This window comes from Actinoallomurus sp. NPDC052308, assembly GCF_040679195.1.
GTDB lineage: Bacteria > Actinomycetota > Actinomycetes > Streptosporangiales > Streptosporangiaceae > Actinoallomurus > Actinoallomurus liliacearum.
The window spans coordinates 55,391-164,808 of record NZ_JBFAUM010000001.1 but is presented as its reverse complement, the minus strand read 5'-3'; the positions used below and the strand labels follow the sequence as shown (position 1 = coordinate 164,808).

Below are 109,418 nucleotides of genomic sequence, written 5' to 3'. Positions count from 1 at the left end.
GCTGGATCGCCTCGTTCAGCGCCCGGTCGACGGTGCCGTACTTCTGGGCGAGCTTGAGGGCGGTACGGAGCTGGCCGGCGATCTGACCCTCGCCGACGACCATGGAGTCCATGCCGCAGGCCACCGAGAAGACGTGCTGGACCGCGCGTTCCTCGTAGTGGACGTACAGGTGCCGGGACAGCTCGTCCAGCGACACGTCCGAGTGCTGCGAGAGCAGCTCGGAGATGGCGGAGACGCCCGCGTGGAACTTGTCGACGTCGGCGTACACCTCGATGCGGTTGCACGTGGAGACGACGACGGCCCCGCTGACGTTCGGCGAGCCGTGGACGTCGTGCAGGAGTTTGACCAGCCGCTCCCCGGTCACCGCGGTGCGTTCCAGCAACGCGACCGGGGCGCTGCGGTGGCTCAGCCCGACCACGAGAATGCTCACTGGTGCTCCCGTCCCTCACCTGACGGCCCCGGGCAGCGGAGCGGCCGTGTCGTCGTCACGTCCCCTCGGCTCATGAGCCGTCCACCGCTTCGAGATACTCCTGTTCCATCCCGGCGGGGCCGCCGGCCTTGCGCTGTTCGTGGAACGCGAGGATCTGAAGCTCGATCGACAAGTCGACCTTACGCACATCGACCCCTTCTGGCACAGCCAGGACAACGGGGGCGAAGTTCAGGATGCTCGTAACGCCGCTCGACACGACGCGGTCGCAGACCGGCTGGGCGGCCGACGCGGGCACGGCCAAGACCGCGATGGAGATCGCGCAGTCCGCGATGATCTGCTCGAGTTTGTCGATGTGCTCGACGGTCAGGCCGTTGATGCGCTCGCCGACGATCACGGGGTCGGCGTCGAGCAGCGCGGCCATCCGGAACCCGCGGGAGGCGAACCCGCCGTAGCCCGCGAGGGCACGGCCGAGGTTTCCGAGGCCGACGATGGCGACCGACCAGTCCTGGGTGAGGCCGAGCTCGCGGGAGATCTGGTAGACGAGGTACTGCACCTCGTAGCCGACGCCCCGGGTGCCGTACGACCCGAGGTGGGACAGGTCCTTGCGGAGCTTGGCCGAGTTGACGCCCGCCGCGGCGGCCAGTTCCTCAGACGAGACGGTGACGATGTCGCGCTCGGCGAGCGTGTGCAAGGCGCGGAGGTAGACCGGCAGCCTGGCGACGGTCGCCTCTGGGATGCCCCGGTTTCGCGCACCGAGGGTGGATCGACGGGTCACAAGCCTGCTCTTCGAGACTCGACGCGCGGCCGGTCCTGAGTCGCCCGCCGGCCCGGTCGCCTGGACTTTCCTCAGATTAAGCCTTTGTGAACGCATGCACAAAGTCGGGAGACCACTGCTGTAGGTTCGCCCGACCGCCTCGAGGGATCGTCTCGTGGCCCTCGACCCGCAGCTCAGCAAGGCCTCCGGCCGGTTCGGCCGCCCCTCCCGAGGCGTCCCGGAACACCGCGCGATGTGACGGAGAAGACATTGACAGCCTGGTCAGGCGCCGAGTGCGGCGCGCAGGCGTGGCTCGTCGACCCGCCAGAAGTCGTGCTGGACGCCGTCGACGAAGGTCACCGGGATCTGCTCCCAGTAGAGCCGCGTGTCCTCCTCGGAGGCGGTGATGTCCCGCTCCTCCCAGCCGACGCCGAGCTCGTCGCACACCCGCGAGACGATCTCGCGGGCGTCGTCGCACAGGTGACAGCCCGGCTTGCCGAGCAGCAGGACGCGAGGCGTGTCAGCCATGGGGCCAGCGTACGCCGGGGTTCGACGGGTTCGACGGGGGCTGCGGCGGCCCGGAGTGTCCGTTCGGCCGCGGTGGGGCCGGACGCGGACCGGTCATGTCGTGGGGCGGACGGCCCGGGTCCTGCACGGGCCGCTGGACCGGGCGCGGGCCGGTCATGTCGTGGGGGCGCTGGGCCGCGCGAGGCTGCCGGGAAGGGTCGTACGGGGCGCGCTGCGGCTCCTGTGGACGCTGACCATCGTACGGGGCGCGCTGCGGCTCCTGCGGGCGCTGGGCGTCGTACGGGGGACGCTGCGGGTCCGGGTGCGGCCGCTGGGCGTCGTACGCGCCGCGCTGCGGCTCCTGCGGACGTGGCGGGCGCTGGGGGTCGGGCGGCGGCGCGACCTTCGCGGCCGTGGTGGTCAGTTCGATGACGTTCGTGCTCGCGACGTGGTTGCGCACCTCGCCCGCGAACCGCTGCGCGTGCGGCTGGCGGGTGTGGTTCTCCACCGCCGCGGCGTCGCGGAAGAGCTGGTAGAAGATCCGCTGCAACGGCGCGTTGTCGACGGCGTGGCAGGCGTAGACGAGCGTGCCCGGCTCGCGTTCGATCACCGCGCGGGTGACCTCGGCGGCCAGCCGGTCGAACGCGTCCTGGTGGCCGTCGTGGAGCGTGTACATCGTGATCCGGCCGTACTGCCCGAGCGGGAACGGGAGCCCTCCGGGCACGGCGGCCGGCGGCGCGGGTGACGGCTGCGCGGGGTACTGCCCGCCGCCCGGACGGCCCTGGGAGCTCTGCGGCGGCGGACCGGACGGCCGGCCAAGGGGAGGCTGCCCTGCGTAGTTGGACATCTCGTCGTACGGCTCCGCTTCTTCGTCTTCGTCTTCAGCGTCATGGGCCTGCTCCGGCAGCACCCGGGAGACGCCGAACCAGGTCAGGGCGACGGCCCCGCCGAGCGCCAGCGGCGCCAGCGGACCCGGCAGGAAGCCGCGGGTCGCGGTGACCAGGAGGACGCCCGCGAACGCGACCATCGCGACGGTGAGCATGATCTCGGTCGCCCGGCGGTCGCGCTTGTTGCCGCGCATCGCGGTGACCGCCACGCAGGAGACGAGCGACACGACCGCGAAGACGTGCCCCCCGTTCACGACCAGGTTGGGCAGCGAGGAGTAGTGGCCCGCGATCTTCGGCAGGCTCTTGCCGAACGTACCGATGATCGGGTCGAGCAGGATGATGACCACGGCCACCACGGCGTACGAGCCGGCGATCAGCCGGGCCGCGAACCTCGCCTGGACCGTGCGCGCGACCATCTCGACGACCCCGAGCGCGAGGCTGAACGGCGCCAGCAGGGCGCCGAACAGCGTGACGCATCGCAGCAGGGCCGGCGAGAAGCCCGCCGCGTAGCCCATGGTCATCGCGGCGAGTGCGATGCCGAGCGCGACCAGGGTGCCCGTCCAGGCGAACAGGTGGATCCGCCGCTCGGGCAGGGCGCGCATGCCGAGGAGCCCCGCGCACCCGAGGGCGGCGAGGGTCGCCAGAAGCGCCACCGCGACGTTCACCATCGCCCCAATGGTGCCCGATCTCCGGAGCGGACAGGTAACGGATCCCCCGGTCCGTACCGGAAATCGCTATGTACCAGCCGCGCGGATATAAGGCGGGATTCATCATCCGTCACCATTGCACCAGTTACTCACTGGTATCTAGCATGTTTCGACACACCCGGTGGCCGATCAGCACCGAGGAGTCCCGCATGCGCAGCCTCGCCCTCGACCCCCCGCCCGTGTCGCCCCGGGGACCGGTCGACCTCGACACGGCCGGCGACCAGGATGAGCTGCGCGACCTGGTACTTCGCGCCCGCGCCGGCGAGTCCGAGGCGTTCGCCGCGCTGTACGACCGCTACGTCGACCTCGTCTACCGCTACGTCTACTACCGGGTCGGCGCCCACCCGCTCGCCGAGGACCTGACCAGCGAGACCTTCCTGCGGGCGCTGCGCCGGATGAGCGTGTTCACCTGGCAGGGCAAGGACTTCGGCGCCTGGCTCGTCACCATCGCCCGCAACCTCATCCTGGACCACTTCAAGTCCAGCCGGTACCGCATGGAGATCTGCACGGCCGAGCCCGGCGAAGGGGACCGCTGGGAGGAAGGGCCCGAGCGCGCCGTCCTGGACGCCTGGACTTACCGGGCGCTGTTCGCCGCCGTACGGGGCCTGGGCTCGGAGCAGCGGGAGTGCGTCGTCCTGCGGTTCCTGCACGGCCTGTCGGTCGCGGAGACCGCCACGGTCATGGGCAAGAACAGCGGCGCGGTCAAGGCGCTCCAGCACCGCGCCGTACGCTCCCTCGCGCGGGTCGTCCCCCGCGACGTCCGTTGACGCCGCTGCGGAGAAGACACTGACGGTCCCTCTCGGTTACCACTGATCGAAACTGGTTACGCTCGTCTCATGCGGTTGTGGCCTTGGAACGATGGTGCCGATGACGCGGAGCTGGCCGGTGAGGCCGCGGCGGCCGCCGCGGCGGTGGACACGCCCGCTCCGGTCCCCGATCCCAGCGCGGCGGCGTTCTTCGACGTCGACAACACGTTGATCCGCGGCGCGTCCATCTACCACTTCGCGCGCGGGCTCGCCGCCCGCAAGCTGTTCACCGTCCGCGACCTGGCGCTGTTCGCGCTGGGCCAGGCGGCCTTCCGGATGCGCGGCGCGGAGAACGCCGAGCACATCAGCACCGCGCGCGAGGCGGCCCTGGCGTTCGTCGCCGGGCGCAGCGTCAGCGAGCTCGTCAGTCTCTGCGAGGAGATCTACGACGACAAGATGGCCGACCGGATCTGGCACGGCACCCGCGCGCTCGCGCTCAAGCACCTGGACGCCGGCCAGCAGGTGTGGCTCGTCACCGCCACACCGGTCGAGCTGGCCCGGATCATCTCGCACCGGCTCGGTCTGACCGGCGCCCTCGGCACCGTCGCCGAGACCGAGAACGGCGTCTACACCGGACGCCTCGTCGGCCACCTCCTGCACGGCCCGGCCAAGGCCGGCGCCGTCCGGGCGCTCGCCAAGCGCGAGGGCCTGGACCTGTCGCGCTGCGCGGCGTACAGCGACTCCTTCAACGACCTGCCGATGCTGACCGCGGTCGGCCATCCGAACGCCGTCAACCCCGACGCCGACCTGCGCGAGCACGCCCGCGAACACGGCTGGCCGGTGCACGACTTCCGCACCGGCCGCAAGGTCACCATGGTCGCGCTGCCGGCCGCGGCCGGGGCGGGCGCGCTCGCCGGCGGCGTCGCCGCCGGCGTAGCCCTCCGCCGCCACTACCGCGACCACTGAGCCCGTACGACCGGGGCCGAACGGGCCGGCCGGCGGGCGCTGAGCGGCCGGCCGTCCTGCTGGGTCAGCGGCGGACCATCCGCATCATGGGCTCGGGGTACCGGGCGCCGGACACCGGCAACTCCAGCTCGGCCAGCTCCGCGTCGGTGAGCCGGATCTCGGTGGCCGCGAGGTTCTCCTCCAGCCGCGTGCGGCGCTTCGTGCCGGGGATCGGCACGACGTCCTGACCCTGGTGCAGCAGCCAGGCCAGGGCCAGCTGCCCCGCCGTCACGCCCTTGCCCGCCGCCATCGCGTGGACCGCCTCGGCGGCCTTGACGTTGGCGTCGTAGTTGGCGCCCTGGAAGCGCGGGTCGGTGCGGCGGTAGTCGTCCTCCGAGTAGTCCTCGGCCCGGCGGACCTCGCCGGTGAGGAAGCCGCGGCCGAGCGGGGAGTACGGCACGAGGCCGATGCCCAGCTCGCGGACGACCGGTAGGATCTCGTCGTCCAGGGCCCGTTCCCACAGCGAGTACTCCGACTGCAGCGCCGAGACGGGGAACGTCGCGTGCGCGCGGCGGATCGTCTGCGCGCCGGCCTCGGACAGGCCGAAGAAGCGGACCTTGCCCTGCTGGACCAGCTCGCCGACGGCGCCGGCGACGTCCTCGATCGGTACGTCGGGGTCCACCCGGTGCTGGTAGAGCAGGTCGACGTGGTCGGTGCCGAGCCGCTGCAGTTGCTGCTCCAGCACCTGCTTGATGTGCTCGGGGCGGCTGTTCAGCCCCCGGCGCTCGCCGTTCTCGGCTATGTCGAAGCCGAACTTCGTGGCGATGACCGCCTCGTCGCGGCGGCCGCGCAGCGCCCGGCCGAGGAGCTCCTCGTTGGTCCAGGGTCCGTAGATCTCGGCGGTATCGAAGAAGTCACAGCCGAGCTCCAGCGCCCGGTGGATGGTGGCGACGGACTCGGTCTCGTCGCTCTGACCGTACGCCCAGGTCATGCCCATGCAGCCCAGGCCGAGCGCCGACACTTCGAGTCCCTGCGTGCCCAGTCTTCTCTTCTCCATGGCGACCAGACTGCCCCTTAGAGCGCGCTCTAAGTCAACTGCGGTCAGAAGAAGATCGAGGCTCGGCGGCGGAGTTGGTCGTAGAGCATGTTCTGGATCGTCTCGCGGACCTGGTCGGTCAGGTTGAGGACCGTCATGTGGTCGTCGGCCTGATCCGGGTCGTACTCGTCCGTCATGATCGGCTCGCCGAACGCGATGATCCACTTGGACGGCAGCGGGACCAGGCCCAGCAGCCCGAACATCGGCCACGTCGGCGTGACCGGGAAGTACGGCAGGCCGAAGAGCCGGGCGATCGGCCGCAGGTCGGCGATCTTCGGGTAGATCTCCTCCGCGCCGACGATCGCGGCCGGGACGATCGGCACCTGGGCGCGCAGCGCGGTGGCGACGAACCCGCCGCGGCCGAACCGCTGCAGTTTGTACCGCTGGCTGTAGGGCTTGCCGACGCCCTTGAACCCCTCGGGGAACACGCCGACCACCTCGCGCTTGGCCAGCAGGCGGGCCGCGTCGGCCTGGCAGGCGAGCGTGTGCCCGCTCTTGCGGGCCACATGGGCCAGCACGGGAATCTGGTACACGAGGTCGGCGCCGAGCAGCCGGAGGTTGCGCTTGGCCGGGTGGTGGTCGTGCAGCCCGACCTGGAGCATGACGCCGTCCAGCGGGAGCGTGCCGGAGTGGTTGCCGACGACCAGCGCGGGCCCGGTGTCCGGGACGTTCTCCAGCCCGAACATCTCCACGCGGAACCACCGCTCGTACAGCTGACGGGCGAGCGGCATCAGCAGCGTGTCGTTCAGCTCCGGGTCGAAGCCGAACTCGTCGACGTGATACCCGCCGTCCAGCCGGTGGCGCACGAAGCGCAGCGCCGACGCGATCTTCTGCTCGAGCGCCCCGGGTGGCTGGGTGCGGTGTTCGGGCGTGCCGCCGTGAAGTGGGATCACCTCGGCCTCGTGCCCCATCACCGCTCTCGCTTCCTCGGACATCAGACTGCGGTCACCTCCTGCTGAAGCCCCCTACCCCGCCGGTGACCAGGTCAAAGATTTCCGTACGCAGGCTTCGTCCGAGCCCCTGCGAATCGATGAAGTCGGCGAAGGCCTCTTCGGAGCTGTACTTCGGGCGCCAGGAAAGTTCGGTCGTCAGGCGCGTCGTGTCGATGACCCGGCCGTAGGTCAGCCAGCGCAGCAGCTCGGGCGAGAAGCCCTTCAGCCCGCCGAACCGGCGGCCGACGTCGCCGAGCGTCTGCACGGCGGGCGACGGGAGCCGGACGATCGGCCGACCGGCCCGGCGCAGGGCCTGGGACAGCAGCACGACGCCGTCGCCGGCCGCGTTGAAGCAGCCGGGATGGTCCTCCACGGCCATCCGGCGCAGGATCTCGATCCCGTCGTCCTCGTGGATGAACTGCAGCCGCGGGTCGAACCCGAGCACCGTCGCCACCACCGGCATGTGGAAGTAGCGGCTGAGCGGGTTGTCGACGTTCGGCCCGAGGAAGTTCGCGAAGCGCAGCACGGAGACGAGCAGGTCGGAGCGGCGCCGGGCCAGCCCCCGGACGTACCCCTCGACCTCGACCGCGTCCTTGGCGTAGCCGTGCGCCGGCGGCGCCACCGGCTCGTCGAGCTCGGTGAACACGGCCGGGTCACGAGGCGACGAGCCGTACACCGCCGCCGACGACCGCACCACCAGCTTGCGCATGGCGGCGGACCGCTGGCAGGCGGCCAGCAGCTGCATCGTGCCGATGACGTTGACTTCCTTGGTCGTCATCCGCGCGGCCGCGGTCATCGTCACGAGGTTCAGGTGCACGACGGTGTCGACGCACGCCGAATCTATGATCTTCGCGATGCTCGGCGTACGAATGTCGACACGGACGAACTCGGTGCGCCCGAGGGACGCCTCGGGCGGCACGGTGTCGACGCCGATGACCCGCTCGATGCTCGGCTCGGCCTGCAGCGCCTCGGCCACCCGCGCTCCCAGCCACCGGGAAACGCCCGTGACCAGGACCACCCGGCTCGTGCCGGGGCCGGACGCCGTACTCGCGGAGGGACGCGTCGCTGGCACCGGTGTCCCCCCATCCGTGGACGGCTGCGTTACTTCTTGTTACGACGCTGGATGCGCGTCTTCTTCAGCAGCTTACGGTGCTTCTTCTTGGCCATGCGCTTACGACGCTTCTTGATGACAGAGCCCACGGAACCCTCACTCGATGATCAGCAGGAGACGGGCGGTCAGCACCCTTGGCGGGCACATGGCCCGGTGCCCAAGGGTACCGCCGCCTCGACGCCGATCGGTCGCGGGCCGCCGCCACTCGCCGCGAAGGCCGCCGCCTTCCGGCGAGGAACGCGAGCGTCAGCCCGCTTCGATGTACGCGTCCCGCAGATAGTCGTGGACAGCCTGCTCTGGTACGCGGAACGAACGTCCCACGCGAATCGCCGGTAGTTCTCCCGAGTGAACGAGGCGGTATACGGTCATCTTGGACACCCGCATCACCGCAGCCACCTCGGCCACAGTCAGGAACCTGACCTCGCTCAGAGGTCGCTCGCCTGAGCTCATCGGACGCCCTCTTCCACACGCCGCGCGTCAGACCTTTGGGTGACTTTGATCACGGCCGTGTACTTTCCTCCAGCGTAAATCGTGATTCCCGAGTCGCAAGAGGGGAGTTCAATCAATCAGGCTCGAATGTGTCAAAAGATACACAGTGAGCGGGGTGTAGTGATCCGGGAGCACGTTGTCGTCCAGGGGAACCACGGTACGAATCTTCCCCTCCGCCTCCCCCGCGAACAGGGCCGGATCATTGCAGTCCGCGAACCCGACCGTGTCGACGCCCGCCTGGCCCGCCGCGCCCGCCCATCCGTGGTCGGCGATGACCAGATCCGGCCAGGGCCCGCCGCCGTCGGAAAGCTCGCGCAGAATCGCGCGCATGGGGTCCGCGTCGTGCGTATGGTGCAGGTCCGCGCGGGTGGCCAGCGTCGCGACGCCCTCCACATAGCGGATCTCCCGCCGCTCCACGCCGCGCGCCGTCCGCACGTCGTACGCCCAGCCGGACGCGGGCGTCGGCACTCGGCAGCCGCGCGCCCGCAGCGCCCGGCCCACCGCGAGGTACACCGGCAGCAGCCCGTCCGGATGCCCGGTGGCCAGCACCACCGTCTCCCGGCGCTCCGCCGCCTGCGCGAGCCGGCCCGCCAGGGCCTCCAGGGCGTCGATCGTCCGGTCCGGGTCGATCGTGTCGTCGCCGTACAGGTGCGCCGGATCCGGGTCGATCCCGCACCTGTCCACCATCAGCGCGAAGATCTGCTCGAACCCCCAGTCCCGCTCCAGCTCGAGCCCGAACAGGTAGTCCGGTTTGCGCGCCGCCATCCGCCGGTAGTGCAGGAGGTTGCCCTGGCGCGGCGTGGCGACCACCCCGGCGATCAGCGTACGGACCAGGTGCTCGCGCAACTCGTCGCGGGTCGGGACCGGCTGATCGGCAAGGCTCACGGCATCGGGTCCAGGCCGTGCTCCGGGAACACCGCCTGCCGCGTCGCCTGCACCGCCCGGTCCACCGGATCCGCCGGGTCGTACCCGCTCGCCCACGGCCGCACCTCCGTGTTCGCTCCGTCGGTCATGCGTTCGGGCGCCCGCTGCCCCGTGCGGCGTCGCACGAACTCCCGCCAGGACTCCGGGGTCGGCGTGTCGGGCGGGATCGGCCGGCCCGCCGCCTCGGCGAGGAGGTGGGTCCAGGCACGCGGGACGACGTGGACGAGCTCGTACCCGCCGCCGCCGGTCAGGACCCAGCGGCCACCGGCCGTCTCGTGGGCCAGCCGGTGCAGTGCCTGGTACGCGGCGCGCTGCCCGTCGACGCTCAGCGTCAGGTGGGCGAGGGGGTCCAGCTCGTGGCTGTCGCAGCCCTGCTGGGTGACCAGGATCTCCGGCTGGAACTCGCGCAGGAGTGGCGGGACCACCGCGTCGAAGGCGCGCAGCCAGTGTCGGTCGCCGCTGCCGGGCGGCAGGGCGACGTTGACCGACGTGCCCCGCGCCCCCGTCTCCTTCGGCAGCCCGGTGCCGGGGAAGAGCGTCCGCGGCGTCTCGTGCAGGCTGATCGTCATGACGCGCGGATCGTCGTAGAACGCCGCCTGGACACCGTCGCCGTGGTGCACGTCGACGTCCACGTACGCGACCCGCTCCGCGCCCTGGGCGAGCAGCCAGGCGATCGCGATCGCCGGGTCGTTGTAGACGCAGAACCCGGACGCCGCGCCGTGCATGGCGTGGTGCAGTCCGCCGGCGATGTTGGCCGCGTGCTCGGCCTCGCCGGTCCAGACGGCCCGTGCCGCAGCCACCGAGGCACCGGCCACCAGCGCGGACGCGTCGTGCATGCCGGAGAAGACCGGATTGTCGGCCAGGCCCAGGCCTCGCGCGACGTCGAGCCGCTCCCGGCGCACCGCCTCGATGTAGGCCGGATCGTGCACCAGGGTCAGCAGCGTGTCGTCGGCCGGCTCGAACCCCTCGACCGACACGTGCGGCGCGTCGAACACGCCCAGCTCGCGGGCGAGCGCCATCGTCAGCTCGACGCGGACGGGATTCATCGGGTGCTCGTCGCCGAAGTCGTACGTCACCAGCCGGTCGTCCCAGAAGACCCGAAACGAGGCACTCACCGCTGTTACCTCCCGACCGCGCCCGCGAAGCGTCCACCGGTCACGGTACCGGTAGGCTGCGCGCCCATGGCGCTCGAGATGCGCGGCGCGTGCGAACGCTGCGCCGCCCCCCTGGACCAGAACGGCCTCGCCTACATCTGCAGCTACGAGTGCTCCTACTGCGGGCCGTGCACCCGGATGCTGTCCCATGTCTGCCCCAGCTGCAGCGGTGAACTCGTCCGCCGTCCCACCCGCGTCTGACCCTTTCCTCGTGATCCTGCCTCCGGGCGGGAACCGGCCTTCTCCGGGCGGGCAACAACGGTCGTCCTGACCGAAAGCCGAGAGGCCGGAGTATGAGCGAGACGAGCCGGACCGCCACGGAGGCCGACGACGCCTCCGTGATCGAGCGGTCCCGGCGAGAGCCCGATGCGTTCGCCGAGGTGTTCCGTCGGCACGCACCCGACATCAAGCGGTACGTCACCCGCCGCCTGGGCGCGGACGCCGCCGAGGACGTCGTCGCGGAGACCTTCCTGGCGGCGTTCCGGCAGCGGGACCGGTACGACCTGACCCGGTCGAGCGCGCGTCCCTGGCTGTACGGCATCGCGACCAACCGGATCGGACGCCACCAGCGCACCGAGGTGCGGCAGTTGCGCGCCCTCGAGCGGACCGGGGTCGACCCGGTGACCGATCCGTTCACCCGCTCCGACGAGCGGGTGAGCGCCGGGACCGTACGGCGGCGCCTGGCCGCCGCCCTGAGGAGGCTGCCCGCCGGTCACCGCGACGCGTTGTTGCTGGTCACCTGGGGCGAGCTCGGCTACCAGGAGGCCGCCCAGGCGCTCGGGGTGCCGATCGGAACGGTGCGCTCCCGCGTCAACCGGGCCCGGAAGAAGCTACGCGCGGAACTCGGCGGCGTCGATCCCACTTCTGCCAGCGAGGAAATCGAACATGGATGAGATGACCCGGCTCAACCTACTGCGCGCGGAGGTGCCCCGGCCCGCCCTGGCGGACCTGCGCGCCGAGGAGGACCGGCTGCTGTCCGAGATCGTGGCCCCCGGGTCGGCCCGGCTGCCGCGGCCGGCCCGGCAGGGAAGGGCGTGGCCCCTGCGGATCGGCCTGGGCGCCGTCGCGACCGGGCTGGCTGCAGCGGCGGTCGCCGGGATCGTGTTCACCGGCGGCGGTTCGAGCGATCCGAAGGCGTCGTACACGCCGATGGCCGTGCCGGTGGCGGTCGTGCAGACCCTCGACCGCGCGGCCGACGCCGCGACCAGGCAGCGTGAGCTGCACCCCAGGCCCGGCCAGTTCCTGGTCTTCGAGTCGCAGGCGGACGAGACCGCGGACGTGAACAACGAGAAGGGCGACTTCCGCTACCTGGCCTGCTCCCGCCGGAAGATCTGGCTGCCCGTCGAGGGCCGGGCCACCGGCGGCGTCCTGACGGAGACCGTCCTGCCGCCCAAGCGGTACGGGAAGTGGCCGATCCCGCCCGAGGCCGAGAAGGAGGTCGGCACGTCGGGGCCGGCGCGAGCGGCGGACGTCGACCAGAGGGCCGAGTACCTGCGCAACGACTACGCGTACCTCAGCCGGCTGCCGGCCGACCCCCAGGGCATGCGCGCCCACCTGTACGACCATCTGAGGCCGGGGACCCCGGAAGGCGACCGGGAGGCATGGTCGCGGGTCGGCGGCATGCTGACGGAGGCGTACCTGCCGGCCGCACAGCGCGCGGCGCTGTTCCGCGCCGCCGCGACCATCCCGGGCGCGCAGGCCGTGGGGCGGGCCGAGGACGCCGCGGGTCGTCAGGGCATCGCGGTCGCCCGGACCGACGAGGACGCGGGCGAGCGGTCGGAGTACATCTTCGACCCGAAGACGTACCTGTTCCTCGGCCGGCGAGCGGTGGTGACGGACGCGGAGAAGGGCCAGGCGCCCGTCGGCACCGTCACGGAGTCGACCGCTCAGCTGAAGGTGACCGTCGCGGACAGCGCGCCGAAGGTCACGGGCGGCTGACGAGGACGGGCTCGGGTTCGGCGCCGATCGTGCGGGCACGGCCGGCGCCGAGGCCGGGCACTACGAGGATCACCGAGACGACCAGCAGGATGACCGACGGAACGCTCCAGCCGTGCGTGGCGTCGTGCACCGCCCCGACGGCGAGCGGGCCCAGCGCGGCGATCACGTAGCCGACGCCCTGCGCCATCCCCGACAACTGCGCGGCCACGTGCGCGTCGGCGGCGCGCAGGCCGATGAACGACAGGGCGGTGGCGAAGCCGACGCCCTGCCCGAGCCCGAGCACGATGATCCACAGCCAAACCGAGCCGATCGGCGCCCAGGCGGTGCCGGCGAAGCCGATCAGGCAGAGCACGCCGACCAGGACGACGAGGGGCCGCTGGTCGCGCAGCCGGCGCTCGATCACCGGGACGGCCAGCGCGCCGACGGCCTGCAGGAGGCTGGTGACGCCGAGGGCGTAGCCGGCCGCCGTCTCGCTCAGCCCCCGGTCCTGGCAGAGGGTCGGCAGCCAGCCGGAGACGACGTACGCCAGCAGCGACTGGACGCCCATGAACGCGGTGACCTGCCAGGCCAGCCCGGACCGCCAGACCTGCGGCGAGCCTTCGGCGGCCGGCACCGCGGCGGCGGCCCGGCGGGCGCGCGGCAGCCAGGCGAGCGCGGCCAGGGCCGCCGGGATGGCCAGCAGCGCGAGGGGCAGCCGCCAGGAGGACCCGGTGGCGTGCTCGATCGGCACCGCGACGCTCGAGGAGACCGCCGCGCCGACGGTCACCGCGATCGTGTAGACGGCCGTGACCGCCATGATCGCCTGGGGATGGTCCCGCTTGATGATCGACGGGACGGCGATGTTGCCGACGCTGATCGCGATCCCGGCCAGGAGCGCCCCGCCGAACAGGGCGGCCTGGGATGGCAGCACGCGCACCAGCAGCGCGACGACGAGCACGAGCATGCTGGCGACCAGCAGGCGTTCCCCGCGCGGCGACCGCCGCAGCAGGGGCAGCACCAGGCCGAACGAGCCGAAGAAGACCAGCGGGAGCGTCGTCAGCGCGCCGGCCGCCGCGCCGGAGAGGTGCAGGTCATCCTGGATCTGGCGGAGCAGCGGACCGACCGCGACGATCGCGGGACGCAGGTTGAGCGCGACGAGGACGATCAGCGCGATGCCGGCGTAGCGCCTCACAGGACGTCCTCCAGGGCGCGAAGGGTGGGTTCGACGACGCGGGCCGCCGCGCGACCGGCCGCCTCGGGGTCGCCGTCGGCGATCGCCGCCAGCACGGCGTGGTGCGGTTCGGGGCCGCCCTCGGGCAGGTCGCGGTCCTCGCGGAGGGCGCTCAGCGACTCGCGCAGCCGGTGCCGGAAGAACCGGAACGCCTCGGTCAGCAGCGCGTTCCGGGCGGTCTCGGCGACGGCCAGGTGGAAGCGGGAGTCCGCCTCACCGAAGGCCTCGGGGGCCTCGGCGGCGTCGCGGTCGTGCAGGAGGGCCTCGAGCCGCCGCAGGTCCTCGGGCGTACGGCGCACGGCGGCGAGCTTGGCCGCCTGGACGTCATAGGCGAGCTGCACCTCGAACACGTCCCGCAGCGACGCCCGCTCGACCCGCCGCAGCAGTGGCCGGGGGTCGGCGGCGCTGCGCACGTAGGTGCCGTCGCCGCGCCGGACCTCGAGCACGCCGACGTGGCTCAGGGCGCGGATGGCCTCCCGTACGGCGGGCCGGCTGACCCGGAGCCGGGCGCTGAGCTCGTGCTCGCCGGGGATGCGGGCGCCGACCGCCCAGGCGCCCGAGGCGAGCTGGTCGTGCATCTGGTCGAGCACGGCCTCGACGGCGGACGCCCGTTGGACCGGCTGCAGCGGCACGCCAGACCTCCCAGATTTGTTAGATGTCAGACATGTCAGCCCTTAACTCTACACGTTTGTGACGTGATGAACCGGACATGTGGGGCATCTAACTAACTAGGTGACTCCTGGCGCAGGAGGCGGTTGCCATGACGTACGTCGCAGATGCCGAACTCCCCCCGTACGAGCGGACCCCCAGCTCCCAGAGCCGTGCGCTGGCCGCGGCCATCCGGCTGGGGGTCCGGCCCTTCTCCGGACGCGTCAAAGGCGGGCCGACCGGCGTCCGGGTGTGGCGCACCCTCCTGGGCGCGGGTTCGCACTGCCTGCGCGCCGACCCCCGCGTCCACGTCGAGCCCCTCAACGACCCGTGCGTGGACCTCCCGCAGATCCGGCGCCCGGTCCGCGGCGAGTGGCTGCGGCCGCCCGGCGGCGACGCGAGCCGCGGCGTGATCCTGTACCTGCACGGCGGGGCGTACGCGATCTGCTCCCCCCGCACGCACCGGGTGATCACCACCCGGCTGGCCATGGACACGGGGATGCCCGTGCTCGCGCCGCGCTACCGGCAGGCGCCGGAGCACCCGTTCCCGGCGGCGTTCGAGGACGCCCTGGACGCGTACCGCCTGCTGCTGGCCCGTGGCCTGCCGCCCGAGCGGATCACCGTGGTGGGCGACTCCTCTGGCGGGCACCTGGCCGCCGCCCTGGCCGGGGAGGCGTGCCGCACGGACCTGCCGACACCCGGCAAGGTGGTGCTCTTCTCCCCCTGGATCGACCTGACCGGCGAACTGGCGCTGACCTCGCCGATGCTGCGCCGGGACCCGTTCATCGTCCCGGCCGTCGCGACACGGTTCGGCCGCCTGTACGTGGGGGGCAGCGATTGGAACGATCCACGCCTGTCGCTCCTCACCTGCGCGAGCGCCGACCTCCCGCCCTTCCTCATCCAGGTCGGCGGGATCGAGGTGCTGCGGGACGAGGCCGAGAAGTTCGCCGACGCGCTGGCCGAGGCGGGGGCCGACTACGAGCTGCAGGTCTGGCCCGGCCAGATGCACGTGTTCCAGATGTTCAACGGCCTGATCCCGGAGGCCAGTGAGGCGATGCGGGAGGCCGCGCGCTTCATCCGCCGCGACGCCGACCACGGCTCCGTCCCCGAGGCCGCCTGACGCACCGCCCCGCGTTGGCCGTACCCCGCACGGCCGCCCACCGCGTCAGCCGAGGGTGGCGGTGTCGATGACGAACCGGTAGCGGACGTCGGAGGCCAGAACACGCTCGTAGGCCTCGTTGATCTGATTCGCCGAGATCAGCTCGATGTCGGCGCCGATGTGGTGCTCGGCGCAGAAGTTCAGCATCTCCTGCGTCTCGGCGATACCGCCGATCATCGACCCGGCGTAGGAACGCCGGCCGCTCAGGAGGGAGAACACGTTGACGCTCAGGGGCTCGGCGGGGGCGCCGACGTTGACCAGGGTGCCGTCGACGGCGAGCAGGCCGAGGTAGGCGTCGACGTCGATGCGGGCGCTGACGGTGTTGACGATCAGGTCGAACCGGCCGGCGAGCCGCTCGAACGTGTCGGGGTCGCCGGTGGCGTGGTAGTGGTCGGCCCCGAGCCGCAGGCCGTCCTCCTGCTTCTTCAGGGATTGCGAGAGCACGGTGACCTCGGCGCCCATGGCGTGGGCGATCTTGACGGCCATGTGCCCGAGTCCGCCGAGGCCCACGACGGCGACCTTCTTGCCCGGCCCGGCGCCCCAGTGACGCAACGGCGAGTAGGTGGTGATGCCGGCGCACAGCAGCGGCGCCGCGGCGGCGAAGTCGATGCCCTCGGGCACTGACAGGACGAAGTCGGCGTCGACGACGACGTGCGTGGAGTAGCCGCCCTGCGTGACGGTGCCGTCCCGGTCGACACCCGCGTAGGTGGGGACCATCCCCTCCCGGCAGTACTGCTCGTCACCGTTGCGGCAGTTGACGCACCGCCCGCAGGAATTGACCATGCAGCCGACGCCGACGCGGTCGCCCACCCGGTGCCGGGTGACGGCGGCGCCGACCTCGGTGACGATGCCGACGATCTCGTGGCCGGGGACCAGTGGGTAGGGCTGAGTGCCCCAGTCGCCGCTTACGGTGTGGATGTCGGAGTGACAGATGCCGGCGTACTTGATCTCGATGAGAACGTCGCCCCGGCCGACGTCACGCCGTTCGATGGTCGTGGGGGCCAGCGGCTCGCCGACGGCCGGTGCGGCGTAGGCGTGGACACGCATGGAGATCGCTCCTTAGATTCGAGGCCCGCTTCCCGAGGTGGGCAGGCGAGGTGGCCGCTACCCATCAAAGGCCGTCGTCCGGGTGGGAGGAAGGCACTGCTGAGGGGTGTACCGGCAGGGCACCCCTGACCGGTGGAACGCAGCCTTCTCGAAGGCTTCTGATCGCGCCGCCCGGTCGCGTCGGCGCGACCGGGCGGCGGACCCGTTAAGGGGGAGCTGCTTCAGGCTGCCGTCAGGCCGATGGCGCGCCGGGCCGCCGCCAGCGTCGGCGCGGCCAGGTCGCGGGCCTGCTCCGCCCCTTCGCGCAGGGTCTTCTCCAGCCCCGAGCGGTCGGCGGCGATGGCGGCGTACCGCTCCTGCAGCGGCTGGAGCAGCGCGATCACCGCGTCGGCGGTGGCCCGCTTCAGCTCGCCGTACGAGGAGTACGACAGCGACTCGACCGGCGTGTCCGTGCACGCGGACAGGATGGCCAGGAGGTTCGACACGCCCGGCTTGCCCTCCGGGTCGTACGTCACGTCCGAGCCGGAGTCCGTGACCGCCCGCATGACCTTGCGCCGTACGACGTCGACGGGGTCGAGCAGGTAGATCGTTCCCGGCGAGTCCATCGACTTGCTCATCTTCCGCGACGGGTCGGCCAGGTCCATGACGCGCGCCGCGGCCTTCGGCAGCACCGCGCGGGGCGGCGTGAACACCGGCCCGTACGCGCGGTTGAAGCGCTCCGCCAGGTCGCGGGCCAGTTCGAGGTGCTGGGACTGGTCCGCGCCGACCGGGACGTCGGTCGCCTGGTAGAGCAGGATGTCCGCGGCCATCAGCGCCGGATAGGTGAGCAGCGACAGGCGCACCACCTCGTGCCGCGCCGACTTCTCCTTGAACTGGATCATCCGCTGCATCTCGCCGTAGTGGGCGGTGCTCTCCAGCAGGTACGACAGCTCGGTGTGCGCGGGGACCGCGCTCTGCCGGAAGAACACGCACCGTTCCGGGTCGATGCCGGCCGCGACGGCCAGCCCGGCCAGCTCCAGCGCCCGCTCGTTCAGCAACGCGGGGTCGTGCGGGCTCGTGAGGGCGTGCAGGTCGGAGATCCCGTACACGTGATCCGTACGGGCCGCGTCGGCGGTCAGGCGCAGCGCGGACGGCCGCAGCGCGCCCAGCAGGTTGCCGAGGGTCGGGCGGCCGGACGGGGTGAAGAGGCTGAGGACGCGGGCCACGGTGACTCCTTGTGAACAGGGCCACCGCACCCGGCGGAACGAGAAACGGCCGCCGAGGCGGCGGCCGTCGAGTGGGTACGCGAGGAGAGGTCGGCCGCCGTCAGGCGACCCACCAGCTACTGCTGTTGAGCATTCCTCGCATGGGCCCGATTGTAGCGCGGCAAAACGTCGTACCTCAGTGTGACCATCGCGGTATGACGGAAAATGTCGCGCTCGCCGTGCGGGGGCCGTTCGACCTGGCGGCGAGCATCCGGTTCCTGGAAGGGTTCACGCCGGCGGGCCGGCCGGACGCCGGGCGGCACCGGGGCACGCTCGCGCTCGCCTTCCCCGCCGCGCCGTCCTGGCGTCCCGTGGGCGTACGGCTCCGTCAGGAGGGCGACACGGTCCACGCCGAGATCGAGGCGCACCCCGACGACGTGACGGCGGCCGCCGAGCACGCCCGGCGGATCCTGTCGCTGGACGTCGACGGCACCGGCTTCGCCGAGCTCGACGACCCGCACGTCGTACGGCTCCGGGACCGCTTCCCGGGCCTGCGGCCGGTGTTGTTCCACTCGCCGTACGAGGCGGCCTGCTGGACCGTGATCGGGCACCGCATCCGGATCGCCCAGGCCGCCGCCATCAAGCAGCGCATGGCCGAGCGTCTCGGCGACGTCGTCGGCGGGGTCGCGAGCTTCCCGGGACCGGAGCGGCTGCTCGCCGTCACCGACGTGCCGGGGCTGCCGCCGGTCAAGATCGAGCGCCTGCACGGCATCGCCCGCGCCGCCCTCGACGGCGACCTGGACGCCGACCGGCTGCGGGCGATCGAGACCGCGCAGGCCCTCGTCGAGCTGCAGCGGATCCCCGGCATCGGGCTGTTCTCCGCCGAGCTGATCCTCATCCGGGGCGCGGGCCACCCCGACGTCTTCCCCGCCTCCGAGCGGCGGCTGCACGACGAGATGGCCCACGAGTACGGCCTGCACGACCCCAGCCCGGCGCGCCTCGCGGCGATCGCCGAGGCCTGGCGGCCGTACCGGTCATGGGTGGCGCTGCTACTGCGCGCCCGGCGGGAGATCGAGACCGCCGAAATCGCCCGCGGCCGCCGCATCACCCGCTAAGGTCTGCCGCCTATTTACCCAGCGTCGGCCCACCCGTTAGCTCAACGCAGTGTGAGCGAAAGGGACACGGCGTGGAATCCCTGGTGATCGCTGTCGTCTATGCGCAGCGATCACCAGCTGCGGGAGAGGCCTCGCCGGGCCCCTCACCCGCTCGTTCGCACTCGTGGCGACGCTTGCCAGAGGCCGAGAGCGGCGGCGACCGCGGCCACGGCCTCGGCGACGGTCGTGATGACCTTCTCGGCGTACCAGACCGGCTCGTACATGTTCGGCATCGGGCCCAGCGGCCCGATGTCGACATAGCGATAGAGCAGGACGGCGCCGAGCGCGCTGGCCGCGACGACGAAGGCGATCCCGTAGGTCAGGCGGGTCGCGCGGATGAGCACGAGGACCGCGACGAGCGCGGCCAGCGCTCCCTGGATCCAGAACAGCGTCCCCTCGGTGAGGCCGCCGCCCGACCCCAGGTCCCCGGCCAGGTGGAAGTGGATGTACGCGTCGACCGCGAGCCCCGCGACGACGAGCAGGCGAAGTATCAGGCCCATACCTACATCACCGTTCGCGAGGCCGCTTCGGTTCAACGTCCGGCCGAGAAAGTGCGGCGTGGCTCAGCGAACGTTCGCCAGGTCCGCCGACGCTCCGCTCTCCACGATGACCCCCTTGTCCGCCGGCCGACGCGGGCCAGCAACTCTCGCGCCTGCTCATCGGCCTCCGGCCGGAGGCGTCCGTGCTGTCGTCGGGTGTCAGTAGACGAGGACGACGCAGCCGTTCGCGCCGGGGAAGCCGCGCCGGTAGGGGGCAGGAGCCGAGTCGGCGCCGTTTCCGCCCCGGCCGGTACCGGCGGGGCAGGCACTGGGTACCCCGGCACCGGGCGCGCCTCCGGGGCCTCCCGCGTCTTTGACGCCCGCCGTGCCGGCCTGGCCGAAGTTCTGACCGGCGTCGCTGCCGGCGCACCAGGTGGCGTTCATTCCTCCCGCACCGCCGGCGTCCTCGTGGCCGCCGGGACCGGTATGGCCGCCGCCGCCGGCGTCGGCGCTGGCGCCGCCCGCGTTGGCGTAGGCGACGGAGGAGGCCGTCCCGGCAAGGCCGTCGCCGTTCGGTGCGGCACCGCCGGCGCCGACGGTGATGGTCATGGTGTCACCGGGCTGGACGGCCAGGGTGCAGAACGAGGTGGCGCCCCCGCCCCCACCACTGCCGCCGGACAGGTAGACGGTGTTGCCGGTCCCCATGCTGCCGCCTCCCCCGGCCCCGGTCAGGACGACCCTGATCTGGGACACCCCGGTGGGCACGGTGAAGGTGGTCGCGCCCGGTGCGGTGTAGACCTTTCCGGTCTGGGCGTGGGCGGGAACGGTCCCGGCCACCGGCAGCAGTACCCCGGCCGCCGCCGCGACGCCCGCGACGCCTCCTCGGACGCGACAGAACAGGTTGCCGGTGCGGCGGATGGGCTGAGGGGTGTCGGTGTGCATGGCTCTCCCGTACGACCGTTGCCGATGGTGCCTTTGTGACTACATAGAATAACCATCACTCGGTGCATTCACGCGACTACATCTCATGATGATTCGGGGAGCAGGGCACACCGCCCGCGGCACGGACGGACGAATCACCGATGCGCGACCTCGGCGAGCCCGTGCTCCCGCATCGTGGAGCGCAGAGAAAGACCAGGTCACAGATCAGCGGGGGGTGACCTGGTCCCACTGAAGGGCCGCGAACTCTGGGGTCGTCTCTTACCTGGTGATCGGCCGGGGAACGGTGGTCAGCCCGCGCCGAGTTCGCGGCCGCGGTCGCGGGCGGCCTCGATGGCCTCGATCACGGCGGCGCGCACGCCGTGGCGCTCCAGCTCGCGGATGGCCGAGATCGTCGTCCCGGCGGGCGAGGTGACCGCCTCGCGCAGCATGACCGGGTGGTCGCCGGAGTCGCGCAGCATGATCGCGGCGCCCACCGCCGACTGGATCACCATCTCGAGCGCCGCCGCGCGCGGCATGCCGAGCAGGATGCCCGCGTCGACCATCGCCTCGACGAGGTAGTAGAAGTACGCGGGGCCGCTGCCGGACAGGGCGGTGGCGGCGTCCTGCAGCGACTCGGGGATGCGCAGCACCTTGCCGACCGGGCTCATCAGCTCCTCGGTCAGCTTCAGGTGCTCCTCCCCGGCGTGCGTGCCCGCGGAGATCACGCTCATCGCCTCGTCGACGTGGACGGGCGTGTTCGACATGACGCGGACGACCGCGACGCCGTCGGGCAGGCGCTCCTCGATGAACGCGGTCGGGATGCCGGCGGCCATCGAGATGACGAGGCGGCCCGCCGGAACGTGGTCCCGCAGCTCCCGCAGCAGTGTGTCCATGTCCTGCGGCTTGACGGCCAAGACGAGGGTGTCCGCGGTCGCCGCGGCCTCGGCGTTGGTGGCGACCTGCACGCCGTACCGCTCGCGCAGCAGCGCACCCCGCTCCTCGCGCCGCGTCGTGACCAGCAGCTCCGAGGGCTTGCGCCCGGCCCGCAGGACTCCGGACAGCAGCGCCTCGCCCATCTTGCCGGCGCCGAGAATCGCGATCATCGTCTCCAGCCTCCCGTCTCCCAGAAGCGTACCGAGCCGCCCGTACGGCCGGCGCCCTGACCTGCGGACGCCGAGAAGATCCGATTCGGCCGGAAAGATCGGGGCCCGTGCGACGAATCCCTTGTGACAGGTGTTGTCCATGAGGATCGAGAGTCCGAATGAGAAGACCCAGAGCGGGCGTGGCGATCACGCTCGCCGGAGTGGTGGCCGCCGGCGTTCCGGCCACCGCCCACGCCGCCTCCGCCGCGCCCGCCGCCAGTGCCCGGCAGGCCGCGAAGCCCAAGGCGACCAAGCTCTCCTCCGGGAGGTCGTGGACGGTGACGCTCCTCACCGGGGACGTCGTCCACGTGCAGACCGTCGCGAACCGCCCGCCGCTCGTCTCGGTGGAACCGGGAGCGGGCCGCAAGAAGATCCCCTTCGTCCGGGACATCCGGCCGGACGGGACCATCCGGGTGATCCCCCAGGACGTCGTCCGGAAGCTCGGGAAGGTCTACGACCCGGCGCTCTTCGACGTCACCACCCTGATCAACGACGGGGACGACGACGCCGCGAGCACCGGCCTGCCGCTGATCGTCAAGAGCGGCGGCGGCGTGAAGGCACTCGCCGCGGGCGGCCGGACCCTCCGCAGCATCGGCGCCACCGCCGTCCGCCAGCCGAGGGCGAAGGGGCCCGCGCTGGCCCGCAGTGCGCTGGCCGGGCACGTCCAGCACATCTGGCTCGACCGCAAGGTCCACGCCCAGGCGCTCGACCACAACCTCGACCAGATCGGCGCCCCCGCCGCCTGGAAGGCCGGCGCGACCGGCAAGGGCGTCAAGGTCGCCGTGCTCGACACCGGGGTCGACGCCACCCACCCGGACCTCCAGGGACGCATCGCCGAGCAGCAGAACTTCAGTGAGAGCGCCGACACCGTCGACCGGTTCGGGCACGGCACGCACGTCGCGGCGACGATCGCCGGGACCGGCGCCGCCGCCCACGGCGAGCGCAAGGGCGTCGCCCCCGACGCCGACCTCCTCATCGGCAAGGTCCTCGGCGACGACGGCTACGGCCGCGACTCCGACATCATCGCCGGCATGGAGTGGGCCGCGCCCAAGGCCCGGATCATCAGCATGAGCCTGGGCGGCTGGACCGACGACCCGGCGAACGACCCGACGGCCAAGGCCGTCGAGGAGCTCACGGCGAAGGACAACACCCTGTTCGTCGTCGCCGCCGGGAACGACGGGCTCCCCGACAGCATCGAGTCGCCCGGTATCGCGCCGTCGGCGCTCACCGTCGGCGCGGTGGACGGGAACGACAAGGTCGCCGGCTTCTCCAGCCGTGGCGGCGCGCTGCTGAAACCGGAGATCTCCGCGCCGGGCGTGGACATCGTCGCCGCCCGCGCCGCCGGAACGTCGATGGGGCACGTCATCGACGCGCGGTACACCTCCGCGAGCGGCACGTCCATGGCCACCCCGCACGTCGCGGGCGCGGCGGCCGACCTGCTGCAGAAGCATCCGTCCTGGACGCCGGCGCAGCTCAAGGCCGCGTTGGTGACCACGGCGCACGAGGCGTCGGGGACGGTCTACGAGACGGGCGCCGGGCGGCTGGACGTGGGCGCCGCGACCGCTGCGACCGTCTTCGGCGACCAGGCGGCCGTCTCGTTCGGATCGATCCCCCACGGGTCGACCAAGGCCCTCACCCAGCAGCTGAGCTGGACGAACAGCGGATCGGCCGCCGTGACGCTGAAGCTCGCCGGTCACCTCGCCACCCCGCAGGGCGAGAGCGTGTCCGCGCTCGGCCTGCCCGCGGCGGTGAGCGTCCCGGCCGGTGGGTCGGCGTCCGTCACGCTGACGCTCGACCCCGGCCGGCTCTCGACGGCGGGCCACTACAGCGGCGCGGTCACCGCCACGGCGGACGGCGTCGCCCTTCGCGTCCCGGTCGGCGCGACCGCCGAGCCGGAGACCCACACGCTGACGCTGAAGGCCACGCCGATCCCGGGCACTCCCGACGGGGCGCTCGGCGGCTACGTCGGAGTGGTGAACAACGACAACCCCGATCTGTACGACAACGGGGCGGAGATCCCGGCCGACGGGGTCACGAACATCACCGTGCCGGCCGGCCACTACTCCGTGCTCGGCAGCGTGGACGACACCACGGAGGGCAAGGCACGGTCCGCGTTCGCCGGAGACACCGACGTCACCGTGCAGGGCGACACCACCGTGACGCTCGACGGCGCCCGGGCCCGGCCCGTACGGCTGTCCGCGCCGGGCACGACGGCCGACCCGAACGCCGTCCAGGGCCTCATGGCCGAACGCGGCATCGGGGCCGGAGTCTGGGGCACCGGCGTGCTCGCGTTCGACGGCTCCCGCGCCGTGTACAGCACGCCGATCGGTCCCGCGCGGACCGGCACGTTCCGCGCGTACGCCTACGGCCGGCTGACCGACGGCGGGAAGACGGTCTACGACATCCTCCACGGCCTCGGCTCCGAGGTTCCCGCGACGGTGGACTACACGGCCACCCCGAAGGACCTCGCGCGGATCGACGAGCGCTTCGGCGCGCTGGCCGGCGACACCACGAACCCGGACACCGAGAAGCGGTACGGCGTCTCTCCGGCCGGCTTCCTGGTGAACGAGGCGTCCAGCCAGGTGCCCGCGGGCTCGACGCGGACCGACTATGTGTCCGGCGACGCCGGCGTTCAGTGGCTCAACGAGGCGTTCCGCACGGACATCGCCCAGTACGGCTGGGTGACGCAGTTGCCGGCGCGGCGCTTCGAGGCCGGGCGGACCTACACGAACGACTGGTTCCGCCAGCCGTTCCGGCCGGGCCCGTACTCGGCGACGGTGCCGTCGGCGAGCTTTTGCGAGCCGGGACCGACGACCCGGGCCCGCGGGAACATCCACGTCGAACTGGTCGACCTGCAGGACCTGCCGGATGCCTTCGACTGCCTGCTGGGCGATCCCGTCTGGGAGAGCTCCACGTCGCGCACGATGCGGCTGTACGTGGGCGACAGGCTCGCCGGGACGAGCACGCACTCCTACGGCGACTTCAGCGTTCCGGCGAAGGCGGGCACCTACCGGCTCGGCTACGACGTGGACGTGTCGAAGCTGCTGCCGATGTCGACCAAGACCTCGACGACGTGGACGTTCCGCTCGAAGCCAGGTGAGGAGCGGGTGCCGCTGCTGACGGTGGACTACGCGCTGCCGCTGGACGTGCTCAACCACCCGAACGGCGACACCGCGACCTTCACCGTCGCTCGCGTCGCGGGCGCGGCCGCCGCCACGGCCACCGGCCTGAAGCTGTGGACCTCCCTCGACGACGGGAAGACCTGGCAGGCCGCAACGGTCACCGCCGCGGGCGGCGGGAAGTACACCGCCAAGCTGCCCACGGCGGCGAAGGACCAGGCCGTCTCGCTGCGCGTCCAGGCCACCGACTCCGGCGGCGGCAAGGTCGACCAGACCATCGTCCACGCCTACACCGGAGGCTGATCTCGACTCCGGGTGACCTCCGTCACAATCGGCGGTCACCCGGAAACCGAAACGTCCCTTCGGACAAGTACTTAATGGGCACTCCGGGCTGCATGGCCCGGGGTACGCGAACCGCCCCGGCCCGCACCTCCCGTGTGTGCGTTATCCCACCCCTGGCCGGGGCGGTTCGTCCCTCTCCGCCTCAGGACCTGGAGACCAGCGCCCGCAGGAAGAAGCCGACGTTGGCCGGGCGCTCGGCCAGCCGGCGCATGAGGTAGCCGTACCACTCCTGGCCGTAGGGGACGTAGACGCGCACCTGGCCGCCGAGCTCGGTCAGGCGTCGCTGCTCGTTCGGGCGGATGCCGTACAGCATCTGGTACTCGAAGCCGTCCGGGCTCCGCTCGTTCAGCACGGCGAGCGCGCCGGCGATCTCGATGAGCCGTGGGTCGTGGGTGGCCAGCATCGGGTAGCCGCGCCCGGCCATCAGGACCCGCATGCACCGCACGTAGGACTTGTCCACGGCGTCCTTGCCGGTGAACGCGACCGAGTCGGGGGCGTTGTAGGCGCCCTTGCACAGGCGTACCCGCGACCCTTCGTAGGCGAGGTCGGCGCAGTACTCCTCGGCGCGGCGGAGATAGGCCTGGATGACCGCGCCGGTGTCGGGGAAGTCCTGCCGCAGCTCCTTCAGGATGCGCAGCGTCGAGTCGACCCTGGTGTGGTCCTCCATGTCGAGGGTCACGGTGGTGTTCGCCTGCCGGGCGGCCGCGCAGACGCGCCGGGCGTTCTCCAGCGCCATGCGCTCGCCGTCGTCGAGCAACTGGCCGAGCGCGGTCAGCTTGACCGAGACCTCGGCGCGGGGACCGTACCCCGCCTCGGCGACCCGCTCCAGAAGCCGTTCGTACTCGGCGGTGATCGCCTTGGCCTGGACGGCCTCGACGGTGTCCTCACCGAGATGGTCGATGGTGACCAGCAGACCATCGGAGATCAGCCGGTCGGTGGTGGTGAGGACGTCGGCGGCGGTCTCCCCCGCGACGAACCTGCGAACGACGTTCCTGCTGTACGGCGCGGTCTCGACGATCCGGCGTACGCCACCGCTGCGTGAGGCGGCCAAGAGAGCCTGGCGGAGCAAGGTTCCCCCTCTCCCTGAGGACCACACTGTCCCGATCGCCCATCAGGCTATGCCAGCCTTGACGAGGCCGGTCACGATGGATCTCCCTCGGGTTGACCGGGCCGGGACGGTCCGCCGGGCGTACGACGGCGGGTGAGGGGCCGGGGCGATCGTCAGGGCGTACGGCGGCGGAGGGTCGCGGCGCCCAGCAGGAGGGCGAGGACCGTGCAGCCGGCGATGACCGCGATGTCGCGTCCGAGCGTGCCGGTCAGGCCGGAGTGGCTGGTCAGCTCCCGCATCGCCTCGACGAGATACGACAGCGGCAGCACGTCGGCGATCCACCGCAGGACCGTGGACATCTGGTCGCGCGGCACGAACAGCCCGGCCAGCAGCACCTGCGGCAGGATGAACGCCGGCATGAACTGCACCGCCTGGAACTCCGTACGGGCGAAGGCGCTGGTGAACAGCCCGAGCGCGACGCCGAGCAGGGCCGCGAGGAGGGTCAGGACCACGAGCGTCCACACCGACCCCCGCAGGTCCAGGCCGAGCCAGGTGAGGGAGATGGTGGCGACGACCGCGACCTGGACGAGCGCGGTGACGCCGAACGCCAGGGCGTAGCCCAGCAGCAGGTCGAGCTTGCCGAGCGGCATCGTCATCAGCCGCTCCAGCGTGCCGCTCGTCCGCTCCCGCAGCGTGGCGACGCTGGTCACGATGAACATCACGACCAGCGGGAAGACGCCGAGCAGCATCGGCCCGAACCGGTCGAACGCCTCGGGCCGGTTCATGACGTACCGGAGCAGGACCATCAGCAGGCTGGGGACGACCACGATCAGCGCCAGCGTGCGGTGGTCGTGCCGGAGCTGGCTCAGGATCCGCCGGGCCGTCGCGAGGGTGACAGTGACGCTCACCGCCGCCCCACCTTCTCTCTCCGCTCGATGATCTTGAGGAACGCCTGCTCCAGGTCGTCGGTGCCGGTCTGGTCGCGCAGCGCGCCGGGCGTGTCGTCGGCGATGATCCGGCCCTCCCGCATGAGCAGCAGCCGCTCGCACCGGGCGGCCTCGTCCATGACGTGGCTGGAGACGAGCAGGGTCGTCCCGCGACCGGCCAGCTCGTGGAACAGCTCCCACAGCTCGCCGCGCAGCACCGGGTCCAGCCCGACCGTCGGCTCGTCCAGGACGAGCAGCTCCGGCCGGCCGAGCAGCGCGACGGCGAGGCTCACCCGGTTCAGCTGGCCGCCGGACAGGGCGCCGACGAGCTGGTCGCGGGCGCCGCCGAGGCCGACCTCGTCGGTGACCCGGTCGACGTCGCCCTTCGGGGCACCGAGCACGGCGGCGAAGTAGCGCAGGTTCTCCCGCACGGTGAGGTCGGCGTAGACGGCCGGCCGCTGGGTGGCGTAGCCGACGCGGTGGCGCAGCTCGCGGTGGCCGGCCGGGCGGCCGAGCACGGTGACGGTGCCGCCCTGGACGATCTGCACGCCGACGACGGCCCGCATGAGCGTCGTCTTTCCGCAGCCGCTCGGCCCGAGCAGGCCGACGACGGAACCGCGCGGCACGTCGAAGGTCAGGTCGTGCAGGACCGGACGCCCGCCCCGCACGACCCGGAGGTCCCGGGCCTCGATGACGGAATTCATCATGCGTTGAAATTAGACTCGTGCGGAACGGGTGTCAAGGTGTTCCACCGGGGAGAGACCGGGAGGTCAGCCTTCGAGATAACGCTGGAGCGTGGGTGCGAGCAGCGCGACGAGATCGTCCTCGGTCGCCGACGCCATCGGCTCGACCTGCACGATGTACTTCAGCATCACGACGCCCATCATCTGGGCCGCGGCCGCCGCGAGGTTCAGCGGCGGCAGGTCCAGGGCGTCGGCGACGCGGGTCAGGATCGTCCGGGTGATGAAGTCCCGCAGGAGCGCCGCGCCCTGCTCCGTGGTGGCCGCCGACCGGAAGATGCCGACGAACTGCGGGCGCAGCCGCGGATCCGACCAGATCCGCAGGAAGGTCCGCGCCATCCGCTCACCGATCTGCGCCCGCGGACCCGCCATCACCTGCCCGAGGAACACCACCGGGTCCACGGGGAACTCCATCGCCGCCGCGAAGAGCTCCTCCTTGGCCCCGAAGAAGTGGTGGACCAGCGCCGGGTCCACTCCCGCCTCGCGGGCGATGGCCCGGATCGAGGCCTTGTCGTAGCCACGCTCGCCGAACAGCACGCGCGCGGCCGCCAGGATGTCGTCCCGCGACGAGGACGGTCCGGGCCGGCGTCCCGGGCGGCGCGTCGGCGCCGTCATCCGCGGCGCCCCTCCTCACCGGTACGGCCGGACGGCTCCAGCGCGGCCCGTACGGGCGACGGGGCCGCCGACGCGGTCACGAGGGCGTGACCTCGCCCTCGGAGTTCACCTGCCACTGGCCGGCGGAGGCGGCCGCGGCCAGGTGCAGGCGCGCGAACGCCAGCGACTCGGCGAGGTCGCTCTCCCGCTGTTCGCGGTCGGTGGCACGGCGCGTGTTGATCTCGATGACGATCTGGCCGGTGTACCGCTGGGCGGCCAGCCGCTCGAGCATCTGCGCGCACGGCTGGTTGCCCCGGCCCGGGACCAGGTGCTCGTCGCGGTTGACGATGCCGATGCCGTCGGCGAGGTGGATGTGCGCGAGCCGGTCACCGAGGGCGTCCGCCATCGCGAGCGGGTCCGAACCGGACACGGCGGCGTGCGACAGGTCGACCGTCACGCTGGGGTAGGGCAGGTCGACGGGGTTCCAATGCGGGGAGTACATCCCGACCTCGGCCGTGCGCGCCCGTACGGGGAACATGTTCTCCACGGCGAAGACGACGTCGGTCTCCTCCTGCATGCGGGCGAGCCCCTGCTCGAACTCACGGGCGTACTCACGCTGCCAGCGGAAGGGGGGATGGACCACGACGACGTCGGCGCCGAGCTTCTCGGCGGTGTCCTTGGAGCGCATCAGCTTGCCCCAGGGCTCCCGCCCCCAGACCCGCTGGGTCAGCAGGAGGCACGGCGCGTGGATCGACGTGATCGGGATCTGGTGATAGTCGGACAGTCTGCGCAGCACGTCGATGTCCTGGCTCGCCGGATCGGCGGTGACCATGATCTCGATGCCGTCGTACCCGAGGCGCGCGGCGAGGTCGAACGCGGCCGGCGTCTTCTCCGGGTAGACCGACGCCGAGGACAGAACGATGGGCGCGTCGGGGACCTGGAGGACTTCTTCCACAATCGGCAAGCCTATGCGTTCCATCGGCTGGTCCGGCCAGCCGTCCCGGCGCCGGCCGTGACGGTGTGGTATTCCGGGGCGCCGCCCACCGTGGCGGCGCGCTCACCGCCGGCGCCGTCTACCGTGGAGGCGTGATCGCCCCTGGAGCCATCGCCAGCCCCAACATCTGGAACAGTCCGCAGGTCTACGAGCTGGAGAACCGCGCGGTCGACCCGGACGGCCGGATCGAGCAGGCCATGCGCGAGATCCGGCCGTGGGACGGCGCGGTGGTGCTCGACGTGGGCTGCGGCACCGGGTTCCACCTGCCCGCGTTCGCACGGACGGCCGCGAAGGTCGTCGGCGTCGAACCGCACGCCGGCCTGGCCGGTCTCGCCCGCCGCCGCGTCGCGGACATCCCTGACGTGGCCGTGCGCGTGGGCGCGGCCCAGGCGCTCCCGGTACCCGACGCGTCGGTGGACGTGGTCCACGCCCGCTGGGCGTACTTCTTCGGGCCCGGCTGCGAACCGGGTCTCACGGAGCTGAGCCGGGTCGTACGACGCGGGGGCGCGGCGTTCCTCATCGACAACGACGCCACGCGGTCGACGTTCGGGGCGTGGTTCCGGCGCTGGCTGCCGTCCTACGACCCCGTCACCGTCGAGCGGTTCTGGTCTCGGCATGGGTTCTCCCGTACGCCGCTGGACATTCGCTGGCGCTTCGACGACCGCGCGGACCTCGAGGCCGTACTGAAGATCGAGTTTCCGGCCGAGCTCGCCGCGGAGTTCCTGAGCGAGGTCGAGGGCTGTGAGGTCGACTACGCCGTCAACCTGTGGTGGCGGCGCTACTGACACGTACCCGGATCAGTCACCGGTCACGCGGGACGCGCCGAGCACGGCGAGGACGCGGTCGGCGACGGCCTGCATGCCCTTGGCGTTCGGATGGACGGGCGCGGCCGGGTTGGTGATCAGGATGCCCTCGACCCACCGGTCCGTGGAGCACATGTCGTGGCGCTGGGCGGTGCGGTACGCGTCGACGAAGCCCGCATCACCGCGCCGGGCCTCCTCGGCGAGCATCGTGTTGAGATGCCGCTCGAACCGGTCGAGGAACGGGATGTCGCCGGAGGCGGTGGGGACGTTCGGCCAGCAGCCCGTACGGGCGGGCAGCATCCGGGGATAGCCGACGACCAGGACGCGGGCGTGCGGCGCGCGGGCGTGGACGGCATGCAGGACCGCGGCGACCTTCGACGCGGTGGCGGAGATCCGCTGGTCCAGGGTCGAGCCGTAGTAGCGCGTGCAGGGCGCGCCGTGCGGACTGGCGAGGCTGAGCGTCGCGCAGGTCAGCACGATCCGGCTGTAGCCGATGTCGTTGCCGCCGATGCCGAGCGTCACCAGGGTGGTGTCGCGGGTCACCGCGTCGAGCTGCGGGATGTTCTTGCCGAACAGGACGGACTGCGCCCGGCTCATGTTCTCCGTCGTGGCGGCACTGCAGCTCACGTCGGTGAACGAGGCGGGCTGCAGCATCCGCGCCACCAGCGACGGATAGTTGTGGTCGGAGCGCAGGCAGGCGATCGGAGTGCCGTGCCGGTGCGGGATCAACGGCCCCGCCGTGAACGAGTCGCCGAGCGCGACGTAGCGGCCGGCGGCGGCGGCCTCCCGCGCCGAGGCGCCGGTGGCGTCGGTGGCGGAGCACGCCCGCCCGGAGCCACCGGCGACGAGCGTCGGAACCAACGCCATGAGTGCCGGCCACCTGCGCATCGCGCCCTCCCCCTGCCCCTCTGCCCGCCAGTAAGGACCGGCGGACAGGCCCAGTCAACATACCTGTCCAGAGTCGGCCAGTGACTACTATGTCACCCACTGTCACCGAGGTCACTCTCATTTGTCGGCGGCGGGCCGTACAGTCGCGGGCATGGCGAAGAGCGTGAAGCAGGCGTACCGCTGCGCCGAGTGCGGTTGGCAGACCTCCAAGTGGGTCGGGCGCTGTGGCGAGTGCCAGGCGTGGGGCACCGTCGACGTGGCGGGCGCGGCGAAACCGGCGCGGGTCGTCACGCCCGGGCCGGTCAGCGCGCCGGCCCGGCCGATCGGCGAGGTCGACGTGCAGGCCGCGCAGACCACCGCCACGGGGCTGGACGAGCTCGACCGCGTGCTCGGCGGCGGCTTGGTGCCGGGTGCGGTGCTGCTGCTGGCCGGCGAGCCCGGCATCGGCAAGTCGACCCTGCTGCTCGAGGTCGCGGCGCTGCACGCCGACCGCGGCACCGCGCTGTACGTGACCGGTGAGGAGTCGGCGGAGCAGGTGCGGCTGCGGGCCGACCGGATCGGCGCGATCGCCGACCGGCTCTACCTCGCCTCCGAGACCGACCTGGCGGCCGTTCTCGGCCAGGTCGACGCCGTCGCCCCGGAGCTGCTGGTGGTCGACTCGATCCAGACGATCGGCTCCGCCGAGGTGGACGGCGCCGCCGGCGGGGTGAGCCAGGTCCGGGAGGTGGCGGCCAACCTGATCCGGGTCGCCAAGGAGCGCGGCATCACCACGGTCGTCGTCGGCCACGTGACCAAGGACGGCTCGATCGCCGGTCCGCGCGTCCTGGAGCACCTCGTGGACGTGGTGCTCTACTTCGAGGGCGACCGGCACAGCCGGCTCCGCATGATCCGCGCGGTGAAGAACCGCTACGGCCCCACCGACGAGCTGGGTTGCTTCGACCTGTCGGAGATGGGCATCATCGGGCTGGCCGATCCCAGCGGCCTGTTCCTGACCCGCCAGGAGAAGCCCGCGCCGGGCACCTGCGTGACGGTGACGCTGGAGGGCCGGCGGCCGCTGGTCGCGGAGGTGCAGTCGCTCGTCGCCCCCTCGCCGCTGGCCAACCCGCGCCGCATGACGTCCGGGCTGGACTCCGCGCGGATCGCGATGATGCTCGCGGTGCTGCAGCGCCGCTGCCGCATCAAGCTGCACGACCGCGACGTGTACGCCGCGACGGTCGGCGGCGTGCGGCTCAGCGAGCCGTCCGTCGACCTGGCCGTGGCGCTCGCCGTCGCGGGCGCGGCCAACGACGCCACCCTGCCTTCCGACCTGGTCGCCTTCGGCGAGGTCGGGCTGGCCGGTGAGGTGCGCGGCGTGCAGGCGGCCAAGCGGCGGCTCTCCGAGGCCGCCCGGCTCGGCTACCGGCGCGCCATCGTGCCCGGCGGGTCACTCGATCCGACATCCGGCCGCGCCGGTGGCACGATCGTGACGGATGAGGGTATGCAAGTGACAGAAGTGGATGACGTGTGGACGGCGATCGGCCTCGCGTTCGCGACGGCGGGAGCGGACGCGTGACCGCCGCGGGACCGCCGTCGGACGAGGGGAGCGGGTCGGCTTTCCGCGTTCACCGATAAACTGACCGCCGTTCAGAGACCTCCGGGGGTCACGTGCCAGCACAAGACAAGGGCAGAGACGAGCGACGCCGCGCAACGCTTGCCGCGATCGCTCCTGGGACGCAGCTCCGCGACGGGCTGGAACGCATTCTTCGGGGCCACACCGGTGCGTTGATCGTGATGGGCTACGACCGCGTCGTCGCCGGCCTGTGCACGGGTGGTTTCGAGCTCGACGTCGAGTTCTCCTCCACCCGGCTGCGCGAGTTGGCCAAGATGGACGGCGCGATCGTCATCGACGCCCACTGCACCCGCATCGTGCGCGCCGGCGTGCACCTGATGCCGGATCCGACGATCCCGACCGAGGAGTCCGGCACCCGGCACCGCACGGCCGAGCGGGTCGCCCGCCAGACCGGCTACCCGGTGCTGTCGGTCAGCCAGTCGATGCGGATCATCGCCCTCTACCTCGACGGCCAGCGCTACGTCCTGGAGGACTCGGCGGCCATCCTGTCCCGCGCCAACCAGGCCCTCGCCACCCTCGAGCGCTACAAGCTGCGGCTCGACGAGGTCTCCGGCACGCTGTCGGCGCTGGAGATCGAGGATCTCGTCACCGCGCGCGACGTCAGCGCGGTCGTGCAGCGCCTGGAGATGGTGCGCCGCATCGCCGACGAGATCAACGGCTACGTCGTCGAGCTCGGCACCGACGGACGGCTGCTGTCCCTGCAGCTCGACGAGCTGGTCTCCGGCGTCGACATCGACCGCGAGCTGATCGTCCGCGACTACCAGCCGGAGGACCACACCCGCTCGGTCGACGAGGTCCTCGCCGCGCTGAACCAGCTGTCGGCCTCCGAGCTCCTCGACCTGGCCACCGTGGCGGACGTCCTCGACTTCGGCGGCAACGACCCGCTGGACACGCCGGTCAGCCCGAAGGGCTACCGGCTGCTCGCCAAGGTCCCCCGCCTGCCCGCCCTGCTGATGGAGCGCCTCGTCGAGCACTTCGGCGGCCTGCAGAAGCTCCTCGCCGCCAGCATCGACGACCTGCAGTCGGTCGGCGGGGTCGGCGAGTCCCGCGCCCGCAGCGTCCGAGAGGGCCTGTCCCGCCTGGCCGAGTCCTCGATCCTCGAACGCTACGTCTGACGCGGCCGGGCCGCCCGGCGGCCGGCGCGGGCGAGACCGGCCGCTCCGCGTGGAGCGCCGTCGGCGAACCCACGCGTAAGGCCGCAACCCTCCTGGCTGCGGCCCTGCGCGTGAGAGAGGATCGCCGGGATCAGTCCTTGAAGACGTCCTTGACCTTCTCCCCCGCCTGCTTCGCGTCACCCTTGACCTGGTCGGCCTTGCCCTCGGCCTCCAACCGCTCGTTTCCGGTGACCTTGCCGACCGTTTCCTTCGCCTTGCCCTTGATCTTGTCTCCGGTATTGGCAGCCTTGTCCTGGGCGCTCATGTCGACTCCCTTCCGCCGTGGATCACTGTGGCCCGCCCCTACCCGTCCTGGCGACAAGAATGCCGATCCATCAGGACTGTTCGGCGCGGCGGATGCGCGATACGGGCCCGAAAAAAGAACTGGTCCCGCAGCCGAGGGGCGCAGGACCAGACACTTGCGAGTGGGACCGGCCGGCAGGCCGGTCCGCCGAGTGAACGTCGCCGTCATCGGGGCTGGCAGAAGTGCCGGACGAGGAAGATGCCCGAGACGAAGCCGATGATGGCACCGACGACGCCGACGGCGGTGTTGACGTAGCAGCCGCCGAAGCCGCCACCGATGAGGCCGCCGACGAAGCTGACGAAGCAGCAGGCGGTGCCGTTGATGTTCTCGACCTCGTCGAGGCAGCCGCCGACGAGGGCGGCGAGGGCGACGAGGACGGTGATACCGACGATGATCGTGGCGATGGGCATGAGGTCTCCGTTGTCATTCGGCCCGCGCGCTCTGGTGCTCGGACGATGGATTTTTGATCGTTGCCCGCGGTACGCGAGCTTCAGTGGGAGTCGAGGGAACCTGCTCCCGTGGCCGAGGCCCCAGGACCAGACGTTTGCGGGCGGAACCGGCCGCCGAGCCGGTTCACCGAGTGAGCCCCGCCGTCATCGGCGCTTCAGGACGCGCCGCCGGACGCCGATCATGACCCGGATCAAGACGAGGGTCAGGAAGACGCCGACGAAAACGCCGCAGCATCCGCCGAGGACGGCGCCGGTGATACCGAAGACGAAGCTGATGCCGGCGCCGACGCCGGCGACGACGATGCCGTTGTCGCGGTGCAGGAGAGCGCCGACGAGGACGGCGATGCAGGCGAAGCAGACGACAGCGATGATGATCGCGTGCATGAGGAATCTCCGTTGTCATTCGGTCCGCGCGCTCTGGCACACGGAGGATGGTTTTCGTTGTCGCCCACGGTTGTCGGGCCTCAGCGGTTACTGTGCCGCGGCACGATCGTCACGCCACTGCCACACGCGGGTCGTACAGAATGCTCGGGGAAGGTCTCGCCCGCAGCGCCGATATGGGGGCTTTGCCGCCGCCTGGGGCCGTGGTCGCCGAGCATTCGGCACGCGTTGGGCGGCGGAGCGGAGCCGCCCCGGTTGCCGGCTCGGCCGATCAGGGTGACGAACCCTCCGCTACCCGGCAGTGATCAGCGTGGTCTCCGTGGCGGCCGGTGCCCGTGTGTCATCGGCGGCCGAGCCGCTCGAGCCACCGCAGGCGGCACGGAGCCTTGCCGCTGGCGTTGACGGGACAAAACGCGCGACCGGGACGAAGCACGGCCACAGCAACGGCGAAGCAGGCATCCCGGTGATGGGCCGGCACCGGCGCGCACTAGCGCAGGCGGAAGACCTGGCTCTGCGGCCGGATGCCGCCGCTCTTGGCGGTGACGACGTACGTCCCCGGCCTGGCGCGGGAGTCGCCGCCGCAGCGTGTGCGGTCCCAGTCGACGTCCGCGATGTACGGCACCCCGCGCCGGAGGAGTTGAAGATCGGATGCGGGGCCGGCGGCGCACCGGTCGGACGACCAGATCGAGTCCGAGCCGGAGGTGATCCGCAGCCGCAGTGCCTTCCCGCCCACGTCGAACGTGCAGGCCCGGCGGCCGGTGTTCACCACGCTGATCCGGAACCTCGGGTGCTCCCGATCCTGGTAGACGTCCTTGCTCGGGGTGAGCCCGACGACCACGTCCGCGTCGTCACAGGGATCCCCGCCGCGCGGCTTCGCGGCGGGCACGCCCGGCGTCACGGTGACCGTCACCGTGGCCGTCGGAGCGGCCGTCGGAGCGGTCGGCGTCACCACCGGTGTGGCGGTGACCGGCAGCGACGTCACCGGCGCCGCGGCGTTGCGCGCCTGGGCCGTCGACTTCTTGTGATCGGGACCTGAGCAGGCCCACGCCATCAGGCCGATGGCGGTGATCCCCCCGGCCAGGACGTAGACCCGGCGGCGCCAGTAGGCGTCCGCCTCCCCCAGGTCTCCCTGCGTATCGGAGTCCATACGCTCAGTATCCTTTTTCGATCAGTGCGTGCTATCGCGACCCGCCGTGTCAGGATCGAACTCACCATGCACCGACCTACCTACGCCGAACCCATTCTCAGCTGGTACGCCGAGCACGCGCGGGATCTGCCCTGGCGGCGGCCGGACGCCTCCCCCTGGGCGGTCCTGGTCAGCGAGATCATGCTGCAGCAGACGCCGGTCTCCCGGGTCCTGCCCGCGTACGAGGCGTGGCTGACCCGCTGGCCCACGCCCGCCACACTGGCCGCGGAGCCGCCGGGCGAGGCCGTCCGCGCCTGGGGACGGCTCGGCTATCCGCGGCGCGCGCTGAACCTCCACGCGAGCGCCCGCGCGATCGTCGAACGGCACGACGGGCAGGTGCCGTCCGCGTACGACGACCTGCGCGCGCTGCCGGGTGTCGGCGCGTACACCGCCGCGGCGGTGGCGAGCTTCGCCTACCGGCAGCGGCACGCGGTGCTGGACACCAACGTGCGCCGGGTGCTGGCCCGGATGGTCACCGGCGTCGAGTACCCGCCGAAGACCCAGACGGCCGCCGAGGTCCGCCTCGCCGAGTCGCTGCTGCCGCCGGACGCGGAGACGGCCGCGACCTGGGGCGTGGCGGTGATGGAGCTGGGGGCGCTCGTGTGCACCGCCCGGACTCCGCGCTGCGCCGACTGCCCGGTGATCGCCTCCTGCGCGTGGCGGCTGGCGGGCAAGCCCCCGTACGACGGCCCCGCCCGGAAGGGCCAGACGTACGCCGGGACGGACCGCCAGTGCCGGGGCCGTCTCCTCGCCGTTCTGCGGCACGCCAGCGGCCCCGTGGAGCGGGCGGCACTCGATGATGCTTGGGACGACGTACGGCAGCGTGAGCGCGCCCTCGCGTCGCTCATCGAGGACGGCCTCATCGACCCCCTGGACGACGGCCGCTTCGCCCTCCCCCGCTGACCTCTCACGGCAGGTGTGCTCAAAGCCCTGCAGAGCCGGGGCGCGTACGCCCCGGCTCCAGACCCTGGATCAGACCGTGTCGGCCTTGGGCTGATGGGCTCCTTGGATGGCCTCGATGAGGGTCGGGACCATGGCGTCGTCGAGTTCGACGACGAGCAGTTCGTCCTCGCCGAACCGCACGGAAGTGATCTCCTCGTCCGCGTGCCGGACGACCCGCAGTGCCGTGTTCTCGGGAACATGGGCGCACGTTGAGACGTACACGCCCTCAATCTTCATCTGCACGGTGACCTCCTGTGATCGGGATTTTCCATCCGCCTGACGATCGTGTCACCGAGTGATTACGCTGCGGAATGGTTCCAGCTCGTACCCCTCAGCTCTCCCCCCACGCGTACAAGGAGGCCGTACCCATGACGAACCCCTCCGGCTTCGTCTCCTACTTCGGCACCGAACTACGACGCCACCGCGAACGCATGGGCTGGCCCCGCGAACAACTCGCCGAGCGCGTCCCCTGGTCCGTCTGGACGGTCGCCTCCGTCGAGCAAGGCCGCCGCAAACCCCCACCCGGCCTCGGCGAACACGCCGACGCCCTCTTCAACCTCCCCGGCGTCATGACCGAACTCTCCAAGAAGGCCCAAGACGACAGCAGCCCCTTCGGCGACCGCATCGAACTCGAGCAGCGCGCGGACACGATCTACGAATACGACATGAGACTGGTACCAGGGCTACTTCAGACAGAGGAGTATGCCCGCTTAGTGCATCGAGCCCGTCGGCATCTATCCCCAGAAGAGGTCGAAGAGCTGGTCCAACTTCGGATGCGACGTCAGCGGATTCTCGATCAAGAACCTCCACCTCTACTCCACGCGATCATCGACGAAGCGGTCCTATGCCGCCGGATCGGTGATCCGGCGGCCTTGCGCGAGCAACTACAGAGGCTGGCTGTTCCTCGCCGAAACATCACCATCCAGATCCTTCCCTTCTCTGCCTGCCTGCACGAAGCGATCGGTGGGCCGATCAGCGTCATGCGTTTCCCTGATGCGCCTGACGTCGCGTACTCCGACGGCTGGTCACGCGGTCAGCTAATCGACACTCCGGGAGAGGTGCTTCGGGCGCACCGGGCATTTCAGCAACTCGCTGCCCTGGCGTTGCCACCCGACATGTCCGCGGAGATGATCGAGGCATATGCGGAGGAGGCATAACAAAATGCGTGGATGGCGGAAGAGCAGCTACAGCGCTGACGGGGACTCGAACTGCGTCGAGGTGCAGCTTCGGTGGCGCAAGGCAACCTACAGCGGCACCGGAGATTCCAACTGCGTCGAGGTCATCGCATGGCCTCGCGTAAGCCCATGACTTGGAAGGCGCCGGAGATCGCGCGCGATTCCGTTCCCGTTCTGGCGGTGACGGCGGACGAGCGCGCGAGTGCCGAGGCATGGCTGGACCACCATCGGCGGACGCTGCTGTGGAAGTGCGGCGGGCTGACCGCCGAGCAGCTCAAGCGGCGCAGTGTCGAGCCGTCCGGCCTGTCGCTGCTCGGCCTGGTCCGCCACATGGCCGAGGTGGAGCGCGACTGGTTCCGGTACCGGTTCGCCGGGGAGCGGCCCGGCTACCTGTACTGCACCGACGAGGACCTGAACGCCGAGTTCGACGTCACCGAAGCCGACGCGGAGGCCGACCTGGCCGCGTACGCCCGCGAGATCGAGCTCGTCCGGGAGATGACGGCGGGGCGCTCGCTCGACGAGACGTTTCTCGACCCGCGCCGCGGCGTGGAGATGACCCTGCGCTGGGTGTACGCGCTGATGATCCAGGAGTATGCCCGGCACAACGGCCACGCCGACCTGCTCCGCGAGCGCATCGACGGTGCCATCGGCCACTGAGACGGCTACCGTACGGCGCGCCGGGCGCCCTCGCCGAGGAAGGGCGCCAGCAGCTCGGCGGTGACGGCGCGCAGCCGGGCGCGGACCGCCGGGTCGTAGGTGCCCGCGTGCGCCCTCGCCTCCTTAGCGCCGTCGAAGTACCGGCCCGTGGTCGCGCCGCCGGTCGGTCCGACCGCGAGGTTCAGCACCGCCTTCGCCCCCGCGCCGACCGTGGACATGGGCGGCATCATCGCCTCGCGGACCATGTGGGTGTTCATGAACGTCGCGGGGTGCAGGCAGTTGACGGTGACACCGGTGTCCGCCAGTTCCTCCGCCAGGTCGAAGGTGAACGCGGCGAGCGCGAACTTGCTGCGGTAGTACGCCTGGGCGCCGGTGTAGTGGGCGTCCATCCGCAGGTCGGCGAGGTCGACCGGGGCCTGCCCGACCGAGCCGACGTTCACGATCCGCGCGGGAGCCCCGTCGCGCAGGGCCGGTGTCAGCCGCCGGGCCAGCAGCACCGGAGCCAGGTAGTTCACGGCGAACCGCAGCTCGTGGCCGTCCTCGCTCAGCCGCCGTCTGCGGTACGGCGGGCGGCCTGCGCCGACCCCCGCGTTGTTGACCAGCAGCCGGAGCCTGCCGTGATCGGCGCGCACCCGGTCGGCCAGCTCGCGGGTCTGCGCGAGCGAGGCGAGGTCGGCGAGGTAGATCTCGGCGGTGCCGCCGGCCTTCTCGATCCGGTCGGCGACGGCGGCGGCCCGGTCGGCGTCCCTGCCGTGCACCAGGACGTGCGTCCCGTGCTCCGCCAGGGCCTTGGCGACGGCCTGGCCGAGCCCGGCGGTGGCCCCGGTGACCAGGGCGATCTCGTTGTTCGTCATCTCTTCCCCCTCGTGATCCAGATGAGTTCAGGCCGCCTTGGCCAGGCCGAGGACCCGTACGACCAGCCGATCCCGGAGCCGGACGGGCAACCGTGCGAGGAGCAGCATCGGCCGGACGTCGGAGTTGGCCAGGTACCGCGTCTTCGGCCGGGACGCTTCGATCGCCTTGACGATCGTGGCGGCGACCGTCTCGGGCTTGGACTGCCGCATCTTCGCGAGGGCGGCGGACACGGCCGCCAATTGCGGCCGGTAGAGCGCCAGGCGCGCGGGGTCGGCGTCCGCGAGAGCGGCCTCGGCCGCCTGATCGGCCTTCGCGAAGATCGGCGTCTCGACGGCCCCCGGGATGACGGTGACGACGGCGATGCCCTGTGCTCCGAGCTCGATGCGGAGGGCGTCGGACAGCGAGTCGAGCGCGGCCTTGCTCGCCGAGATCGGAGCGGCGAACGGCGCCGCGAGCCTGCCCGTCGGGGCGCTGATGTTGATCAGGCGGCCGTGGCCCTTCCGGAGCAGCGGCGCGAACGCCCGTACGACCTCGGCGGGCCCGAAGACGTTGATGGCGAACTGGCGGCGCAGCTCGTCGGCGGGCACGAGTTCCAGGGGGCCCTGAATGATGACCCCCGCGTTGTTGACTACGGCGTGCAGGCCCTGGCCGTCCTGGAGGCGCGCGACCTCCGCGGCGGCCTCGGCGACGCTGTCCGGGTCGGTGACGTCGGCCTGGATCTGTTCCACTCCCCGCAGTTCTCGCAGGTGGGGGACGTCGCGGCGCACTCCGGCGTAGACGCGGTACCCCCGCTCGGCCAGGGCGCGGACCGTCGCGGTGCCGATGCCTCCGGCGGCTCCGGTGACGAAGACCGCGCGCTCGTTCCGCTGCGCTGCCTGACTCATGTTCGACCTCACATGTACTTTGGGACATGTACTTTGGGACATGACGATCATCAGCCGTCCCAGGAGGACATGTCAAGATGGTCGTCCGAATCTGGAGTGAGGACGGTGAGGCAGTGTCGCTGCGGCATGGTCTGCTCGGGCTGCTCGCCGAAGGACCGGCCAGCGGCTACGACCTGGCCCGGCGCTTCGAGGAGCACCTCGGTCCGGTGTGGCCGGCCCAGCACCCGAAGATCTACGCGGAGCTGTCCCGGCTCTCCGACGCCGGAATGATCGAGGTGGACAGCCACGGTCCGCGCGGCCGGAAGGCGTACCGGATCACCGAGACCGGGCTGGCCGAGATACGCCGCTGGCTGACCGAGGAGAAGGTCGACCACACCCTCCGCATCGAGTCCGTCCTCCGGTCGTTCTTCTTCTGGCTCATGGAGCCCGACGATCTCCAGGCGCACCTGCGCCGCGAGCAGGAGTTCTTCGCCGAGATCGCCGAGGTCGCGCGCGGATACGCGGCGGCCAAGGACCGCGGTGACTTCGGGACGAGCGACCAGACCCGGTCCATGCGCGTGGCCGTGGAGGCGGCGACCCGGATCTACCAGGCCCTCGCTGACTGGGCCGAGTGGGCGGGGACCGTCCCGCCGGCGGTCCCGGCAACGGACGACGAGGCCGCCCCGGCCGCCCGCGCGGCCGACGACGAGACCTGAGCCGCGGACTCACACCCCGCCAGACCCGAACCAAGGCCGGCGACGGCGCGACCTGAGCCGGAGGCCCGCGCGGTGGCGGGCCTCCGACACTTCGGTCAGCTACCGCACTTCTGCCCGTTCAGGGTGAACGCCGTCGGCACCGGGTTCTGGCCGGTCCAGGCGCCGTTGAACCCGACGGTCGTGGACGCGCCGGGACTCAGGTGGCCGTTCCAGCTCAGGCCGGTCGCGGTCACGCTCTTACCGGTCTGCTGCCAGGTGGCGGACCAGCCCTGCGTGACCCGCTGACCGGCGTCGGGGAAGTCGAACGCCAGCTTCCACCCGTCGATCGCCGTCGTTCCGGTGTTGGTGACGGTGACACCGGCGGTGAAGCCGCCCGGCCAGCTGCTGGAGATCGTGTACGCCACCTTGCAGGTCCCCGAAGACGTGGCCGCCGTCCGTACGGTCACCGACGGTGAGACCGGTGAGAGGTTGCCGGCCTTGTCCCGGGCCCGGACCGCGAAGGTGTAGGACGTGTCCGGGGTCAGGCCCGTCACCGTGTACGAGGTGCCGGTGGCGTCGCCCACCTTCGTCGTCGTCCCGCCGGCCACCCGCAGGACGTCGTAGCCGGCCACCCCGGTGTCGTCGGTCGACGCCGTCCAGCTCAGGCCGACGCTGTCGCTCGTGACCGTCCCCGCCGCGGGCGCACCCGGCGTGGTCGGCGGCTGCGTGTCGCTCTGGCCGCCGCTCGGCAGCACCACCATGGTGATGGAGTTGGCCGGGAAGGTGGCGTTGAAGCCCGTCGCGGTGACAGGCTGGTCGGCCTGCCGTACGACGCCGGTCAAGTCGGCGGAGCTGTACCGGTAGACCTGGGCGGTGCCGGCGGAGGCTCCGGTGAGCGCGACCGGGCTGGTCAGGTCGTCGCCGGTCTTGTTTACGACGACCATCGTGAGGGCCTTGTCGCCGGACCGCTCGGCGGCGTAGATCGCGAGCTTGCCCTGGTCCTCGCTGGTCGCCTTGACCGAGGTATCGCCGAACGCCCCGCCCTTGCCGTCGTAGTTCCGGTAGATCCGGAACGCGTCGGCGACCGGCTGGTCGCTCGTGGGGGCGGTCCACAGGTCGGCCATGTCCAAGCCCTCACGGCCGAAGATCCCGAGGACGTCCGCCTCGGCGAGTGCCCCGTTGATGTCGCCGAAGGCGCCCCAGCTGTACTCGGTCATCGCGGTCTTCGTGCCGGGGTAGTGCTGGTCGACCAGCGCGCGCATCCGGGGGATCATCTGCACCGGCTGGTTGATCCAGCTCTCGTCCACGTACGTGGGGTCCCAGAGCTGGCGGGTGGACCGCAGGCGCAGCGCCTGGGTGGCCGCGTCGCCCGGCTCGCTGCCGGAGACCCCGGACTGCTGCGGATACAGGTGGATGTCGAAGTAGTCCAGGATGCGGGTGCCGTGCGCCTGCTCGTACGCGCGCATCTGATCGAGGTACCACGGCCCGAGGTCCTCACCGCCGTGCGCCGCCTTGTCCGGCGGGTTCGACCAGCAGCCGGTGCGGTTGCACTCGTCCTGGTCGAGGCCGGAGTAGAAGATCGAGTTCAGGCCCCAGCCGACCGGTCCCAGCGTCTTGGCGTCCGGGTCGGCGGCCTTCACCGCCGCCGCCCACTGGTACGTACGGTCGCGGAGCTCGTCGTAACCGAGACCGGTGGGGCGTACGTCCCGCTGGGTGCTGTGCCAGATGTCCGGCTCGTTGTCCAGGTCGTAGAACCGCACTCCGCCGTCGGCCGCGCCGCCGTAGCGGCCCTTGAGGTGGGCGATCCAGTCCTTCGCGTACTGCGGGCCGACCTCGACGCTGGTGTCGGTCGGGTCGTTGCCGGTGACCTTGGTGCCGTCCGGTTTGACGCCGTTGCCGCAGTCCGGGGCCCACTGGTCGGTCTGCTGCTGCGGACCGTACTTGGCCACACTGAAACCGCAGGCCTTCACCCGGTCCTTCGCCACCCAGCCGATCATCGGCAGGGTGAGGATGGTCTTCGTGCCGGTGGCCTGGTCCTGATCGACGAAGCGGTCGGTCTCCGAGCCGTCCGGCAGCGTGGACGGGTCGGGGTTGTCGTTGGGGATGTTCTCGAAGTACCAGTCGGCCGCGCGGTTGGTGGTGTCGTTGCGGAAGTTGTACCGCGAGGTCGCGTTGCCGCCCCAGCGCCGTACCGGCAGGCGCAGGTCACGGGCGAGGGCCTCGTCGGCGAAGTTCATCCCGTAGACGTACGGGCTGATCGCGTGCCGGGCGGCGGTGGTGTCGACGGACAGTGCGGGACCGGTGGCGGCCTGGGCCGGCCGTGCCGCGAGCACGCTGCCGCCGAGGGCGGCGGCGAGCGCGACCGAGAGCAGTGCGGGGGCAGTGCGCACGGAGCGTCCTTTCGTTGTGGGAGCGCTCCCATAGCACACACCTCACCGCACCGCGTCAACGAAAGCCGTGAATCTTTCAGAAAGGAGGGTCAGCGTTTGACGGCGACGCCGCCCAGCATGTGGGGAACCGGGTCGTCCAGGTCGACCGGCCCGGCGGGGTGCCACTCGGTGACCTTGACGACCCCCGGCTCGATCAGGTCCAGGCCCTCGAAGAAGCGCTCGGTCTCGGCCGTGGTGCGCATCTTCATCGGGATGCCCTGCGAGCGGTACTCCTGCACGCCGACGGCCAGCGGGCTCTCCTCCTCCGCCGTGGGCACCACCGACAGGGCCAGCACGCTGCCCGGCGCCAGCGGCGCCACCAGGGACCGTACGATCGCGAGGGCCTCGTCCTCGTCGACGAAGAACTGCAGGATCGCGATGAGGGTCAGCGCGACCGGCCGGCTCAGGTCGAGAGTGTCGCGGAGGTCGGCGGAGTCCAGTATGGCCTTGGTGTCCCGGAGATCGGCGTCGATGTAGGCGGTCCTGCCCTCGGCGGAACTGGTCAGCAGCGCCCGCGCGTGCGCCAGCACGATCGGGTCGTTGTCGACGTACACCACGCGGGTCTCCGGCGCGATCTCCTGGGCGACCTCATGCAGGTTCGGTGAGGTCGGCAGGCCGGTGCCGATGTCCAGGAACTGCCGGATGCCCGACTCGGCGACCAGATGCCGGGTCATGCGGAGCATGAAGTCGCGATTGGCCCGCATCGAGATCGGCAGGGTGGGCAGGTGCTTGGCGATCTCGTCGGCCGCGGCGCGATCCGCCGCGAAATTGTCCTTACCGCCGAGCATGTAGTCGTAGATCCGCGCGGAATGCGCGATGTCGGTGCGCAGATCCGTCCCCTGCGCGGCGGCCGCCGACCCGCCGTTGACCTCGCTCGTTCCCACACGCGACCTTCCGTAAGGTGCCTGGAGCAGGTGATCTTAATCCAGGGCCGGCCATCCGGTGACAAGATCATCGATAGGCCGCCTTGACGCCGGCGCGGCGCGCGCCGCCCGGCGATGAGTCGGAAGCGGAGGACGGATTGACACCCCAAAGTGTGAGTGGTTAAGTACTCACATGAAGAGCGAACGTCCCCGCCAGCTGTCCACCGCCGAGGAGCGCCGCGAGACGGTGCTGCGCACGGCCATCGGCGCCTTCGCCGCCCGGGGCTACTGGGGCACCACCACGACCGAGGTGGCCAAGGCGGCGGGCATCTCGCAGGCGTACGTCTACCGCCTCTTCCCGAACAAGGAACTGCTGTTCACGGCGGTGGTCGAGTACTGCTTCGTGCAGGTGCGGGCCGCCCTGGAGCAGGCCGCGACCGAGGCCGAGGGCAGTTCCTCCGAGGTGGTCCTGAAAGCCATGGGTGACGCGTACGCCCGACTGATCAGCGACAACGACCTGATGCTGATCCAGCTGCACGCGCAGGCGGCGGCGGTGTCCGAGCCGGCGGTGCGTGCGGCCGTACGGCAGGGCTACGCCCGGCTGGTGGAGTACGTGCGCGGCGCTTCCGGTGGCACCGAGCAGCAGGTACAGGAGTTCTTCGCGCTGGGCATGCTGTGCCACCTCATCGTCTCCATGGGCGCCGACGAGGTCGATGCCCCTTGGACCCGGACGCTGTCGGCAGGCATCAGGCACTACTGAGGCCCGCGCGAAGCGACCGGACCGTCGGCGGGGCACACAGCCCCGCCTTATTTCACCCGTCGTTGTGAGTGATTAACCACACAAGGAGTGTCCCGTGCGCACCACCGGAGTCACCCGCAGCCCCGCAGCCGCTCTCGCGGCGCTGGCCGGGGCGCAGTTCACCGTCATGCTGGCCACCTCGATCGTGAACGTGGCCCTGCCGCAGATCCGGTCGGGCGTCGGACTGTCGGACGGCGGTACCACCTGGGTGGTCAACGCCTACGGGCTGGCCTTCGGGGCCTTGCTGCTGGCCGGGGGCCGGGCGGCGGACCTGCTGGGCCGCAGGCGGGTCCTGCTCGCGGGCCTCGCGCTGTTCGCGGCGTCGTCCTCGGCCGCCGGGCTCGCGGGTTCGCCCCCGATGCTCATCGCCGCGCGGGCGGTGCAGGGCCTGGGAGCGGCGGCGATCGCCCCCGCCGCGCTGGCGCTGGTGATGGACCTGTTCCCGCCAGGGCCCGGCCGGGGCAAGGCGCTCGGGATCTGGGGCGCGGTGTCGGGAGCGGGAGGCGCGGCCGGGGTCCTCCTCGGCGGGGTGCTCACCCAGGCCTGGGGCTGGCCGTGGATCTTCTACGCGGTCGCGATCGGCGCCGTCCTCGTCCTGGCCGCCGCGGCCGCGAGCGTCCCCACGGCGCAGGCCCAGGACAGCGGTCGCTTCGACATCCTCGGCACCGCCACCGTCACCTTGGCCCTGACCGTGCTGGTGTGGAGCCTGACCACAGCCCGCCGCGCGGGCTGGACGGATCCCGCCGTCCTGGGGGGCTTCACCGCCGCGGGCGCGCTGCTGACCGGCTTCCTCCTGATCGAGCGCCGCCACCCGAGCCCGCTGCTGCCGCCCCGCCTGTTCCGGGCCGGGCGGGTCGCCGCCGGCAACGTTCTGATGGCACTGCTGGGATCGGTGTGGATCGCCCTGTTCTTCTTCCTGCCGCTCTACCAGCAGCAGGTCCTCGGCTCCAGCCCGCTGGTCGCGGGGCTCGGCCAACTCCCGCTCGCCTTCGCCAACATGCTCGGCTCCGCCCTCGCCCCCCGGCTCTCCCGCCGTATCGGTGCCACCGCCACCGTCACCGGTGCGCTGCTGACCGAGGCCGCCGGACTGCTGTGGCTGTCGCGGATCAGCGCCCACGGCGGCTACCCGGTGGACATCCTCGGACCCAGCGTCCTGATCGGCCTCGGTCTGAGCGTCGCCTTCGTCCAGCTGACCGCCCTGTCCGTCGAAGGCGTCCCCGCACAGGACGCCGGACTGGCCGGCGGCCTGGTCAACACCACCCGCCAGGCCGGCGGCGCGATCGGCCTGGCCATCCTGGCCACCCTCGCCGGCACCGCCACCACCCACGCGGCCACCCACCGGCCGCACCTGGAGGCGCTGACCGCGGGCTACCGCACCGCCTTTGGGATCAGCTCCGCGGTCCTGGCCTCCACCGCCGCCCTCGCGCTCCTACTGTCCCGCCGGCGCGCCCCCGTCGCGCCGCCGACCGGCCGGCCCGTCCCGCAGCCCGCGGCACGCCACCGCTGACCACCCGACCCCTTCGACACACCACACCTGACGCCACGTCACCCGAGAGGAACCACCGGAATGTTCACCATCGACGAGACCGCCCCCGTCATCGTCCGCCTGACCGCCGTGATCGACGCCCCGCTGGAGCGTGTCTGGGCCCTGCACACCGACATCGACGCCTGGGCCGACTGGAACACCGATGTCGACCAGGCCCAGCTCGACGGCCCGCTGCTGCCCGGAAACTCCTTCCACTGGAAGACCCACGGCCTGGACATCACCTCGACGATCCGCGAGATCGTCCCCGGCGAGCGCCTGGTCTGGGGTGGCCCGGCCAACGGCATCGACGGCGTCCACGTGTGGACCTTCGAGCAGACCGGCAGCCAGGTCACCGTCCGCACCGAGGAGTCCTGGAGCGGCGCCCCCGTCGATGCCGCCCGAGAGCACCTGGGCCAGGCCCTGGAGCAGTCCCTGACCGCCTGGCTCGCCTGCCTGAAGGCCCGCGCCGAGCAGGCCGACTGACCCCCTACGCCTCAACACACCGACGACCGACACACCGGAGAGGTTCCTGCCATGACCAGCAAGCCCTACCTGACCGGCCACTACACGCCCGCCGTCGACGAGATCACCGCCACCGAACTGACCGTCGAGGGCGCCCTCCCGCCCGAGTTGACCGGCCGCCTGATCCGCAACAGCCACAACCCCAAGCCCGGCGTCACCCCCACCCACTGGTTCAAGGGCAGCGGCATGGTCCACGGCATCCGCCTGCGCGCCGGCCGCGCCGAGTGGTACCGCAACCGCTGGGTGCACACCCCGGCCCTGGACGGCGCCCCCTACATGACCGACCACGGCCCGGATCTGACCGCCAGCACCGCGGGCACCCACGTCATCGAGCACGCCGGGCGCCTGCTGGCCCTGTGCGAGGCGAACTTCCCCTTCGAGCTCACCCCCGAGCTGGACACCGTCGGCGCCTTCGACTTCGACGGCAAGCTGCGCAGCGCGATGACCGCCCACCCGAAGACCGACCCGGTCACCGGGGAACTGCACTTCTTCGGCTCCTCCCCGTTCCCGCCCTACCTGATGTATTACGTGGCCGACGCCACGGGGCAGATCACGCACAGCGCCGAGATCCCCGGCGCCAGCGCCTCCCTCAAGCACGATTTCGCGATCACCCGCCACCACGTGGTCTTCGTCGAGGGCACCGTCACCTTCGACCCCAACGAGCACTCCGGCATCCCCTACGGCTGGAACGACGCCCAGCCCGCCCGGATCGGCGTGATGCCCCGCGGCCCGCAGGGCACCGACCAGATCCGCTGGTTCTCCATCGAACCGGGCAACATGCTGCACGCCGCCAACGCCTACGAGGACGCCCAGGGCCGCATCGTGCTGGAGGGCCCGACCGTTGACAAGGAGGGCTTCCAGCTGTCCTGGAACTGGTGGGTCGGCGCCCCGGGCCGCGGCACCGAGCCCAACACCCGCTCCTACACCCGCCGCTGGGTCATCGACCTGACCGCCGGCAGCGTCGACGAGCAGATCATCGACGACCTCGCCGTCGAGTTCCCGACCCTCAACGAGGACCTCCTCGGCGCCGAGCACCGCTACCAGTACGCGGTCTCCTTCCCCGACCAGGAAGGCTTCGGCGGCTACGGCGTCGTCAAGTACGACCGCACCACCGGAGCCCGACGCATCCACCAGGTCGGCGACGCCCGCCTGCCCAGCGAAGCCGTCTTCGTTCCCGCCGCCGGCGCCACCCGCGAGGACGACGGCTACCTGCTCACCGTCATCTCCGACCTCAAGCAGGACGCCTCTCAGCTCCTGGTCCTGGACGCCTCCGGCCTCGACCGCATCGCCACCGTCCACCTCCCGCGCCGCGTCACCGGCGGCATCCACGGCTCCTGGATCCCCGACACCGACGACACCCGCGACTGACCCGCTCCCTTCCCGGGCCGTCCCGCGGCCCCGGGAAGCAACACCACCGATCCAGCGATGAAAGGTTCGACACCCGTGCGCATCCTCACCGTGGCGAAGTTCGCCGCCGCCACCACCAGCGCTCTCCTCCTGGCCACCGGCACCGCCTACGCCTTCAGCGATGACAAGCCCACCACCTCCGCAACCGCCACCCCGGCCCGCGCCACCGCTCACACCGGCGACGTGCAGATCGACCACGACGCCCCCGTCATCACCCGGGAGAACATCCTCATCCACGCCCCTCTGCACACCATCTGGAAGATCCAGACCGACGTCGAGAACTGGCCCACCTGGCAGCCCAAAGTCGACGTCGTCGTCAAGGACACCCCCGGACGCCTGCGCCCCGGCTCCGTCTTCCGCTGGACCACCGAGGGACTGAGCATCACCTCCACCGTCAAGCAGGTCGACTACGGCAAGCGCCTGGCCTGGGGCGGCCCCGCCCAGGGCATCACCGCCGTCCACGTGTGGACCTTCACCCCGACCTCCGACGGCGTCCTCGTCCACACCGAGGAGTCCTGGACCGGCGACCCCGTCACCGCCAACCAGGCCGCCCTGCAAGCCGCCCTGGACAACTCCCTCCACAACTGGGTCAACAACCTCAAGCACGAGGCCGAGAGCCAGGCCGGCAAGTAGTCCGTCCGCGCCTCCGGAGCACCAGCTGCTCCGGAGGCGCCGTCCTGCGGGTCCGCCGCGCCGGCACGGCGCCCCATACGCGGAGGTGGAGGTCTACCCGGCCGCGGGATGACCGGAGATCAGAAGCCGGCGACCGCGTGCGGGGTGTAGGGCTTCTCGAGGCGGGTGATCTCGTCGTCGGTAAGGCGCAGTTCCAGGGCGGCCAAGGCGTCGTCGAGGTGCCGGTCGCGCCCCATGCCACGGGCCGGCGGGTCCCCGCGCAGGTCGGGAACCGACCAGCGACGCCTCGGCACTGAAGGTTGGACCGATGGCTCGCACGGCCGATCCATGTCGTAGCCGACGGGCATCGACGGACTTCCGGCGTGACGGTACGGCGGTTCATGCGGAATGCATGTGCGACACGCCAACCGCATGTACGCTGGAACCATGGCGAAGAACCTGCAGATCCGCAACGTCCCAGATGACGTGCATTCGACGGTACGCGCGCGTGCGGCGGCGGCGGGGCTCTCCGTGTCCGAATACCTCCTCGACCAGATCACCGAGATCGCCCATCGCCCCACGCAGACGGAGGTCTTCAAGCGCGCGGCCCGCCGTGCGCGCGAAGAGGGCCCGACGGTCGACGACATCCTCACCGCCATCAAGGAAGGGCGCGAAGAGTGAGGCTGGTCGTCCCCGACTCATCGGCGCTTCTCCATGCCTTCGAGGCCCGGGATCCCAATCCGGAACTCCTCAAGCGCCTGGAAGCCGCTCAACTACATGCCCCGCATCTCCTTGATGTCGAGTTCCTCAGCGGGCTTCGGGGGTTGGTGCGCGGAAAGAAGCTCCACCCCGATCAAGCACGCGACGCATGGCATGAATACGAAGATCTCGTCATATACCGGTATGCCATGACGGGGCTGGCGGACCGCATCTGGACCCTCCGCGACAACTTCACCGCTTACGACGCTTGCTATGTCGCGCTGGCCGAAGCGCTCGACTGCCCGCTGGTGACGAGCGACGCCAAGCTCAAAAAGGCATCAGGGCACTACGCAGAGGTCGAGGTCTACCCGTCCGCGGAATGACCGAGGATCAGAAGCCGGCGACCGCGCGGGGGGTGTAGGGCTTCTCGAGGCGGGTGATCTCGTCGTCGGTAAGGCGCAGTTCCAGGGCGGCCAAGGCGTCGTCGAGGTGCCGGTCGCGCCCCATGCCGACGATCGGCGCCGTGACGAACGGCTTGCTCAGCACCCAGGCGAGCGCCACCTGGGCGCGCGGCACGCCACGGGCCTCGGCGATCTCGGTGACGGCCTCGACGATCTCCCGATCGCCCTCCTGGTAGAGGGTCTTGCCGAACTCGTCGGTGGCGGTGCGGTGGGTCGTCTCGTCCCAGGCGCGGGTGAGGCGGCCACGGGCCAGCGGGCTCCACGGGATGACGCCGACGCCCTGGTCGGCGCAGAGCGGCATCATCTCGCGCTCCTCCTCTCGGTAGAGGAGGTTGTAGTGGTTCTGCATGACCACGAAGCGTGTCCACCCGTGCCGTTCCGCGGTGAACTGCGCCTTGGCGAACTGCCAGGCGTACATCGACGAGGCGCCGACGTAGCGGGCCTTGCCGGCCTTCACCACGTCGTGCAGCGCCTCCATGGTCTCCTCGATGGGCGTCGAGGGGTCCCAGCGGTGGATCTGGTAGAGGTCGACGTAGTCGGTGCCGAGACGGCGCAGGCTGTTGTCGATCTCCGTCATGATCGCCTTACGGGACAGCCCGCCGCCGTTCGGGCCGGGCCGCATCCGCCCGTGCACCTTGGTCGCCAGGACGATCTCGTCTCGCCGGGCGTACTCGGCCAGGGCCCGGCCGACGATCTCCTCGCTGGTGCCGTCCGAGTAGACGTTGGCGGTGTCGAAGAAGTTGATCCCGGCCTCGGCGGCGCGACGGATCAGCGGGCGGCTCTGCTCCTCGTCCAGGGTCCAGGCGTGGTTCCCCCGATCGGGCAGGCCGAAGCTCATGCACCCCACGCAGATCCGCGACACGTCCAGGCCGGTCGTGCCGAGTTTCACGTACTCCATTCGTCTCCCTCTCCCTCGAATGCCGCGCGGCGAGCGAAAAGCTCGGTCAACAGCCTGCCACCAGCCGACATCCCGCACTATTTCGGGTGCCCCAGCTCAGCTTCACCGAGCGTTCGACACGTCCACCCACGACGAAGAGAGGGCCCGGTGGTGGCGGGCCCTCTCGATTGGGAGCGATCGTGTGTTGGTACTCCGTCGCGTCGGCGCCGAAGCGGTTAGCGGAGGTCCTCGACGATGGTGACCAGGTCATCGTCTCCGTCGTCGACGACTCCGCCCTCGTGAGCCTTGAGGATGGTGACCCCGCCACTCCACGTGGTGACGATGCCCTTGTTGAAGAGGTTGCCGACGGTCGCCTGGCCGGCCCGGCACACGCGGAGGCGACCCCCGCCGATCCCGGCCTCGCCACCGAGCTCGACATCGACACTGCCGTCGTCGATGACCGAGCCGATGGTGACGCGCCCGCCGACCTCGACGCGGCCCTGGTCGAAGACCGTGGTGATGGCGGCCCGGCCCTTGACGATGGCCTTGCCCTGGCCGCGGATCTCGCCGATCACGGCCTTGGTGCCGGTCTCGACGATGACGATCGCCTCGCCGAACACCTCACTGATGGTCGCGTGGCCGCCCTCGCTGAGGACGACGCGGCTCTCAGCACCGGACACCTCGCCGATGGTGGCATCGGCGACACCGGAGATCCAGAGGTGGCCTCCGCCGTGAACCTTGCCGATCGCCGCCCGGCCGATGACGTCGACGCCGCCTCGCAAAATGCCGCCGATCATGCCGGGGAGGGCGTCGGTGGTGACCTCACCGATCGTGGCCTGGCCGCCTTGGTACACGAAGAGGCGACCGGTCACGGTGTCGGCCCGCAACTTCCCGCCGTCGAGGACGGCGACGAGACCGGTGACGTCGGCGCGTTCGACCTCCTCGCCTGCTTTGACGACGAGGTCGAACTTGCTCAGGTCCACACCGCTCATGCCTACGGTCGACATGTCGTTCCTTTCGTTTTTGTAGCGCCCCACTCTGGTTGGAGCGCATCACCCGATTTGCGTAAAACGCCGCCGTTAGTCCGGAGGCGTTGCGAGAGACCGTACGGATAAGGGTCCACCTCGCACGTGCTTTTGACGCAACGACGAAGCCCCGCGTTCCGGGTGGAACGCGGGGCCTCTGACGTGCTCGTCCTACGGGTGGTTGACCGACTCGGCCGCGGGCGGCGGGGAGTCGGGCACCGAGGCGGGCTTGGGCTCACCGGTGAAGGTGAACTTGGCGGTCTCGCCGGTGCCCTCGACACCGACGATGACGATCTCGCCGGCGCGCAGCTCGTTGTACAGGATCTTCTCGGACAGGTTGTCCTCGATCTCCCGCTGGATCGTGCGGCGCAGCGGACGGGCACCCAGCACCGGGTCGTACCCGCGCTCGGCCAGCAGGTCCTTGGCCTCCTGGCGAAGCTCGATGCCCATGTCGCGGTCCTTCAGCCGCTCGTCCACCTTGGCGATCATCAGGTCGACGATCTGGATGATCTCCTTCGGCGTGAGCTGGTGGAAGACCACGGTGTCGTCGACACGGTTCAGGAACTCGGGCCGGAAGTGCTGCTTGAGCTCCTCGTTGACCTTCGCCTTCATCCGGTCGTACGACCCCTGCTCGTCGTTCTCCCGGGCGAAGCCGACGGAGACGCCCTTGGAGATGTCGCGGGTGCCGAGGTTCGTCGTCATGATCACGACGGTGTTCTTGAAGTCGACGACCCGGCCCTGGGCGTCGGTCAGGCGACCGTCCTCCAGGATCTGCAGCAGCGAGTTGAAGATGTCCGGGTGGGCCTTCTCGATCTCGTCGAACAGGACGACGGAGAACGGCTTGCGGCGGACCTTCTCGGTCAGCTGGCCGCCCTCTTCGTACCCGACGTAACCGGGCGGGGAGCCGAACAGCCGCGAGACCGTGTGCTTCTCCATGAACTCGGACATGTCGAGCTGGATCAGCGCGTCCTCGTCGCCGAACAGGAACTCCGCCAGGGTCTTGGACAGCTCCGTCTTACCGACACCGGACGGGCCGGCGAAGATGAACGAACCGCCCGGACGCTTCGGGTCCTTCAGGCCGGCGCGGGTACGGCGGATCGACTGGGACAGCGCCTTGATGGCGTCGTTCTGGCCGATGACCCGCTTGTGGAGCTCGTCCTCCATGCGGAGCAGCCGCGCGGACTCCTCCTCGGTGAGCTTGAAGACCGGGATGCCGGTGGCCGTGGCGAGGACCTCGGCGATGAGCTCCTCGGTGACCTCGGCGACGACGTCCATGTCGCCGGCCTTCCACTCCTTCTCCCGCTGCGCCTTCGCCTGGAGAAGCTGCTTCTCCTTGTCGCGCAGCGCGGCGGCCTTCTCGAAGTCCTGCGCGTCGATCGCGGACTCCTTCTCGCGCCGCACGTCGGCGATCTTCTCGTCGTACTCGCGCAGGTCCGGCGGCGCGGTCATGCGGCGGATCCGCATCCGCGAGCCGGCCTCGTCGATGAGGTCGATCGCCTTGTCGGGCAGGAACCGGTCGCTGATGTAGCGGTCGGCGAGCTGGGCGGCGGCCACCAGCGCGCTGTCGGTGATCGACACGCGGTGGTGCGCCTCGTAGCGGTCCCGCAGGCCCTTGAGGATCTCGATCGTGTGGCTGAGCGAGGGCTCGGCCACCTGGATCGGCTGGAAACGGCGCTCCAGCGCGGCGTCCTTCTCCAGGTACTTGCGGTACTCGTCCAGCGTCGTGGCGCCGATGGTCTGCAGCTCACCGCGGGCCAGCATCGGCTTCAGGATGCTGGCGGCGTCGATCGCGCCCTCGGCGGCGCCCGCCCCGACGAGCGTGTGCAGCTCGTCGATGAACAGGATGATGTCGCCGCGCGTGCGGATCTCCTTGAGCACCTTCTTCAGGCGCTCTTCGAAGTCACCGCGGTAGCGGGAACCGGCGACCAGGGCGCCGAGGTCCAGCGTGTAGAGCTGCTTGTCCTTCAGCGTCTCGGGCACCTCGCCCTTGACGATCTTCTGGGACAGGCCCTCCACGACGGCGGTCTTGCCGACGCCGGGCTCCCCGATCAGCACCGGGTTGTTCTTGGTACGGCGGGACAGCACCTGCATGACCCGCTCGATCTCTTTCTCTCGCCCGATGACGGGGTCGAGTTTGCCCTCGCGCGCGGCCTGGGTCAGGTTGCGGCCGAACTGGTCCAGCACCAGCGAGGTCGAAGGCGCCGCCTCCGACGGCCCGCCGGACGACGCCGGCTCCTTGCCCTGGTAACCGTGCAGCAGCTGAATGACCTGCTGGCGGACGCGGTTCAGATCGGCGCCCAGCTTCACCAGGACCTGGGCCGCCACGCCCTCACCCTCGCGGATCAGGCCCAGCAGGATGTGCTCGGTCCCGATGTAGTTGTGGCCGAGCTGCAGCGCCTCACGCAGCGACAGCTCAAGGACCTTCTTCGCCCGCGGAGTGAACGGGATGTGTCCCGAAGGAGCCTGCTGCCCCTGGCCGATTATCTCTTCGACCTGCTGGCGGACGGCCTCGAGGCTGATGCCCAGACTCTCCAGAGCCTTGGCGGCAACACCCTCGCCCTCGTGGATGAGGCCCAAGAGGATGTGCTCGGTGCCGATGTAGTTGTGGTTGAGCATCCTGGCCTCTTCCTGAGCCAGGACGACAACCCGCCGCGCGCGGTCCGTAAACCTCTCGAACATCTCGTCGCTCCTCACAGAGCGGTCGGGCAGAAGCCGGGATGTCCGACCCTGTCCTCCCGCATGCTAGCCCGCCCCGCGGTCCCTACCTCGGCGCCGTACCAGAGAAGATTCCCCGGGCTAGGACTGTTCATCCTCATCCAACTACCGCGCGGGCCCTGGATGTTCCCCGTACGCCGCAAGCGAACGGCCCGCCGCCGACAAAACTCGGGCAACGGGCCGGTCAGACTTCTCTGTGCCGCGGTCAGTGCGCGCGCTCGTACTCCTCGACGACAGTCGCCGGGATGCGGCCACGCTCGTTGACCTTGATCCCACGCGCCTTCGCCCACGCACGGATGTCCGCGCTACGCTCGCGGCTCGAGGCGGCACGGCTGCGGCGGCGGCGTCCCACACCGGCCCTCCGCGCGTGCTCCACGAACGGCGACAGAGAATCACGCAGCTTCTTCGCGTTGTCGCTGCTGAGATCGATCTCATAGGAGACACCGTCGACAGAGAACGGAACCGTCTCCTCCGCCTCGCCGCCATCGAGGTCGTCGATGAGGCGCTTAATGATCTGCTCTGCCATGGAGACTGACCTTTCACCGGAGCAAACTGCATTCGGTTGCCAAAGATATACCGCCACGGTGGCCGATGACAATTCGAACCACAGATCCGAGTTTAGCACGCCCGTTACGCAGCGTTATCCCCGGCAATCGCTCCGGATCCTCCGGGTTACTCGCCGCTCCGGCGCTTCTCGGGGGTACGTTCGCGCCGTCGCTTACCGCCCATCTCTCGCCGCACCACCCAGAACACGCCTGCCAAGAACGCGGCGGCCACGGTGAGAGGCGGCGCCAGCGCCGCCAGGTCCTTCCACATCCAACCCACGCCTTCCGTTCCGGTCGGGTTAAACGGACGCCTGCCCCGAACGCTGCGCTCTTGGACCTGCATCCTCACCATGAAATTGTCCCCCGGCACCTCGCCGGGAGGTGCACCGCCCCCTTTCGGGCCCGACGTCCGCGAACATCTGGGCCGTACGGTGGCGTGGGATTGGTCGAGTCCGGCCCCGAGCCGACTGATCAACGTACGGGCCCGCCATCGGCGTTCCCGCAGCGTCCGGGGCTTCGAGCGCCCGTACGACGCCGGCGGCAGCTCGTTCAGTAAACGGGCGTCTCTCCGTTTTAGCGACACCTCCGGCATCGCGAATAACAGCCGCGAAGCAGCCCTTAAGCCCCACGGTGCATGGGAATGCGCCGTGCGGACCACCGCCTCGGAGTCCGCGATCCCCTGTGAGCAAGGGCTTCCGGGGAATCCGGCCGCACCGGCGATCGGGCGATCATAAGTCCCGGGGCATGGCAGGATCCAATGCGGTTGGGTCGGACGATCGAGAGACGGCGGCGACGACGTGATGTTCTACGCGGACCTTCATATCCATTCGAAGTACTCCCGCGCCTGCAGCAAGGACTGTGACCTTGAACACTTGGCCTGGTGGGCCGGACGCAAAGGCGTATCGGTCGTGGGCACCGGGGATTTCACGCATCCGGCGTGGATGGAGGAGCTGCAGCAGAACCTCGTTCCCGCCGAACCGGGCCTGTTCCGGCTGCGGCCCGAGCTGGAGCGGCGGGTGGCCCGTACACTACCGCCCGCCTGCCGGGCTCCGGTGCGCTTTCTGCTGTCCGTCGAGATCTCGACCATCTACAAAAAGGGTGAACGTACACGGAAGGTGCATCACCTTCTTTATGCCCCCACGTTCGAGGCGGCCGAGCGCATCACCGCCGCGCTGTCCCGCATCGGCAACCTGACCTCGGACGGACGGCCCATCCTCGGCCTCGACTCCCGCCACCTCCTGGAGATCACGCTGCAGAGCGACCCGGGGTCGTACCTCATCCCGGCGCACGTGTGGACGCCGTGGTTCTCCGCCCTGGGGTCGAAGTCCGGGTTCGACGCCGTCGCCGACTGCTATGACGACCTCGCGGACCACATCTTCGCGGTCGAGACCGGCCTGTCCTCCGATCCCCTGATGAACTGGCGCGTCGGCTCCCTGGACCGGTACCGCCTCGTCAGCAACTCGGACGCGCACTCCCCGCCCGCGCTGGCCCGGGAGGCGTCGGCCTTCTCGACGGATCTGGACTACTACGCCCTGCGCGCCGCGCTGGAGACCGGCGAGGGGTACGCCGGCAGCGTCGAGTTCTTCCCCGAGGAGGGCAAGTACCACCTCGACGGGCACCGCAAGTGCGGCGTGCGGCTGGAGCCGGAGGAGACCAAGGCGCAGGACGGCCGCTGCCCCTCCTGCGGCCGCCCGCTCACCGTCGGCGTGCTGTACCGCGTCGACGAACTCGCCGACCACCCCGAGGGACGGCGGCCCGAGGGAGCGGCGGACTTCCGCAACCTCGTCCCGCTGCCGGAGATCGTCAGCGAGATCCGCGGAGTCGGGCCGCGGTCCAAGTCCGTGCTCGGCCACATCGCCGAGCTGGTGGCGACGCTCGGCCCGGAGCTGGCGATCCTCGACGAGGTGCCGCTCGACGACGTACGCCGGGCGGGCGGCGAGCTGCTGGCCGAGGCGATCGCCCGGCTGCGCCGGGGCGAGGTGATCCGCGATGCGGGCTACGACGGCGAGTACGGCGTGATCCGGCTCTTCGAGACGGGCGAGCTGCGCCGGGAGGGGAAGCGCGCCGTCGGCCTACTGGGCGCACCCGACGACTCGGGCCTGTTCGACCTGCCCGAGCCCTCCGCCGCCCCCGCCACGGCCGTACGGAACCCGGCGCCCGCGGTCCGCGAACCCGGCCTGTTCCACGTGCCGGGCGCCGACGACCGCCCGTCCCCGCTCGAGAGCGCCGCCACACAGCCCACAGAGGCCGCTGAAGAGGTCGAGAAGGTCATCCCCGACGAAGTACCGATCGAGGGTCAGCAGGACATCCTGGAGGCCGTCGAGGCCGCCGAGGAACCGGACGGGTCGGTGCTGGACGGGCTGGACCCCGACCAGCGGGCGGCGGCCGCGCATCCCGGCGGGCCGCTGCTGATCATCGCCGGGCCCGGCACCGGCAAGACCCGTACGCTCACGCACCGCATCGCCCACCTCGTCGGCGAGCGCGGCGTCCCGCCCGAGCGGTGCCTGGCGATCACCTTCACCCGCCGGGCGGCCGAGGAGATGCGCGAGCGCCTCGACGCGCTCCTGCCCGGCCGCGCCCACCGGCTCACCGTGACGACCTTCCACGGTCTGGGCGCGCTGATCCTGCGCGAGCAGCACGTCCGCGCCGGGCTTCCCAACGGATTCCGGATCGCCGACGAGACCGACCGGCTCGACGTGGCGCGGGAGATGACCGGCTCGGACAAAGAGGCGCGGCGGCTGCTCGCCGGGTTCGACCGGCCGGAGAGCGGGACCGGGCGGGAGGAGTCCGAGTCCCGCAGCTCGTTCGAGAAGCGGCTGCGCGAACGCGGCCTCGCCGACTTCACCGATCTCCTCCGCCTGCCCGTGCGCCTCCTGGGCGAGGACGCCGAACTCGCCCAGACCTACCGCGACCGCTGGCCGTGGATCAGCGTCGACGAGTACCAGGACGTCGACGAGACGCAGTACGCCCTGCTGCGCCTGCTGACCCGGCCCGGCGGCGGGCCGGGTCGAGCCGACGGCGAATCGGCCGCGGACGGCGGAACGAACCCGGCCGCCCTCGGCTCCGCCCCGGCGGACGGCGGAGCGGACCGGGTGAACGGCGGGTTGACCGCGATCGGCGACCCGGACCAGGCCATCTACTCCTTCCGCGGCGCGGACGTCGGCTTCTTCCTGCGCTTCCAGGAGGACTTCGCCGGTGCGACGACGGTCCAGCTCACCCGCAACTACCGGTCGGCGCCGGCGATCGTCGACGGGGCCGTACGCGCGATCGCCGCCACCAGCCTCGTGCCCGACCGGAAGCTCCTCCCCCAGCGCTCCGGCGACCGGCTCATCCAGGTGCACGAGACCGCCGACGCGCAGGCCGAGGCCGACCACGTCGTCGGCACGATCGACCGGTTGCTCGGTGGTTCGTCCTTCCACTCGATGGACTCCGGGCGCTCCGACGGCCACCACGCCGACCACCTGGACTTCTCCGACATCGCCGTGCTGTACCGGACCGACGCCCAGTCCGAGGCGGTGATGGAGGCGCTGACGCGGGCGGGCATGCCGTACCAGAAGCGCTCGCACGACCGGCTGCTGGGCCGGCCCGGCGTACGGGACCTCGCGCACGAGCTCCGCCACCACGGCGGGCCGCTGCGCGACCGGCTCCGGGCCGCGACCGGCGTGCTCGCCGAGGTGCACGACGAGGCGGTGCTGCGGTCGGCGGCCGAACTGATGACGCCGCTCGCCGACCGCCACGGCGACGACCTGGAGGCGTTCCTGAGCGAGCTGGCACTGGGTGCCGAGGTCGACGCGTACGATCCCCGCGCGGACCGGATCGCGTTGCTGACCCTGCACGCGGCCAAGGGGCTGGAGTTCCCGGCCGTGTTCGTCATCGGCTGCGAGGACGGGCTGCTGCCGCTGCGGCTGCCGGACAGCGACGAGGCGGAGGAGCGCCGACTGTTCTTCGTCGGCATGACGCGGGCGCGGACGCACCTGTTCCTGTCGTCCACGCGCCGCAGGGAGCCCTCGCCGTTCCTGCGCGCGATCCCGGCCGAGCTGGTGACCCGTCCCGAGGCGGCCCGCCGCCGCCCGAAGGATCGGCAGCTACGACTGCTCTGACTCCGGCTCGTCGATGAGATCGGGCTCGCCGGGCTCCTCTTCCACGGGGCCCGGCGCGGGTTCCACCGCACCCGGCGGCGGCGGCCGGACGTCGATCACGAGCGTGCCGGCCAGGCGGTCGTGCAGGGCCTGGCGGTACGACCCCTCGAACACCAGGCCGTTCTCGACGAGCCAGAAGATCCCGGCGAGGACGTTCAGGATCGGCACGGGACGCGCGGCGGGCGGCAGCGCGTAGATCGCCGCCCGGATGAGCGCCTGCACCACGGTCGGCCGCCGCCCGGTCACCGAGACGACCCGCAGTCCCGTGAGGCGCTTGCCGACCGTGCGGCCCCAGACCGCCAGCTGCACCACCTCGTACAGGAAGAAGACCACCGCGAAGGCGATGGGCGCGACGACGCGCTGCGCGGTCTCCCGGGGGAACAGCTCGGTCGCGCCCAGGCCGATGGGCACGCCCACGATGAGGATGTCGATGATCCGGGCGACCAGTCGCTGGGACGGCTCCGCGACCGCGCCGGCGCCGTCCTCGGTCACTCTTCCGCGAACTCTCGGTCGTCGACCACCACGGTGGCCGCCAGCCGGTCGTGCAGCGCCTGATGCAGGGGCTGATCCCAGATCGCCCAGAGGTACGCCATCACCGTGCCCACTCCGCAGCCGAAGAGATAGACGACGTTGTTGACCGCCGCGCGGGCCGCGGCGCGGCCCGGGGTCAGGGGCTCGCCGGTCTCGGTGAGCACCCGCAGCCGCAGCACCCGCTTGCCGAGCGTCTGCCCCCAGAGCGCGAGCTGCACCGCCTCGTACCCGAACGGCAGGATCCCCAGGACGAGGATCCAGCCGAAGATCGCCGTGCCGGACCAGATGCCGCCGCCGTTCTTCACGTGGCTGCCCGGCTCGTTCAGCCCCACCGCCGCGATCATGAAGGGGAGGATGAGCGCGAACCCGACCACCCCCAGCAGGCCCGCGTCGAGCAGGCGGGCGGCGGCCCGCCGCGCGATCGGCGCGAGAAGCAGCTCCGCGGGCGGCTCCGAGTCCCCGTGCACGCCGTCGTTCCCGTACGCGCCCTGGCTCCCGTAGGCTCCGCTGTCCCCGTAGGTGCTCTGGCCGCCGTACGCGCCCTGGCTCCCGTACGCGCCGTCGTCCCCGTAGGCGCCGTGGTCCTCGTACCTGCCAGGGTCCCCGTAGGACCTGTCGTCGCCGTACGCCCCGCGATGCTCCGGGTACCCCGCCGACCGGCCGTGCGACGGGTAAGGCTCGCTCATTGACCACCTTCCAGGTGCAGCAGCATCCGCGTGTTGCCCAGGGTGTTCGGCTTGACCCGCTCGAGGTCGAGGAACTCGGCCACGCCGTCGTCGTAGCTGCGCAGCAGCTCCTCGTACACCTCCGGCGAGACCGGCGTGCCCTTGAGCGGCTCGAACCCGTGGCGGGCGAAGAACTCCACCTCGAAGGTCAGGCAGAACACGCGGCGCACCCCGAGCTCGCGCGCGGTGTCGAGCAGCCGCGCGACGATCCGGTGCCCCACGCCATGCCCACGCCGGGACGGATCGACGGCCACCGAACGAACCTCGGCCAGATCCTCCCACATGACGTGCAGCGCGCCACAGCCAACGACCTCGCCGCTCGCCCGGTCCTCCGCGACCCAGAACTCCTGGACGTCCTCGAAGAGGGTGACGGTCGTCTTCTCCAGCAGGCGGCCCGGCCCGGAATACAGGTCGATGAGCCGCCGGATCGCCCGGACGTCGGTGACGCGGGCACGGCGGGTCGCTATATCCACAATCAGGGGACCCTAGTCGGTAGGGCCCACTGGTCAGATCAGCTGCCGCCGTGCCGCCCAGACGACGGCCTCGATGGGGGTGTTCACGTCGAGTCGGTCACAGATCGATCGCAGCCTCCTCCGCAAGGTGCGCGCGCTGAGTTCGAGTTTTCGCGCCGCCACATCTGCTGTGACGCCCGTGGCGATCTGCGCGAGCAAGCGGAGCTCATCCTCGCTCAGACGCGGATCGTCGGTGCCACGGCGGGTGAGTGTGGCCTGTTCCACTCCGTCCTCCCTCGTCCCGGGTGATGGCTGCGGGGATGCGGCGATCGCCGCATGGGCACGGGTAGGCCGGAGCGCACTTGACCGGAGTTGGCCGCCCGTTCGCATGGGGATGCGCGACGCGGGAACTCCAGGTAACGATTCATACGTTGGAGAGTTGAGCGGGAACGTCGCCTCGGGTGAGCGAGGAAACGTCCCGGCGACGCTGCCGGGACTGACTTCGGCGTGTCCGGATGAGGTCATGTGTGCGCCCTCGCCCCCATCCTTTCGCGCAGCGATCCGGCAAGATCGTGAATCGTTTCAAGCTGCGCTCCGCTCCGGAACGCTAAGCGGCCGTCTTCACACCGTCAAGGGTTGGCATGTTACGCCGCGTACAGCCATGTATTCATTCCGCTACATAACACATCGGCCACAGTTGTTCACCCTCGTCGACCTGCGAAAATCGCACTCACCGGGAAGGTGGAAGCGTTGACGCGCATCAGCATCCGAGATGTGGCGATCCATGCGGGAGTCTCGGTGGGCACAGTTTCGAATGTCCTAAATCGGCCAAATCTGGTGGCCGAAGCGACCCGTGAACGCGTCCAGGCGTCCATCGGCGAACTCGGCTTCGTTCGGAACGAGACCGCGCGGCAGCTCCGGCAGGGCCGCGGTCACGTCCTCGGTGTGGTCCTCCCGAGCATGGCCAACCCGCATTTCACGGAGGTCGGCCGGGCCGCCGAGGCGGCGATGAACGCCGACGGGTTCGACGCGCTGTGGTGTACGAGCGACGGCTCCCGCGAGAAAGAGCAGCGCTGTCTCGACTTCCTGGAGGAGCAGAACGTCTCGGGGGTGCTGATCAGCCCGCTCGACCTCGGCGAGGAGCGCGTCGCCGAACTCCACGGCCGCGGCCTCGCCGTCGTGCTGCTCGACCGGATCGGCGTCCGGGCCTGCTCCGTGGCGGCGGATCACCGCGCGGGCGGCGCGCTGGCCGCCCGCCACCTCCTGACCCGGCGGCACCGCCGGCTCGCGATCGTGACCGGCCCGCTGTCCGCCCGGCCGGTCCGGGAGCGTCACCACGGCGCCGTACGGGCGGCGCTGGACGCCGGGCTGACCCGGCACGACGTGACGACGTTCGAGCAGGCGGAGATGACCGCCGCGGCCGGCCAGGCGGCGGCGGTGCGGCTGCTCGGCCTCGATCCCCTGCCGACCGGTGTCTTCTGCGGCAACGACCTGCTCGCGATCGGACTGGTCAACGAACTCGTACGGGCCGGCGTGAAGGTGCCCGCGGAGATCAGCGTGGTCGGCTACGACGACATCGACCTGGCCGCCACGGCCGTCATGCCGCTGACGACCGTGCGCCAGCCGCGCGTCGACCTCGGCCGTACCGCGACCGAGCTGGCGCTCGCGGAGACCGGCGACCCGGAGCACCACGACCACCGGCAGGTCGTCCTGTCCCCCGAGCTCGTCGTCCGCGAGTCCGCCTGACGGGCCGAGCGGAGACGCCGGTCGGCGAACCACCGCCGGGATCACGCCGCAGGTTGGTCGCACGTTGGAGGATATCTTGGCAACCGATATATCCTGTGACACATGACGGAACGAGCGCTGACCGAACAGGCCTTCCTCGTGCTGACGGCCCTGGTCGACGAGCCCCGGCACGGCTACGGCATCGTCGGCGAGGTGGAGCGGCTGTCGGACGGGCGGATGCGGTTGCGGATCGGCACCCTCTACGGGGTGCTGGACCGCCTGACGGCCGACGGGCTGGTCGAACTCGACCACGAAGAGGTCCACCAGGGCCGGTTGCGGCGGTACTACCGGCTGAGCGATCCCGGGGCGGCCACCCTCGCCGCCGAGGCCGACCGTCTGTCGGTGCACGTACGTGCCGCGACGTCGCGGCTGCGCGCCCGCCGGAACCGTCTCTCGGAGGGCGGGGCATGACGGACACCGCCGGCCGGGACGAACCCCTGATCGTTCAGAGGTACCGCACCCTGTTGCGGATCCTCCCGCCCTCCTACCGGGCAGCGCGGGAGGAGGAGATGGTCGCGGTCTTCGCCGAAAGCGTCGGTCACACGGAGGAAGAGGAACTGGGCCGGCCTGACCTGGCCGAGACGGCCAGTGTGGTGGCCCTCGCGACGCGGGTCTGGTTCGGCGGCCTCGGCGCGCCGCCGCGCCTGTTCGCCGTCGGGCAGACGGTCCGGTTGTTCGCCGCCCTCGGCGTTCTCGCGCAGGCGATCCTGGCCGGTGCCGGGGCGCTCGGCCTGCTCACCGTCGTCTTCTTCGGATCCGACGACGCACGTGACGTGCTGCGGACGGCCTACGCCGGGTCGGGGCGGATCGACATCGCCGGGCGGGTGGCCTGGAATCTGCTGGACCTGCTCTGGATACCCGTCTACGTCGCCGTGGTGCGCGGGCGGCACCGTACGGCACGCCTCCTCGCGGTCCCCGCCGCTCTTCCGCTCCTGATCCGGCTGACCGTGCCGTTCGAGTGGCCGTGGAGCACCGTCGCCGTCGTCCTCGGCCCCGTACTGGTGCCCGCGCTGGCGATCGTGGTGGCGCTCCACCGGGACGCGCCCCCCGTACGCCCCGTGGGCGGGCTCGCCGCGCTCCCGGTCGGCGCGGCCGCCCTCTTCGCGGCCTCCTGGCTGATCCCGAGCCTGCTCCCGGACCCGGACGGCGTGTACTGCTGGGTCGCGCTCGACGCCGGCGCGGTGTACCTGATCCGCTGTCGCTCGTCAGCCGGCCCCGACGGGGCGCACCGTTCACTGGCCATCGCGCTGTACGCGGTGCTGGTCCTCGTCGTGCGGGTGTGCTCGGCCGGGGCCTCGAACTCCCTCCCGTACGCCGGCCCGACCGTGTACGGCCAGGTCGGAGCCCTGCTGTTGCTCACCGCGGCGCTTCCGGTCGTGGCCGTCCGTGCGCTCCGGCGCGCCGGCCCGGCCCCGCACCGGCGGTCCCGCTGATCCCGCCGTCAGACGAACACGGGGATCTCCACGCCCGCGGCGTGGAGATCCCCGGCGACTCTCCTCGCGGCGGCCGTCAGGCCGTGGCGGCGACGGTGGCCGTCTCCGGGTGGCCGATGGCCAGGCCGGTGCCGGCGTCGAAGAAGTGCAGGCGGCTGGTGTCGACCGACAGGTCGATGTCCTGGCCGGGCCGCACGTGCGAGCGGGCGTTGACGCGGGCGGTCCACAGCGCCTTGTTGTCGGCGAGCGGGATCGCCGCGTCGTCCTCGTCGGCGTCGTTGGCGAGGTCGGCGGTGTCCTTGTGCTCGACCGGCGGCGCGTCGATCGTGAAGATCACGTTGATCTCGCTGCCGAGCTCCTCGGTGACGTCCGCGTGCACCCGGATCGTCGGCCACTCGTTGCTGCTGTGACCGGACTCCTCGAAGTCGGACGGCCGGATGCCGAGGATGACCTCGCGGCCGAAGTAGTCGTCCAGGCCCGTGCGGGACTCCAGGACCGACTCCGGCACGGGCAGCTTGTAGCCGGCGAAGGCCACGGCCGGGCCGTCGTCGCGGACGAGCTCGGCGGTGACGAAGTTCATGGCCGGGGAGCCCATGAACCCGGCGACGAACAGGTTGACCGGGTGGTCGAAGAGGTTCTGCGGGGTGTCGACCTGCTGCAGCTTGCCCTCGCGCAGCACGCAGACGCGGTCGCCGAGGGTCATGGCCTCGATCTGGTCGTGCGTGACGTACACCGTGGTGACGCCGAGGCGGTCGTGCAGCTGGTTGAGGGAGGCGCGCATGGACACGCGAAGCTTGGCGTCCAGGTTGGACAGCGGCTCGTCCATCAGGAACGCCTGCGGCTCACGGACGATCGCCCGGCCCATCGCGACACGCTGCCGCTGACCACCGGACAGGGCGGCCGGCTTGCGCTTGAGGAACTGGTCGAGGCCGAGCATCTTGGCGGCCTCGTTGACCCGCTTCTTGATCTCCGGCTTCGGCGTGCCGCGCAGCTGCAGGCCGAACGCGAGGTTCTGCTCGACCGTCATGTGCGGGTAGAGCGCGTAGTTCTGGAAGACCATCGCGATGTCGCGGTCCTTGGGGGCCAGGTTGTTGACCACCCGGTCACCGATCGAGATCTCTCCGTCGCTGATGTCCTCCAGGCCGGCGATCATCCGGAGGGCGGTCGACTTACCGCAGCCGGACGGGCCGACGAGCACCATGAACTCCCCGTCCTGGATCTCCAGGTTGAGGTCGTCCACCGCCTTCACTTCGTTCGTGTAGGCCTTGACCACATGGCTAAGGACGATCTTCGCCATAGGGGAATCCTCCGAGGATGCATCGACCGGTAAAAGTGTCCACAACCATAGCCAGTGTTCGCATATATGAACAAGACCCGAACGGGACTAAGCTGTCCCCTGGTTCCGGCGTGGTCGCCGGGCCGCGCGAGAGCGCAGGCCAGGTGCTCGGGAGAGACCGTATGGACGCATCTGAGAGGATCGCGCCGGGCGTAAAGTCCGCGACGCGGACCGTCGCGCTGCTCGACTTCTTCGCCCGCCAGGGCGGCATGTACAGCCTGACCCAGATCCAGCAGGAGCTCGGCTATCCCAAAAGCAGCCTGTACGCCCTGCTGCGGACCCTCGTCCAGCTCGGCTGGGTCGAGACCGACCCCACGGGGACGCTCTACCGCATCGGCATGCGGGCCCTGCTCGTCGGCGCGTCCTACATCGACGGCGACCCCGTCGTCGGCATGGCCCACGAGACGCTCGACTGGCTCGCGGAGGTCACCGGCGAGACCGTGCACTTCGGCCGCCTCGACGACCACGACGTCGTGTACCTCTCCTCCCGGCCGTCCCGGCACAACCTGCGGCCCGTCATCCGGGTCGGCCGGCGCGTGCCGACGCACAGCACCTCACTCGGCAAGGCGCTGCTGGCCGACCACCCCGATCCGGTCTTCCCCGCGGACCTCGAGCGTCAGACCGAGCGCACGATCACCGATCGCGACGATCTCCGCGTCGAGCTCCGCCGGATCCGCGAACGCGGCCACGCCGTCGACCGCGAGGAGAACACCCCGGGCGTCTGCTGCTTCGGCGTCGCCCTGCGACTCCAGCGGCCCGCGCGCGACGCGATCAGCGTGTCGATCCCCGCGATCCGCCTCGACGACGTCCGCGAACGCGAGATCTCGGCGCTGCTGCTACAGGCCCGCGAACGCATCGAGTACGCCGCGTACCACCTGATCCATCCCTGACCGCGTCCACCGCCCCGGACCTACGTACGCCTACCTACGCGGTTCAGGTAGTCGACCAGGTATTTTCCCCAATTCGGTGGCGCCGTACACGAGGCATGCTGGTGAATGAGAACGACTAGTACCACCAGTGAGAGGGGATGAACCCGCGATGTGTCAGCACCGTCCGCCGTGCCCACCGGCGGATGCCCCCGACCACGACGCTGCACGCCTCGTCGCCTACCACGCCGAACAGGGCTGGGGACTCCTCTGCAACGGTGTCATCGTCTTCGAGGACACCGGCGAGCTGCTCCCCGACGGCCGCAGCGTCCCCGACCACCGAGGGCTCCTCGTACGAGCCGCCTAGACCTTCATCCTGCGGATCACAGTAAGAGGCCTGCGACGGACCCCGCGGGGTCCGGCGCGGCCGCCCCCGCGTCAGACGCCCCCACTGACCCCCGGGATCCCCTGAGTGAACGCCGGGGCGGCCACGCCCACCGTGTCGGCCCCGGCGTTCATTACCGCTACCGTCGCCGATCGCGCGCGGCGGCGCGCGCGGACTTGGTGATCGCCTTCCAGCGATCGGCACGCTCCTTCCGCAGCCGCGCGTCGGCGCGGGAGGCCGCCCAGGCGTTCTCCCGCTGAAGTCTGCGGTAGCCGTCCAGCCGCCGCTGGTCCAGCGCGCCCTCGGCGATCGCGGCCAGCACCGCGCAGCCGGGCTCCGACTCATGGCCGCAGTCGCCGAACCGGCAGTCCCGCGCCAGCTCCTCGACGTCCGCGAACGTCCGCCGCAGCCCCTCCTCCGCGTCGAGCAGCCCGACGCCGCGCAGTCCGGGAGTGTCGATGAGCACCCCGCCGTTCGGCAGCCGGACCATCTGGCGGCGGACCGTGGTGTGCCGCCCCTTGTTGTCCTGCGCCCGTACGGCGCCGGTCTCCAGGACCGCGGCCCCGAGCAGCGCGTTGCCGAGCGTCGACTTGCCCGCCCCGGAGGGGCCCAGCAGGACCACCGTGCCCGTGAGCACGGCCTGAAGCGCGTCGATGCCCTCGCCGGTGACCGCACTGGTGGGGACGACCTCCACACCGGGCGCCGACCGCCGTACCTCGGCCACCGTCCACGGCAGGTCGGCCGACTCGTCGATCTTCGTCAGGACGACGACCGGGAGCGCGCCGCCCTCCCAGGCCAACGCCAGCAGCCGCTCGACGCGACCCGGCTTGACGTCCACGGCGGCGGAGACCACCACGGCCGCGACGTCGACATTGGCGGCCAGCGCCTGACCGTGCGAGGACCGCGACACCGCCGAACGGACGATCACGCCGCGCCGCGGCAGCAGAGCCGCCAGCTCCGGATCGCGCCCGGGCCGCAGCGCCGCCCAGTCCCCGGTGCACGGCAGCTCCACCGGATCGGCCGACCGCACCAGCGACGTCCCGGCCCGTACGGCGCCGTGCTCGGTGACGACGTCGCACCGGCCCCGGTCGACGCCGATGACGCGGCCGGGCACCAGCCCCTTCGCGCGGTACGCGGTGAAGGATCGCTCGCGCTCCTCGTCCCAGCCGTAGTCGGCCAGGGCGCGCTCGGAAGAAGAAGAGTGTGACAACGTGAACCCCTTGAGAGAGGGGGTCCCGGCGAAGCGGCTCACAGGACGGCGAGCCGCGCGGAGGGAAAGGTCAGCCGAGGACCCCGGACGTGAGGACGGACCGAGTGCTGCGCGTGGCAGCGACCATTGAGACGGTCATCGACCTCACCCCTTCATCGGCTCTCGCTCGCGTACGCCGTCGGGCCGACCGTAACACCGGACTCGAGCGGCGAGCATCTGAATTAATCCCGCTCGTAACACTCGACGTGTTCTCGACACGTAGGGGGTGTTCACCGCCCCCTGGGTGAAGGAGAGTCCTGTGCGACGTCGACAATCCGGCCATCGGGCCTTCGATGGATGACCGCAAGGCCAGATTCGAGGAGATGTACGCCGCGACGTACGGCCCGATCCTGGGATACGCGTTGCGGCGCTGTTCCTCCCCGGAGGACGCGGCCGACGTCGTCGCGGAGACCTTCACCGTCGCCTGGCGGCGGTTCGACGAGGTACCCGCTGGCGAGAAGGCGCGGCTCTGGCTGTACGGCGTCGCGCGCCGGGTCCTGGCCAACCAGCGGCGCGGGGAGTCCCGGCGGCGGCTGCGGACCACGTCGCTCCGGGACGAGATCGCCGCGGTCATCGCGGATCCTTCCGACGCGCCGGCCATCCGCCGGGCGTTCGGGGGCCTGTCCGATGACGACCGGGAACTGCTCGGCCTCGTCGCCTGGGAGGGCCTCGACCACTCCGGCCTCGCCGCCGTCCTCGGCTGTTCGAAGGGCGCCGCGCGCGTCCGGCTCCACCGGGCCCGCAAACGCTTCTCCCGAGCGCTCCACGCGGCGGGAATCGAGCTGAAGCCCCTGACCATGAACCAGGCCCTGAGCGAGCGGGGATCTTTGACATGAAGCCTCATCCCACCGACGACCTGGTCCGTACGATCGCCCACGTCCACGACGACTCCCTGGCCGGGTTCGAGAACCGGCCGGCCGCCCGGGAGCTGCTGGCCGATGTCACGGCCCTGGACGTGACACGGAACAAGCACCGGGTCCGCCGCCGTCCGGTGATCCGAGCGGCCGTGGCCTGCGGCGTGGCCGCCACGGTCGCCGCCGGCGCCATCGTGCTCACCCGCGGCGGCGGCTCCGGCCCCACCGGACCGTCGACCATCCAGGCGTCCGAGGTCGCGCAAGTGACGAGCCTGGTCGCCGCGGCGGCCCGGAAGCAGCCCGACCTCCACCCGCGCGACGACCAGTTCATCCACGTGAAGTCGGTCGAGGTGACCGTAGGAGCCGACGTCTTCGACAAGAACGGCCACTACACACACGAGAAACTGCCGCCCATCAATCGGGAGCTGTGGCTGTCGGTCGACGGCCACCGCACCGGCCTACTGCGGGAGACTCCCTGCCCGCCCGGCCAAAACTGCGACGATCCGGTGCAGCCGTACCCCCGGACAGGGGCCCCGGCGCCGGGCAGCCCGGCGGCGCTCCGGTCGCTGCCGACGGATCGGGTCGAGCTGCTGAAGGCCATCGACACGATGGACTCCGGCGTGCCTCGGCCTGAGCTGCGGTTGAAGAGAATTCAGGGCCTGATCATGGAGCACTACCTTCCGCCGAAGGTCCGGGCCGCGATCTTCGAGGTCCTCGGCGACCTACCCGGCGCGACGATCGACCGCGACGCCACCGACGCCGTCGGGCGACCGGGCATCGCCATCTCCGTGCCCGACGGCATCGGTGGACACGTCCAAACGGTCTTCGATCGGCGGACCTACCAGTACCTCGGGACCCGAAGCATCGCCGGCCCGCCCGCCGGTGGAAGGCTCGTCAGCCCGTATCCGGGAGCGACGCCCTACCGCCTGCCCAAGAACGGCTACCGGCCCGCGGCGGGCACCGTCACGTACGCCGCCGCACTCCTTTCGGTGGACGTCGCCGACCAGCCGCCCGCCCACTGACCCGCCGGATCGGCGGAGCCATCCGCCGATCCGCGTTCGGCCTTCGTTGAACAGCCTCGTAGCCGCTACACAGTGGCAGGAAAAGGATTTCCGTGAAGAAGCGAACGACCGTGCTCGCAACCGCGCTGGCGGCTGCGGCCCTTGTCTCAGCCGGCCCCGCGCAGGCGGCACCCGCGGCCCGCTCGACGCAACCGGCACAACCGGCGAAACGGGCGCCACGTCAGCCGGTCCTTCCCCACGGTTACCGTGGGATCGCCGTCACCGGCGGGTCCGTCCCCACAACCCTGAGTCGACCCGGTGATGTCCTGGGCGTCCTCAATGGCGCCAAGCGGCTCCCTGCACCCAGCGCACCCGCGATCGCCACGGACGACACGCATACGGTCACCGTCGACGTGCTGGACCGCGACGGAAAAGCGCCACAGACCGCCGACGCCCAGTATGTGATCTTCCGGTCGCTGGACGGGACGACGAACGGGTACGGCCAGTTGGACAACGGACACTTCACCGGCCAACTCGCGCCCGGCGAGTACGTCGTCGAGGCCGGAGTGTCCACGCCGGAACCGGGCGGCGGGAAATCTCTCACCGTCGTCTACCTGCCACGGTTCGTCCTCGACCAGGACCGCACCGTGGTCCTGGACGCCCGCGAGGGCCGCCCCATGTCGATCGACGTCGATCGCCCGGACGCCCGGCTGACCGGCGGTGACGGCGGCGGCGGGTACGCGCGCGTCGTCCAGACCATCGGCGGCGAGACCACCACCACCGCGAACATCTTCCTGAACGGACAGCCCACCTACATCACGCCCAGCGGTCCGGCTCCGGGACTGCGGCTGCTGCTGCAAGGCCGGCTGACCAAAGACGGTGCCGTGACCGGTAGCCCCTACATCTACAACGTCGCCGGCAGCGCCTCGGACCAGGACGTCATTCCGTCCGATCCCGCCCTCCGGGTCCGCACGGCCGATCTGGCCACCGTGAACACTCGCTACGCTCGCCAGGGCCGGCCCGCATGCGCCGGCACCCACGCGGGCGCCCACTGGCCGGGCGGAGGTTTCACCACGGGGTTCTACGTAGGCGTCGGGTCACTACCCGCCACCCGCACCGAGTACTTCAGCCCCGGCGCCGACTGGGAGACCGATACCGACATCGGCGCGGACTGCGACCTCATCGAAGCCAGCGTCACCGCAGCCCCTGAACGGTTCCCGCGCGCGGGCACGTACACCCGCGACCGGACAACCGGTCCGCTCGGCGCCGGCGCCGACTTCAACACCCTGCTCAGCGACGGCACCCTCCAGTTCTGGGTGCCGATGCTCAGCTCCTGGGACGCCCACTCCGGCATCGCCCCCTACGACCACGTCACCGGCCAGACGACACTCCAGACCTCCGACCGCAAGATCATCGCCACAAGCGACCAGCCAGGCTACGGCGAGTTCAACCTGCCCGCGCCCGGGCGCGGATCCGGACAAGCGGCCTACAAGGTCACCACCGACGCCGAACGGCAAGCCCCCTGGTCGGACCTGGCCACCCGCCAGCATGTCGTCTGGACGTTCACCGCACAGCCCCCGAGCGGCGACCGGGCAGAAGACCTGCCCCTGCTGTCGGTGCTCTACCGCACCCGTCTCGACGACGACAACCGCGCCTCCACGAGCACCCAGCATCTCGCTCTCAGCGTACGGACCAATCAGGACGCACCGACGCCCACCGTCCGCCGGCTCACCCTCCGGGCCTCCTACGACGACGGCACCACCTGGAAGAACGTCCCCGTGTACAACACGGGGCAAGGCTGGGAGGCCACCCTGCAGAACCCTCCGGGGTCGGCAGGGAAATACGTGTCCTTGCGCGCCGCCGCCGAGGACACGACCGGACGCACCGTCGACCAGACCGTCATCCACGCCTACGGCCTCGCTCCCTGATCTCACGTCAGGGCGATACCGAACAATCTGATGTGACAGCGCGGTGGACGGCGGGTGCGCCAAGTGGTGCACCCGCCGTCAGACCGGGAGGAAGAGCGCCTCGAACGGCGGGGTGCCGACGCCGGTGGTGACGTGGCCTCGCCCCTCGGTGTCGGCGGCGAGGACCATGTCGCCCGGGCCGAAGCGGCGCCGGTCACCGCCGCTGACCTCCACCTCGATCGTCCCGCGCAGCATCACCACCCACTGCTCGCGCGGCGCCGGGTGCGGCGCGCTGTCGAACTGGGCGCTACGAAGGAACGACACGCCACCTGCGGACGGCAGGCCGCCGACCGCCATGGGGGGCACCCCCTCGGCGACGTGCCGCTCGGCGAGCGCGATCTCGCCCTCCTCGAAGGCCGACCCGCCGTCCTCGGTACCGACGATCCTGACGAAGCGCATCAGCTCGCTCCGATGAACTGATAATCGGCGCGGATCCTGCCGTCGTCGTCCAGGGCCAGAACATCCAGACCGCCGCCGACGGCCTCACCACTGCTTGTCGACGTCATCGACCACCGAACGCCGACCACGTTGGGCAGCAGGACGCATACCTCCGCGGCGGCCTCGAAGACGTGCTCACCCGGCGCGACGAACATCTCGTAGGCACGGGTCACCCGGGCGTCCATGGCGGCGTGGCCGCGAACCTCCAACGGCGGCACCGCAAACGCGAGGCCGGCGGCGGCCTGGCGGATCTCCTGAGGCGGGTCCACGAGAACCTGAACTCCGTCCTCCGCCCACAGCTCGCGAATCGCCGCGCTGCGCGCCGCCGGATCGGACTCGTTCCACTGGGCGATATAGCGGTCGGCCAGTTCCTTGACATCGAGTTCGTTGCTCATGCAGCGCAGTGTGCGCCGGCGACCTGCACCTTCGCGATTCCCTCGAAGGAATGACCCGGCCGGTACGGGGCGTACCGAAGGCTCGGAGAACGCGGTCAGAGACCGGGACGAATGCCGCAGGCCGCCGCCTGGATGTCGCCTTCACCGAGCATTCGGTACGCCCCCACCCCGGATTCCCGGGCCGCCGGTCAGGCCGGCTCGGATTCAACCCGGTGAGCGCCTTGGAGGGCCTCGACGAGCGTGGGGACCATTCCGTCGTCGAGTTCGACGACGAGAAGCTCGTCCTCGCCGAACCGCACGGAGGTGATCTCCTCGTCCGCGTGGTGGACGACCCGCAGCTGCGTGTCCTCGGGGACATGGGCGCACGTGGAGACGTAGACGCCTTCGACCTTCATGAGCACGGTGACCTCCTGTGATCGGACTTTGCCATCTGCCTGGCGATCCTGTCACCGAGTGATTACGCTGCGGAATGGTTGCAGCTCGTACTCCTGTGCTCTCCCCCGACGCGTACAAGGAGCCCGTACCCATGGCGAACTCCTCCGGCTTCGTCTCCTACTTCGGCACAGAGCTAAGACGCCACCGCGAGCGCATGGGCTGGCCCCGCGAACAGCTCGCCGAGCGCGTCCCCTGGTCCGTGTGGACGGTCGCGTCCGTCGAGCAAGGCCGCCGCAAGCCCCCACCCGGCCTCGGCGAACACGCCGACGCCCTCTTCAACCTCCCCGGCGTCATGGCCGAACTCTCCAAGAAGGCCCAGGACGACAGCAGCCCCTTCGGCGACTTCGTCGATCCCGAACAGCGAGCGCTGTCGATCAGACTCTTCGACATGCGGGTCGTCCCCGGCCTCCTGCAAACGCCCGCATACGCCCGCGCATTGAACCAGATGCCCGGACGGGAACTCCCACCGCAAGAGTTGGATGGGGTGGTCCGAAGGCGTATGGAGCGTCAACAGATTCTTGATCGTGAGAATGCCCCGACCCTGCATACGGTCATCGACGAAGCCGTGCTCTGCCGGCGGATCGGTGACTGTCAAGTTATGCGCGAACAGCTCGCCGCACTGTGCAGGTCACGCCCGAACGTGACCGTGCAAGTGCTCCCCTTCTCTGCGGGCAGCCATGACGCGGTTACCGGCCCGATTACTCTCATGCGTCTTCCCGACGAACCGGACGTCGCCTACGCCGACGGCTGGCCCGAAGGCCAGCTCATCGATACTCCCGCCGAAGTCTTTCGCGCACAGCAGGCGTTCGAACAGGTCGCCACTCTAGCGTTGCCGCCGGATCTAACTAGGGAGATGATTCAGGCGTATCTAGAGGAGGAGTGAGATATGCCTGGATGGCGTCGGAGCACGTACAGCACCCAAGGTGACTCGCAGTGCGTCGAGGTCACAGTCTGGCTCGATCACGAAGCGGCCTCGTGAACGTAGGCGACCATTGGCGTATCAGCACCTACAGCGCGCAAGGCGAGTCGCACTGCGTTGAAGTGAGGATCCGCTGGCGCAAGGCGATCTACAGCGGGACCGGAGAGTCCAACTGCGTAGAGGTCGCCGTTCGGGGCTCGTAGCGAACCGCTGTGAACCGAACAACCACCGCCCCGGCCTGGGGGCGGTGGTTGTCCGCGTTGGTGGGGCGCGGCGAGGATGAGGGCCATGATCGAGATACGTACGGCGCATACCGGGGAGTTGGACGCCGCCCTCCTCAAGACGGTGCGGGGCTTCCTCGAGGACGTGTTCGAGGGTGATCTGAGCGACCAGGACTGGGACCACGCGCTGGGCGGAATGCACGTTCTGGCCTGGGAGGGTTCCGAGCTCGTGGGGCACGCGTCGCTGGTTCAGCGACGACTGCTGCACGACGGGCGGGCACTGCGGACCGGCTATGTGGAATGCGTCGGGGTGCGCGCCGACCGGCGCCGCCACGGGTACGGCGCGATCGTGATGGACGCCCTGGAGCGGCTGCTGCGCGGCGCGTACGAGCTGGGAGCGCTCGGCGCCTCCGACCGGGCCGTGCGCTTCTACCAGGCTCGCGGTTGGAAGGCGTGGCAAGGGCCGACCTCGGTGCTCACACCGGCCGGAATCCGGCGTACCGCGGACCAGGACGGCGCCGTCCACGTCCTTCCGCTGGCGGCGGCCCTGGACCTGTCCGGCGAGCTCGTCTGCGACTGGCGCGAGGGCGCCGTCTGGTGAGCCCCCGCCCAGCGGGCCCCTTCGTTCACGGAGACGTCCGTCACATCCGGACTTTTGGGTGGATCCGGTGATTCACGGAAAAGTCTCGGTAAAGTTCCGGAGAATGCGTGATCCCGGGAAGGGGAAGCGGTGGCGGGCGAGGAGTCTCGGCCAGGTGAGTTCGATGCAAATGTGCCGAATATCGCCCGAATGTACGATTATTACCTCGGCGGGAAGGATCACTACGAGGCCGACCGCGTACGCGCCGAGGAGGCGGTCGCGGCCGATCCCACACTGGTCAACCTGATCAAGGAGAACCGCGCCTTCATCGGACGCGCGGTGCGGTACATGGCCGCGCAGGGCATCGACCAGTTCCTCGACATCGGCACCGGCCTGCCCACCCAACAGAACGTGCACCAGATCGCCCACGCGGTGAACCCGGCCGCCCGGGTGGTCTACGTCGACTACGACGAGCAGGTGGTCGCGCACGGGCGGGCGCTGCTCGCCGACGCGGAACGCACCACGATGATCCAGGCCGACCTGCGCCGCCCCGAGGAGATCCTCGATCGCATCCGGACGAGGCGGCTGCTCGACTTCGACAAGCCGATCGCACTGCTCCTCGTGGCGACCCTGCACTTCATCCCCGACGAGGACGACCCGCACGGCATCATGGCGCAGTTGCGCGACGCGCTGGCCCCGGGCAGCCACTTGGCCCTGACCCACGCCTCGGCCGATGGGGTGCCCGACGTGGTCGCCAAGGTCGTCGAGGTGTACAAGCGGACGTCCGCGCCCGGGACGGCGCGTACCCAGGAGCAGGTGATGGGCCTGTTCGGCGACTTCGCGCTGGTCGACCCCGGCCTGGTGTGGGCGCCGCTGTGGCGCCCCGAGCGGCCGGTCTCCATGAAGGAGGCCGTGCAGACCTGGTTCTACGCGGGAGTCGGCCGCAAGCCGTAGGTCCTGGCGCACCGCCCGGTCGGCCTGAATGGCCGGCAGCGTCGGTCAGGTCGGCTACGACAGCGGCTCACGTCTCCCTTCGGTACGCATCAGCCCCGGCCAGGGATCCACCGTCCCCGTGACCCTGTCCCGGCGCTGACGCCACGGCCGGTCTCCCGTCCGCGCGGAAGGGAGACCGGCCACGGCCGTCGTCGATCGGTCCTTACGCCGTCGCGGCGACGTCGGGCTGGGAGTCGGCGGGACGGGCGGCGACCGCCCGGTTCGGGCGGCGGAGCACCGAGTCCAGGGCCCACACGCCGGGGCCGAAGACGGCGATCAGCAGGAACGCCCAGCTGAACATCGCGGCCGGCTCGCCGCCGTTCTGCAGCGGGATGATCCCGTTCTTGATGTGGACGGTGAAGTAGGCGTACGCCATGGAGCCGGAGGCGAGGATCGCGGCGGGGCGGGTCAGCAGCCCGACGAGGACGAGTCCGCCGCAGACCAGTTGGATCAGGGCGGCGTACCAGCCCGGCCAGGTGCCGGCCGCGATGGCGTGACCGGAGCCGCGGTTGCCGCCGAACACACCGAAGATCGACGCTGCGCCGTGGAACACGAACAGCAGCCCGACCACGACCCGGTACAGGGACAGGATCGGACCGTGGAACCGACTCGTACTCATGGGTGACCTCCCGATTGACCTGAGCGCGGCCCGCGGTCACGAAGCCGCCCGCCATTCGGTCACCGGCCCGCGGGATCGGCGGCCGAGCCGCCGATGGATGAGCCCAGAATCCGTTCGGACTCCGATCCTGTCAACGAGTCAGTGTCGAAGACAGGGTTTGCCCTACGCCGACGTGCGGTTCTGTCGTGCGTGAAGACGCATCGGCGTGAAAGTGCCACGAACGAGCCCTCGCGCCCGCGACCAGTTTCCGTCCCACCCGTCGTCCTACGTGATGACAGGTCGATGAATCGTCCTTCGGCCGCGGCCGAAGGTGCAACGGGAGGACACTGAACGTGCTGCTTGTAACCGGGACGACGGGGTTGAACGGTTCCGCGGTGGTGCACGAGCTGGCACACGAAGGGGTCGCGGTCCGGGCGCTGGTGCGCGACCTCGCCAAGGCGCGTCAGGCGCCGGTGCCGTCCACGGTCGAACTGGTCGAGGGGGACATGCTGTGCCCGGACACGCTCGGGCCCGCGCTGGACGGGGTGGAGCGGGTCCTGCTCATATCCACGGCCAACGAACGGATGGTCGAGACGCAGACCACCTTCATCGACGCCGCCAGGCGGGCCGGCGTCGAACACGTCATCAAGTTCTCCGGAAGGGCCACCGATGCCCCCTCCGGTTTCCGGTTCGCCCACATGCACGCCGAGATCGAGGAGTATCTGCGGTCGTCCGGGATGCGCTGGACGATGCTGCGCCCGAGCGCGTTCATGCAGGTGTACTTCCGGGAGGTCCCGTCCATGACGGGCGAGGGCGTTCTGAACCTGCCGATGGGCGACGCGTCGATCGCGCCGGTCGACGTCGCGGACATCGCGAAGGTGGCGAGCGCGCTCCTCCAGGGCAAGGGGGAGGCCGACCGCCGTTATGAGATGTCCGGTCCGGAGTCCCTCACCATGGATCAGGTCGCCGAGACCGTCTCCTCCGTCATCGGCAAGCCGGTGCGGTACGTCGCCGCCGACCCCGCCGCCAAGCGCGAGGCGCTGCTGAAGGCCGGGCTGTCCCCGTTCTTCGCCGACGCGTTGGACGAGCTGTTCGCCGAGCGCCGCAGGGGATGCGCCGAGGCTGTCGTGGATTCGTCCACCCACGAGGCCTTCGGTGTGCGTCCGACCACGTTCGCGGAGTTCGTCCGCAAGCACGAGGCGGTGTTCCGGGGCGAGGCTCAACCGTCCAACCTGTGGGCGGCGGGCTGGCTGCCATCCGGCCGGTGAACGAGGACGGGGCCAGCGCCGACCGGCGCTTTGACCGGGCCGCGCTGGAGGAACAGCTCGCCGTCCTCCGGCCCGAGATCACCCGGCACTGCTACCGCATGCTGGGGTCACCGTTCGACGCCGAGGACGCCGTCCAGGAGACGATGCTGCGGGCCTGGCGGGGAATCGGCGGGTTCGAGCGCCGCGCGGCACTGCGGTCGTGGCTGTACGCGATCGCGACGAACGTGTGCCTGGAGCAGCTTCGCCAGGCCCGGCGCCGGGCGCTGCCGATGGACCTGGCCGACCCCTCGCCCGGCCCCGGCCCGCTCGGCACCGCCCGCGCCGCCGACGCCTGGGTCCAGCCGATCCCGGACGCCCGGGTGCTGCCCGCGGATCTCGACCCGGCGCTGATCACCGTCGAACGCGAGTCGATCCGGCTCGCGTTCGTCGCCGCGCTGCAACGGCTCACCCCGCGGCAGCGCGCCGTCCTGCTGCTGCGAGACGTCCTCGGCTGGCGCGCACGCGAGGTCGCCGACCTGCTCGGCCTGACCGAGGACTCGGTGAACGCGCTGCTGCGGCGCGGCCGCGCGGCCATGCCGTCGCGCCGTCCCGCCGCGTCGGAGACCATGCTGGACGGCGAGCAGCGCGCCCTCCTCAGCCGCTACATCAGCGCCTTCGAGCGGTTCGACATCACGGCGCTGGTAGGGCTTCTGCACGACGACGCGACGCTGTCGATGCCGCCCTACGGCCTCTGGCTCCGCGGCGCGCCCGCGGTCGCGGCCTGGTTGCGCGCGGGGGAGGCGCTCTGCCGTGACGGCGCCCTGGTACCCGTCGAGGTCAACGGCGGCGTGGGCGTGGCGCAGTACCGGCGGGACGCCGGCGGCTCCGGACTGCGGGCCTTCGCCCTTCAGGTCGTCGAGACCTCGGCCGGACGCATCGACGGCCTGCACGTGTTCCTGCTCCCGGAGTTGTTCCCCCTGTTCGGCCTCGCCGAGAAGATCCCCCGTCCGGGACGTACGGCTACTCCGGCTTGACCAGGGGGAACAGGATCGTCTCGCGGATGTTCTTGCCGGTGAAGGCCATGATCATGCGGTCGATGCCGATGCCGACGCCGCCCGTGGGGGGCATGGCGTACTCCAGGGCGCGGAGGAAGTCCTCGTCGAGCTGCATGGCCTCCGCGTCACCGCCGGCGGCCAGCAGGGACTGCTCGGTCAGCCGGCGGCGCTGCTCGATCGGGTCGATGAGCTCGGAGTAGCCGGTGCCCAGCTCGGTGCCGAAGCCGATGAGGTCCCACTTCTCGGTGAGCAGCGGGTCGTCGCGGTGGGTGCGGGCGAGCGGCGAGGTCTCGAGGGGGTAGTCCCGCACGAACGTCGGCTGGACGAGGGTGTGCTCCACCAGCGCCTCGAACAGCTCCTGGACCAGCTTGCCCTGCCCCCACTTGGGGTCGAACTCCAGGTCGCGCTGCTCGAAGATCTTCCGGACGTCATCGATCGGCGTCCCGGTGGTGATCTCCTCGCCGACCGCGTCCGAGACCGCGCCGTACAGGGTGACCTGCGGCCACTCGTCGCCGGCGAGGTCGATCTCCTGGTCCTTGTGGACGACGACCGTCGTGCCGAGCGCGGCGACCACCGCGGCCTGGTACAGCTCACGGGTGAGGGTGGCGATCGTGTCGTAGTCGCCGTACGCCTCGTACGCCTCGAGCATCGTGAACTCGGGGTTGTGCGTGGAGTCCGCGCCCTCGTTGCGGAAGTTGCGGTTGATCTCGAAGACCTTCTCGATGCCGCCGACGACGAGCCGCTTGAGGTACAGCTCGATGGCGATCCGCAGGTAGAGGTCCATGTCGTACGCGTTGATGTGCGTGGCGAACGGACGTGCGGCCGCGCCGCCGTGGATCGGCTGCAGCATCGGCGTCTCGACCTCGAGGAACTCGCGGCCGGTGAGGTACTCGCGGACCGCGCGGACCGTGTCGCTGCGCAGGCGGGCCATGCGCCGCGCCTCGTCGTTGACGATCAGGTCGACGTAGCGCATGCGGACCCGCTGCTCGGGGTCGGTGAGGCCGGCGTGCTTCTCCGGGAGCGGGCGCAGCGACTTGGAGGTCAGCGCGAACCGGTCGGCCATGATCGACAGCTCGCCGCGCCGGGAGGTGATCACCTCGCCCTCGACGCCGACGTGGTCGCCGAGGTCGATGTCGCGCTTCCAGGACTCCAGGGCCTCCGGGCCGACGTTGGCGAGCGAGAGCATGACCTGGATGTCGCCGCTGCCGTCGCGGATCGTGGCGAAGCAGAGCTTGCCGGTGTTGCGGGCCAGGATGACGCGGCCGGTCACGCCGACCTTGTCCCCGGTCGACGCCCCCGGCTCGAGGTCGGGGTACTTCGCGCGGACCTCCGCGATCGTCGCGGTACGCGGGAACCCCAGCGGGTAGGGGTCCACGCCCTGCTCGCGCAACCGGTCCACCTTCTCGCGGCGGATCCGCATCTGCTCCGGAAGATCGTCGTACGACTCGCTCACGATGAAAAAGGCTACCGGCCCGGCGGGCCCTCCTCGGCCGTCGGGCGTTCAGCCGCCGAGATCTTCGGCGATGCGGGTCAGGTCCGCGCGTAGCGGCTCCACGCGTTCGGGGCCGAGGACGCCGACCATGCGCCGCTCGATCTCGAAGACGTCGGCGTGGGCGCGACGAAGCCGCTCCCTGCCCTCGGCGGTCAGGCGGACGGGCAGCGCCCGCCCGTGAGCCGCCTGCGCCGGACGCTCGACGAGCCCGCCTTCCTCCAGGCCGCGCAGGACGACGTTCATCGACTGGCGGCTCACGAAGGCATTTCGGGCGAGCTCGGCGTTGGACAGACCCGGCCGCCGGCCGAGCCGTTCGAGGCAGACGTACTGCGGGGTGGTCAGCCCATGCTCGCGCAGGGCGGCGTCCATGGCCGCGCGGAGCGCGGCCTGCGCCCGTTTGAGCACGTAGCCCACGCTGGCGTCGAGTTCGTCTTGCGTCATGTCAACATCCTGACATACGCTCCGCATGTCAAAGTCCTGACATACATCCCGGGAGTCGAAAAATGACAGTGAGCGGACCCGACTTCGTCGCTCTGCAGGTGCGCGATGTCGCGGCGGCGGCCGCCTTCTACGAGAAGCACCTCGGCCTCCGGCGGGCGCCGGCGTCACCGCCGGGCGCGGTGGTCTTCGCCACGGAGCCGATCAGCTTCGCGGTGCGCGAGCCGCTGCCCGGCCTGGACCTGGACGCCGGGCCGGCCGGGCTCGGCGTGGCACTGTGGCTGAAGACCGACGACGCCGACAAGACGCACGACGACCTCGCCGCGGCCGGAGTCGCGATCGTCCGGCCGCCCTCCGACAGCCCGTTCGGCCGGATGTTCGCCTTCCGCGACCTCGACGGGTACGTCGTCACGCTGCACGGCTGACCGGTCGGACCGACCGGCCGGCGGAGGCGTGCGGCCGCCGGCTCAGCCGGAGACGCCGACGTTGCGCTCGTAGACCAGGCGCAGGCCGATGAGCGTCAGCCACGGCTCGTACACGTCGATGCTGCGGGCCTCCTCCAGGACGAGCGGGGCGAGGCCGCCGGTCGCGACGACGGTGACCTCCTCCGGATCGTCCGCCAGCTCCTCCGACATGCGGCGTACGACGCCGTCCACCTGGCCGGCGAAGCCGTAGATGATGCCGGACTGCAGCGCCTCGACGGTGTTCTTGCCGATGACGCTGCGGGGCCGTACGAGCTCGACCTTGTGGAGCTGCGCGCCGCGCGCGGACAGCGCGTCGACCGAGATCTCGATGCCGGGGGCGATGGCGCCGCCGACGTACTCGCCCTTGGAGGAGACGGCGTCGAACGTCGTCGCGGTGCCGAAGTCGACGACGATCGCGGGGCCGCCGTGAAGGTGGCCCGCCGCCAGGCTGTTGATGATCCGGTCGGAGCCGACCTCCTTGGGGTTGTCCATCCGGATCGGCACCCCGGTCTTGACGCCCGGCTCGACGATGACGGCGGTGACGTCGCCGTAGTAGCGACGGCACATCTCCCGCATCTCGTGCAGGACCGAGGGGACGGTGGAGCACAGCGCGATGCCGCTGATGTCGGTGTCGGCCAGCAGCGGGCTCTGCTGGACGAGGCCCTGCAGGACGACCGCGATCTCGTCCGCGGTACGCCGGGCGTCGGTGTTGATGCGCCAGTGCTCGATGACCTCCTCCCCTTCGAAGAGGCCCAGCACCGTGTGGGTGTTACCGACGTCGATCGTGAGCAGCATCAGGTCCCCGCTGTCGAGAGGTCAAGGCCGATGTCGAGCGCGCCGGCCGAATGGGTCAGCGCCCCCACGGCAAGGTAGTCGACTCCGGTCTCGGCCACAGCGCGGGCCCCGTCGATGGTGAGCCCGCCGCTGGCCTCCAGCTCGGCCCGGCCGTCGGTCAGGCGTACGGCCTCGGTCAGCTCGGCGATGCCCATGTTGTCCAGCAGGATCGAGCGCGCCCCGGCGGCCAGCGCCTCGCGTACCTGGTCGAGGGTGTCGCACTCGACCTGGACGTGCAGGTCCGGCCTGGTCACGGCGGTGAACGCGGCGGTCACCGACCCGGCGGCGGCCACGTGGTTGTCCTTGATCAGTGCCGCGTCGGCGAGGGACATGCGGTGGTTCACGCCGCCGCCGAGGCGGACGGCGTACTTCTGCAGCGCGCGCAGCCCCGGCAGCGTCTTGCGGGTGTCCCGGACGCGGGCCTTCGTGTGCGCGATCTCGTCCGCCCAGCGGCGGGTGAGGCTCGCGACGCCGGACAGGTGGGTGAGAAAGTTCAGCGCGGTGCGCTCCGCGCGCAGCAGCGGCACCAGGGGGCCTTCGACGGTGAGCAGGACGTCGCCGGGCGCGATCCGGGACCCGTCCTCGACGCGGGTGACGACCTTCAGGGCGTCGCGGACCTGCGGGGAGTGGTCGAGGACCGCGGCGAAGACGAGCTCGGCGACGGGGAGGCCGGCGACCACGCCGGGCTGCCGGGCCACCATGTCGGCGCGGCCGGTGGCGCTGGGCGGGAAGATCGGTTCGCTGGTGACGTCCGTCTCGCCGTCCTCGGCCAGCGCCGTACGGACGAGGCCGTCCACAGCCTGTGGATCCAGTCCGGCGGCGCGCAGCCTCGTCTCGAGTTCGGTGTTCAAGAAAGCTCCCGGGGCTCGTAGGTCGTGGTGATGGTTCCGTCGGCGGCGAGGGTCGAGACCAGGTGACCGCGCCACGTCCGGTCGGCGTCGGGGAAGTCCTCCCGCCAGTGGCTGCCCCGGGTCTCCGCACGGCGCCGGGCCGCCGCCACGATCAGGGACGCGACGGTATGCAGGTTGGTCGCCTCCCACGCCTCGGTGCACGGCTCGTCGGTCGTACGGTCCGCGAGCGCGGCGAGCTCCCGTGCCGCGCGGTCCAGTCCTGGACCGTTCCGCAGAACGCCGGCGTAGGAGGTCATGATCTGCTGGACCTCCGCGCGCACGCCGGGATCCAGCAGCGCCGGCTCCCCGGCGGTCCGAGGGGTTTCCTCGGCGGTTCGCGCGGCTTCGCCGGCGAGGTCGGCGGACAGCGCCTCGGCGATCCGCCGGCCGAAGACCAGGCCCTCGAGGAGGGAGTTCGAGGCGAGCCGGTTCGCGCCGTGCACGCCGGTGCAGGCGACCTCGCCGCAGGCGTACAGGCCCGGGACGGACGTACGGCCCCACAGGTCCGTACGGACGCCGCCGCTGGAGAAGTGCGCGGCCGGCAGCACCGGGATCGGCTCGTGCACCGGGTCGATGCCGTGCTCCTCGCAGATCGCGAGGATCGTCGGGAACCGGTTCGCCCAGGTCCGCGGCCCGAGGTTCCGGCCGTCGAGGTAGGCGCAGGAGGCGCCGGTCTCCCGCATCATCGTCGTGATCGCCTTGGCGACGACGTCTCGTGGGGCGAGGTCGGCCAGCGGGTGCCGCCCGGCCATGAACCGGTCACCCTGCTCGTCGATGAGGTACGCCCCCTCGCCGCGTACGGCCTCGGAGATCAGCGGCTGCCGCCCCTTCGCGTCAGGGCCCAGCCACATGACAGTGGGGTGGAACTGCACGAACTCCAGGTCCGCCACGGCCGCCCCGGCGCGCAGCGCGAGCGCGACGCCGTCGCCGGTCGACACCTCCGGGTTCGTGGTGGCCTGGAAGACCTGGCCCAGGCCGCCGGTCGCGAGGATCACCGCGCGGGCGCGGAGGGCGCCGACGCCGTCGCGGCGTCCCTCCCCCATGACGTGCAGCGTCACCCCGGCGACCCGCCCCTGCTCCATCAGCAGATCGAGCACCAGGGCGTGCTCGATGACCTCGATGCCGGAGTCCTTGAGCTTCGCCAGCAGCGCCCGGCTGACCTCGGCACCGGTCGCGTCGCCGCCCGCGTGCGCGATGCGGCGCTTGAGGTGCCCGCCCTCGCGGGTCAGCGCGACCTGCCCGTCCTCGCCCCGGTCGAACTCGGCGCCGAGCTCGATCAGCTCGAGTACGGCGTCCGGGCCCTCGGTCACGAGCACGCGTACGGCCTCGTCGTCGCAGAGGTCGACACCGGCGGTGAGAGTGTCGCGGAGGTGCTCCTCCGGGGAGTCGTCCGGGTGCAGGGCCGCCGCGATGCCGCCCTGGGCCCACCGGGTGGACCCGTCGTCGAGCAGCGCCTTGGTGACCAGCAGCACGCGTCCGGCCGTACGGGCCCGCAGGGCCGTCACGAGTCCGGCGACGCCGGAGCCGATCACGATGATGTCGGTGTCGATCGTCCAGCCTGGATCGGGTGCGGTGAGGCGTCGGGGGACCATGGACCCTCCTCCGGAGGCATTCTCGTCAGATTGACTATAACCGGTCGCCCGAACCGTTCCATTCCTCCGGGGTCATCCCGCTTCGCCGGGGTCGCTGCCCCATTCCCCGCAGGGAATTGCCCGCCGCCGTCGCCGCCCGCAGGATCTGCGGTGCCCCCGAACCACGACAAGGAGATCCCGTGACCGAGATGAGCGGCGGTATGGACGTCGGCGTGCTGCTGCCGACCGGGAGCGCCCAGTGGGGCCCGGACGGCGACCCGCGCGACCTGGTCGCGTTCGGCCGCCACGCCGAACGCTCGGGCTTCTCCTCCCTCTTCGTCAACGACTCGCTGATCAGCCCCCGCATCGAGGCGCTGACGATGCTCGCCGCGCTGGCCCCGGCGACCGACCGCGTGACGCTCGGGACCGGGGCGCTGCTGCCGTTCCTGCGCCGTCCGGTGCAGGCGGCCCAGGCGATCGCGTCGGTCGACCTGCTGTCCGGCGGCCGGCTCGCCGTCGCGGTGGGCGCGGGGTTCCCGGGCCGGTTCGGCCGGCCGTTCTACACGCTCTCGGAGGTGCCGTGGGAGCGCCGCTTCACGCGGCTGGACGAGACGGTCGCGCTCTGGCGCGACCTGTGGAACGGCGCCACCTCTTTCCACGGCGACATCCTCCGGTTCGACGACCTGCCGCCCGCCACCCGACCGTTCCGGCCCGGCGGCCCGCCGATCTGGCTCGGCGGCGGCACCCCGGCCGCGCTGGCCCGCACCGGGCGGCTGTACGACGGATGGCTGCCGTACCCGCCCGATCCGGCGGACTACGCGACCGGCCTGGAGGACGTACGGAAGGCGGCCGCCGACGCCGGACGCACGCCCGAGGACGTGACGCCCGCCCTGTTCGTGTCCGTACGGGTCGACGAGAGCGTGGCACGCGGCCGCGAAGCGCTGGAGGACTACGCGCGGGCGGCGTACGGCATGCCGCTGACGGAGCTGGAGAAGATCCAGGCCGTCGTCACCGGCACCGCCGACCAGGTCCGCGAGGGCCTCGGCCGGTACGTCGCCGCGGGAGCACGGCACCTGGTGCTCCGCCTGGGCGCGCTGGACCTGCGCGGCCAGCGGGACCAGCTCGAGCGGATCGCCGACCTGCTCCCCCGGCTACGGGCGTCGGCGGATCAGGTCTCGGGTGGGGCCTGACCGGCCAGCGCCTCGAAACAGGGCCGGAGCAGCCGCGTGATCTGCTCCGGCGTCGCGTCACGGAGCGGGCCGAGCTCGATCAGATTCCGTCCGGTGGACACGCCGAACAAAATCGCCAGGATCAGCGCGGCCCGCAGCTCGGCGTCCTCGCCCGGGATGGCGGCGCTCGCCTGCCCGACCTGCCGGGTCATCGCGGCCCGCATCCGCTCCGTCGCCTCCGGATGGGTGAACGTCGAGCGCAGCAGCGGCAGTGACGTCTGCGGGAGCTCGCCGAGCTTGACGCCGACGATGGACAGCAGCAGGTCGATGAGCCCGGCGGGGTCGCCGGGCAGCTCCTTGTCGGGCGGAACCTCGACGGCCCGGCGGAACAGCTCCTTCTTGTCGCCGAAGTACTGCATGACGAGCGCGGGGTCCACCTCGGCCGCCGCCGCGACCGCACGGATCGTCGTGCGGTCGTAGCCGACCTCGGCGAACCGCGCGCGGGCGGCGGCGAGGATCCGCGCCTCCGTCCGCCGCCTCCGCTCCGCCCGGGTCATCGGCTCGTTCGCGTCGCGCACGGCCCGAATCTACCGGCGTTGACCGAAGATCCAATTTCGCTCTACGCTCGTTGAGTCTCAACATGCGTTGAGCGAATGGAGGCTTGGTATGCCGGCGACCGGTCCACGGCAGGTGTTCGAGGGGTTCCGCGACAGGGTGCTGCGCGGCGAGTGGGGCGCACCGGAGGCGCTGCGCTCCGGGGACGTGACGATCGAACTGCCCTGCGCGCCGCCGGGGACGTCCCGGCGATTCACCGACGGGGCGGAGTTCCACGCCCACACCGCGGCGAGCCGGGCGGCGCTGCCCGTACGGTTCGAGGAGTTCCGCGACGTCCGGGTGCACGAGACCACCGACCCCGAGACCATCGTCGTGGAGTACGAGATGGCCGGCACCGTCACGACCACCGGCCGCTCCGCCGCCGCGCCGTTCGTCCTCGTGCTACGGGTCCACGACGGCCGCGTCCGGCTCTGGCGCGAGTACCAGCCCACCCTGGCCATCGCCGACGCCCTCGGCGCCCTGGACGCGCTGCTCGCCGGCGCCCGCGACCTCCCGGCCCCGGCCCCGGACCCGGCGCTCTCCCCCTGGTCACCGTCCGGCCCGGTACCCCGCCCGGACGGCCCGATGTCCGGCACGGACGGCCCGGTGCCCGGCCCGCGCGCGGTGTACGAGCGGATCCTGCGGGCCGCGCTCGACGGGTCGGCCGACGACTACGCCGACCTGTACGCGGACGACGCGGTCCTGGAGTTCCCCTTCGCCGCGCCCGGTCCCCCGCGCTCCCTGCACGGCCGGGCGGCGATCCGGGCCCACCTGCGGGCGGCTATGGGCGGGGCGCTGCGGATCGAGGAGTTCCGCGGCGTCGTCGTGCACGAGACGACCGACCCCGAGGTGATCGTCGCCGAGCACGCCATCGTCGGCACCGCGACCGCGAGCGGCCTGCCGTGCTCGATCGCGAACCTCGTCGTGCTCACCGTCCGCGACGGCCGGATCGTCCGCCAGCGCGACTACCTGGACGTCCTCGCGGCCGCCGCCGCGGCCGGCCGCCTCCCGGACCCGGCACCGCGCTGACCGGCCTAGGAACAGCCCCGGACCGGGACGCCCTCGCGGCCGACCCCGTGCCGGATCCGGCTCGGCGTTGAAGAGCCGGGGTCAGGCCGGGACGTCCTCGACCGCGTCGCCGCGGACGGCGGCGGTGCCCGGGACCGGCTCGGCCGGGTCGGTGCCCAGGTCGACGATCCGGTTGTCGCGGTCGACGTGGACGACGCGCGGCTGGAACGTCCGGGCCTCCGCGTCGGTCATCGTCCCGTAGCTGATGAGGATGACCAGGTCGCCGGGGTGGACGAGGTGGGCGGCGGCGCCGTTGATGCCGATGACTCCGCTGCCGCGCGGCCCGGTGATGACGTACGTCTCCAGGCGGGCGCCGTTGGTGATGTCGACGATCTGGACCTGTTCGCCGGGCAGCAGGTCGGCGGCCTCCATGAGGTCCTCGTCGATCGTCACGGAGCCGACGTAGTGCAGGTCGGCCTGGGTGACCGTGGCGCGGTGGATCTTCGACTTGAACATGGTGCGGAACATGCGGGTCACTCCGAGGCGGGACCGAAGAGCAGGGGGACGTTGTCGATGAGGTGGGTGGTTCCGACCCGGCCCGCGACGGCGAGCACGGCCGGGCCGGTGTGGGCGTCGTCGACCTCCTGGAACGTCTCCGGGTCGACGAGCACGAGGTAGTCCAGCTCGAGCGGCGGGTCGGCGGCGATCGCGCCGTCGAGCACGGTCCGCGCCGCCCGTACGACCTTTGCGGGACCGTCGCCCACCGTCTCGGCGCCCGCGCGCAGCGCCATGGACAGTGACACGGCGGTGAGGCGCTCGGCCGCGGACAGGTAACGGTTGCGGCTGGACAGCGCCAGGCCGTCCGTCTCCCGTACGGTCGGGGCGCCGACGACCTGGACGGGGATGTTCAGGTCGGCGACCATCCGGCGGATCATCGCGAGCTGCTGGGCGTCCTTCTCGCCGAAGACGGCGAGGTCCGGCCGGACCAGGTTGAACAGCTTGAGGACGACGGTGAGCACGCCGTCGAAGTGGCCGGGGCGGCAGGCACCTTCGACGATCGTGCCCATCTGTCCCGAGTCGACGGTGACCCGCGCGCCGAGCGCGGTCGGCGGATACATGACGTCGACGGTCGGCGCGAAGATCAGGTCGACGCCCTCCGCCGCGCAGATCTCGATGTCCTCGGGGAGGGTCCGGGGGTACCGGTCGAGGTCCTCGTTCGGCCCGAACTGCAGCGGGTTGACGAAGATGCTCACCGCGACGACGTCGGCCAGTTCCCGGGCCCGGCGCAGCAGCGACCGGTGGCCCTCGTGCAGCGCGCCCATCGTCGGGACCAGCGCCAGGGTGCCGTCGGGGGCGCGGGCGGCGGCGAGTTCCTCACGCGTGCGGGCGATGACGGGCATCAATCTCCGGTCCCCTCGGTGTCGTCTCCACGGCCGCCCGCCAGGGCGTCGAGCAGGCGCTCGGCGTCCTCCGCGCGCAGCAGCCCGGCGGCCAGCGCGCGGTCGGCGGTCAGCCGGGCCAGCGCGATGTACGCGTCGTGCGCCTCGGGTGAGACGCGGGCGAGTTCGGTGACGTGCTCGGCGACCGTGCCGGCGTCGCCGCGGACGACCGGGCCGGTCAGGCCCCGGACGCCGAGCCGCAGCCCGTTGTCGAGCGCCGCGCCGAGCAGCGGTCCGAGCATCCGGCCCGGCGCCTCGACGCCGACCCGTGTCAGCAGGTCCATCGACTCGGCGACGAGCGTGACGAGGTGGTTGGCGCCGCCCGCGAGGGCCGCGTGGTAGAGCGCGCGCCGATCCTCGGGGATCCAGACCGGCTCGCCGCCCATCTCCACGACGAGGGCCTCGGCGACGGGCCGCAACGGCTCGGGCGAGGTCACGCCGAAGCTGATCCCGGCCAGCCGGTGGACGTCGTCGGGCCGCCCGGTGAAGGTCATCACCGGATGCAGGGCGAGCGGCAGCGCCCCGGCGCGCGTGGCCGGATCGAGGACGCGCACGCCGTACCGGCCGCTCGTGTGCGCGAGCAGCTTGCCCTCGACCTTGACGTCGGTGGCGATCAGCCCGGTGACCAGCGGCGCGAGCGCGTCGTCGGGAACGGTGAGCAGGACCAGGTCGGCGGCGGAGACGACGTCCTGGACCGGGCGGAGCGGAACGCCGGGCAGCCGCTGCCGCGCGCGTTCGCGGGAGGCCTCGGAGACGCCGGCGGCGGCCACGACCGTGTGGCCGGCGAGCGTGAGCGCGTGGCCGAGGGCCGAGCCGACACGGCCGACACCGACGATGCCGACGGCCAGCCGCCCTGGCCGGTCATGCGAGGCGGTCATCCGGCCGCCGCCACCGAAAAGGCGGGATTCACAGGGAGCGCGGAAGGCGCCGCGGGCGCCAATGGCGCGCGCAGGGGGCCGCCGTTGAGCGGGCTTCGCTCGGTCATAGGTCGTTCCAGTCCTTTGCGGGTACCGGACGGTGCGGGCCCAGCCTATATCGGGCCGGCCAGCGCCCCGCCCGCCGTCCCGACCGTGACATCGGGCCGGGCAGCGCCCTCGCCTGCCCGGCTCCGCCACCGGCCCACTCCGGGTGGCCGGACAGCACACCGGCCCGCCCGGTGGCACTGCGGGCGGGCCGGTGAACGTCGTTACCTGTGCGACCGGGTCAGGACGAGGACCACGGGCGGTGGTAGCAGGGCGGACGGTGGTGGTGGCAGGGCGGACGGTAACCGTGCCCGCCACCGACCGAGGCGCCGCCCTTGCAGCCGGCGAGCGCACCGCCGATGACGGCGACGCTGTTGCCGCAGACGTTGACCGGGATCGTGATCGGCGCCACGACCTGGTTGCCGGACACGATGCCGCCCTCGCCGCTCGTACCGATCTCGCCCGCGTTGGCCGGGGCGGCCAGCAGCAGCGCGCCGGTGACGGCGGCCGCCGCCACCCCGGCCGCGGTGAGTTTCTTGAGCACCTGAGTTTCCTCCCGTACTTCGGTTCGCAACCGCCCCGAGGGGCGGTCGGTACGTACGGTAGTTATCCAGCTACTCCCAGGTAACGGTAAGCGGATCTACCTTGGCGTAATCGCATTGTTACATTAGGTGACTGCTTTGTCGCCGTCTGTCGATAACGCCCCCGCCTACTCGGCCGCCAGTGACTCGACGATCGAGGTCCGCGCGGCCCGCCTGCCGGGCATGATCGCCGCGGCCACACCGGCGACGGCCGCCAGAAGGATGAACAGGACGATCCGGCCGATCGGCAGTCCGAGCACCGCGCCGTCGACGGCGGCGGAGATCGCGGCCCAGCCGAGCGCCGTCCCCATCACCACGCCGACGAACGCGCCGATCAGCGAGATGATCAGAGCCTCCAGGGAGAGCATCCGACGCAGCCCGCGCCGGGTCAGGCCGAGCGCCCGCAACAGCGCCGACTCCCTGGTCCGCTCCACCACCGACAGGGTGAGCGTGTTCGCGATGCCGATCAGCGAGATGACGATCGCCAGGGCGAGTAGCGCGGCGACCAGCAGGAAGACCTGGTCGAGGGCCTTCGACAACTGGTCCTTGATGTCGGCCGCGGAGCTCACCCGGACCGCCGGATAGTCCTTCAGCGCGTCGTTGACGGCCGCCCGGGAGGCGTCCGTCGAGACACCCTTCTTGGCGATCAGGTAGACCTCATGCGGGTCCTTGGCCCCGAACGACCGCGTGAAGTCCGACTCGTCGAGCAGGACCTCCGGGAGGATCGACTCCCCCGAGATGATCGCGGCCACCCGCAGGGTCGTGGTGCCGCGGGCGGTCCGCAGGGACACCGTCCCGCCGACCCGTGCGTCGGACCCGCCGGGCGCGTCCTGGCGCAACACGACCGCGCCCGGCCGCAGGTCGGTGAGGGAGCCCGCCGCGAGCTTCGGCTTGATGTCCCGGCCGAGGTACCGCTGGGTGACGGACCCGACGTCGTCCTTCCGCCCGTCGACCGTGGCGGACGCCGTCCGTACCTCGATGACGGCCGAGAACTCCGGCTTGCCGCGCAGACGCGCCACCGCCGCGCCCGGGATCGGCCGGTCGTCCTGGCCGGACTGGGCGCTCAGCTGGTAGTCGACCGGGTAGTGGTCGCGGAGGTTCCCGTCCGCCGTGGACCGTACGGATGCCAGCGCCACCGAGAACATCGTCATGAGCGTGACGCCCACCGTCAGCGCGACCGTGGTGACCGCGGCGCGCTTGGGATTGCGCCGCGAGTTGGCCAGGGCCAGCCGGCCGGGCACGCCGAAGATCCGTGCCGGCAGTCCTCCGACGACCCCGCTCAGCGCCCGGACGATCAGCGGGCTGAGCGCGACCACGCCGAGGAAGACGAGCGCGCCCGCCGCCACCACCATGAGGAACGGCCCCTCTCCGGGCTTGGCGGTCAGCGCGAGGACGCCCACGCCCGCCCCGGCCGCGCCGAGGAGCGCCCCGATGATGATCCGGACGATCCCGGCGCGGCCCCGCGCCCGCCCCTCCGACTGCGTCCGCAGCGCCGCGACCGGCGGCACCCGCGTCGCCGCGCGGGCCGGCATCAGCGCCGACAGCACGGTCACGGCCAGGCCCGTGGGGACGCCGACGAGGAACGGCGTGGCCGAGACGACCAGCGAGCCGCCCGGCATGCCGGTTCCGGAGGCGAAGACGAGGGCGGCGCCGTACCCGAGCCCGATCCCGACGATGGCGCCGAGCACCGAGGCCAGCAGGCCGACCACCGCCGACTCGACAAGGACTCCTCGGAAGACCTGGCCGCGGGTCGCCCCGACGCAGCGCAGCAGCGCCATCTCCCGCGTCCGCTGGGTGATCAGGATGTTGAACGTGTTGTAGATGACGAGCGCGGCCACGAACAGCGCCACGAACGCGAACGCCAGGAAGAACATGGCCATGGTGTCGACGTTCAGGCCCGACGAGGCGGCGAGCCGCTTGGCGAGGCCGTGGCTGGTCACGGTCGTGTACGACGATCCGACCGCCGCGGCGACGTCGGTGCGCAGCCGGTCGTTCGAGACGCCGGCGGCGCCCTTGACGTCGATCTCGACGTAGCCGCGCTCGCCGGTGAGCTGCGCGGCGACCTGCGGGGTGAACCCGACGGCGCCGCGGAAGCCGATCTCCTGGTCGACGCCCACGTCGACCAGCCCGGTGACGGTGAAGGAGCGCGCGACGCCCTTCTTGTCGAGCACCCGGATCGCGTCGCCGACCCGGTACCCCGTGTGCCCGGCGACCCCCTTCTCCAGGACGGCCTCGCCCGGTCCGCCCGGGGCACGGCCCTTGCTGATCGTGTAGCGGGCCAGCGGCCCGGTGGTGATCGACATTCCCACCGTGGGCATCTGGCCGTACGCCCGGCCGTCCTTGCCGAGCAGCGCGGCGTCACCGCGGATCAGGCCCTGGGCCTCCTGGACCCCTTGCACGGCGCGGACCGCGCGCAGCGTCGACTCCGGGATCTTCGCGTCGTCATGGGTGAGGACGGCGACCGAGACCTTCTCGGCGGAGGCGGTGAACTGCCGGTCGAACCCGGCCTTCATCGTGGCGGTCAGCACGAACGTGCCGGCGACGAAGCCCACGCCGAGCGTGATGGCCAGGGCGGTGAGCATGAGGCGCAGCAGGTGGGCGCGGAGCCCGGCCAGTGTCGTCTTCAGCATCGTCAGGACTCCAGGCTCTTCAGCGCGTCCAGGACGCCGTCCGGGGTCGGGCCGTACAGCTCGGTCATGATCCGCCCGTCGCGCAGGAACACCACCCGGTCGGCGTACGAGGCCGCCACCGGGTCGTGCGTGACCATGACGATCGTCTGGCCCATCTCCCGCACCGAGGCGCGCAGGAACGACAGGACCTCGGCGCCGGACCTGGAATCGAGGTTGCCCGTCGGCTCGTCCGCGAAGATGACCTCCGGCCGGCTGACGAGCGCGCGGGCGCAGGCGACCCGCTGCTGCTGGCCGCCGGACAGCTCGCTCGGCCGGTGCGACAGGCGCGGCCGCAGCCCCACCGTGTCGACGACCTGGTCGAACCAGCGGCGGTCCAGCTTGCGGCCCGACAGCTCCAGCGGCAGGAGGATGTTCTGCTCGGCGGTGAGCGTCGGCAACAGGTTGAACGCCTGGAAGATGAAGCCGACCCGATCCCGGCGCAGGTGGGTGAGCTGCTTGTCCGACAGGCGGGTGATCTCCACGTCGCCGATGCGGATCGCGCCCTCGTTCACCGTGTCCAGGCCCGCCAGGCAGTGCATGAGCGTGGACTTGCCGGAACCCGACGGCCCCATGATGGCGGTGAAGGCGCCGCGGGCGAACCCCACGCTCACCCCGTGCAGGGCCCGGACGGCGGCCTCGCCCGAGCCGTAGTCCTTGACCACGTTCTCGGCCAGGACGGCGGGCGGCGCGCCTACGGCGGTGCTTGTCACGACTACTCCTCGATCGCTACTGAACGTCGAGATCGACGGTAGATTTCGCCCGCTCAGCCGCCATCGGCCCTGCGGACAGCGTTCTGTCAGCCTCTGCGGTGACACGGACGCGCCTCATCAGACTTCGGTCGTACGGGTCCGGGTGACCCGGAGCGCCGAAAGCGATCCGGCCGGCCCACGGAGATAGGTGAATCGCCGAACAGGAGATCACCGATGCGCTTCTACGAGACCACCCTCGCCGAACCGCTCAGCGCGTCGTCCACGGCGCGCGCCTACCACCTGGCGCTGCTCACGAAGGGCCGCATTCCCGACCCGCCGGTCTACCGGCTCCACGACCAGGACCTCGCCGCGCTGAACTCGCGCTACCACTCCGCCGGGAAGTCACTGACGGGCGCCCGGGACACGATCGCCGTCCTGCCGGGCGAGACCTTCCCCCTCGGCATGGGCTCCTACGACGTACGGCTGCCCGGCGGCCGCACGAGCCGCGGCTCGTCGCCATGTGGGTGTCCGGGGCGTTCGACCAGGCAGATCGCGCACCCGCCGGCTCGACGTTCCGCCTCGGCATCAGGGCCGACGACGAAGCCACCGGCTCAAATTCCCTTACCGGGACAAGTAGCCCAGAGCGCGAACCTAATCCGAGCGTTACGCCCGGCCCTTCCCAACCTGGAGCCGTCCAGCTGAATCGATCGGCCTCATTGACGTCGGCATTGACCCACCAAGACCGGCGAACCGGTCATACAGCCGACCACAACGGCGGCAACGCGACCACCACGACGGCGAAGCCACCGCGGAGCAAGATGCGGAGAGATGGCGAGGTGGCCGACCGATAGCGGACTTCAAGTGTCAGAGAGCCCCCGGCCGATGGCGCGGGGGCTGTCTCGCTGCTCAGCTGTTGACGACGGCGACTTCGACACACTCGCCCTGCTGGCCAGAGCGGGAGGACTTGCGCCATTCCAGGCGCGTGGAATCACGATTGCTCATGGGGCACACATCTCTCGGGTCCTGCCGGTCAGGTACGTGCTGCCTCTTCGGACAGCAGGGTGATCGTAGCCTCCGGGGGCAACGCCTTTACGTTCAGACGTCGGAAGACCTGGCGGTAGGGGTCCACCTCTGCGGGCTCTTCTAGGAGCAGTTCTCCGCCGATCGTCTCGATATAGGCGGCGTCCGGGTCGCCTTCGGGAAAGGACAGCAGGGTGAAGGGGCCGAACAAGCCTGGATGCGGGCCAGCCTCGAACGGCAGCACCTGAACGGTGATTCCCGGCATTTGCGCCAGCTCGATCAGCCGTTCCAACTGCGCCCGCATCACCTCTGGGCCGCCGACCGGGCAACGGAGCGCCGCCTCATACACCACCGCCCATAGGCGCGTCGGGTCCTCACCGTAGAGAATCTTCCGGCGCTCCGCGCGGACCGTGACCCGCTTCTCAACCTCCTCAGCGGACAACTCGGCCGCGCCCGAGCTGATCAGCTCGCGGGCGTAGTCGTCGGTCTGTAGCAGGCCAGGCATGATCAGTGGTTGAAACGTGAGGATTTCCGACGCCTCCGCCTCCAGTCCGATGTAGGCGGTGTACTTCTTCGACAGCATCCGGCTATACGGCGTCCACCAGTCCTTCTGCCCGCCTTCTTTCGCGAGCGTGATCAGCTCGTCCCGGATCGGGTCATCGCCGGCGACGCCGTAAGTGTCGAGCAGGTCGCGGACGTCACGCCAGCGCGGCTTCGTCCAGCCTGCGCGTTCGATCCAGTGGATTTTGTCGGTCGAGCAGCCCAGCGCCTCGGCAGCCGTCTCGACCTCGACGCAGGCTTCCTGTCGTAGTCGCTTCAGTTCAGCGGACAGACGGCGTCGTCGGAGGGTGGGCGTGCTCCGTGGCATGGCGTCGATCGTAGGGCAGCGTGCGGTCGTCGACAGAGAAGCAGACATAAGAGTGTAAAGCGCTTTCGTTTGAAGCATTCACTTGAAGAATGCGTTCGTTGACTGCAAGCTAAACAGGCGCATCTACCCAGTCGGGCGCACCTGACCCGGCATGACTACAGGGAGTTGATCTCCCGTGACACCCGATCCAGCGGTCATCGCCGACCGCTTTCCATATCCCCCCGCACCGGCGCCCGCGTCGCTTTCGCTCCATGTCCGGCGCGACGCCGTACGTGACGCCCGGCGCTTCGTCGCCGACGCCGTGGCCGGGCACCCCTACGACCCGTACGAGATCGCGCTGCTGGCGTCCGAGCTGACGACCAACGCCATACGCGCCGCCGAGGACATGCACCCCACCTGGCCCGACGACATCAGACCGATCGGCGTCGAACTGACCCTCACCGCCCGCTACGCGCACCTGGCCGTCAGCGACCCCGGCACCGAACCCCTCCCCGCCCAGCAGCACGGCGGCCTGCTCGCCGAACGCGGGCGCGGCCTGGCCATCGTCGACCAGCACGCCGCCGCCCGATGGGTCACCTACACCGACCACGGCAAGCGCCTCCTGACCGGCTACCTGGTGGGCATGGCGCTGGTGTTCCCCCTGTTCGCCGGCTGGGACCACCGGTTCTCCGATCTCGTGAAGGCGGCGGGGATCATGACGGCCGGCGGTGTCGCGCTGCTCGTGCTCGTCGGCATCCGTAACGGCTGGGCCGGCGACACGCTGGCGGAATGGCGACCGGAGCTGGCCCGCCCCCACGAACTCGCGGAGAACCCGCGCCTGAGCGGCACCGGGTCGCTGGCGTACGTGGCGGCCCTGCTCGCCCTGGCGTTCTTCGGCCTGGTCATCCAGTCCGCCACCGCGGACATCCGGGCGACCGCCCGGGGCACCGCTCAGGTGCGAAGTTGCGGGGTCAGCCACGACTCCCGCACCGGCCGGGTGATCCACTCAACCTGCACCGGAACCTGGGTCGTGGCCGGCAGGACGTACTCCGGAGAGGTGCCGGGAGGAGACCCGGATATCCGTTACGATCCCCACGATCCCGCGACGCTGGGCAAACGGTCCTTCAAGGGCCCGATCGCCCTCACCTTGTTCCTGGGCGTGATCGCCGGCGGCCTCACCCGGCGATGGATCACCCTCGCCCGAGACCCCTACATCGAAGAGCTCGAAGCGCTCGCCTGGCGCCCGGCCCGAGCAGCGGAGCGGTGACGGGAGCGCGGTCACCCCTGCTCACGGGCGGCGAAGTCACCGCATGACCGAGACGCGACGGCCGGGACGCCGTCCGCCGGGACTCGGTGCTCGCCACCACGTCCCACCGGATCGATCAGCCACTGTGACGCCGGCCTCGGCCGTCAGTCGGCGCCGCTGCGGACGAGGCCGGTCTCGTAGGCGAAGACCACGGCCTGGACGCGGTCGCGGAGCCCCAGTTTCATGAGGACGCGGCCGACGTGGGTCTTGACGGTCGCCTCGGAGACGTACAGGCGGCTCGCGATCTCCCCGTTGGACAGGCCCTTGGCCACGAGGTGCAGGACCTCGCGCTCGCGGGCCGTCAGGGTGTCCAGCCTGCCGTCCGGCACCGGCTCCTCGGCCGGCAGGTGCGGCACGAACTTGTCGATCAGGCGCCGCGTGGTGCTGGGCGCGACGACCGCGTCGCCGGAGCAGACCGCGTGGATGGCCTCGATCAACTGCGTCGGCCCGGCGTCCTTCAGCAGAAACCCGGCCGCCCCGGCCTTCAGCGCCGCGAAGGCGTACTCGTCCAGGTCGAAGGTCGTCAGGATGATGACCTTCGGAGCGTCCGGCAGCGCACAGATCCGCCGGGTGGCCTCGATGCCGTCCATGCGCGGCATTCGCACGTCCATGAGGACCACGTCGGCCGGGGTCTGCCGGACCACGCGCAGGGCCTGCTCGCCGTCGCCGGCCTCACCGGCGACCTCCAGGCCCGGCTGCGCGTCGAGCACCATGCGGAAGCCCGCGCGTACGAGCTCCTGGTCGTCGACGAGCAGGACCCGGATCGGTCGTTCCTCGTCCGTCATGCCGCACTCGTCTCTGTTCGTCGGGACTCGGTCGCCGGAAGGCGGGCGAAGACCTCCCATCCGCCGCCGGGCCGTGGCCCGCTGCGCACCGATCCGCCGTACAGGGCGGCGCGCTCGCTCATGCCGACCAGCCCGTGGCCCTGTCCGTCGCCGACGGCGGCCGCGCCCCGGCCGTCGTCGCGGATGCGGATCTCCACCGCGTCATCACCGTAGTGGAGGTTCACCTCCGCCGTGGCCGCGGGTCCGGCGTGCTTGCGGGTGTTCGTCAGCGCCTCCTGGACGATGCGGTACACCGTGAGCTGCAGCGCGGTGGGCAGCTCCGACGGCACCCCTTCGACCGTGAGGCCGACCGGCAGCCCCGCCGAGCGGATCTGGTCGACGAGCTCGGCGAGCTGCTCGACGCCGGGCTGCGGCGCGTACGGGCCGGCGTCGCCGCCCTCGCGGAGCACGCCGAGCATGCGCCGCATCTCGGTGAGCGCCTGCCGCCCGGTCGTGCCGATCGTCTCCATCGCCCGCTTGGCCCGGGCCGGATCGATGTCCACCATGTACGACGCGCCGTCGGCCTGGACCACCATCACGCTCACGCTGTGCGCGATGACGTCGTGCATCTCCCGGGCGATCCGCGCCCGCTCGCCCGCCGCCGCGACCTGCATGTGGGCGTCGCGTTCGCGTTCCAGACGCTTCGCGCGCTCCTCCAGCTCGGCGGTGTACTTCCGCCGGGTGCTCATGTAGAGCCCCCAGATCCACATCGCGCCGGTGAAGACGGTGAACGGGAGCAGGGCGCTCCACTTGTTGGGGGCGTTCGGCTCCACCCACCAGCGCCACACGGCGAGCGCCGCGCCGAACTCGGCCACCGCGACCGCCGCGAGCGACCAGCGGAACGCACACTGGGCCGCCACCGTGTACAGCATGATGAACACGTTGACGTCGGCCGGCCCGGCCTGGACGTTGAAGGCCCAGTGCACGAACGCGACGATCGACACGACCGCGAAGACCGCGCGCGGCCACCGGCGACGCCAGATCATCGGGACGCACATCCCGGCGACGATGGCCAGGTACGCGTACGTCGGGATGGCCTGCCGATCGTCGAACGGCGGGTTCGTGTACGTGTGGATGACGGTCAGCGAGATGCCGAGGATCGGCAGCGTCCACACGGAGTCGACGAGCCGGGGATGACGCCGAAGCCAGGCGAAGACACGGGCGAACACCGCTTCAGCGTACGTTCGGCCGCCCCGGCGCGCGTCCGCCCTGAGTCGGACCCGCGTCCACCGCGAGGCGCACGCGGTACGGTCAAGAGGTGGGTCAGGTCGGGTGGCGGGCGGCGATGCAGCAGGCGCTGTACGGGCCCGAGGGCTTCTACACGCGGGGCGAGCGGCCCGCCGCGCACTTTCGTACCTCGGTGCACGCCTCACACCGGTTCGCCCTGGCCCTGGCGCGGCTGATCGTCGAGGTCGACACGGCCCTGGGCCACCCCGCCCGGTTCGACCTCGTCGACGTGGGCGCCGGCTGCGGGGAGCTGCTGGCCGAGATCCTGCCCGTGACGAGCCTGGCCGGGCGGCTGCGGCCGATCGCCGTCGAGGTCGCCCCGCGGCCCGAGGGGCTGAGCGGGTCGATCGAATGGCGTGCCGCGCCGCCCGACGAGATCACCGGGCTGGTCATCGCCAACGAGTGGCTGGACAACGTGCCGATCGACGTCGTCGAGCTGACCGACGAGGGGCCTCGCCTGGTCGTCGTCGACCCGCGCACCGGGGCGGAGATCCCGGGCCCCGCGCCCGCCCCGGAGGACACCGAATGGCTCGAACGCTGGTGGCCGCTGCGCGAGCCCGGCGACCGCGCCGAGATCGGCCGGCACCGCTGCGCGGCCTGGGCGTCGGTCCTCGAACGGCTGCGCGGCGGTCTGGCGCTGGCCGTCGACTACGCGCACGAGCGGGATCACCGCCCGCCGTACGGCACGCTGACCGGCTACCGCGACGGCCGCTGCGTCTCCCCGGTGCCCGACGGTTCCTGCGACATCACCGCGCACGTCGCCCTGGACGCCTGTGCCGAGGCCGGCGGGCGCGCCGGGGCGACCGCCACCCTGCTGACCACTCAGCGTGCCGCGCTGCGGGCGCTCGGGCTACGCGGCGAGCGGCCGGCGCTCGACCTGGCCCGCTCGGACCCGCGCGGCTACCTCCAGGCGCTGCGCGCCGCCGGCGAGGACGCCGAGCTGATCGACCCATCCGGGCTGGGCAGCTTCGGCTGGCTGGTGCAGACCGTCGGGGTCGACGTGCCCGCCGTCCTGGGCAAGGGTCAGACCGCCACCTGAAGCGACCGCAGGCCGCGCAGGACGTAGCCCGGCTTCCACTCCGGGTCCGCCTTGACGGTCAGCCCGGGCGCGAGCCGCAGGAACGCGCGGAACGACTCGGCCAGCTCCACCCGCGCCAGCGGCGCGCCCAGGCAGAAGTGGATCCCGGCGCTGAACGCCAGGTGCGGATTGGGCGTACGGGACAGGTCGAGCACGTCCGGGTCCGCGAAGACCTCGGGGTCCCGGCAGGCCGAGGCGAACTGCAGGGCGACCTCGGCGCCGCGCGGGATCGGCACGCCGTCGACCTCGATGTCCTCCAGCACCCAGCGCTCGAACAGCGGCAGCGGCGTGTCGTAGCGCAGCAGCTCCTCCACCGCCGTGGGGATCAGCTCGTGGTCGGCGCGCAGCCGCTCCAGCTCTCCGGGGTTGCGGAACAGCGCCCACCAGGAGTTGCCGGTGGCGTTCACGGTCGCCTCGTGCCCGGCGTTGAGCAGGAGGGCGCAGGTGCCGATCAGCTCGCCCTCGGTGAGCCCCTCGACCTGGCACAGCGCGCTGATGAGGTCGTCGCGCGGGTCCGTACGGCGGGCGCGGGACAGGTCGCGCAGGTAGCCGGAGAACTCGATCGAGGAGCGCACCGCCGCGTCCTGGATCTCCTTGGACGGGTTGAGCTGGTACATCCCGCACATGTCCGCCGACCAGGGCCGCAGCAGGTGCCGATCGGCCTCGGGGACGCCGAGCATCTCGGCGATCACGGTGACCGGCAGCGGCTCGGCGACCTCGGCGATCACGTCCCCGCCGCCCCGCTCGACCAGGCCCCCGACGAGTCCCTCGGCCAGCGCCCTGATCCGGGGCCGCAGGTCCTCGACCATCCGCGGCGTGAACGCCTTCGACACCAGCCGCCGCAGGCGGGTGTGGTCCGGCGGCTCCATGTCGAGCATGCCCGCGTCGTTCAGGTCCCAGAACGGCTTCAGGAACTCCGGCTGCGGCTCGCGGCCGAACTCCTCGTCGGTGGCGACGTGGTGGTACGTCCGGCCGAGCCGCCGGTCCCGCAGCAGCGCGTTGACGTCGGCGTACCGGGAGATGACCCACTGGTTCGTCGGCTCGTGGAAGAAGACCGGGGACTCGCGGCGCAGGCGGGCGAGCGCGGGGTAGGGGTCGGCGACGAAGGCCGGCGACCCGGGGGCGTAATCGTTCATCGGGCCCAACGTTCGGTGCGGATGTCGGTCGCGCGCGCCCGGTGCGCCCGCCCGGCCGCCGACTCGACGATCGCGCGGGCCTCCCCGAGCTCGCGATCCTCCGCGGCGACCTGGACCGGTCCAGGTGGCGCGTCGATGTGAACGGTACCCAGCCCCAGCAAACGCTGCAGCGGGCCGGCGGTGAGGCGGACGCTCTGCGCCCGCGCGTGGGCGATCACGTCGAGGCGCCGGCACACCCGGCCCCGGCGGGTGACGAACAGCGAGTCGTCGGTGCCGGCCTCCCCCTTGCGGAACGGCGCGAGCCAGGACCGGGGCGTCGGCAGCAGCGGAACCGCCTCGGCGTTCGTGCCCGGGAAGACCAGGCCGACCATCTGCAGGGCGACGTGCCGGGGCGCGACCGGCAGCAGCACCGACGACAGCGCCTGCCGCTCCCCGACGTAGCCGGCGACCGTGACGTCGATGCGGGCCCAGCCGGTCCCGCGCCACAGCAGCGGCTCGACGACCCGGACGGCCTGCACGCGGCCCGGCGGCACCGTCTGCATCCGGGTCTCCATCAGGCCGTACCGCAGTCGCAGGCCGTCCGGCGACAGGGCCGCCGTGAAGTTGGTGTGCATGACCAGCGGCGCGATCACGCCCCGGGCGAGGCCCAGCAGCACCGGCAGGGCGGCCGCCAGCACGCCGAGCTCCCCGAAGGCGACCCCGAACGCCAGCAGCGCCACGAACAGCATCAGCGCCCCGATGACCGGCAGCTTCATCAGCTGCGAGCCCAGCAGCGCCCCGAAGCCCACCCGCCAGTAGGGACGTTCGGGCGCCTCGGGCGTGTGGCCCGGCAGCCCGGCGGCCCGGGCCAGCAGCTCGGCCCGCAACTGCTCGGCCAGCGGCCGCCCGAGATAGCGGAACTTCGTCTCGGCCTGGTCGCCGCCGGCCAGCTCCACCCGCACCTCGGCGAGCCCGAACACGCGGGACACCAGCGGCCGTACGACGTCCACGGCCTGCATATGCGCCAGTGGGATCCGGCGGTTGCGGCGGCGCAGGATGCCGGTCTCGACGACCAGGTCGTCCCCGGCGATCCAGAACTTCAGCGACCACCAGATCCAGAACCCGATGGCCGCGGCCACGACGCTCACCGGCAGCATGACGAGGAGGAAGCGGGCGATGACCGCCGGGGTGAGGACCACGGCGACGCCGTCCGCGGTCTGGGTGAGCAGCAGCGAGTAGCCGCCGAGCACGAACGCGATGACGACGACCCCGACCGCGTTGATCACCGGCGTGGCCATGTGCAGCCGGTGCACACCGTGGGAGAAGTGCACGGGCGGCTTGGGCGGCGGGCCGTACGGCGGCGGCCCGTACCCTGGCGCGTACATCGGCGGAGTGAAGTGCGGGCGCGGCGGGGGCCCGTACGGCGGCCGCCCCGGCCCGTAGGGACCGTTCAAAGCCCGATCGACCTCGATTCGCCCTTCTGCGCGAGCCGGTCCCGCAGGATCGCGGCGTCGCGGGCGGGCAGCCCGGGGATGCGCGCGTCGGTGGCCGCCGCCGCGGTGTGCAGCCGTACGGTCGCCACCCCCAGCCACTGTTCGAGCAGCCCGGCGGTGACGTCGACGTACTGCATGCGCCCGTACGGCACGACGACGAGGTGCCGGACGAAGAACCCGTGCGTCACCAGCAGGTCGTCGGCGCGCTCGGCGAATCCCCAGGACCGGTAGCTCAGCTCGGCGACGACCCAGCTCACCGCGCAGGCGGCCAGGACCAGAGCGAGCCAGATCAGGCCGCCGGCGAGGCCGCGCGTCCGGGACAGCACGAACGCTCCGACGATCGTGACCGGCAGCGCCCACAGCAGCACGGCGATGCGCCGGTGCCAGGTCAGCTTGGGCGAGACCCGTACCCACGTCATGCCGCTCGGCGGGTCGAACGCCTGCTCCGCCCGCGCGCCGATGGGCACGGCCGAGGGCATCGACGGCCCGCTCGGGGCGGGCGGCGGAGGCGGCGGCGGGCCCTGCCGCGGGCCGGGCGCCGCGCCGGGCGGCAGGATGTTCGGACTGCCCGGCGGCATGTCCTGCGCCGCGCGCGGATTCGGATACTGATCGCCAGCATTCATGTCAGAGGTAAGTCAACCCCAACCGGGCCGCCTTCCGCGAGACCTCGCATGGCAGGATGGATGATCGGAGCGAGTGGAGAAGGCGAGCGCGGCAGTGAGCACCGAGCGGATCGTGGGCGTGGGCGCGGGGACCAAGGACCTCGCCACCGAGGACATGACGCTCAACATCGGGCCGCAGCATCCCTCGACGCACGGCGTGCTGCGCCTGCGGATCACCCTGGACGGCGAACGGATCACCGCCGCCGAGCCGATCATCGGGTACATGCACCGGGGCGCGGAGAAGCTCTTCGAGGTCCGCGACTACCGGCAGATCATCGTCCTGGCCAACCGGCACGACTGGCTGTCGGCGTTCGCCAGCGAGCTGGGCGTCGTCCTGGCCGTCGAGCGGATGCTGGGCATGGAGGTGCCGGTCCGCGCGGTGTGGGCGCGCACCCTCCTGGCCGAGCTGAACCGCGTGCTCAACCACCTGATGTTCCTCGGCTCGTACCCCTTGGAGGTCGGCGCGATCACCCCGATCTTCTACTCCTTCCGGGAGCGCGAGCAGGTGCAGCGCGTCATGGAGGAGATCTCCGGGGGCCGGTTGCACTACATGTTCAACCGGGTCGGCGGCCTGAAGGAGGAACTGCCCGCCGGCTGGCTCGGGCGCGTCACCGACGCCGTCGCCGCCGTGCGCCACGGTGTCGGCGACATCGACAGGCTCATCCGGGGCAACGAGATCTTCCGGGCCCGCACCCGCGGGGTCGGCGTGCTGACCCGCGAGCAGATCGAGCAGTACGGCGTGTCGGGGCCGATCGCCCGCGCCTCCGGCGTCGACTTCGACCTGCGGCGCGACGAGCCGTACCTCGCCTACGGCGAGCTGCAGGACGTGCTCCGCGTGGTGACCCGGACCGAGGGCGACTGCCTGGCGCGGTTCGAGTGCCTCCTCGACCAGGTGCACGCCTCACTCGACCTGGCCGACGCCTGCGTGGCCCGGCTCAAGGAGCTGCCGCCCGGTCCGATCAACGTACGGCTGCCGAAGGTCCTGAAGGTGCCGGAGGGTCACACGTACGCCTGGACGGAGAACCCTCTCGGCATCAACGGCTACTATCTCGTCTCTCACGGCGAGAAGACCCCGTGGCGGTTGAAGCTCCGGTCGGCGTCCTTCAACAACATCCAGGTGCTCCGCGAGATGCTCCCCGGCCACCTCGTCGCCGACATGATCGCCATCCTGGGCTCGATGTTCTTCGTCGTCGGCGACATCGACAAGTAACCGCCGGCTAAGCGACGACGAGCCACTCGTCACCGAAGTTGGCGACGATCTTCAGCTTTCCGCCGAGCGCCTCGACGTAACGGGTCAACACCTCGGTCCCGCTCGCCGTTCTGGGCACCCGGGCGGCCGGGGGCAGCGCGGGGCCGAGCCGTCCGAGCCCAGCCCCTGCTTGCGGTCGTCGCCGGGCGGAAGAAAGTAAGGCCGGGCGGCCGTGCCCATGGTGGCCGCCCGGCCGGTCGTTACCCGGTCGGTCGCCCGGGTGGTCGTCGGTCGGTCAGCGGGCCGGGGCTGCGCCGTTCTGGCCGCCCGGGGCGCCGCCGGGGCCGCCGGGGGCGGCGCTGGGGCGGAGGGAGGCGCAGGCCTTGAGGGCCTTCTGCTGGGCGGCGGACATCGTCGGCATGCCGCTCGGGCGGCCCGACGGGCGGGCGGTGGGCCTGCCGGACGGGTTGCCGGACGGTCTGCCGCTGGGGGCGCCCCCGCCCGGCCCGCCGCCGGGGCCCCGGCTGGGCATCGTCACGCCCTGTTTCTCCATGCACTGCCGGTAGGCGGTCATGGCACTGGAGTTCGGGCCGCCCTGGCCGGCCTGCTGCCCGCCGCTCTGCCCCGAGGTCTTGTCGCCGCCGCCCCCGCAGGCGGCGCTGAGGAGCAGGGTCCCGGCGACGGCCGTGCCGCCGAGCAGCCGGACGGTCAGTTGCCTGGTACGCATGGTTCTTCTCCTTCGAGAGAGGGATTCCGCGAAGCCGTCAGCCGCCGGACGAGGTGCCCTGGACGGACGTCGCGGTGAGGGTGCCGTCCGCGGCCTGGGAGCCCTGGACGGTGACGGTGGTGCCGGTCTTCAGGGCGGAGGCCGAGCCGCTCCGCAGCACGCGGACCTTGGTCTTGTCCGTCACCTTGACCTGCACGACGCCGTTCTGGGTCTTGACGTAGATGGTCTTGCCGGTGACCTTCTGGACCGTGCCGGTCGTCCCCGGGCTCGCGCCGTTGGCGGGCGCGGCTCCGCCGGGCATCCCGCCGCCGAAGGTTCCGCGGCCGCCGCCCGGCATCGTGCCGCCCGTCGCCGCGCGCGAGCCCTGGGCCGTGGTGCTCGTGTGGTCTCCGAAGTGCCGGTCGACCTGGGCGCCCGCCCCGAACCCGGCGGCCAGCAGCGCGCCGGCGCCCAGGTAGGCGGTCAGGCCGAGTCTCCTGCGGGCCTTGGGGGCCTTGGCGAGTTCGCTCTCCAGGTCGCCGTCGAACGGCGAGGCGGAGAGCACGTCGTCGCGGGTCACCGAGGCATCGGGCTCCTCGTACGGCGTCCACGTTCTGCGGCCGGTCACGTCGTTCTCCTCCGGGTCACTCATGGCGCAGGGCCTCGATCGGGCGCAGCTTGGCCGCGCGGTTGGCCGGGTAGCTACCGAAGAACAGCCCGATCGCGACGGACACGCCCAGCGCCAGCGCGATCGAGGAGGGCACGATCACCGGCTTGACGCCGACGACCTTGAAGAGGCTGCCGACGACTCCGACCAGCACGCCGAGCACGCCGCCGACGAGGCTGAGCACGGTCGCCTCCGCGATGAACTGGCCGAGGATCGCGCCCTTCGGAGCCCCGATGGCCTTGCGGATGCCGATCTCGCGGGTCCGTTCGGTGACGGTGACGAGCATGATGTTGGTGATCCCGATGCCGCCGACCAGCAGGCTGATGGCCGCGACCGCGCCGAGCAGCACGGTGAAGGTCTTGCTGGAGGCGCTGACCGCCGACTGCAGGGTGGCCTGGTTCATGATCTGGAAGTCGGCGGTGTTGGACCCGGAGATGTCGTGCCGCTGGTTCAGGATGTCGGTGACCTCGCTCTGGGCCCGGTCGGTGACCTTGGAGTTCTTGGCCTCCACGACGATGGAGCCGAGCCCGCCGAACCCGGTGATGTTCTGCTGCACCGTGGTGAGCGGGCCGATCGCGACGTCGTCGGCGTCCTGCATGCCGGACGAGCCGGACTCCTTGAGCACCCCGACGACCGTGAAGGGCGTGCCGCCCACGTTGACCTGCTTGTTCAGCGGGTCGACGGTGCCGAACAGGTCCTCGGCGACCGTCTGGCCGATCACCAGGACCTTCCGGCCGCTCGTCACGTCGTCGTCGGTGAAGGCCGCGCCGCGCGCGACCTCCTTGTTCGCGGCACTGAAGTAGGACGGGTAGGTCCCGACGAACTGGCTGATCGAGTGGCTCGTCCCCTCGTACGTCGTCGTCACGGACGAGGACGTCACCACCGGCGACGCGCTCTTGACCGAGGGGGCGTTCACCGGGTCGACGAGCGCCTTGGCGTCGTCGACGGTGAGGTCGTGCGCCTGGGTCCGGGGGCCGTTGGACTGCTGGCGGTTCCGCATGCCGCCGAAGCCGCCGAAGCCGCCCGCCCCGCCGCCGGAGGTCGACTTCGAGACGGTGAGGGAGTTGGCGCCGAGCCGGGAGATGTTGTTCTTGATCTGCTCGGAGGAGCCGTTGCCGACCGCCACCAGCATGATCACGGCGCCGACGCCGATGAGGATGCCGAGCATGGTCAGCGCGCTGCGCATCTTGTTGGCGGTCAGGCCGCGCAGGGCGAACCGCAGGATCTCCCAGGGGCTCACCGGGCGCCCTCCGCGAGGGAGGCGGCGGCGGGCGGCGGGCCGTCCACCGGGGCCTGCCGGCGGTCCTCGATGATCTCGCCGTCGACCAGCCGGATCACCCGCTTGGCGCGGGCGGCGACCTCGTCCTCGTGGGTGATCAGCACGATGGTGCGCCCGGACAGGCTGAGCTGGTCGAGGATGCCCAGCACGTCGGCGGTGGAGCGGGTGTCCAGGTTACCGGTGGGCTCGTCGGCGAGCAGCAGCGCCGGCGACGTGACGAGGGCGCGGGCGACGGCGACGCGCTGCTGCTGACCGCCGGACAGCTCGTTCGGCTCGTGGTCCATGCGGTCGCCGAGTCCGACCTGCCGGAGCGCGGCCCGGGCCCGTGTCCGGCGCTCCGCCGGCTTCACGCCGCCGTACGCCAGCGGCAGTTCGACGTTGGCGAGCGCGGACATCCGCGGGATCAGGTTGAACGACTGGAAGATGAAGCCGATCTTGCGGTTGCGCAGGATGGACAGCCGGCGTTCGTCGAGCACGCCGACGTCGGTCCCGTCCAGCAGGTACCGGCCGCCGCTCGGTACGTCGAGGCAGCCGAGGATGTTCATGAGCGTCGACTTGCCGGACCCGGACGCCCCCATGATGGCGACGTAGTCGCCGCGCTCCACGCGGAGGGACACGCCGCGCAGCGCGTGCACGGCGGTGTCGCCCTGGCCGTACACCTTGGTCAGCGCGCGGACGTCAAGGACCGCGGGTTCGGGCGTCACGGCCGGCCTCCCCCGGGAGCGCCGCCGCCGGGCGCGCCACCGCCGCCGCCGATGCCGCCGCCGAGCCCGCCGCCGGCCCGGCCGAAGCCGCTGGAGCCGCTCGTGCTGGTCGTCGTCGTGGTGATCACCACTTGGTCGCCCTCGTTCAGCCCGGACTTGATCTCGGTGCCCTGGTTGCCCTTGACGCCGGTCGTCACGGTCTTGACGGTCTGCCTGCCGTTCTGCAGGACGGTGACCGTGCTCTGCCCACCGGCGGTACGGACGGCGGCCGCCGGGACGTACAGGACGTTCTGCGCCGTGGCCGTGGTCACCTGAACGGTCGCGGTCTGGCCGATCCGCACGGAGCTCGGAATCGAGGTCAGCGTGATGGTCGCGCCGTACTGCACGACGTTGTTGCTGGTCGTCGGCGACATGTCGATCTGGGTGACCTTGCCGGTGGCGGTCGTGCCGCTGAGTGCGTCGAAGGAGACGGTCGCCTTCTGGCCGGTCTTCAGCTTGATCGCGTCGGCCTCGGTGAACTCCCCGGTGACCATGAGCTTCTTCGGGTCGGCCAGCTCGATGAACCCGCTCCCCGACGAGGACGAACTGCTCGTGCTCGACGACCCGGACGAGCCACCGGAGCCGCCGCCGTTCCCGGCCTGGCCCGATGACCCGGACGAGGAGCCCTGTGAAGCGGAGCTTGAGGAGGAGCCCGAGCCGGAGGACGAGCCGCCGACCGTGCCGTTGAGAGCGACGACCGTGCCGGCGAAGGGCGCCCGCAGCTCGGTCCCCGCCAGCGCGCGGACGGCCTGGTTGTAGGCGTTCTTCGCCGAGACGTACGAGGAGTAGCCGGAGGCGGTGGAGGTGTCGCCGTCCGCGGCCGCGGTGAGGTTCGCCTTGGCCGAGGTGAGGTTCTCCTGGGCGGAGGTCGTGTCGAGCCGGGCCAGCAGTTCGCCCTTGGAGACCTTGTCACCCGCCTGGACATAGATCTTGGCGACCGTGCCGGAGGTCGTGAACGACAGCGAACGGCTCCTGGCGCTCGCCACCGATCCCGAGGCCGACACCGACGAGACGACGGTGCCGCGCGTGACCCGGGACGTACGGCTGAGGGCGGACGCGCCGGCCGAATCGTCTCCGCCGGTCAGCGAGAG

At 71.2% G+C, this 109,418-nt stretch carries 116 protein-coding genes and 1 pseudogene (2 of these 117 running past the window's edge); 46 read left to right on the top strand and 71 right to left on the bottom strand.

Translation table 11 applies throughout. The features are described from left to right. The 4 genes from AB0L00_RS00875 to AB0L00_RS00860 form a co-directional block, all read right to left on the bottom strand. On the bottom strand, positions 1 to 430 hold the beginning of the coding sequence (locus tag AB0L00_RS00875; RefSeq protein ID WP_364426610.1) for a glutamyl-tRNA reductase. Its footprint begins 836 nt before the window's first position; the window shows 430 of its 1,266 coding nt (coding positions 1–430); the start codon lies at positions 428 to 430; its stop codon lies off the left edge, out of view. Positions 431 to 500: 70 nt separating this feature from the next. Then, entirely contained in the window at positions 501 to 1,205 is a 705-nt protein-coding gene (locus AB0L00_RS00870) for a redox-sensing transcriptional repressor Rex (protein WP_364426607.1), read from the bottom strand. Positions 1,206 to 1,466: 261 nt separating this feature from the next. Next, positions 1,467 to 1,712, bottom strand: coding sequence for a glutaredoxin family protein (locus tag AB0L00_RS00865; protein ID WP_345352161.1), 246 nt, complete (start codon positions 1,710 to 1,712; stop codon positions 1,467 to 1,469). Beyond that, complete coding sequence (locus AB0L00_RS00860) at positions 1,705 to 3,246, bottom strand: antibiotic biosynthesis monooxygenase (protein WP_364426604.1); 1,542 nt, start codon at positions 3,244 to 3,246, stop codon at positions 1,705 to 1,707. Before AB0L00_RS00860 ends, AB0L00_RS00865 begins: the two co-directional genes overlap by 8 nt. A 188-nt stretch (positions 3,247 to 3,434) precedes the next feature. On the opposite strand from AB0L00_RS00860, the gene AB0L00_RS00855 reads away from it, so the two are divergent. Both AB0L00_RS00855 and AB0L00_RS00850 read left to right on the top strand, forming a co-directional pair. After that, positions 3,435 to 4,052 carry a sigma-70 family RNA polymerase sigma factor gene (locus tag AB0L00_RS00855; RefSeq protein ID WP_364426601.1) on the top strand — a complete coding sequence of 206 codons (618 nt, stop codon included), beginning with the start codon at positions 3,435 to 3,437 and terminating at the stop codon, positions 4,050 to 4,052. Between the two features lie 69 nt (positions 4,053 to 4,121). After that, entirely contained in the window at positions 4,122 to 4,997 is an 876-nt protein-coding gene (locus tag AB0L00_RS00850) for an HAD-IB family hydrolase (RefSeq protein WP_345352152.1), read from the top strand. A gap of 64 nt (positions 4,998 to 5,061) precedes the next feature. Here the strand turns inward: AB0L00_RS00850 and AB0L00_RS00845 are convergent, their stop codons facing one another. The 7 genes from AB0L00_RS00845 to AB0L00_RS00815 form a co-directional block, all read right to left on the bottom strand. Next, positions 5,062 to 6,033, bottom strand: coding sequence for an aldo/keto reductase (locus tag AB0L00_RS00845; protein ID WP_364426598.1), 972 nt, complete (start codon positions 6,031 to 6,033; stop codon positions 5,062 to 5,064). Between the two features lie 44 nt (positions 6,034 to 6,077). Next, positions 6,078 to 7,007, bottom strand: a complete 930-nt coding sequence (locus tag AB0L00_RS00840) for a lysophospholipid acyltransferase family protein (RefSeq protein WP_364426595.1) — start codon at positions 7,005 to 7,007, stop codon at positions 6,078 to 6,080. A 10-nt stretch (positions 7,008 to 7,017) separates the two neighbouring features. Beyond that, on the bottom strand, positions 7,018 to 8,076 hold the full coding sequence (locus AB0L00_RS00835) for an NAD-dependent epimerase/dehydratase family protein (protein WP_364426592.1): 1,059 nt from the start codon (positions 8,074 to 8,076) through the stop codon (positions 7,018 to 7,020). A 29-nt stretch (positions 8,077 to 8,105) separates the two neighbouring features. Continuing rightward, positions 8,106 to 8,204 (bottom strand): AURKAIP1/COX24 domain-containing protein, encoded by a 99-nt coding sequence (locus tag AB0L00_RS00830; protein ID WP_018654693.1) that lies wholly within the window; start codon positions 8,202 to 8,204, stop codon positions 8,106 to 8,108. A 157-nt stretch (positions 8,205 to 8,361) separates the two neighbouring features. Beyond that, entirely contained in the window at positions 8,362 to 8,565 is a 204-nt protein-coding gene (locus tag AB0L00_RS00825) for a helix-turn-helix domain-containing protein (RefSeq protein WP_187233448.1), read from the bottom strand. A gap of 108 nt (positions 8,566 to 8,673) precedes the next feature. Further along, entirely contained in the window at positions 8,674 to 9,489 is an 816-nt protein-coding gene (locus AB0L00_RS00820; protein ID WP_364426589.1) for a phosphatase, read from the bottom strand. After that, positions 9,486 to 10,574: an acetoin utilization protein AcuC gene (locus tag AB0L00_RS00815; RefSeq protein WP_364428934.1), complete on the bottom strand. Its 1,089-nt coding sequence runs from the start codon at positions 10,572 to 10,574 to the stop codon at positions 9,486 to 9,488. Before AB0L00_RS00815 ends, AB0L00_RS00820 begins: the two co-directional genes overlap by 4 nt. A gap of 135 nt (positions 10,575 to 10,709) precedes the next feature. On the opposite strand from AB0L00_RS00815, the gene AB0L00_RS00810 reads away from it, so the two are divergent. From AB0L00_RS00810 to AB0L00_RS00800, 3 genes are all read left to right on the top strand, one after another. Beyond that, complete coding sequence (locus AB0L00_RS00810) at positions 10,710 to 10,883, top strand: DUF1272 domain-containing protein (RefSeq protein WP_364426587.1); 174 nt, start codon at positions 10,710 to 10,712, stop codon at positions 10,881 to 10,883. Positions 10,884 to 10,975: 92 nt separating this feature from the next. After that, on the top strand, positions 10,976 to 11,575 hold the full coding sequence (locus AB0L00_RS00805) for an RNA polymerase sigma factor (RefSeq protein ID WP_364426584.1): 600 nt from the start codon (positions 10,976 to 10,978) through the stop codon (positions 11,573 to 11,575). Then, positions 11,568 to 12,620: a CU044_5270 family protein gene (locus tag AB0L00_RS00800; RefSeq protein ID WP_364426581.1), complete on the top strand. Its 1,053-nt coding sequence runs from the start codon at positions 11,568 to 11,570 to the stop codon at positions 12,618 to 12,620. Before AB0L00_RS00805 ends, AB0L00_RS00800 begins: the two co-directional genes overlap by 8 nt. On the opposite strand, the gene AB0L00_RS00795 is transcribed toward AB0L00_RS00800, so the two are convergent. Then, positions 12,607 to 13,791: an MFS transporter gene (locus tag AB0L00_RS00795; RefSeq protein ID WP_364426578.1), complete on the bottom strand. Its 1,185-nt coding sequence runs from the start codon at positions 13,789 to 13,791 to the stop codon at positions 12,607 to 12,609. The two genes, AB0L00_RS00800 and AB0L00_RS00795, sit on opposite strands and share 14 nt — an antisense overlap. Beyond that, positions 13,788 to 14,462 carry an FCD domain-containing protein gene (locus AB0L00_RS00790; RefSeq protein ID WP_364426575.1) on the bottom strand — a complete coding sequence of 225 codons (675 nt, stop codon included), beginning with the start codon at positions 14,460 to 14,462 and terminating at the stop codon, positions 13,788 to 13,790. Before AB0L00_RS00790 ends, AB0L00_RS00795 begins: the two co-directional genes overlap by 4 nt. 128 nt (positions 14,463 to 14,590) lie before the next feature. On the opposite strand from AB0L00_RS00790, the gene AB0L00_RS00785 reads away from it, so the two are divergent. After that, a complete protein-coding gene (locus AB0L00_RS00785) occupies positions 14,591 to 15,598 on the top strand; it encodes an alpha/beta hydrolase (RefSeq protein WP_364426572.1) in 1,008 nt (335 codons plus the stop codon). Between the two features lie 45 nt (positions 15,599 to 15,643). On the opposite strand, the gene AB0L00_RS00780 is transcribed toward AB0L00_RS00785, so the two are convergent. Together AB0L00_RS00780 and trpS are read right to left on the bottom strand one after the other, a co-directional pair. Beyond that, positions 15,644 to 16,684, bottom strand: a complete 1,041-nt coding sequence (locus AB0L00_RS00780; protein WP_364426569.1) for an NAD(P)-dependent alcohol dehydrogenase — start codon at positions 16,682 to 16,684, stop codon at positions 15,644 to 15,646. 221 nt (positions 16,685 to 16,905) lie between these two features. Next, positions 16,906 to 17,889 (bottom strand): tryptophan--tRNA ligase, encoded by a 984-nt coding sequence (gene trpS, locus AB0L00_RS00775; RefSeq protein WP_364426566.1) that lies wholly within the window; start codon positions 17,887 to 17,889, stop codon positions 16,906 to 16,908. Between the two features lie 194 nt (positions 17,890 to 18,083). Between trpS and AB0L00_RS00770 the strand changes: the two genes are divergently transcribed. After that, complete coding sequence (locus AB0L00_RS00770) at positions 18,084 to 18,983, top strand: hypothetical protein (protein WP_364426563.1); 900 nt, start codon at positions 18,084 to 18,086, stop codon at positions 18,981 to 18,983. Positions 18,984 to 19,126: 143 nt separating this feature from the next. Here AB0L00_RS00770 and AB0L00_RS00765 read toward each other — a convergent pair whose 3' ends face one another. The 3 genes from AB0L00_RS00765 to proC form a co-directional block, all read right to left on the bottom strand. Further along, positions 19,127 to 19,522: a hypothetical protein gene (locus AB0L00_RS00765; RefSeq protein ID WP_364426560.1), complete on the bottom strand. Its 396-nt coding sequence runs from the start codon at positions 19,520 to 19,522 to the stop codon at positions 19,127 to 19,129. Positions 19,523 to 19,720: 198 nt separating this feature from the next. Then, a complete protein-coding gene (locus AB0L00_RS00760) occupies positions 19,721 to 20,443 on the bottom strand; it encodes a hypothetical protein (protein WP_364426557.1) in 723 nt (240 codons plus the stop codon). 287 nt (positions 20,444 to 20,730) lie between these two features. Then, a complete protein-coding gene (gene proC / locus AB0L00_RS00755) occupies positions 20,731 to 21,525 on the bottom strand; it encodes a pyrroline-5-carboxylate reductase (RefSeq protein ID WP_345352096.1) in 795 nt (264 codons plus the stop codon). 158 nt (positions 21,526 to 21,683) lie between these two features. On the opposite strand from proC, the gene AB0L00_RS00750 reads away from it, so the two are divergent. Continuing rightward, the gene (locus AB0L00_RS00750; protein WP_364426553.1) at positions 21,684 to 24,986 is read left to right on the top strand and encodes a S8 family serine peptidase; all 3,303 of its coding nucleotides are present in this window, start codon (positions 21,684 to 21,686) and stop codon (positions 24,984 to 24,986) included. Positions 24,987 to 25,167: 181 nt separating this feature from the next. Here AB0L00_RS00750 and AB0L00_RS00745 read toward each other — a convergent pair whose 3' ends face one another. From AB0L00_RS00745 to AB0L00_RS00725, 5 genes are all read right to left on the bottom strand, one after another. Next, on the bottom strand, positions 25,168 to 26,094 hold the full coding sequence (locus tag AB0L00_RS00745; protein WP_364426550.1) for a proline dehydrogenase family protein: 927 nt from the start codon (positions 26,092 to 26,094) through the stop codon (positions 25,168 to 25,170). Positions 26,095 to 26,246: 152 nt separating this feature from the next. After that, the gene (locus AB0L00_RS00740) at positions 26,247 to 26,981 is read right to left on the bottom strand and encodes an ABC transporter permease (RefSeq protein ID WP_364426547.1); all 735 of its coding nucleotides are present in this window, start codon (positions 26,979 to 26,981) and stop codon (positions 26,247 to 26,249) included. Further along, positions 26,978 to 27,706, bottom strand: coding sequence for an ABC transporter ATP-binding protein (locus AB0L00_RS00735; protein WP_364426545.1), 729 nt, complete (start codon positions 27,704 to 27,706; stop codon positions 26,978 to 26,980). Before AB0L00_RS00735 ends, AB0L00_RS00740 begins: the two co-directional genes overlap by 4 nt. Positions 27,707 to 27,769: 63 nt before the next feature. Next, complete coding sequence (locus AB0L00_RS00730; RefSeq protein WP_364426543.1) at positions 27,770 to 28,354, bottom strand: TetR family transcriptional regulator; 585 nt, start codon at positions 28,352 to 28,354, stop codon at positions 27,770 to 27,772. 76 nt (positions 28,355 to 28,430) lie between these two features. After that, positions 28,431 to 29,288 carry a sugar phosphate isomerase/epimerase gene (locus AB0L00_RS00725; protein ID WP_364426540.1) on the bottom strand — a complete coding sequence of 286 codons (858 nt, stop codon included), beginning with the start codon at positions 29,286 to 29,288 and terminating at the stop codon, positions 28,431 to 28,433. Between the two features lie 236 nt (positions 29,289 to 29,524). Here AB0L00_RS00725 and AB0L00_RS00720 point away from each other — a divergent pair, with 236 nt between their 5' ends. Beyond that, complete coding sequence (locus tag AB0L00_RS00720; protein WP_364428931.1) at positions 29,525 to 30,112, top strand: class I SAM-dependent methyltransferase; 588 nt, start codon at positions 29,525 to 29,527, stop codon at positions 30,110 to 30,112. Between the two features lie 12 nt (positions 30,113 to 30,124). Here AB0L00_RS00720 and AB0L00_RS00715 read toward each other — a convergent pair whose 3' ends face one another. Then, a complete protein-coding gene (locus tag AB0L00_RS00715; RefSeq protein WP_364426537.1) occupies positions 30,125 to 30,997 on the bottom strand; it encodes an SGNH/GDSL hydrolase family protein in 873 nt (290 codons plus the stop codon). 172 nt (positions 30,998 to 31,169) lie between these two features. Here AB0L00_RS00715 and radA point away from each other — a divergent pair, with 172 nt between their 5' ends. Together radA and disA are read left to right on the top strand one after the other, a co-directional pair. Continuing rightward, positions 31,170 to 32,570, top strand: coding sequence for a DNA repair protein RadA (gene radA / locus AB0L00_RS00710; protein ID WP_345352072.1), 1,401 nt, complete (start codon positions 31,170 to 31,172; stop codon positions 32,568 to 32,570). Between the two features lie 92 nt (positions 32,571 to 32,662). Beyond that, entirely contained in the window at positions 32,663 to 33,742 is a 1,080-nt protein-coding gene (gene disA / locus AB0L00_RS00705) for a DNA integrity scanning diadenylate cyclase DisA (RefSeq protein WP_345352069.1), read from the top strand. 130 nt (positions 33,743 to 33,872) lie between these two features. Here disA and AB0L00_RS00700 read toward each other — a convergent pair whose 3' ends face one another. The 4 genes from AB0L00_RS00700 to AB0L00_RS00685 form a co-directional block, all read right to left on the bottom strand. Then, positions 33,873 to 34,046 carry a CsbD family protein gene (locus AB0L00_RS00700; RefSeq protein ID WP_364426532.1) on the bottom strand — a complete coding sequence of 58 codons (174 nt, stop codon included), beginning with the start codon at positions 34,044 to 34,046 and terminating at the stop codon, positions 33,873 to 33,875. 203 nt (positions 34,047 to 34,249) lie between these two features. Then, positions 34,250 to 34,495, bottom strand: a complete 246-nt coding sequence (locus tag AB0L00_RS00695) for a hypothetical protein (protein ID WP_364426529.1) — start codon at positions 34,493 to 34,495, stop codon at positions 34,250 to 34,252. A 183-nt stretch (positions 34,496 to 34,678) separates the two neighbouring features. Beyond that, the gene (locus AB0L00_RS00690; protein ID WP_364426526.1) at positions 34,679 to 34,918 is read right to left on the bottom strand and encodes a hypothetical protein; all 240 of its coding nucleotides are present in this window, start codon (positions 34,916 to 34,918) and stop codon (positions 34,679 to 34,681) included. Between the two features lie 484 nt (positions 34,919 to 35,402). Beyond that, positions 35,403 to 36,062, bottom strand: a complete 660-nt coding sequence (locus tag AB0L00_RS00685; RefSeq protein ID WP_364426523.1) for a hypothetical protein — start codon at positions 36,060 to 36,062, stop codon at positions 35,403 to 35,405. 66 nt (positions 36,063 to 36,128) lie between these two features. On the opposite strand from AB0L00_RS00685, the gene AB0L00_RS00680 reads away from it, so the two are divergent. Next, positions 36,129 to 37,004, top strand: a complete 876-nt coding sequence (locus tag AB0L00_RS00680) for an A/G-specific adenine glycosylase (protein ID WP_364426520.1) — start codon at positions 36,129 to 36,131, stop codon at positions 37,002 to 37,004. A 69-nt stretch (positions 37,005 to 37,073) separates the two neighbouring features. Here the strand turns inward: AB0L00_RS00680 and AB0L00_RS00675 are convergent, their stop codons facing one another. Then, positions 37,074 to 37,286 carry a hypothetical protein gene (locus tag AB0L00_RS00675; RefSeq protein WP_364426517.1) on the bottom strand — a complete coding sequence of 71 codons (213 nt, stop codon included), beginning with the start codon at positions 37,284 to 37,286 and terminating at the stop codon, positions 37,074 to 37,076. Positions 37,287 to 37,411: 125 nt separating this feature from the next. Between AB0L00_RS00675 and AB0L00_RS00670 the strand changes: the two genes are divergently transcribed. Genes AB0L00_RS00670 through AB0L00_RS00660 form a run of 3 tightly spaced genes read left to right on the top strand, consistent with a single transcriptional unit; the run spans position 37,412 to position 38,875 of the window. Next, positions 37,412 to 38,200, top strand: coding sequence for a helix-turn-helix transcriptional regulator (locus tag AB0L00_RS00670; RefSeq protein WP_364426514.1), 789 nt, complete (start codon positions 37,412 to 37,414; stop codon positions 38,198 to 38,200). Beyond that, the gene (locus AB0L00_RS00665; protein ID WP_364426511.1) at positions 38,184 to 38,351 is read left to right on the top strand and encodes a DUF397 domain-containing protein; all 168 of its coding nucleotides are present in this window, start codon (positions 38,184 to 38,186) and stop codon (positions 38,349 to 38,351) included. The genes AB0L00_RS00670 and AB0L00_RS00665 overlap by 17 nt, the downstream gene beginning before the upstream one ends. Then, a complete protein-coding gene (locus AB0L00_RS00660) occupies positions 38,348 to 38,875 on the top strand; it encodes a DinB family protein (RefSeq protein WP_364426509.1) in 528 nt (175 codons plus the stop codon). The genes AB0L00_RS00665 and AB0L00_RS00660 overlap by 4 nt, the downstream gene beginning before the upstream one ends. A 5-nt stretch (positions 38,876 to 38,880) precedes the next feature. On the opposite strand, the gene AB0L00_RS00655 is transcribed toward AB0L00_RS00660, so the two are convergent. Then, a complete protein-coding gene (locus AB0L00_RS00655; RefSeq protein ID WP_364426506.1) occupies positions 38,881 to 39,729 on the bottom strand; it encodes an SDR family NAD(P)-dependent oxidoreductase in 849 nt (282 codons plus the stop codon). A gap of 27 nt (positions 39,730 to 39,756) precedes the next feature. Next, positions 39,757 to 40,614 carry an SDR family NAD(P)-dependent oxidoreductase gene (locus tag AB0L00_RS00650; RefSeq protein WP_364426503.1) on the bottom strand — a complete coding sequence of 286 codons (858 nt, stop codon included), beginning with the start codon at positions 40,612 to 40,614 and terminating at the stop codon, positions 39,757 to 39,759. A gap of 77 nt (positions 40,615 to 40,691) precedes the next feature. Here AB0L00_RS00650 and AB0L00_RS00645 point away from each other — a divergent pair, with 77 nt between their 5' ends. Next, positions 40,692 to 41,309, top strand: a complete 618-nt coding sequence (locus AB0L00_RS00645) for a PadR family transcriptional regulator (RefSeq protein WP_364426500.1) — start codon at positions 40,692 to 40,694, stop codon at positions 41,307 to 41,309. Between the two features lie 95 nt (positions 41,310 to 41,404). On the opposite strand, the gene AB0L00_RS00640 is transcribed toward AB0L00_RS00645, so the two are convergent. Next, the gene (locus AB0L00_RS00640) at positions 41,405 to 43,678 is read right to left on the bottom strand and encodes a glycoside hydrolase family 44 protein (RefSeq protein ID WP_364426497.1); all 2,274 of its coding nucleotides are present in this window, start codon (positions 43,676 to 43,678) and stop codon (positions 41,405 to 41,407) included. 89 nt (positions 43,679 to 43,767) lie between these two features. Further along, a complete protein-coding gene (locus AB0L00_RS00635; protein WP_364426494.1) occupies positions 43,768 to 44,601 on the bottom strand; it encodes an SAM-dependent methyltransferase in 834 nt (277 codons plus the stop codon). A gap of 172 nt (positions 44,602 to 44,773) precedes the next feature. Between AB0L00_RS00635 and AB0L00_RS00630 the strand changes: the two genes are divergently transcribed. The 5 genes from AB0L00_RS00630 to AB0L00_RS00610 all read left to right on the top strand — a co-directional run bounded on the left by AB0L00_RS00630 (position 44,774) and on the right by AB0L00_RS00610 (position 49,466). Further along, on the top strand, positions 44,774 to 45,340 hold the full coding sequence (locus tag AB0L00_RS00630) for a TetR/AcrR family transcriptional regulator (protein WP_364426491.1): 567 nt from the start codon (positions 44,774 to 44,776) through the stop codon (positions 45,338 to 45,340). A 94-nt stretch (positions 45,341 to 45,434) separates the two neighbouring features. Beyond that, entirely contained in the window at positions 45,435 to 46,886 is a 1,452-nt protein-coding gene (locus AB0L00_RS00625) for an MFS transporter (protein WP_364426488.1), read from the top strand. Between the two features lie 60 nt (positions 46,887 to 46,946). Beyond that, positions 46,947 to 47,387 carry an SRPBCC family protein gene (locus tag AB0L00_RS00620; RefSeq protein WP_364426485.1) on the top strand — a complete coding sequence of 147 codons (441 nt, stop codon included), beginning with the start codon at positions 46,947 to 46,949 and terminating at the stop codon, positions 47,385 to 47,387. Between the two features lie 51 nt (positions 47,388 to 47,438). Next, the gene (locus AB0L00_RS00615; protein ID WP_364426482.1) at positions 47,439 to 48,794 is read left to right on the top strand and encodes a carotenoid oxygenase family protein; all 1,356 of its coding nucleotides are present in this window, start codon (positions 47,439 to 47,441) and stop codon (positions 48,792 to 48,794) included. A gap of 75 nt (positions 48,795 to 48,869) precedes the next feature. Then, the gene (locus AB0L00_RS00610; protein ID WP_364426480.1) at positions 48,870 to 49,466 is read left to right on the top strand and encodes an SRPBCC family protein; all 597 of its coding nucleotides are present in this window, start codon (positions 48,870 to 48,872) and stop codon (positions 49,464 to 49,466) included. 119 nt (positions 49,467 to 49,585) lie between these two features. On the opposite strand, the gene AB0L00_RS00605 is transcribed toward AB0L00_RS00610, so the two are convergent. Further along, the gene (locus AB0L00_RS00605; protein ID WP_364426477.1) at positions 49,586 to 49,759 is read right to left on the bottom strand and encodes a hypothetical protein; all 174 of its coding nucleotides are present in this window, start codon (positions 49,757 to 49,759) and stop codon (positions 49,586 to 49,588) included. Between the two features lie 133 nt (positions 49,760 to 49,892). Here AB0L00_RS00605 and AB0L00_RS00600 point away from each other — a divergent pair, with 133 nt between their 5' ends. Then, complete coding sequence (locus AB0L00_RS00600; protein WP_364426474.1) at positions 49,893 to 50,126, top strand: hypothetical protein; 234 nt, start codon at positions 49,893 to 49,895, stop codon at positions 50,124 to 50,126. Beyond that, complete coding sequence (locus tag AB0L00_RS00595; RefSeq protein ID WP_364426471.1) at positions 50,123 to 50,527, top strand: type II toxin-antitoxin system VapC family toxin; 405 nt, start codon at positions 50,123 to 50,125, stop codon at positions 50,525 to 50,527. Before AB0L00_RS00600 ends, AB0L00_RS00595 begins: the two co-directional genes overlap by 4 nt. A gap of 7 nt (positions 50,528 to 50,534) precedes the next feature. Here the strand turns inward: AB0L00_RS00595 and AB0L00_RS00590 are convergent, their stop codons facing one another. The 4 genes from AB0L00_RS00590 to AB0L00_RS00575 form a co-directional block, all read right to left on the bottom strand. After that, a complete protein-coding gene (locus AB0L00_RS00590) occupies positions 50,535 to 51,503 on the bottom strand; it encodes an aldo/keto reductase (protein WP_364426468.1) in 969 nt (322 codons plus the stop codon). A gap of 215 nt (positions 51,504 to 51,718) precedes the next feature. Beyond that, on the bottom strand, positions 51,719 to 52,489 hold the full coding sequence (locus AB0L00_RS00585) for a hypothetical protein (protein WP_364426465.1): 771 nt from the start codon (positions 52,487 to 52,489) through the stop codon (positions 51,719 to 51,721). Positions 52,490 to 52,678: 189 nt separating this feature from the next. Continuing rightward, positions 52,679 to 55,186, bottom strand: coding sequence for an ATP-dependent Clp protease ATP-binding subunit (locus AB0L00_RS00580; RefSeq protein WP_364426462.1), 2,508 nt, complete (start codon positions 55,184 to 55,186; stop codon positions 52,679 to 52,681). 241 nt (positions 55,187 to 55,427) lie between these two features. Continuing rightward, positions 55,428 to 55,748 carry an Lsr2 family protein gene (locus AB0L00_RS00575; protein WP_345429032.1) on the bottom strand — a complete coding sequence of 107 codons (321 nt, stop codon included), beginning with the start codon at positions 55,746 to 55,748 and terminating at the stop codon, positions 55,428 to 55,430. A gap of 816 nt (positions 55,749 to 56,564) precedes the next feature. Here AB0L00_RS00575 and AB0L00_RS00570 point away from each other — a divergent pair. Next, positions 56,565 to 59,867, top strand: coding sequence for a UvrD-helicase domain-containing protein (locus AB0L00_RS00570; protein WP_364426459.1), 3,303 nt, complete (start codon positions 56,565 to 56,567; stop codon positions 59,865 to 59,867). On the opposite strand, the gene AB0L00_RS00565 is transcribed toward AB0L00_RS00570, so the two are convergent. The 4 genes from AB0L00_RS00565 to AB0L00_RS00550 are packed head-to-tail and all read right to left on the bottom strand — an operon-like array spanning position 59,853 to position 61,899. Beyond that, on the bottom strand, positions 59,853 to 60,398 hold the full coding sequence (locus tag AB0L00_RS00565) for an RDD family protein (RefSeq protein ID WP_364426457.1): 546 nt from the start codon (positions 60,396 to 60,398) through the stop codon (positions 59,853 to 59,855). The genes AB0L00_RS00570 and AB0L00_RS00565 overlap by 15 nt on opposite strands. Beyond that, positions 60,395 to 61,123 carry an RDD family protein gene (locus tag AB0L00_RS00560; RefSeq protein ID WP_364426454.1) on the bottom strand — a complete coding sequence of 243 codons (729 nt, stop codon included), beginning with the start codon at positions 61,121 to 61,123 and terminating at the stop codon, positions 60,395 to 60,397. The genes AB0L00_RS00565 and AB0L00_RS00560 overlap by 4 nt, the downstream gene beginning before the upstream one ends. After that, on the bottom strand, positions 61,120 to 61,635 hold the full coding sequence (locus AB0L00_RS00555) for an amino-acid N-acetyltransferase (RefSeq protein WP_364426451.1): 516 nt from the start codon (positions 61,633 to 61,635) through the stop codon (positions 61,120 to 61,122). The genes AB0L00_RS00560 and AB0L00_RS00555 overlap by 4 nt, the downstream gene beginning before the upstream one ends. A 33-nt stretch (positions 61,636 to 61,668) precedes the next feature. Further along, the gene (locus tag AB0L00_RS00550) at positions 61,669 to 61,899 is read right to left on the bottom strand and encodes a LuxR C-terminal-related transcriptional regulator (protein ID WP_345352000.1); all 231 of its coding nucleotides are present in this window, start codon (positions 61,897 to 61,899) and stop codon (positions 61,669 to 61,671) included. Positions 61,900 to 62,355: 456 nt separating this feature from the next. Here AB0L00_RS00550 and AB0L00_RS00545 point away from each other — a divergent pair, with 456 nt between their 5' ends. From AB0L00_RS00545 to AB0L00_RS00535, 3 genes are all read left to right on the top strand, one after another. After that, entirely contained in the window at positions 62,356 to 63,360 is a 1,005-nt protein-coding gene (locus AB0L00_RS00545; RefSeq protein WP_364426448.1) for a LacI family DNA-binding transcriptional regulator, read from the top strand. 102 nt (positions 63,361 to 63,462) lie between these two features. After that, on the top strand, positions 63,463 to 63,810 hold the full coding sequence (locus AB0L00_RS00540; RefSeq protein WP_364426445.1) for a PadR family transcriptional regulator: 348 nt from the start codon (positions 63,463 to 63,465) through the stop codon (positions 63,808 to 63,810). Further along, positions 63,807 to 64,832, top strand: a complete 1,026-nt coding sequence (locus AB0L00_RS00535) for a hypothetical protein (protein WP_364426442.1) — start codon at positions 63,807 to 63,809, stop codon at positions 64,830 to 64,832. The genes AB0L00_RS00540 and AB0L00_RS00535 overlap by 4 nt, the downstream gene beginning before the upstream one ends. A gap of 76 nt (positions 64,833 to 64,908) precedes the next feature. Here AB0L00_RS00535 and ugpC read toward each other — a convergent pair whose 3' ends face one another. Further along, positions 64,909 to 66,129 carry a sn-glycerol-3-phosphate ABC transporter ATP-binding protein UgpC gene (gene ugpC, locus AB0L00_RS00530; protein ID WP_364426439.1) on the bottom strand — a complete coding sequence of 407 codons (1,221 nt, stop codon included), beginning with the start codon at positions 66,127 to 66,129 and terminating at the stop codon, positions 64,909 to 64,911. A gap of 161 nt (positions 66,130 to 66,290) precedes the next feature. Between ugpC and AB0L00_RS00525 the strand changes: the two genes are divergently transcribed. Next, positions 66,291 to 67,058: an IclR family transcriptional regulator gene (locus AB0L00_RS00525; RefSeq protein ID WP_364426437.1), complete on the top strand. Its 768-nt coding sequence runs from the start codon at positions 66,291 to 66,293 to the stop codon at positions 67,056 to 67,058. Between the two features lie 148 nt (positions 67,059 to 67,206). Continuing rightward, complete coding sequence (locus tag AB0L00_RS00520; RefSeq protein WP_345351988.1) at positions 67,207 to 67,401, top strand: DUF5999 family protein; 195 nt, start codon at positions 67,207 to 67,209, stop codon at positions 67,399 to 67,401. Positions 67,402 to 67,558: 157 nt separating this feature from the next. Here AB0L00_RS00520 and rsgA read toward each other — a convergent pair whose 3' ends face one another. Continuing rightward, positions 67,559 to 68,629, bottom strand: a complete 1,071-nt coding sequence (gene rsgA, locus AB0L00_RS00515) for a ribosome small subunit-dependent GTPase A (RefSeq protein WP_364426434.1) — start codon at positions 68,627 to 68,629, stop codon at positions 67,559 to 67,561. 332 nt (positions 68,630 to 68,961) lie between these two features. Between rsgA and AB0L00_RS00510 the strand changes: the two genes are divergently transcribed. From AB0L00_RS00510 to AB0L00_RS00500, 3 genes are all read left to right on the top strand, one after another. Further along, complete coding sequence (locus tag AB0L00_RS00510) at positions 68,962 to 69,504, top strand: sigma-70 family RNA polymerase sigma factor (protein WP_364426431.1); 543 nt, start codon at positions 68,962 to 68,964, stop codon at positions 69,502 to 69,504. Then, positions 69,501 to 70,544: a CU044_5270 family protein gene (locus AB0L00_RS00505; protein ID WP_364426428.1), complete on the top strand. Its 1,044-nt coding sequence runs from the start codon at positions 69,501 to 69,503 to the stop codon at positions 70,542 to 70,544. The genes AB0L00_RS00510 and AB0L00_RS00505 overlap by 4 nt, the downstream gene beginning before the upstream one ends. Positions 70,545 to 70,936: 392 nt before the next feature. Beyond that, positions 70,937 to 72,451: a hypothetical protein gene (locus AB0L00_RS00500; RefSeq protein ID WP_364426425.1), complete on the top strand. Its 1,515-nt coding sequence runs from the start codon at positions 70,937 to 70,939 to the stop codon at positions 72,449 to 72,451. A gap of 78 nt (positions 72,452 to 72,529) precedes the next feature. On the opposite strand, the gene AB0L00_RS00495 is transcribed toward AB0L00_RS00500, so the two are convergent. The 3 genes from AB0L00_RS00495 to AB0L00_RS00485 form a co-directional block, all read right to left on the bottom strand. Then, positions 72,530 to 72,889, bottom strand: coding sequence for a hypothetical protein (locus tag AB0L00_RS00495; RefSeq protein WP_364426422.1), 360 nt, complete (start codon positions 72,887 to 72,889; stop codon positions 72,530 to 72,532). Further along, positions 72,889 to 73,323: a hypothetical protein gene (locus AB0L00_RS00490; protein WP_364426420.1), complete on the bottom strand. Its 435-nt coding sequence runs from the start codon at positions 73,321 to 73,323 to the stop codon at positions 72,889 to 72,891. The genes AB0L00_RS00495 and AB0L00_RS00490 overlap by 1 nt, the downstream gene beginning before the upstream one ends. Positions 73,324 to 73,511: 188 nt before the next feature. Continuing rightward, the gene (locus tag AB0L00_RS00485) at positions 73,512 to 73,724 is read right to left on the bottom strand and encodes a hypothetical protein (protein ID WP_364426417.1); all 213 of its coding nucleotides are present in this window, start codon (positions 73,722 to 73,724) and stop codon (positions 73,512 to 73,514) included. 125 nt (positions 73,725 to 73,849) lie between these two features. Here AB0L00_RS00485 and AB0L00_RS00480 point away from each other — a divergent pair, with 125 nt between their 5' ends. From AB0L00_RS00480 to AB0L00_RS00460, 5 genes are all read left to right on the top strand, one after another. Next, positions 73,850 to 74,641, top strand: coding sequence for a helix-turn-helix transcriptional regulator (locus AB0L00_RS00480; RefSeq protein WP_364426415.1), 792 nt, complete (start codon positions 73,850 to 73,852; stop codon positions 74,639 to 74,641). A gap of 3 nt (positions 74,642 to 74,644) precedes the next feature. Further along, positions 74,645 to 74,737, top strand: coding sequence for a DUF397 domain-containing protein (locus AB0L00_RS00475; RefSeq protein WP_364426412.1), 93 nt, complete (start codon positions 74,645 to 74,647; stop codon positions 74,735 to 74,737). Further along, entirely contained in the window at positions 74,734 to 74,880 is a 147-nt protein-coding gene (locus tag AB0L00_RS00470; protein ID WP_364426409.1) for a DUF397 domain-containing protein, read from the top strand. Before AB0L00_RS00475 ends, AB0L00_RS00470 begins: the two co-directional genes overlap by 4 nt. A gap of 85 nt (positions 74,881 to 74,965) precedes the next feature. Next, positions 74,966 to 75,499 carry a GNAT family N-acetyltransferase gene (locus AB0L00_RS00465; protein WP_364426407.1) on the top strand — a complete coding sequence of 178 codons (534 nt, stop codon included), beginning with the start codon at positions 74,966 to 74,968 and terminating at the stop codon, positions 75,497 to 75,499. Positions 75,500 to 75,628: 129 nt separating this feature from the next. Next, positions 75,629 to 76,432, top strand: coding sequence for an SAM-dependent methyltransferase (locus tag AB0L00_RS00460; RefSeq protein WP_364426405.1), 804 nt, complete (start codon positions 75,629 to 75,631; stop codon positions 76,430 to 76,432). Between the two features lie 202 nt (positions 76,433 to 76,634). Here the strand turns inward: AB0L00_RS00460 and AB0L00_RS00455 are convergent, their stop codons facing one another. Next, positions 76,635 to 77,090, bottom strand: coding sequence for a DoxX family protein (locus AB0L00_RS00455; protein ID WP_364426402.1), 456 nt, complete (start codon positions 77,088 to 77,090; stop codon positions 76,635 to 76,637). Positions 77,091 to 77,422: 332 nt separating this feature from the next. Between AB0L00_RS00455 and AB0L00_RS00450 the strand changes: the two genes are divergently transcribed. Further along, positions 77,423 to 78,337 carry an SDR family oxidoreductase gene (locus tag AB0L00_RS00450; RefSeq protein WP_364426399.1) on the top strand — a complete coding sequence of 305 codons (915 nt, stop codon included), beginning with the start codon at positions 77,423 to 77,425 and terminating at the stop codon, positions 78,335 to 78,337. Next, positions 78,334 to 79,350, top strand: coding sequence for a sigma-70 family RNA polymerase sigma factor (locus tag AB0L00_RS00445; protein WP_364426396.1), 1,017 nt, complete (start codon positions 78,334 to 78,336; stop codon positions 79,348 to 79,350). The genes AB0L00_RS00450 and AB0L00_RS00445 overlap by 4 nt, the downstream gene beginning before the upstream one ends. Here the strand turns inward: AB0L00_RS00445 and lysX are convergent. Both lysX and AB0L00_RS00435 read right to left on the bottom strand, forming a co-directional pair. Continuing rightward, a complete protein-coding gene (lysX, locus tag AB0L00_RS00440; RefSeq protein ID WP_364428928.1) occupies positions 79,337 to 80,791 on the bottom strand; it encodes a bifunctional lysylphosphatidylglycerol synthetase/lysine--tRNA ligase LysX in 1,455 nt (484 codons plus the stop codon). The genes AB0L00_RS00445 and lysX overlap by 14 nt on opposite strands. A gap of 81 nt (positions 80,792 to 80,872) precedes the next feature. Beyond that, positions 80,873 to 81,304 carry a MarR family transcriptional regulator gene (locus AB0L00_RS00435; RefSeq protein ID WP_364426393.1) on the bottom strand — a complete coding sequence of 144 codons (432 nt, stop codon included), beginning with the start codon at positions 81,302 to 81,304 and terminating at the stop codon, positions 80,873 to 80,875. Positions 81,305 to 81,366: 62 nt separating this feature from the next. Between AB0L00_RS00435 and AB0L00_RS00430 the strand changes: the two genes are divergently transcribed. After that, positions 81,367 to 81,726, top strand: coding sequence for a VOC family protein (locus AB0L00_RS00430; protein WP_345351940.1), 360 nt, complete (start codon positions 81,367 to 81,369; stop codon positions 81,724 to 81,726). Between the two features lie 42 nt (positions 81,727 to 81,768). Here the strand turns inward: AB0L00_RS00430 and AB0L00_RS00425 are convergent, their stop codons facing one another. Next, complete coding sequence (locus tag AB0L00_RS00425) at positions 81,769 to 82,560, bottom strand: type III pantothenate kinase (RefSeq protein ID WP_364426391.1); 792 nt, start codon at positions 82,558 to 82,560, stop codon at positions 81,769 to 81,771. Then, positions 82,560 to 85,081, bottom strand: a pseudogene (locus tag AB0L00_RS00420) (L-aspartate oxidase). Before AB0L00_RS00420 ends, AB0L00_RS00425 begins: the two are co-directional and overlap by 1 nt. A gap of 188 nt (positions 85,082 to 85,269) precedes the next feature. Here AB0L00_RS00420 and AB0L00_RS00415 point away from each other — a divergent pair. Continuing rightward, a complete protein-coding gene (locus tag AB0L00_RS00415; protein WP_364428925.1) occupies positions 85,270 to 86,250 on the top strand; it encodes an LLM class flavin-dependent oxidoreductase in 981 nt (326 codons plus the stop codon). On the opposite strand, the gene AB0L00_RS00410 is transcribed toward AB0L00_RS00415, so the two are convergent. Continuing rightward, complete coding sequence (locus AB0L00_RS00410) at positions 86,229 to 86,807, bottom strand: TetR family transcriptional regulator (protein WP_364426388.1); 579 nt, start codon at positions 86,805 to 86,807, stop codon at positions 86,229 to 86,231. The genes AB0L00_RS00415 and AB0L00_RS00410 overlap by 22 nt on opposite strands. Before the next feature lie 88 nt (positions 86,808 to 86,895). Between AB0L00_RS00410 and AB0L00_RS00405 the strand changes: the two genes are divergently transcribed. Beyond that, positions 86,896 to 87,852, top strand: coding sequence for a nuclear transport factor 2 family protein (locus AB0L00_RS00405; protein WP_364426385.1), 957 nt, complete (start codon positions 86,896 to 86,898; stop codon positions 87,850 to 87,852). An 81-nt stretch (positions 87,853 to 87,933) separates the two neighbouring features. Here AB0L00_RS00405 and panD read toward each other — a convergent pair whose 3' ends face one another. The 6 genes from panD to AB0L00_RS00375 form a co-directional block, all read right to left on the bottom strand. Next, the gene (panD, locus tag AB0L00_RS00400; protein ID WP_364426383.1) at positions 87,934 to 88,359 is read right to left on the bottom strand and encodes an aspartate 1-decarboxylase; all 426 of its coding nucleotides are present in this window, start codon (positions 88,357 to 88,359) and stop codon (positions 87,934 to 87,936) included. Positions 88,360 to 88,364: 5 nt separating this feature from the next. Beyond that, positions 88,365 to 89,231 (bottom strand): pantoate--beta-alanine ligase, encoded by an 867-nt coding sequence (gene panC / locus AB0L00_RS00395; protein WP_364426380.1) that lies wholly within the window; start codon positions 89,229 to 89,231, stop codon positions 88,365 to 88,367. Continuing rightward, positions 89,231 to 90,148 (bottom strand): DUF2520 domain-containing protein, encoded by a 918-nt coding sequence (locus tag AB0L00_RS00390; RefSeq protein WP_364426377.1) that lies wholly within the window; start codon positions 90,146 to 90,148, stop codon positions 89,231 to 89,233. The genes panC and AB0L00_RS00390 overlap by 1 nt, the downstream gene beginning before the upstream one ends. 325 nt (positions 90,149 to 90,473) lie before the next feature. Further along, entirely contained in the window at positions 90,474 to 90,776 is a 303-nt protein-coding gene (locus tag AB0L00_RS00385) for a chaplin (protein WP_364426374.1), read from the bottom strand. Positions 90,777 to 90,941: 165 nt separating this feature from the next. Continuing rightward, complete coding sequence (locus tag AB0L00_RS00380) at positions 90,942 to 93,443, bottom strand: FtsX-like permease family protein (protein ID WP_364426371.1); 2,502 nt, start codon at positions 93,441 to 93,443, stop codon at positions 90,942 to 90,944. A 2-nt stretch (positions 93,444 to 93,445) separates the two neighbouring features. Next, entirely contained in the window at positions 93,446 to 94,192 is a 747-nt protein-coding gene (locus tag AB0L00_RS00375; protein ID WP_345351898.1) for an ABC transporter ATP-binding protein, read from the bottom strand. Between the two features lie 213 nt (positions 94,193 to 94,405). On the opposite strand from AB0L00_RS00375, the gene AB0L00_RS00370 reads away from it, so the two are divergent. Next, positions 94,406 to 94,873 carry a hypothetical protein gene (locus AB0L00_RS00370; RefSeq protein WP_364426368.1) on the top strand — a complete coding sequence of 156 codons (468 nt, stop codon included), beginning with the start codon at positions 94,406 to 94,408 and terminating at the stop codon, positions 94,871 to 94,873. 204 nt (positions 94,874 to 95,077) lie between these two features. Here the strand turns inward: AB0L00_RS00370 and AB0L00_RS00365 are convergent, their stop codons facing one another. Both AB0L00_RS00365 and AB0L00_RS00360 read right to left on the bottom strand, forming a co-directional pair. Next, positions 95,078 to 95,173 carry a DUF397 domain-containing protein gene (locus tag AB0L00_RS00365; protein ID WP_364426365.1) on the bottom strand — a complete coding sequence of 32 codons (96 nt, stop codon included), beginning with the start codon at positions 95,171 to 95,173 and terminating at the stop codon, positions 95,078 to 95,080. Positions 95,174 to 95,201: 28 nt separating this feature from the next. Next, positions 95,202 to 96,059 (bottom strand): helix-turn-helix transcriptional regulator, encoded by an 858-nt coding sequence (locus AB0L00_RS00360; protein ID WP_364426362.1) that lies wholly within the window; start codon positions 96,057 to 96,059, stop codon positions 95,202 to 95,204. A gap of 175 nt (positions 96,060 to 96,234) precedes the next feature. On the opposite strand from AB0L00_RS00360, the gene AB0L00_RS00355 reads away from it, so the two are divergent. After that, on the top strand, positions 96,235 to 97,305 hold the full coding sequence (locus AB0L00_RS00355) for an ATP-binding protein (protein ID WP_364426360.1): 1,071 nt from the start codon (positions 96,235 to 96,237) through the stop codon (positions 97,303 to 97,305). Between the two features lie 143 nt (positions 97,306 to 97,448). Here AB0L00_RS00355 and AB0L00_RS00350 read toward each other — a convergent pair whose 3' ends face one another. Continuing rightward, complete coding sequence (locus AB0L00_RS00350; RefSeq protein WP_364426357.1) at positions 97,449 to 98,129, bottom strand: response regulator transcription factor; 681 nt, start codon at positions 98,127 to 98,129, stop codon at positions 97,449 to 97,451. After that, positions 98,126 to 99,337, bottom strand: coding sequence for a sensor histidine kinase (locus tag AB0L00_RS00345; protein ID WP_364426354.1), 1,212 nt, complete (start codon positions 99,335 to 99,337; stop codon positions 98,126 to 98,128). The genes AB0L00_RS00350 and AB0L00_RS00345 overlap by 4 nt, the downstream gene beginning before the upstream one ends. Positions 99,338 to 99,426: 89 nt before the next feature. On the opposite strand from AB0L00_RS00345, the gene AB0L00_RS00340 reads away from it, so the two are divergent. Then, positions 99,427 to 100,434, top strand: a complete 1,008-nt coding sequence (locus AB0L00_RS00340) for an SAM-dependent methyltransferase (protein ID WP_364426351.1) — start codon at positions 99,427 to 99,429, stop codon at positions 100,432 to 100,434. Here AB0L00_RS00340 and AB0L00_RS00335 read toward each other — a convergent pair. The 3 genes from AB0L00_RS00335 to AB0L00_RS00325 form a co-directional block, all read right to left on the bottom strand. Next, the gene (locus AB0L00_RS00335; RefSeq protein WP_364426348.1) at positions 100,419 to 101,609 is read right to left on the bottom strand and encodes a cytochrome P450; all 1,191 of its coding nucleotides are present in this window, start codon (positions 101,607 to 101,609) and stop codon (positions 100,419 to 100,421) included. The genes AB0L00_RS00340 and AB0L00_RS00335 overlap by 16 nt on opposite strands. Continuing rightward, complete coding sequence (locus AB0L00_RS00330) at positions 101,606 to 102,973, bottom strand: PH domain-containing protein (RefSeq protein WP_364426346.1); 1,368 nt, start codon at positions 102,971 to 102,973, stop codon at positions 101,606 to 101,608. The genes AB0L00_RS00335 and AB0L00_RS00330 overlap by 4 nt, the downstream gene beginning before the upstream one ends. 65 nt (positions 102,974 to 103,038) lie before the next feature. Beyond that, complete coding sequence (locus AB0L00_RS00325; RefSeq protein WP_364426343.1) at positions 103,039 to 103,704, bottom strand: PH domain-containing protein; 666 nt, start codon at positions 103,702 to 103,704, stop codon at positions 103,039 to 103,041. A gap of 154 nt (positions 103,705 to 103,858) precedes the next feature. Between AB0L00_RS00325 and AB0L00_RS00320 the strand changes: the two genes are divergently transcribed. Continuing rightward, the gene (locus AB0L00_RS00320) at positions 103,859 to 104,953 is read left to right on the top strand and encodes an NADH-quinone oxidoreductase subunit D (RefSeq protein WP_289848666.1); all 1,095 of its coding nucleotides are present in this window, start codon (positions 103,859 to 103,861) and stop codon (positions 104,951 to 104,953) included. Between the two features lie 274 nt (positions 104,954 to 105,227). Here the strand turns inward: AB0L00_RS00320 and AB0L00_RS00315 are convergent, their stop codons facing one another. The 5 genes in view from AB0L00_RS00315 to AB0L00_RS00295 are tightly spaced (at most 37 nt apart) and all read right to left on the bottom strand, a layout consistent with a single transcriptional unit that may run on beyond the window. Beyond that, positions 105,228 to 105,659, bottom strand: a complete 432-nt coding sequence (locus AB0L00_RS00315; RefSeq protein WP_364426340.1) for a hypothetical protein — start codon at positions 105,657 to 105,659, stop codon at positions 105,228 to 105,230. Between the two features lie 37 nt (positions 105,660 to 105,696). Next, on the bottom strand, positions 105,697 to 106,266 hold the full coding sequence (locus tag AB0L00_RS00310) for a DUF5666 domain-containing protein (protein ID WP_364426337.1): 570 nt from the start codon (positions 106,264 to 106,266) through the stop codon (positions 105,697 to 105,699). A 16-nt stretch (positions 106,267 to 106,282) separates the two neighbouring features. Next, complete coding sequence (locus AB0L00_RS00305) at positions 106,283 to 107,545, bottom strand: ABC transporter permease (RefSeq protein ID WP_364426334.1); 1,263 nt, start codon at positions 107,543 to 107,545, stop codon at positions 106,283 to 106,285. Next, positions 107,542 to 108,288, bottom strand: a complete 747-nt coding sequence (locus tag AB0L00_RS00300; RefSeq protein WP_364426331.1) for an ABC transporter ATP-binding protein — start codon at positions 108,286 to 108,288, stop codon at positions 107,542 to 107,544. The genes AB0L00_RS00305 and AB0L00_RS00300 overlap by 4 nt, the downstream gene beginning before the upstream one ends. After that, positions 108,285 to 109,418: the 3' portion of an HlyD family efflux transporter periplasmic adaptor subunit gene (locus AB0L00_RS00295; protein WP_364426328.1), read on the bottom strand. 84 nt of this gene lie beyond the right edge of the window; the window shows 1,134 of its 1,218 coding nt (coding positions 85–1,218); its start codon lies off the right edge, out of view; it ends in the stop codon at positions 108,285 to 108,287. The genes AB0L00_RS00300 and AB0L00_RS00295 overlap by 4 nt, the downstream gene beginning before the upstream one ends.

What these genes read in the sequence shown, in the direction of transcription:
- AB0L00_RS00865 (WP_345352161.1), bottom strand. Translation starts at nt 1,712, where the DNA reads ATGGCTGACACGCCTCGCGTCCTGCTGCTCGGCAAGCCGGGCTGTCAC.
- AB0L00_RS00860 (WP_364426604.1), bottom strand. Translation starts at nt 3,246, where the DNA reads ATGGTGAACGTCGCGGTGGCGCTTCTGGCGACCCTCGCCGCCCTCGGG.
- AB0L00_RS00855 (WP_364426601.1), top strand. Translation starts at nt 3,435, where the DNA reads ATGCGCAGCCTCGCCCTCGACCCCCCGCCCGTGTCGCCCCGGGGACCG.
- AB0L00_RS00850 (WP_345352152.1), top strand. Translation starts at nt 4,122, where the DNA reads ATGCGGTTGTGGCCTTGGAACGATGGTGCCGATGACGCGGAGCTGGCC.
- AB0L00_RS00845 (WP_364426598.1), bottom strand. Translation starts at nt 6,033, where the DNA reads ATGGAGAAGAGAAGACTGGGCACGCAGGGACTCGAAGTGTCGGCGCTC.
- AB0L00_RS00840 (WP_364426595.1), bottom strand. Translation starts at nt 7,007, where the DNA reads ATGTCCGAGGAAGCGAGAGCGGTGATGGGGCACGAGGCCGAGGTGATC.
- AB0L00_RS00825 (WP_187233448.1), bottom strand. Translation starts at nt 8,565, where the DNA reads ATGAGCTCAGGCGAGCGACCTCTGAGCGAGGTCAGGTTCCTGACTGTG.
- AB0L00_RS00815 (WP_364428934.1), bottom strand. Translation starts at nt 10,574, where the DNA reads ATGAATCCCGTCCGCGTCGAGCTGACGATGGCGCTCGCCCGCGAGCTG.
- AB0L00_RS00810 (WP_364426587.1), top strand. Translation starts at nt 10,710, where the DNA reads ATGGCGCTCGAGATGCGCGGCGCGTGCGAACGCTGCGCCGCCCCCCTG.
- AB0L00_RS00805 (WP_364426584.1), top strand. Translation starts at nt 10,976, where the DNA reads ATGAGCGAGACGAGCCGGACCGCCACGGAGGCCGACGACGCCTCCGTG.
- AB0L00_RS00800 (WP_364426581.1), top strand. Translation starts at nt 11,568, where the DNA reads ATGGATGAGATGACCCGGCTCAACCTACTGCGCGCGGAGGTGCCCCGG.
- AB0L00_RS00785 (WP_364426572.1), top strand. Translation starts at nt 14,591, where the DNA reads ATGACGTACGTCGCAGATGCCGAACTCCCCCCGTACGAGCGGACCCCC.
- AB0L00_RS00780 (WP_364426569.1), bottom strand. Translation starts at nt 16,684, where the DNA reads ATGCGTGTCCACGCCTACGCCGCACCGGCCGTCGGCGAGCCGCTGGCC.
- AB0L00_RS00770 (WP_364426563.1), top strand. Translation starts at nt 18,084, where the DNA reads ATGACGGAAAATGTCGCGCTCGCCGTGCGGGGGCCGTTCGACCTGGCG.
- AB0L00_RS00765 (WP_364426560.1), bottom strand. Translation starts at nt 19,522, where the DNA reads ATGGGCCTGATACTTCGCCTGCTCGTCGTCGCGGGGCTCGCGGTCGAC.
- AB0L00_RS00760 (WP_364426557.1), bottom strand. Translation starts at nt 20,443, where the DNA reads ATGCACACCGACACCCCTCAGCCCATCCGCCGCACCGGCAACCTGTTC.
- proC (WP_345352096.1), bottom strand. Translation starts at nt 21,525, where the DNA reads ATGATCGCGATTCTCGGCGCCGGCAAGATGGGCGAGGCGCTGCTGTCC.
- AB0L00_RS00750 (WP_364426553.1), top strand. Translation starts at nt 21,684, where the DNA reads ATGAGAAGACCCAGAGCGGGCGTGGCGATCACGCTCGCCGGAGTGGTG.
- AB0L00_RS00735 (WP_364426545.1), bottom strand. Translation starts at nt 27,706, where the DNA reads ATGATGAATTCCGTCATCGAGGCCCGGGACCTCCGGGTCGTGCGGGGC.
- AB0L00_RS00730 (WP_364426543.1), bottom strand. Translation starts at nt 28,354, where the DNA reads ATGACGGCGCCGACGCGCCGCCCGGGACGCCGGCCCGGACCGTCCTCG.
- AB0L00_RS00720 (WP_364428931.1), top strand. Translation starts at nt 29,525, where the DNA reads ATGCGCGAGATCCGGCCGTGGGACGGCGCGGTGGTGCTCGACGTGGGC.
- AB0L00_RS00715 (WP_364426537.1), bottom strand. Translation starts at nt 30,997, where the DNA reads ATGGCGTTGGTTCCGACGCTCGTCGCCGGTGGCTCCGGGCGGGCGTGC.
- radA (WP_345352072.1), top strand. Translation starts at nt 31,170, where the DNA reads ATGGCGAAGAGCGTGAAGCAGGCGTACCGCTGCGCCGAGTGCGGTTGG.
- AB0L00_RS00700 (WP_364426532.1), bottom strand. Translation starts at nt 34,046, where the DNA reads ATGAGCGCCCAGGACAAGGCTGCCAATACCGGAGACAAGATCAAGGGC.
- AB0L00_RS00695 (WP_364426529.1), bottom strand. Translation starts at nt 34,495, where the DNA reads ATGCCCATCGCCACGATCATCGTCGGTATCACCGTCCTCGTCGCCCTC.
- AB0L00_RS00690 (WP_364426526.1), bottom strand. Translation starts at nt 34,918, where the DNA reads ATGCACGCGATCATCATCGCTGTCGTCTGCTTCGCCTGCATCGCCGTC.
- AB0L00_RS00685 (WP_364426523.1), bottom strand. Translation starts at nt 36,062, where the DNA reads ATGGACTCCGATACGCAGGGAGACCTGGGGGAGGCGGACGCCTACTGG.
- AB0L00_RS00680 (WP_364426520.1), top strand. Translation starts at nt 36,129, where the DNA reads ATGCACCGACCTACCTACGCCGAACCCATTCTCAGCTGGTACGCCGAG.
- AB0L00_RS00670 (WP_364426514.1), top strand. Translation starts at nt 37,412, where the DNA reads ATGACGAACCCCTCCGGCTTCGTCTCCTACTTCGGCACCGAACTACGA.
- AB0L00_RS00665 (WP_364426511.1), top strand. Translation starts at nt 38,184, where the DNA reads ATGCGGAGGAGGCATAACAAAATGCGTGGATGGCGGAAGAGCAGCTAC.
- AB0L00_RS00660 (WP_364426509.1), top strand. Translation starts at nt 38,348, where the DNA reads ATGACTTGGAAGGCGCCGGAGATCGCGCGCGATTCCGTTCCCGTTCTG.
- AB0L00_RS00655 (WP_364426506.1), bottom strand. Translation starts at nt 39,729, where the DNA reads ATGACGAACAACGAGATCGCCCTGGTCACCGGGGCCACCGCCGGGCTC.
- AB0L00_RS00650 (WP_364426503.1), bottom strand. Translation starts at nt 40,614, where the DNA reads ATGAGTCAGGCAGCGCAGCGGAACGAGCGCGCGGTCTTCGTCACCGGA.
- AB0L00_RS00645 (WP_364426500.1), top strand. Translation starts at nt 40,692, where the DNA reads ATGGTCGTCCGAATCTGGAGTGAGGACGGTGAGGCAGTGTCGCTGCGG.
- AB0L00_RS00630 (WP_364426491.1), top strand. Translation starts at nt 44,774, where the DNA reads ATGAAGAGCGAACGTCCCCGCCAGCTGTCCACCGCCGAGGAGCGCCGC.
- AB0L00_RS00620 (WP_364426485.1), top strand. Translation starts at nt 46,947, where the DNA reads ATGTTCACCATCGACGAGACCGCCCCCGTCATCGTCCGCCTGACCGCC.
- AB0L00_RS00615 (WP_364426482.1), top strand. Translation starts at nt 47,439, where the DNA reads ATGACCAGCAAGCCCTACCTGACCGGCCACTACACGCCCGCCGTCGAC.
- AB0L00_RS00600 (WP_364426474.1), top strand. Translation starts at nt 49,893, where the DNA reads ATGGCGAAGAACCTGCAGATCCGCAACGTCCCAGATGACGTGCATTCG.
- AB0L00_RS00590 (WP_364426468.1), bottom strand. Translation starts at nt 51,503, where the DNA reads ATGGAGTACGTGAAACTCGGCACGACCGGCCTGGACGTGTCGCGGATC.
- AB0L00_RS00585 (WP_364426465.1), bottom strand. Translation starts at nt 52,489, where the DNA reads ATGTCGACCGTAGGCATGAGCGGTGTGGACCTGAGCAAGTTCGACCTC.
- AB0L00_RS00580 (WP_364426462.1), bottom strand. Translation starts at nt 55,186, where the DNA reads ATGTTCGAGAGGTTTACGGACCGCGCGCGGCGGGTTGTCGTCCTGGCT.
- AB0L00_RS00575 (WP_345429032.1), bottom strand. Translation starts at nt 55,748, where the DNA reads ATGGCAGAGCAGATCATTAAGCGCCTCATCGACGACCTCGATGGCGGC.
- AB0L00_RS00560 (WP_364426454.1), bottom strand. Translation starts at nt 61,123, where the DNA reads ATGAGCGAGCCTTACCCGTCGCACGGCCGGTCGGCGGGGTACCCGGAG.
- AB0L00_RS00540 (WP_364426445.1), top strand. Translation starts at nt 63,463, where the DNA reads ATGACGGAACGAGCGCTGACCGAACAGGCCTTCCTCGTGCTGACGGCC.
- AB0L00_RS00535 (WP_364426442.1), top strand. Translation starts at nt 63,807, where the DNA reads ATGACGGACACCGCCGGCCGGGACGAACCCCTGATCGTTCAGAGGTAC.
- ugpC (WP_364426439.1), bottom strand. Translation starts at nt 66,129, where the DNA reads ATGGCGAAGATCGTCCTTAGCCATGTGGTCAAGGCCTACACGAACGAA.
- AB0L00_RS00525 (WP_364426437.1), top strand. Translation starts at nt 66,291, where the DNA reads ATGGACGCATCTGAGAGGATCGCGCCGGGCGTAAAGTCCGCGACGCGG.
- AB0L00_RS00520 (WP_345351988.1), top strand. Translation starts at nt 67,207, where the DNA reads ATGTGTCAGCACCGTCCGCCGTGCCCACCGGCGGATGCCCCCGACCAC.
- AB0L00_RS00510 (WP_364426431.1), top strand. Translation starts at nt 68,962, where the DNA reads ATGGATGACCGCAAGGCCAGATTCGAGGAGATGTACGCCGCGACGTAC.
- AB0L00_RS00505 (WP_364426428.1), top strand. Translation starts at nt 69,501, where the DNA reads ATGAAGCCTCATCCCACCGACGACCTGGTCCGTACGATCGCCCACGTC.
- AB0L00_RS00495 (WP_364426422.1), bottom strand. Translation starts at nt 72,889, where the DNA reads ATGCGCTTCGTCAGGATCGTCGGTACCGAGGACGGCGGGTCGGCCTTC.
- AB0L00_RS00490 (WP_364426420.1), bottom strand. Translation starts at nt 73,323, where the DNA reads ATGAGCAACGAACTCGATGTCAAGGAACTGGCCGACCGCTATATCGCC.
- AB0L00_RS00480 (WP_364426415.1), top strand. Translation starts at nt 73,850, where the DNA reads ATGGCGAACTCCTCCGGCTTCGTCTCCTACTTCGGCACAGAGCTAAGA.
- AB0L00_RS00475 (WP_364426412.1), top strand. Translation starts at nt 74,645, where the DNA reads ATGCCTGGATGGCGTCGGAGCACGTACAGCACCCAAGGTGACTCGCAG.
- AB0L00_RS00465 (WP_364426407.1), top strand. Translation starts at nt 74,966, where the DNA reads ATGATCGAGATACGTACGGCGCATACCGGGGAGTTGGACGCCGCCCTC.
- AB0L00_RS00455 (WP_364426402.1), bottom strand. Translation starts at nt 77,090, where the DNA reads ATGAGTACGAGTCGGTTCCACGGTCCGATCCTGTCCCTGTACCGGGTC.
- lysX (WP_364428928.1), bottom strand. Translation starts at nt 80,791, where the DNA reads ATGCGGATCCGCCGCGAGAAGGTGGACCGGTTGCGCGAGCAGGGCGTG.
- AB0L00_RS00435 (WP_364426393.1), bottom strand. Translation starts at nt 81,304, where the DNA reads ATGACGCAAGACGAACTCGACGCCAGCGTGGGCTACGTGCTCAAACGG.
- AB0L00_RS00430 (WP_345351940.1), top strand. Translation starts at nt 81,367, where the DNA reads ATGACAGTGAGCGGACCCGACTTCGTCGCTCTGCAGGTGCGCGATGTC.
- AB0L00_RS00425 (WP_364426391.1), bottom strand. Translation starts at nt 82,560, where the DNA reads ATGCTGCTCACGATCGACGTCGGTAACACCCACACGGTGCTGGGCCTC.
- AB0L00_RS00415 (WP_364428925.1), top strand. Translation starts at nt 85,270, where the DNA reads ATGAGCGGCGGTATGGACGTCGGCGTGCTGCTGCCGACCGGGAGCGCC.
- AB0L00_RS00405 (WP_364426385.1), top strand. Translation starts at nt 86,896, where the DNA reads ATGCCGGCGACCGGTCCACGGCAGGTGTTCGAGGGGTTCCGCGACAGG.
- panD (WP_364426383.1), bottom strand. Translation starts at nt 88,359, where the DNA reads ATGTTCCGCACCATGTTCAAGTCGAAGATCCACCGCGCCACGGTCACC.
- panC (WP_364426380.1), bottom strand. Translation starts at nt 89,231, where the DNA reads ATGCCCGTCATCGCCCGCACGCGTGAGGAACTCGCCGCCGCCCGCGCC.
- AB0L00_RS00390 (WP_364426377.1), bottom strand. Translation starts at nt 90,148, where the DNA reads ATGACCGCCTCGCATGACCGGCCAGGGCGGCTGGCCGTCGGCATCGTC.
- AB0L00_RS00380 (WP_364426371.1), bottom strand. Translation starts at nt 93,443, where the DNA reads ATGCTGAAGACGACACTGGCCGGGCTCCGCGCCCACCTGCTGCGCCTC.
- AB0L00_RS00370 (WP_364426368.1), top strand. Translation starts at nt 94,406, where the DNA reads ATGCGCTTCTACGAGACCACCCTCGCCGAACCGCTCAGCGCGTCGTCC.
- AB0L00_RS00365 (WP_364426365.1), bottom strand. Translation starts at nt 95,173, where the DNA reads ATGAGCAATCGTGATTCCACGCGCCTGGAATGGCGCAAGTCCTCCCGC.
- AB0L00_RS00360 (WP_364426362.1), bottom strand. Translation starts at nt 96,059, where the DNA reads ATGCCACGGAGCACGCCCACCCTCCGACGACGCCGTCTGTCCGCTGAA.
- AB0L00_RS00350 (WP_364426357.1), bottom strand. Translation starts at nt 98,129, where the DNA reads ATGACGGACGAGGAACGACCGATCCGGGTCCTGCTCGTCGACGACCAG.
- AB0L00_RS00335 (WP_364426348.1), bottom strand. Translation starts at nt 101,609, where the DNA reads ATGAACGATTACGCCCCCGGGTCGCCGGCCTTCGTCGCCGACCCCTAC.
- AB0L00_RS00330 (WP_364426346.1), bottom strand. Translation starts at nt 102,973, where the DNA reads ATGTACGCGCCAGGGTACGGGCCGCCGCCGTACGGCCCGCCGCCCAAG.
- AB0L00_RS00325 (WP_364426343.1), bottom strand. Translation starts at nt 103,704, where the DNA reads ATGAATGCTGGCGATCAGTATCCGAATCCGCGCGCGGCGCAGGACATG.
- AB0L00_RS00320 (WP_289848666.1), top strand. Translation starts at nt 103,859, where the DNA reads ATGACGCTCAACATCGGGCCGCAGCATCCCTCGACGCACGGCGTGCTG.
- AB0L00_RS00315 (WP_364426340.1), bottom strand. Translation starts at nt 105,659, where the DNA reads ATGCGTACCAGGCAACTGACCGTCCGGCTGCTCGGCGGCACGGCCGTC.